Below are 114205 nucleotides of genomic sequence, written 5' to 3'. Positions count from 1 at the left end.
GTGCCAGCGGGGTGAACGCAATCACGCCGGTGCCGAGTTCGTCGGTAGTGTCGAGCAGGTCCTTTTCCACCCAGCGGTTGAGCAGGTTGTACGCTGGTTGGTGAATCAGCAGCGGCACTTTCCACTCTTTGAGCAACGCAGCGATTTCGCGGGTTTTCACGCCGGAGTACGACGAGATACCGATGTACAACGCCTTGCCCTGCTGCACCGCCGTGGCGAGGGCGCTGGCGGTTTCTTCCAGCGGGGTGTCCGGGTCGAAGCGGTGCGAATAGAAGATATCCACATAGTCCAGGCCCAGGCGTTGCAGGCTCTGGTCGAGGCTGGCCAGCACGTATTTGCGCGAGCCGCCGCCCTGGCCGTAAGGGCCGGGCCACATGTCCCAGCCGGCCTTGCTGGAGATGATCAGTTCGTCGCGATACTGCTTGAAGTCTTCGCGCAGCAGACGGCCGAAATTGGTCTCGGCGCTGCCGTAGGGAGGGCCGTAGTTGTTGGCCAGGTCGAAGTGGTTGATCCCCAGATCGAACGCCGTGCGCAGCAACGAGCGCTGGGTGTCGATCGGCGTGCTGTCGCCGAAGTTGTGCCACAGGCCCAGGGACAGCGCCGGCAGCACCAGACCGCTGCGTCCGACGCGGCGGTAAGGGATGGAGTTGTAGCGATTCTTGGCAGCGGTGTAAGTCATCGAATCCTCTCTTGTCGGTCTTGAATCGGGTGTCGATTGCTACGCAAATCTGTTGCCGGGCCGGGCGAGGCCAAGGTTCTGGCGCAAGGTCCGGCCCTCGTATTCCGTTCTGAACAGCCCACGCCGTTGCAGTTCCGGGACCACGCCATTGGCGAAGTCTTCGAGCCCGCCGGGCAGGTGCGGCACCAGCACGTTGAAGCCGTCCGCCGCGCCCTGCTCGAACCATTCCTGCAAACGGTCGGCAATCTGCGACGGTGTGCCGACGACGCTGTAATGCCCGCGACCGCCGGCGATTCTGCGGCCCAGTTCGGCCAGGGTCAGATGCTCCCGGCCGGCCAGTTCGGTCAGCAGTTTCTGTCGGCTCTGCTGGCCGCTGTCAGTCAGCGGCAACTCCGGCAGCGGCCCGTCCAGCGGGTACTTCGACAGATCGAAGTTGCCCAGCATACGCCCAAGAAGGGCGACGCCAACCTCGGGTTCGACCAATTGCTGAAACGTTTCACATTTTTCCTGCGCTTCGGCTTCCGTCTGCCCGACCACGACAAACACGCCGGGCATGATTTTCAGCGAATCAGCACTGCGTCCGAACTTCGGCAAGCGCCCCTTGAGGTCGGTGTAAAACGCCTGGGCGCTGGCTAGCGAGGTCTGCGCGGTGAACACCATTTCGGCCGTCTGCGCCGCCAGTTCACGTCCGGTTTCCGACGAGCCGGCCTGCACGATCACCGGCTGACCCTGTGGCGAACGCGCGACATTCAGCGGGCCTTTGACCTTGAAGTGCTCGCCGACGTGATTCAGCACGTGCAGTTTTTCCGGGTCGTAATAGGCGCCGCTGGCCTTGTCGCGAATGAAGGCATCGTCCTGCCAACTGTCCCAGAGCCCGGTGACCACCTGATGAAATTCCCGGGCGCGGCTGTAGCGTTCGGCATGGCCGATGTGTTCGTCGCGGCCGAAATTCTGCGCTTCGGCGGCGTTGTCCGAGGTCACCAGATTCCACCCCGCTCGCCCGCCCGACAGGTGATCGAGCGAAGCGAATTTACGCGCCACGTGGTACGGCTCGTTGTAGCTGGTGGTGGCGGTAGCGATCAGGCCGATGTGCTCGGTCACTGCGCTCAGGGCCGAGAGCAAGGTCAGCGGTTCGAAGTGATCCGAACGAGCCATGCGGCTGGCAATGTCCTGGGTTGGCGCGGCGACGCTGTCGGCGATGAACAAGGTGTCGAATTTCGCCGCCTCGGCAATCTGCGCCAGGCGTTTGTAATGGGCGAAATCCAGCCCGGCGTTGGCCGGCACTTCCGGGTGACGCCACGCGGCGACGTGGTGCCCGGTGGCCATGAGGAACGCGCCGAGTTTCAGCTGTCTGCTCATCTCAGAAGTCCTTGCGCAGTTGCACGCCGAAGTAGCGCTCGTCGTCGCGAGGCACGGCGCGGTAGATGTAGTTGCCACCGCTGGCGAGCAATGGTGAATACGACTTGTCGGTGAGATTCTTGCCGAGCAACGCCACGCGCCAGCCGTTGGTGTAATCGGCCAGGGCCACGCTGGCGTTCCAGAGGCCGTAGGCGCCCTGTTTGGTATCGGCGTTCTGGCTGATGTCGTACTGCACTTCGCTCTGCCAGCTGTAGTCGGTGCCGAGTTCGATATCCAGGCCGTTATCCAGCGGGATGGTGTAGTCGGCCCGCACGTAGCTTTTCCAGTCCGGGCTGAACGGCAGCGGTTTGCCGTTGACGTTGCACGACGCCGCAGCGCCCGCCGGGCAGGCGAACTCGTCGATGCGGGCGCGGGTGTAAGCCAGCGCGCCGGAGAACTTCAGTTGCTGGGTCGCCTGCAGGGCGAAATCAAGTTCCACACCCTCGGTGCTGACGCTGCCGGCGTTGATCAGGCGCGTTACGACTTGCCCGGCGACGGTGTCGAAAAAGTTCGCCTGGTAGTTGTCGTAGTCGCTGTGAAAAACCGCGAGGTTGGTGGTCAGGCGATTGTTCCAGCTTGAGGCTTTGATCCCCGCCTCCCAGGTGTTGGAGGTTTCCGGTTTCAGCGCTTCGGTATCGCGCGGCTGCATGTTGAAGAACACGTTGTAGGCAGGGCCTTTGTAGCCACGCGAGTAGGTCAGATAGGTGGTGACGGTGTCGCTCAGGTCGTACTGCAAACCGAGACGGCCGGACCAGCCGTCCTCGTCCACCGAACCGGAACTGCGGGTGGCCGGTTGAATGCCGCTGACGGTGGTGGCGGAAGTGGAGACGCGACGGTGATCGTATTCGAGATCGTCGTGGGTATAGCGCAGGCCGGCGATGCCACGGAAGTCCGAGGTGAAGTTCAGCGTGCTCTCGCCGAACACTGCGTAGCTGTCGCTGGTGGTGCTGTAATCGGCAACGCCGCGATCAGTCCGCGTCGTGGTGGTCAGGGTGCGCTGATAGGTTTCCTCGTCCTTGCCGTGCATGTAGAACAGGCCACCGACGTATTCGAGGAATTCGCCTTTCGGCGACGCGAGGCGCAGCTCCTGCGAGTACTGGTCGAACGCCAGATCGCCTTTGTCCGCCGTGCCGGGGAACGCCGCCGTCACCGTGCCGAGGCGGTCGCCGTCCTGATACTGGGTGTTGTCCCAGCCGCGCCACGCGGTGATCGACGTCAGGGTGTAATCGCCCAGTTGCCAGTCGAGCTGGCCGGACAGGCCCTTGTTGGTGTCCTCGACGTGGGTGCGGGTGTCGGTGTTGATGTCGCGGTTGTGGCTGGTGGCGCCGACCGGGCTCAGCGCATTGGCGAAGGCCGGGGTCAGAGCCTTGGTCACGACGCCGTTCGGGCCGTCATCGTGGGACTGCATGTAGTCGGCGATCAGGGTGAAGGTGACGTCGTCGTTCGGGGTGAATTCCAGTTTGCCGCGCACGCCGCGATGGTTGTAACCGTTAACCTCCTGACCGTTGTGCTTGTTGTCGACGTTGCCGTCGTAAGTGCCGAACAATGTGCTGATCGAGCCCTTGAGCGTGTCCGGAATCAGGCTGCCGCCGATGCCGAAACGGGTGCGGCTTTCGTTGCCGCTGTAGTACGACTGATCGATGTAGCCGTGGGTCTCGGCGGTCGGCGCCTTGCTGGTGATGTTCAGCACGCCGGCCGAGGCGTTCTTGCCGAACAGCGTGCCTTGCGGGCCGCGCAGGACTTCGACGCGTTCCAGGTCCAGCAGATCCAGAGTGGATTGGCCGGGACGGGCGTAGACCACGCCATCAATCACCGTGGCCACGGTCGGCTCGACCCCCGGCGAGGTGGAAATCGTCCCCACGCCACGCACGAACAACGAAGTGTCCTTGTTCGATGCGCCGGTGCGGAAATTCAGCGACGGCACTTGCTGGACGATGCTCCCCACGCTGTTGCGGTTGTCGCGCTCCAGTTGCTCGCCGTCGATCACCGACACCGCCACCGGCACCTTTTGCAGCGACTCTTCGCGGCGGGTGGCGGTGACCGTGACGGACTTGAGTGTCGGCTCCTGATCGGTGCTGTCGGCGGCGAACGCGGCGGGCAGCGGCAGCGCGGCCAGCCCGGTGAGTAGCCAGCCCGCAGTGCGGATCGATTGCGCCAGTTTGTGTGTCGCCCCAGGAATGTTGTGCATGTTTGCCCGCTCGAAAAGTTGCCCTGAACCGCTGCCGTTCTGCGACGACAGCGCCTGTCTCGGTGTCTTGGGCATTCGCTCGAGCGAGTAGCAGACAACGCGCTTTGTTAGCGCTAACATCGCCAGTATTGGCAAGCCGGACATAGACCGTCCAATACTGAAAAATTACTTTTATATGCGTTTTGGTTTTTAAGAAGGATCGAGCCTTGAGCGAAGAAAAACCCCGCAAACGCCGTGGCGCCGGTCGCGTGACCCTCAACGCGGTGGCGCGCCAGGCCGGTGTTTCGGCGATCACCGTGTCGCGCTACTTCAACCAGCCGGAACAGGTCTCGCCCGAACGTCGCGAACGGATCGCGGCCGTGGTCGCCGAACTGGGTTACGTGCCGAATCTGGTGGCCGGCGGGCTAGCCTCGGCGCGGGGGAAAATCGTCGGCATGGTTATTCCGAACATCTCCGGGCCGATCTTCGCCAACACCATTCAGGGCTTCAGCGACACCCTCAGCCGTCACGGTTATCAGCTTCTTCTGGCATCGAGTTACTTCAGCACCGAGCAGGAAGAAAACGCCGTGCGGGCATTCCTCGGCTGGTCGCCTGCAGCGCTGGTGGTCACCAGTCACTTCCACAGCGCGGGCACGGAAAAGATGCTCGCCGAAGCGGATATCCCGGTGATCGAAACCTGGGATTACCAACCGGAGCGTGAGCCGATGCAGATCGGTTTTTCGCACTTTGAAGTGGGTGTCAGCGCCGCCCGTTATCTGCACGACAAAGGCTATCGGCGAATCGCCTTCGTGCAGAACAGCGCACCCGGCGACTTCAGCGCACTGGAACGCCGCGACGGTTACGCCGCGACCGTGCGTGAACTCGATCTGGAGCCCTGGGTATTCGCACCCGACGCCAATCGCGCCCCGTTCGAGGCCGGCAAGCAAGCGATGGAATCGCTGATGAACGCCTCACCCCGCCCGGACGCCATCATCTTCGCCAACGACAACCTCGCCGCCGGCGGCCTGCTCGCCGGGCAACGCGCCGGCCTCAAGATCCCCGAAGACTGCGCCGTCCTCGGCTTCGGCGACTACCCGTTCGCCGAGATGCTGCTGCCGAGCCTGAGCACGATCAAACCGCCGGCGCTGGAGATTGGCGTGCTGGCGGCGACGCGGGTGCTGGAAAGCCTTGGCGTGTTGCCGAGCGATGAGGTGCAGCGACTTAATTTGCTGCAATGCCAAGTCATCGAGCGGGAAAGCACCTGACCCAAAGACTCGCTCTCAAAATATGCGAGTCAGATCGAAAAATATGGGGTGATATCAAACTCGACTACATCCCAAACGCCTCCGGCGTATTCCGGGTTGTCGAGATGAGCACCAATGTCCCGCACCCGCGGCAACGACTCGCGATCCGCGACCAGTCCCGCAAAGTGCAATGCCAATGCTTCTTGAATGTTGCTGACAGCTTCAGCGGCTGTACCGCCTGACGAGTAACAACCCGGAATGTCGGGGACGATCACTCCGTAGTCTGAGTCGAAATCCTTATGCAGAACGACCGGAAATTTCATTAGTGCCCTTCCTGTACACCCGTAGATGCAGCGCACTATAGGTAGAACCTGCAATCAGAAAGTTAAATTACACATCTTGAAATCGATAGTGACGTGAAGATCTGATGCAGCTCGCAGTCTGGATGGCATAGACAGAACGTCATGGTCAGCCAGCGGAGAGACACGAAAAGAATGGGCCGGTTTGGCTATGCTCTTAAAGGACACCGAGCTGGACGAATCGCAGGTAAACGAATCCACCAGGCGAAACCCACCATGCACACCGCAATCATCATCTTCTTCGGCCTGATCCTGCTGGCGCTGATGTTCTACATCGGCGAGCGCATCGGCTTCAGTCGGCAGACGCTGGCCTATGGTTTCGCGGCGTTGTGGCTGGCGTTGACGGTGATCAATGGTGCGGTCGGCGTGGTGCATGCCGGGCAGCCGCTGGGGTCGGAGATTGCGATCGGCAGCGCCGTGTATGGCGTGCCGCTGGCGGCGATGGTGTTGTTCATGGCGCTGAGCGCCGAGACCTGAAAGCGTCCCGGCGCCCTGCCCCGATCAACGCACCAGATGCAGGAACTGCATGTGCCGTTCGTACTGGTCGAGGATGTCGTTGATGATCTGCTCTTTCGTGTAACCAACCAGATCGTAGTCCTGACTGCCCTCGCTCAGATGCACTTCGGCGCGGTAGTAGCGGCGATTGTTCAACTGCTTGGAACCCATGCCGCCTCGCGCGAACGACGGCGTGAAGTAGCCGCGCATCTGCACCTGATAGATGAACGGGTGCTGCTCGCCGTGACCGATTTCCAGGCTGACGCTGTCGTGCGCCGGATCCGGTTGGGTGACCACGTTCAGGCCTTTCTCGGCGAACACCGCCGTCACTTCTTCGATGGCCGGTTTCACCGTGGTGTCCATGAAGCGGTACACCTCGTCGCGCGACGGGAAGTGCACGGCCTGACTCAGACGCTGGCGCCAGCCGCCCTTGCCTCGCCGTGAACCGGAGACCGGCGCCAGCGAATGCAGTTGCGCGATCTGCTTCTGCGACTCCAGATAAAACGCCTTGTGCAAGCCCCACATCATCAGCAGCAGAATCAGCGAGAACGGCAACGAGGTCAGCACCACCGCCGACTTCAGCGCATCGATGCTGCCGGAAAACAGCAGCGCGCTGGTGATCAGCGCGGTCATCGCGCCCCAGAACACCCGCAGCCATTTCGGCCCGTCTTCATCCGGGTTGCCGCCCTTGGCCGACAGGGTCGAGAGCACCACGGTGCCGGAGTCGGCGGAGGTGACGAAGAACACGAAGCTGATGAACACCGTTACCGCGATGACGGTTTTGCTCCACGGGTAGGTTTCCAGCAGCAGGTAAAGGGTCATCGACGGGTTGTCGAGGGCCGACATGCCCAGCGCCGACATACCATGATTGAGCACCTGGTCGATGGCGCTGTTGCCGAAGATCGACATCCACGCCAAGGTGAAACCGAGTGGAATCAGCAGCACGCCGAAGACGAATTCGCGGATGGTCCGGCCACGGGAAATCCGTGCGATGAACAGGCCCACGAACGGCGACCATGCGATCCACCAGGCCCAGTAAAAGACTGTCCAGCCGCCGAGCCAGTCGCTCGGTTTGTCGTAGGCGTAGAGGTCGAAACTCTTCATCGGCAACGCGCCGAGGTAGTCGCCCAGATTCTGGATCAGGGTGTTGAGCAAATGCTGGGTAGGGCCGGCGAACAACACGAACAGCAGCAGCGCACAGGCCAGCAGCATGTTGATGTCGGACATGACCCGCACGCCCTTATCCACACCGGAGACGGCGACGATGATCGCCGCACCCATCATCAGCGTGATCAGGCCGACCTGAATCCACTGGGTGTGGGCGATGCCGAACAGGTAGTCCAGACCGGAGTTGAGATGGAGCACGCCGAAGCCCATGTCCGCACCGAGACCGAACACCGTAGCGATGATGCCGAAGCCGTCCACCGCGTAGCCGATGGGCCCGTTGATGCGTTTGCCGATCAGCGGGTACAGCGCCGAACGCAGGGCCAGCGGCAGGTTATGCCGGTAGGCGAAATACGCCAGCGCCATGCCGACAAAGGCGAACACGCCCCAGCCGTGCAGGCCCCAGTGCAGAAACAGAATCTGCATCGCCTGACGCGCCGCCTCCGCGGTGCCGGTCTCGCCTTGCGGCGGCTGGAGCATGTGGGTCAGCGGTTCGGACACGCAGAAGAAAAACAGCGTGATGCTGATCCCGGCGGCGAACAGCATGCCGGCCCAGGACAGGTAACTGAATTCGGGTTCGTCGTGGTCGGCACCGAGTTTGATCTTGCCGTAGCCCGATAACGCGGTGACCACCACGAAGACCAGATACAGGGTCATCGCGAGCATGTAGTACCAGCCGACCGTGTTGGCCGCCCAGTTTTGCGCTTCGAGAAGCCAGGCGCCGGCCTGTTCCGGCATGGCGATGACCGTCAGACCAAACAGCAGGATCACCGTCGCGGCGAACCAGAACACCGGCGGATTCATGCGCACCAGACCGCTGGCGGGGGTGGACGATGCACTCATGAACGGTGCACCTCAAGGGATTGGAAAATGGCTGAAATGATCGGACTCAGCAAAGGCAAGCCTCCTGTTGTGAGCGGGCAGCGAACCGCCGGTTTAACTTGAATGAACGTTCAAGTTAAACATGGATAGTACGCTCAGGACTAATCGCAGGGCTCAGCGGTACCTTTCGTACGCTAGCTCAAGAGGGGGTATGACGCTGTGGCGAGGACGATCGTTCCCGCGTTGCGCGGGAACGATCAGACAGAAAAATTACTTCTGCGTCCCGTCATCATGCTGCAGGTTGGCCTGGGTCAGGTTGCACCCGGCCGGCACGCTGCGGGTCAGCCAAACATTGCCGCCGATGGTCGAGCCTTTGCCGATGGTGATCCGCCCCAGGATCGTCGCCCCGGCGTAAATCACCACGTCGTCCTCGACGATCGGATGGCGTGGATGGCCCTTCTGCAACTGGCCGTCCTCGTCCGCCGGGAAGCGCTTGGCGCCGAGGGTCACCGCCTGATAAATCCTGACGCGCTCGCCGATGATCGCGGTCTCGCCGATCACCACGCCGGTCCCATGGTCGATGAAGAAACTGCGGCCGATCTGCGCGCCCGGGTGAATATCGATGCCGGTCGCCGAGTGGGCGATTTCCGAGCTGATCCGCGCCAGCAGCGGCAAACCCGCGCGATACAAATGGTGGGCCAGACGATGGTGAATCACCGCCAGAATCCCCGGATAGCACAGCAGCACTTCATCCACACTGCGCGCCGCCGGGTCGCCGTGATACGCCGCCAGTACATCGGTATCGAGCAGACTGCGCAGGCCCGGCAACGCGAGGGCGAAATCCTGGATGATCCTGATGGCCTGCACCTCGACTTCGGTATCGGCCTGGGCACTGTGACGGGCGACGTAACGCAATTCGAGTCGTGCCTGAGCCAGCAGCGCATTCAAGGCGACGTCGAGGGTATGACCGACGTAGAAATCCTCGCTCTCCTCACGCAGATCCACCGGCCCCAGCCGCATCGGGAACAACGCGCCGCACAGGGCTTCCAGGATTTGCGCCATCGCATCACGGGACGGCAATTCGCGTCCGCCCTGCTCGCCGGAAGCACGGCCATTTTGTGCCCGCCACTGATCCCGCGCGGTACGCAGCTGGCTGACGATGGTCTGCAATTGCCAATGGCTGGAACGCTCGCTCACGGTAAAGACTCCTCACGGGCGGCCGGACTGTCTGGCCGCGTCAACGGCGACTACTTTACGGCAACCCCACGGGCGCGAATTAAGAACCGATAGTGCTGGGCTAAGCACATTTGGCTATAAGCGATTGGCGGTTGCCCCGGTAAATCGGCGTGCCTATAGTCCTGACATCTCCTTGCATCAGTACGGAACCATGTCCACACAACCGATCAAACAACAGCTGGATCGCTTTAACCGCCTCGACCTGCTCGGCCAACCGACCCCACTGGAAAAACTCGAGCGCCTGTCCACCTGGCTCGGCCGCGATGTCTACATCAAACGCGATGACCTGACGCCGCTGGCCATGGGCGGCAACAAGCTGCGCAAGCTCGAATACCTCGCCGCCGATGCCCTCGCCCAAGGCGCCGATACCCTGATCACCGCCGGCGCACTGCAATCGAACCACGTTCGCCAGACCGCCGCACTGGCCGCGAAACTGGGCCTGGGCTGCGTGGCCCTGCTGGAAAACCCGCTGGGCACCGATGACAGCAACTACACCGGCAACGGCAATCGCCTGCTGCTGGACCTGTTCGACACCAAGGTCGAGCTGGTCGACAACCTCGACAACGCCGACGAACAACTGGCCGCCCTCGCCGTGCGCCTGCGCAGCAACGGCAAGAAGCCGTACCTGGTGCCGATCGGTGGCTCCAACGCCCTCGGCGCACTGGGTTACGTACGCGCCGGCCTGGAACTGGCGGAGCAGATCAAGGACACCGGCCTGCAATTTTCCGCCGTCGTTTTGGCCTCGGGCAGCGCTGGCACTCACAGCGGTCTGGCGCTGGCGCTGAGTGAAGCGCTGCCACAACTGCCGGTGATCGGCGTGACGGTATCGCGCAGCGAAGAAGATCAGCGCCCGAAAGTCCAGGGCCTGGCCGAACGCACCGCCGACCTGCTGGGTGTGGCGCTGCCGGACAGTTTCAAGGTCGAGTTGTGGGACGAATACTTCGGCCCGCGTTACGGCGAGCCGAATGCCGGAACCCTGGCAGCGGTGAAACTGCTGGCGAGTCAGGACGCCGTGCTGCTCGATCCGGTCTACACCGGCAAGGCCATGGCCGGGCTGCTCGACGGCATCGGTCGCGGGCGTTTCGACGACGGCCCGATCATCTTCCTGCACACCGGCGGCGCCCCGGCGTTGTTCGCGTACAAGGACTTTCTGTAGGCCTGAGCGCGTTCCCGCGCCCGACGTGGGAACGCTCAGCGTCAGCTCGAATACATATTCATTAAAAGAATAACAAATGGAAAATTCATTATTTTCCATTCTAAAAGAACCGTCATATAGTCTCGCCGCAGGCGAATTTCGCGAGAGACGCATAAGCTGCTTTAAGGCAGGATAGCGCTGTCGTCCAATTCCCGGATTCGCCAACTTTCCTTAAGCGTCTTCCATAAGAAAACACAGGGGCTTGTCATGATTCTTTCCGCACTACGTCGAAATCTGCTGGTAGGTTCGCTGGGCCTGGCACTGAGCGCCGGTCTGCTGGGGCAGGCTGTTGCCGGTGAGCAACTGCAACAGATCAAGGACAAAGGCGTTATCAACGTCGGCCTGGAAGGCACTTACCCACCGTTCAGCTTCGTCGATGCCGACGGCAAGCTGTCGGGTTTCGAAGTCGAGCTGTCCGAAGCCCTGGCCAAGAAGCTGGGCGTAAAGGCCAAGATTCAGCCGACCAAATGGGACGGCATCCTCGCAGCCCTCGAATCCAAGCGTCTGGACGTCGTGGTCAACCAAGTGACCATCTCCGAAGAGCGCAAGAAGAAGTATGACTTCTCCGAGCCGTACACCGTTTCCGGGATTCAGGCACTGGTGCTGAAAGACAAGGCAGCCACGCTGAACATCAAGACCGCCGCTGACCTGTCCGGCAAGAAAGTCGGCGTGGGTCTGGGCACCAACTACGAACAGTGGGTTCGCGCCAATGTGCCGGGTGCCGACGTGCGCACCTACGACGATGATCCGACCAAGTTCGCCGACCTGAACAACGGCCGTACCGACGCGATCCTGATCGACCGTCTGGCTGCGCTGGAATACGCCAAGAAAGCGCCGAAAACCGTCGCCGCCGGTGAAGCCTTCTCGCGTCAGGAAGCCGGTGTTGCCCTGCGCAAAGGCGAGCCTGAACTGCTGGCCGCCGTGAACAAGGCCCTCGACGAACTGCGTGCCGACGGCACCCTTGAGAAGCTGTCCACGAAATACTTCAACGCTGACGTCACCAAATAATGGAAGAAGCTTTCCAACTCGCTCTGGACTCCGCGCCCTTCCTGTTGAAGGGCGCGTACTACACGGTAATCCTCAGCCTCGGCGGCATGTTCTTCGGCCTGCTGCTGGGCTTTGGCCTGGCGTTGATGCGCCTGTCGCGCTTCAAGTCGGTCAGCTGGCTGGCCCGCATCTACGTGTCGTTCTTTCGCGGCACGCCGTTGCTGGTGCAACTGTTCGTGATCTATTACGGCTTGCCGCAATTGGGCATGGAACTCGACCCGCTGCCGGCGGCCCTGATCGGCTTCTCGCTGAACATGGCCGCCTACGCCTGTGAAATCCTGCGGTCCGCGATCGGTTCGATCGAACGCGGCCAGTGGGAAGCCGCTGCGAGCATCGGCATGACCCGCGCGCAGACCCTGCGCCGGGCCATCCTGCCGCAGGCGATGCGCACGGCGTTGCCGCCGCTGGGCAACAGCTTCATTTCGCTGGTCAAGGACACCGCACTGGCCGCCACCATTCAGGTGCCGGAGCTGTTCCGTCAGGCACAGCTGATTACCGCCCGGACTTTCGAAGTCTTCACCATGTATCTTGCCGCCGCGCTGATCTACTGGATTCTGGCCACGGTGCTGTCGCACTTCCAGAACAAGTTGGAAGAGCGGGTCAATCGGCACGACCAGGAGTCCTGACCCTATGATTGTCGTGGAAAAACTGACAAAGCAGTTCAAGGGTCAAGTCGTGCTCAACGGCATTGATCTGGAGGTGAAGGAAGGCGAGGTCGTGGCAATCATCGGCCCCAGCGGCTCGGGCAAGACCACGTTCCTGCGCTGCCTGAACTTCCTCGAGCAACCCACCAGCGGCCGGATCAAGGTCGGCGATATCGAAATCGATACCAGCCGCCCGCTGAACCAGCAGCAGAGCCTGGTGCGCAACCTGCGCCAGCACGTGGGCTTCGTGTTCCAGAACTTCAACCTGTTCCCCCACCGCACCGCCCTGGAAAACGTCATCGAAGGCCCGATCGTGGTCAAGAAGACGCCCCGCGATGCAGCCATTGCCTTGGGCAAGAAGCTGTTGGCCAAGGTCGGCCTGGCGGGCAAGGAAGACGCCTACCCGCGGCGCCTGTCCGGTGGCCAGCAACAGCGCGTGGCGATTGCCCGGGCGCTGGCGATGGAGCCGGAAGTGATCCTGTTCGACGAGCCGACCTCGGCCCTCGATCCGGAACTGGTGGGTGAAGTGCTGGCGACCATCCGCGGCCTCGCCGAGGAGAAACGCACCATGGTGATCGTCACCCACGAAATGGCGTTCGCTCGTGATGTGGCCAACCGCGTGGTGTTTTTCGATAAAGGCGTGATCGTCGAACAAGGTGAAGCGAAAGCGTTGTTTGCCAATCCGAAAGAAGAACGCACTCGACAGTTCCTCAGCAAGTTCAGAAACAACAGCTGACCCGTAAACTTTCCTGAATACAAACTTCCATGGATGGAAGTTTCGCTTACATCCTCTCCACTAAAAAATCTAATCAAGCGACTGCATTACATATATATGTCCTGCAACAGTCTCGCCGCGATCAAAGTTTGCCCCCTCCAAATATTCAGCCGTGCAAACCAACCGACGACAGAACAATAAAACCCGTCGAAAGCTGTGGCCAGATTCGCCAGGCAGGATAGGTAGAGTGCTTTATCGGCGTAGGAAGCTTCTGATAAATCCGTAATTCTTCAATTAACTAATCCTGTCCGTTGACACGCCATTCGGCGAACTTTTATCTAGTCACTCATCGTGCCCAACAACATTGCCAAGACCCAATAACGAATGGCCGAACGACCCTGTTTTTATTACCGGGAAATTCATGCCATTTGAACTTTCAGAAACGGATTTCGCTGCAAGGTTTCAAGGAGAGGACTTCATGACCCGCACTTCGCACATCCCCGAACTGGCCGCACCGAGCCTGGCTCCATCCCAACACAACGGCATCAACCTTGCGGCAGCGGCCCATCTGCTGGTCGATGTGTTGCCTTATCCGGACATGGACACCGGCGATCTGATCGAACTGTTCTGGAACAACTGCTACGTCGCCTCTCACGTGCTGACAGCGCAGGACGTCGCGGCCCCGGTCAGCCTGCGAGTGCCGGAAAGCTTCATCGCCAGCGGCTCGTCACGCATCCACTATCGGGTCATGCGGGTGGGTCACGGGCCATCGCTGTCGGCAGCGGCGCGAGTCACGGTCAAACTCGACTGTCCCGGCGGACAGCCTCCGGCAGTGTGCGGTGACGAAAACCAGCAACTGGCGCCGGTGACACTGCCCGACACCATTCGCCGTCAAGGCGTCAACGCGAATCAGATCAAGCGTGGCGTACCACTGACCATCGAGCCGTATCTGAACATGGCCGAAGGCGATGCCATCACCCTGCGCTGGGGTGATGTACGGATGGACCTGGCGCGCATCACCCCGGCCGATATCGGCAAACCGATTCAGGTCTGGGTGCCGCCGGCGATCATCACCGAGGCCGGCGAGGACCTGCGGCTGGACGTGACCTATTGCATCCTCGACCGGGTCGGCAACAACTCGCGCTGGGCGCCGCCGCGAACGCTGAAGATCGGTTGCGTGAATCCCTACCTCAAGGTGCCGCTCAAGGAAACGCTGAAGGCCGCAGAGCCGCAAAAAAAATGACACACCTCGCTCGGCGAGAGGCGTACTCCCTCACCGCCGCGAGCTTAACCAGACGGACCACGCCCCCTTCTATACATATTCCTAAAAGTTAGTTTATTTAAATTTTATACGCGCTTAGGGTATATGAACCGGACCACCGGACATTCTTTCGTTCGCCGCACTTTTGCGGCGTTTTTCATGAGATGTGAGGTAGGTAACATGGTCCGGAACACAATCACCCCAGTGCAGATCGCCAGGGCATTGCGTGCAGCCAAGGAGCGGCACTGATGTCCAGTCTGGCAGACGCAAACGTCCAGAGTGACCTGGACATCGCCCCGTTGTTGTTGCCCGCGCAAGTGCTGCGCAACGACGCTCAAGCCATCAAGGCCGCCCACGAGCTGGCGCAAGTTGCCCGCGTGCAGGCCGCCAAACGTGATCGCCAGCGCAAGCTGCCGTGGTCGGAAATCGAACAGTTCACCCGCAGCGGCCTCGGCAGTATCGCGATTCCGCGCGAGTACGGCGGCCCGCAGGTTTCCTTCGTCACCCTGGCCGAAGTGTTCGCGATCATTTCCGCGGCCGACCCGGCACTGGGGCAGATCCCGCAGAACCAGTTCGGCATCATCAACCTGATCCTCGGCAGCGCCACCGAACAGCAGAAAAAACAGCTGTTACAGAGCGTTCTGGAAGGCTGGCGCATCGGTAACGCCGGGCCCGAACGCGGCACCAAGGACACCCTGGAATTGAAAGCGCGCATCACCGCTGACGGCGATGACTACGTGATCAATGGCCAGAAGTTCTATTCCACCGGCGCCCTGTTCGCCCACTGGGTGGCGGTCAAGGCGCTCAACGGTGACGGCAAGCAAGTCCTGGCTTTCGTCCGTCGCGGCACACCGGGGTTGCGCATCGTCGATGACTGGTCGGGTTTCGGCCAGCGCACCACCGCCAGCGGCACGATCCTGTTGAACAACGTGCGGGTCGATGCCGGCCTCGTGGTGGACAACTGGAAGATCAACGAAAAGCCCAACACCCAAGGCGCGGTGTCGCAGCTGATTCAAGCGGCGATCGACGCCGGCATCGCCCGTGGCGCCATCGATGACGCCATCGAATTCGTCAAGACCCGCGCCCGGCCGTGGGTCGACGCCAACGTCGAACGGGCCAGCGATGACCTCTACGTGATCGCCGACATCGGCAAACTGAAAATTGAACTGCACGCCGCCGAAGCGCTGCTGCGCAAGGCCGGGAAAGTGCTGGATCAGGTGCACGCCGCACCGTTGACTGCCGAGTCCGCAGCCCGCGCGTCGATTGCCGTGGCCGAAGCCAAGGTGCTGACCACCGAGATCTCGCTGCTGGCCAGCGAAAAGCTTTTCGAACTGGCCGGCAGCCGCGCCACCCTCGCCGAATTCAACCTCGACCGTCACTGGCGCAACGCCCGGGTGCACACGCTGCACGACCCGGTGCGCTGGAAGTACCACGCGGTTGGCGCCTATCGCCTCAACGGCAAGTTGCCGGCTCGCCATTCCTGGATCTGACGACCAGAACACTTTTGACCAGATCTCTGGAGAAACACATGACTCTTTCCCATCCCGTCGCGGTCATCACCAGCGACGAGCAAGCCCTGATCGTCGCCAGCGACCTGGCCGAAGACTTCCAGCGCGACAGCAACCTGCGCGACCGCGAACGCCGCCTGCCGCTGCCGGAACTCGACGTGTTTTCCCGCTCCGGCCTTTGGGGCATCAGCGTGCCCAAGGAGTACGGTGGCGCCGGCGTATCCAACGTGACCCTGGCCAAAGTCATCGCCCTGATCGCCCGGGCCGATGGCTCGCTGGGGCAGATTCCGCAGAACCATTTCTATGCCCTCGAAGTGCTTCGGGTGAACGGCAGCCACGAGCAGAAACAACGGCTGTACGCCGAAGTCCTCGCCGGCCAGCGCTTTGGCAATGCCCTGGCGGAACTGGGCACCAAGACCGCCCATGACCGTGTCACCCGCCTCGATCGCGACGGCAGCGGTTATCGCATCAACGGCCGCAAGTTCTATGCGACCGGTGCGATTTACGCGCAGCGCATCCCGACCTCGGTAGTCGATGAAAACGGTGTGCAGCAACTGGCGTTCGTCCCGCGCGACAGCAAAGGTCTGACCGTGATCGACGACTGGAGCGGCTTCGGTCAGCGCACCACCGGCAGCGGTTCGGTGGTGTTCGAAGACGTGTATGTCGCCGCCGAAGATGTCATTCCGTTCCAGAGCGCCTTCGAACGCCCGACCCCGGTCGGACCGCTGGCACAGATCCTTCACGCCGCCATCGACACCGGCATCGCCCGCGCCGCTTACGAGGATGCGCTGCACTTCGTGCGCAGCAAGACCCGGCCATGGATCGATTCGGGCAACGACAAAGCCACCGAAGACCCGCTGACCCTCAAGAGCTTCGGCCACCTGAGCATTCGCCTGCACGCCACCGAAGCGCTGCTCGAACGCGCCGGCGAATTCCTCGATGCGGCCCAGGCCGAGACCAACGCCGAGACGGTTGCAGCGGCCTCGATTGCGGTCGCCGAAGCACGGGCGATCAGCACCGAAATCTCTCTGGCTGCCGGCAGCACCTTGTTCGAACTCGCCGGCAGCCAGGCCACCCTGATCGAGCACGGCCTCGACCGCCACTGGCGCAACGCCCGGGTGCACACCCTGCACGACCCGGTGCGCTGGAAGTATCACGCGGTGGGCAACTACTACCTCAACGATGCAAACCCTCCGCTGCGAGGGACCATCTGATGAGCAAGAAAAAGATCCTGCTCAATGCGTTCAACATGAACTGCATCGGCCACATCAACCACGGGCTGTGGACGCATCCTCGCGACACTTCGACCCGATACAAGACCATCGAATACTGGACCGAACTGGCGCAACTGCTGGAGCGCGGGCTGTTCGACGGGCTGTTCATCGCTGACATCGTCGGCGTGTACGACGTCTATCAGAACTCGGTGGACGTCACCCTGAAAGAGTCGATCCAGCTGCCGGTCAACGATCCGCTGCTGCTGGTATCGGCGATGTCCGCCGTGACCAAAAACCTCGGATTCGGCCTGACCGCCAACCTCACCTACGAGCCGCCATATTTGTTCGCCCGGCGCATGTCGACCCTCGATCACCTGAGCCGTGGACGGGTGGGCTGGAACATCGTCACCGGTTATCTGGACAGCGCCGCCAAGGCCATGGGCCTCAGTGAACAGGTCGAGCACGACCGGCGTTACGACCAGGCCGACGAGTACCTCGAAGTGCTCTACAAACTCTGGGAAGGCAGCTGGGAAAACAGCGCGGTGCTCAACGATCCGCAGCAGCGGATCTACGCGCAGCCAGACAAGGTGCACAAGGTCGAACACAAGGGCGAGTTCTATCAGGTCGAGGGTTATCACCTGTGCGAACCGTCGCCGCAACGTACGCCGGTGCTGTTCCAGGCCGGCAGTTCGGATCGCGGTCTGCTGTTCGCCGGGCGTCATGCCGAGTGCGTGTTCATCAGCGGTCAGAACAAGCCGTCGACCAAAGTGCAGGTGGACAAGGTCCGCGCCAGCGCCGTCGAAGCAGGTCGCAACCCCGAGGACATCAAGGTGTTCATGGGCCTGAACGTGATCGTCGGCGAGACCGAAGAAGCGGCCTGGGCCAAGCACGCCGAATACCTGAGTTACGCCAGCGCCGAAGCGGGCGTGGCGCACTTTTCGGCGTCCACCGGGATCGATTTTTCCCAGTACGAAATCGACGAACCGATCCAGTACGTGAAGAGCAACGCGATCCAGTCCGCCACCAAGAACCTGCAGAACAACGACTGGACCCGGCGCAAGTTGCTCGACCAGCATGCCCTCGGCGGGCGCTACATCACCGTTGTCGGCTCGCCACAGCAAGTGGCGGATGAACTGGAATCGTGGATCGCCGAAACCGGCCTCGACGGCTTCAACCTGACCCGCATCGTCACCCCGGAAAGCTATGTGGATTTCATCGATCTGGTGATTCCGGAGCTGCAACGGCGCGGCTCGTACAAGACCGCATACGACACCGGCAGCCTGCGGGAAAAACTGTTTCACGGCGAAGCGCATTTGCCGCAGCAACACACCGGCGCTCATTACCGACACTAACCCCGGCACTGATCGTTCCCACGCTCTGCGTGGGAATGCAGCCTGGGACGCTCTGCGTCCCGACAGCGGACGCAGAGCGTCCATTGAGGCGCGCTCCCACGCGGAGCGTGGGAGCGATCAGGCTAAATTCACTGACTGGAAAACCACCATGACCAAGAAGCTCCTGTCCCACCCAGTCAAAGCACTGGCCCTGGCCTTCGGCCTGTTCAGCTCGGCGGTGTTCGCCGCCGATGCGCCGTTGAAAATCGGCACTACCGCAGCCTTCGCGATTCCGCTGGAAGCCGCCGTCGAAGAGGCCTCCAAACAAGGCCTGAAAGTCGAACTGGTGGAGTTCACCGACTGGATCGCGCCGAACGTCAGCCTCGCCGCCGGTGACATCGACGTGAACTACTTCCAGCACATCCCGTTCCTGGAAAACGCCAAGGCGGCTTCCGGTTTCGACCTGGTGCCATTCGCCCCGGGCATCATCAACAACGTCGGCCTGTACTCGAAAAAATACAAAAGCTTCGACGAGCTGCCAGAGGGCGCCAGCGTCGCCATCGCCAACGACCCGATCAACAGCGGACGCGGCCTGCAACTGCTGGCCAAGGCCGGCCTGATCACCCTGAAACCGGGCGTCGGCTACAAGGCTACCGAAGACGATATCGTCGCCAATCCGAAGAAGATCAAGATCCTGCAGGTCGAAGCCGTGCAACTGGTGCGCGCCTACGATGACGCCGATCTGGTCCAGGGCTATCCGGCCTACATCCGTCTGGCGAAGACCTTCGATGCCGGTTCCGCGCTGCTGTTCGACGGCCTCGACCACAAGGAATACGTGATTCAGTTCGTGATCCAGCCGAAGAGCAAAACCGACCCGCGCCTGATCAAGTTCGTCGACATCTACCAGCATTCGCCGGCCGTTCGCGCGGCACTGGATAAGGCCCACGGCAAGCTGTACCAGGCCGGTTGGGAAAGCTGAGGATGACGGCAGCCATTCAACGGCGACTGGATCTTCCAGAGCCACCCGCGCTGGCACAGCGCACCGAACTGCATCCCGAACTGAACCGCGCCCATGTGCGTTTCGTCGGGCTCGGCAAAACCTATGACGGCAAACAAGGCCCGGTCGCCGCCCTGCAAGGCATCGACCTGGCGATCCAGCGCGGTGAAGTGTTCGGCATCATCGGCCGCAGCGGCGCCGGCAAGTCGTCGCTGATCCGCACCATCAACCGCCTCGAACAACCGACCTCGGGCCGGGTGCTGATCGATCAGGTGGACATCGGCGAATACGACGAGGATCGCCTCGTCGCCCTGCGTCGGCGGATCGGCATGATCTTCCAGCACTTCAACCTGATGTCGGCGAAAACGGTGTGGCAGAACGTCGAACTGCCGCTGAAAGTCGCCGGTGTCCCGAAAGAACAACGGGAGAAAAAGGTTCGCGAACTGCTGGAACTGGTGGGCCTGCAAGCCAAGCACAAGGCTTATCCGGCGCAGCTGTCCGGCGGGCAGAAACAGCGTGTGGGCATCGCCCGCGCGCTGGTGCACGACCCGGATATTCTGCTGTGCGACGAAGCCACTTCGGCCCTTGATCCGGAAACCACCCAGTCGATCCTCGGCCTGCTGCGCGAGATCAACAAACGCCTGGGCCTGACCATCGTGCTGATCACTCACGAGATGGCGGTGATCCGGGAAATCTGTGACCGCGTCGTCGTGCTGGAACATGGCCGCATCGTCGAGCAAGGCCCGGTCTGGGAAGTGTTCGGCAACCCGCAGCACGAGGTCAGCCAGACGTTGCTGGCGCCGTTGCAACACGCTTTGCCCGAAGAATTGCAGAGCCGTTTGCAGGCACAGCCCTTGTCGGCGGACGCGGCCGTGGTGCTGCGCTTGCAGTTCACCGGCAGCCAGCAGGACGAACCGGATCTGGCCGCGCTGTTCGCCGCGCTGGGTGGCCGGGTGAAATTGCTGCAAGGCGGCGTGGAACGGATTCAGGGCCACGCGCTCGGGCAATTGCTGCTGGCGGTGGCGGGTTCAAAGCTGAACGCCGAGGAATTGCGTCAGCGTGCCAGCCAGTGGGCACAACGCACGGAGGTGCTGGGTTATGTGGTTTGATCGCTTGCTGCAGGGTTTTATCGACACGTTTCTGATGGTCGGCGTGTCGTCGCTGATCGCACTGCTGGCGGGTATTCCGATGGCAGTGATTCTGGTCACCAGCGACAAGGGCGGGATCTACGAAGCGCCGGTGCTCAATCGCGCTTTGGGTGCGTTCGTGAACCTGTTTCGCTCGATTCCGTTTCTGATCCTGATGGTGGCGCTGATTCCGTTCACCCGGCTGATCGTCGGCACCACCTACGGCGTCTGGGCGGCAGTCGTGCCGTTGACCATCGCAGCCACGCCGTTTTTTGCGCGGATTGCCGAAGTGAGCCTGCGTGAAGTCGACTACGGCCTGATCGAAGCCGCGCAGGCCATGGGCTGCCGGCGCTGGCACATCGTCTGGCATGTGCTGTTGCCCGAGGCGCTGCCGGGGATTGTCGGCGGGTTCACCATCACCCTGGTGACGATGATCAACTCCTCGGCCATGGCCGGGGCGATTGGCGCCGGCGGTCTGGGCGACATCGCCTATCGCTACGGCTATCAGCGCTTCGACAGCCAGATCATGCTGACCGTGATCGTGCTGCTGGTGGCGCTGGTAGCGGTGATTCAGCTGGGCGGTGATCGCCTGGCGCGGGGCTTGAACAAGCGCTGAATGGCATGGCGTATAGTCGGCAAAATCCTTTGCCGGCGCAGTTCGACCATGAAGCAGACCCCCACCGATCTGGAACAGATCACCTCTACCACCCTCGGCCACTACAACTCGGTGGCGGAGGGTTTTCGTGAAGGCACCCGCGATCACGATGTCAGCCAGAACATCGACGCACTGCTGCGGCACATCCAGAGTGAGGCGCCGTTTTCCATCCTCGATTTCGGCTGCGGGCCGGGGCGGGATTTGCAGACTTTCACACGGATGGGACACGTCGCCGTCGGCCTCGACGGCGCGGAGAAATTCGCGCAGATGGCCCGGGAAGACAGTGGCTGTGAAGTGTGGTGCCAGGACTTTCTGAAGCTGGATCTGCCGGCAGAACGCTTCGACGGGATCTTCGCCAACGCCGTGCTGTTTCATGTGCCGTTGCAGGAGTTGCCCCGGGTCTTGAAGCAGTTGCACGGGACATTGAAACCGGGCGGCGTGCTGTTCAGCTCCAATCCGCGCGGGGATAACCGTGAAGGCTGGAACGGGCCGCGTTATGGCTCCTATCACGATCTGGAAGCGTGGCGCGGGTTGTTGACCGCCGCCGGGTTTGTCGAGCTGGAGCATTACTACCGGCCGGCGGGGCTGCCGCGTGAGCAGCAGCCCTGGCTGGCGAGTGTCTGGCGCAAAGCCGTGTAGTTGGCGATGAGCACAAGGCGCTCGCCTTACTGCGCCTCTTTGTTCGGCTCGCGAATCTTGTACCAGGCCACGTACAGCGCCGGCAGAAACAACAGCGTCAGCAAGGTCGCAATCACGATCCCGCCGATCATCGCGTAAGCCATCGGCCCCCAGAACACTTCCCGGGCGATCGGGATCATACCCATGCTCGCCGCTGCTGCGGTCAGCAGGATCGGACGACGTCGGTGCTCGGTGGCTTCAACCACCGCATCCCACGGCGCATAACCTTTGCGCTCGAACTCGTCGATCTGGGTCACGAGGATCACCGAGTTGCGGATGATGATGCCAATCAGCGCCAGAATCCCGAGGATCGCCACGAAGCCCATCGGCGTGCCGGTCGGCACCAGCGCCAGCACCACGCCGATCAGCCCCAGCGGCGCGACACTGGCCACCAGAAACAGCTTCTGCACGCTGTGCAACTGGATCATCAGGAAAGTCGCCATCAGGAACAGCATCAGCGGCAACACCTTGGCAATCGGCCCCTGAGCCTTGCCACTCTCCTCGACCGTACCACCGGTGGCGACCTTGTAGCCCACGGGTAATTTGGCCGCAAAGTCATCAATGGACGGCTTGAGGATTTTCACCAGATCGGTCGGCTGAATCTCGTCACGCACCGACGCCTTGATGGTGATGGTCGGCAAGCGGTCACGACGCCACACCAGCGGCTGCTCCAGCTCATAACGAACCGTGGCAAAGGCCAGTAAGGGAATCGACGTGCCATTGGGCGTGACAATCTGCAGATTCTGCAGGGTTTCCGGCGTACCGCGTTCCGAACTCACTGCGCGACCGACCACGTTGATCAGGTAGATGTCGTCGTTGACCTGGGTCAGCGGCGCGCCACTGACGATGCTGTTCATCAGGTTCGCCACGTCTTCGGACGACAGCCCGAGCTGGCGCGCCTTGTCCTGGGCGATGTCGATTCGCAGGACCTTGCCCGGCTCGTTCCAGTCGTAAATGATCTCGCCGATGTGCTCGTTCTTGTCCAGTTCAGTCGCCAGGTCGATGGCGTGTTTGCGCACCTGGTCGATGTCCTTGCCGCTGATCCGGTACTGGATCGGACGCCCCACCGGCGGGCCCATTTCCAGCGCCTGCACGTAACTGCCGATGCCGACGAAGTCCTTGTGCAGACGTTCGCGCAGGCGCTGACTCAGGGCCTCGCGGGCTTCGAAGTCTTTGCTGACGATCACCAGTTGCGCGTAGTACGGGTTCTGCAATTGCTGGTCGAGGGGCAGGTAGAAACGGATCGCACCCTGACCGATGTAGGTGCTCCAGCGCACGATGTCCGCGTCGCCCTTGAGCGTGGCCTCGAGTTTGTCGACGGCCTTGCGGGTCTCGTCGATCGAGGCGTTTTGCGGCAGGTTGAGGTCGACCAGGATTTCCGGTCGATCCGAGGACGGGAAGAACTGATTCTGCACAAACCGCATGCAGAACACCGCCAGCACAAACAACAGCACGGTGATGCCGATGGCCCACCAGCGATTGCGCATGCACCACAGCAAACCGCCGTTGAATGCACGGCCAACGCGGCCCGGTTCCGCTTCATGGGGTTTCACGTTGGTGCTGAGAATGTGCACGCCGATCACCGGCGCGAAGAACACCGCCACGATCCAGGACACGATCATCGCCACGGCAATTACCGCGAACAGCGTGTAGGTGTACTCGCCGGCAGAACTGGCGTTGAGACCGATGGGCACGAAACCGGCGACCGTCACCAGCGTACCGGTGAGCATCGGGAACGCGGTCGAGGTGTAGGCGAATGTCGCGGCCTCTTCCTTGCTCTCGCCCATTTCCAGGCGCGTGACCATCATTTCCACGGTGATCATCGCGTCGTCCACCAACAGGCCGAGGGCGATGATCAGAGCGCCAAGGGAAATCCGCTGCATGGTGATGCCGCTGTACTCCATGAACACGAACACCATCGCCAGCACCAGCGGGATCGAGCACGCCACCACCAGCCCGGCGCGCACGCCGAGGCTGATGAAGCTGACCACCAGCACGATCACCACCGCTTCGAACAACGCGCTGGTGAAGCCGCCGACGGCTTCCTCCACCACCACCGCCTGATCGGACACCGTGTGCACACCCACGCCGACCGGCAGATCTGCGGTCAGTTCATCAATGCGCTTGTGCAGGGCCTTGCCGAACTCCTGAACGTTGCCGCCCTTCTGCATGGCAATCGCCAGACCGATGGCCGGCTTGCCGTCGAAACGGAATTCCGGGGTGGCCGGGTCGACGTAACCACGGGTGATGTCGGCCACGTCCGCCAGGCGATAGAAGCGGTCGTTGAGCTTGAGATTGACCTCGGCCAGGTCTTTTTCCGAAGCGAACTGCCCCGAAGTCCGCACGGAAATCCGCTCGGGGCCCGCCTCGATGACACCGGCCGGGGTCACCGCGTTCTGCGATTGCAGGCTCTGCACCACTTGGCGCTGATCGATGCCCAAAGCTGCGAGTTTGCGAGTGGAGAAGTTCAGGTAGAGCACTTCGTCCTGCTGACCGATCATCTCGATCTTGCCCAGCCCGGGCACATTGCGGATCTCGGCCCGCGCCTGTTCCACGTAATCGCGCAACTGGCGCATGGTCAGGCCATCGGCGGTGAAGGCGTACACCGAGCCGAACACGTCACCGAATTCGTCGTTGAATCCCGGCCCCTGAATGCCTTGCGGAAACTGCCCGCGAATGTCGTTGATCTTCTTGCGCACCTGATACCAGATTTCCGGAATGTCCTTGGCGCTGGTGGTGTCGCGCAGGTACACGTACACCGTCGATTCGCCGGGGCGCGTGTAGCTTTTCACGTAGTCGAGGGAATCGAGTTCTTCGAGTTTTTTCTCGATGCGGTCGGTGACCTGCTTGAGGGTTTCCTCCTGGGTCGCACCCGGCCATTTGGTCTGGATCACCATGGTCTTGATGGTGAACGACGGGTCTTCCTCGCGCCCCAGATTGAAGTAGGAGAACACCCCCATGAGCAATCCGACGAACATCAGATACCAGACGAAAGACTGATGCTTGAGGGCCCATTCGGAGAGATTGAAAGAGCCTTTCATTGACTGTCCTCGTCAAGTTTCACGGATTGTCCGGGTTTGAGACTGTTGACGCCGGCGCTGACCACGCGCTCGCCGTTCTTCACGCCTCCCGCGAGCACCACGCTGCTGTCGGTGCGGCTGATCACGCTGACGTCGCGCGGGTTGACGGTTTTGCTTTGGGTGTCGATGACCCAGATGCGCGGTTTGCCGTCGACCTCCTGCAACGCGGTGACGGGCAATTCGATACGCGGCTTGATCGCCGAGCTGAGGGTAACGCTGATCGCCGTACCGAGGCGGAAGCCGTCGGGCGTATTGGCCAGGGTCAGCCGTGCACGTCGGGTGCGCGTCGCGCTTTGTGCCTGCGGTTCGATCTCACGCAGGGTGGCCGTGGTGTTGATGCTCGGGTCGAGCTGCCCGGCCACCAGAAACACCACGTCGGACGGGATCTCATCGACCAGGGTGTCCGGCAGATCGATCACCGCTTCCTTGATGTCCGGTTGCGCCAGGGTCACCACTTGCTGGCCCGCCGTCACCACTTGCCCGGCCTCGGCGTTCCACGCGGTCACCACGGCTTTGTGATCGGAGCGCAGCTCGGTGTAATCGAGTTGATCCTTGCTTTGATTGACCGCCGCGCGCGCCTGATCCAGCGAAGCCTGGGTGGTTTTCAGGTCCGTCATCGCAATGTCCAGTTGCGCCTGCGCACCCACGCCCCGGTCGAACAGCGCTTGCTGACGGCGGGCATTGGCCTGGGCGTTGATCAGTTGTGCCTGAACCTTGGCCAGATCACCCTGGGCCGAGCGCAGCTGGTTCTGCTGGTCGGACGGATCGAGGGTGGCGAGCAGCGTGCCCTTCTGCACTTCGGTACCGACGTCGACGTTGCGGCTGGCAATGCGCCCGCCGACGCGGAAACCGGTGTTGCTTTCATAGCGCGCCTGAATGCTGCCGGCGAAACGCCCGAGGTTTTCCTCGCTCATCGCTTCGACCTTGACCGACAACACCGGCCGTACCGGTTCCGGCGGTGGCTCGCTTTTCGAGCAGGCGGCCAGCAACACGCCAATGGATAACAGCCCCAGACGCTTCATGGCTGTGCTCCCGGTTGCAGATCCTTGTAGGTGTTTTCGGCAATTTCGACCTTCATGCCCGGATGCAGCAACTGCCCACCCGCGACAATGACTTTTTCCCCGCCCTTGAGGCCCTCGCTGATGATGACCTTGCCGATCAGGTAGCGGCTGACGGTGACGTTGTGCAACTGCGCTTCGCCTTTGTCGTCGACCATCCACACGGCCGGATCGCTGATGTTCTTGGTCAGCGCCGACCACGGTAATTCAACCGCCGACTTGCCGGTGCCCTTGGCCGTGGCGCTCACCACCGAGCCCAGTTGCATTCCTTGCGGCAGGCTGTCGAGGCTGACCTTGACCTGCACCGTGCCGGACTGCGCGGACACCGCCGGGGTGATTTCGCGCACGGTGCCGGTGGTCTTGATGGCGGGGTTGTCGAGCAGGCTGACGACGATCGACCGCTCCGCCGGCCGCTCGGCCAGCAGGGATTCGTAAACGTTGAACACGGCGTCGCGGTCGCCGTCCCGGGCCAGGCTGAAAATCGGCGCCGTGGCCTGAACCACCTGACCGACTTCGGCCTGACGCTCGGTGATGACGCCCGGCGCATCGGCGATCAGCGAGGTGTAGCTCAGTTGATCCTTGGCGTTGGCCAGCTGCGCCTGGGCCGCGCTCAAGGCACTCTGGCTGCTGCGCAAGGCGGCCTGCGCGGAATCGTATTCGCTCTGGCTGGTGTAGCCCTTGGGCAACAGTTTCTGTTGGCGGACGAACGCCGCGGCGCTCTGTTTGACCCGCGCCTGCTCGGCCACCACCTGGGCCTGGGCGGAGTCGACGTTGGTCTGCAAATCCTTCGGATCGAGCTTGGCCAGCACTTGTTTGGCCGAGACCCGGTCACCGACATCGACCATGCGCTGGATGATCTTGCCGCCGACCCGGAACGACAGTTCGGTCTGCACGCGCGCCTGAACATCGCCGGTGAGGGTCACGGCGGCGGCGTAATTGGCGGGGTTGACCTCCTGCACGAAGACCCGAGGCAGGTATTCGGCGGGGGCCTTTTTCTCGCCGCACGCGCTCAACAAAGCGAACAGACTCAGCATGACCGCTGTTTTCAATCCGGGACTCGCCATGCAGACTCCTTCCTGTGTACGAACGTGCAAGTGACGATACGACTGTGAGCTTAGAACAGGGTTCAACCTTCGTCCGGGCGATATATGCATTTCTGTGCAGCGAGTATCCTGACCCGGATTTCGGGGCACTCAAGAAGGATTTTCATGCTCAAGACCCTCGCGGTGGCCAATTACCGCTCGATCAATAAATTGGTGATTCCGCTGGGCCGTCTGAACCTGATCACCGGCCCCAACGGCAGCGGCAAGTCCAACCTGTACCGGGCGCTGCGGCTGCTGGCGGAAACCGCTCAGGGCGGCGTGGTCAATGCGCTGGCCCGGGAGGGTGGTCTCGACTCGACCTTCTGGGCCGGGCCGGAAACCATCAGCCGACGCATGCGCAACGGCGAGGTGCCGATCCAGTCCACCGTGCGCCAGGGTGTGAAGCGCCTGCGTCTGGGCTTTGCCGGGGAAGATTTCAGTTATTCGATTGCATTGGGATTGCCAGAACCAAGCCTCTCGTTCTTTTCCCTCGACCCGGAAATCAAAAAGGAATGCATCTGGGCCGGGCCGCTTTATCGTCCGGCCAGTCTGCTGGTGGATCGCGACGGGCCGATGATCCGCACCCGTGAGGGTCGTGGCTGGGATGTTCTGGCGCAATACACGCCGAACTTCGACAGCCTGTTCGATCAGGTCGGCAGTCTGCGCACCTCACCGGAAGTGTTCCAGATGCGCGAGTTCATCCGCCGCTGGCGCTTCTACGATCACTTTCGCAGCGACGCCGACGCCCCGGTGCGCCAACCGCAACTCGGCACGCGCACGCCGGTGCTGCACCACGACGGGCGCGATCTGGCAGCGGCGTTGCAGACCATCCGCGAGATCGGCGATCCCGAGGCGCTGCAGGCGGCGATCAGCGATGCGTTTCCCGGTGCACGACTGAACATTGCACCGTTGGCGGGCGGACGCTTTGCCATCGAGTTTTTTCAGGAAGGATTGCTGCGACCGTTGTCGGCGGCGGAACTGTCGGATGGCACGTTGCGCTATCTGCTGCTGGTCGCCGCGCTGCTGACGCCACGCCCGCCGTCGCTGATGGTGCTGAACGAGCCGGAAACCAGCCTGCATCCGGACCTGCTGCCGGCGCTGGCGCGTCTGATTATCCGGGTGTCGGAGCAGTGTCAGGTGTGGGTGGTGTCCCATGCCCGACGATTGATTTCGGCGTTGCAGGAAGACCCGGAATGCAATTGCATCGTGCTGGAAAAAACCCTCGGCCAGACGGGAATCGTCGGGCAGAGGGTTCTGGATGAGCCGGCATGGAACTGGCCTGATTAGGTACTGATCGTTCCCACGCTCCGCGTGGGAACGATCATCTCAGCGTGGAAACGATCATGTACCAGGCAATTAGCCCTGCCACTTCCCGCCTTCGACAATCACGCTCTCAGGCTTGGTGTCATCGCTCAGCTCTTTACGCACGTATTGGTCATACAGCTTGAGCAGGTATTTCTCTTCGCCCAGCTTGGCCAACTCCGCGTTCACCCAATCGCGCAATTCGATATTGCCCTTCTTCACCGCCGGCGCAATCGGTGCTTCGGCGCCAAGTTTTTCGTCCAGCACGCGGTAGCCCGGGTTCTGCTTGGCCCAGCTGAACAGCACCAGATTGTCCTGCGCGTAGGCATCGCCGCGGCCGTTGGCCAGGGCTTGCAGCGACTCGGAGTTTTTCTCGAACTTCAGCAGTTTCCAGTCCGGGTGGTTTTTGGTCAGCCAGATATCGGCGGTAGTGCCGGTGGTGACGATGGTGGTGCGGGTCGCCAGATCATCCAGTTTCTTCACTTCACTGCCCTGAGGCACCAGCGCCTGCACCGCGACCTTGAGGTTCGGGTTGGTGAATTCCACCGCTTCCTTGCGCTCCGGAGTCACGGTCATGTTGGCGAGGATCAGGTCGACCTTGTCGCTTTGCAGGAACGGAATGCGGCTCGCCGGCTCCACGGCCACGAATTCGACCTTGTTTTCGTCGCCCAGCAGATCCTTGGCGAATTGACGACCGATGTCGGTATCGAAGCCGACGTAGCGACCGGCTTCATTGACGAAGCCGAACGGCGGCTTGTCGGTGAACACGCCGACGATCAGTTTGTCGCGGGCCTTGATCTTGTCCAGGTAACCGGCCGGCGCGGTGCTTTCGCTGGCGACTTTCGGCTTGGCCGGTTCTTCGGTCTTGTTGCAGCCGGCCAGCAGCGCGAGGCTGATCAGCGGTAATGCAAATAGGGCTTTGGCAGTTTTCATGGCAGTTCCAGTTCCTTGGTTTGAGACGTTGTGGGCGAAGTCGTTGAAGTCAGCGCTTCGACGTAGGAGAACTTCTCCAGGAACTGCTGCGCGCGTGCGGTTTGCGGGTTCGTAAAGAAAAGCTCGGGCGGGTTCTGTTCAAGGATGCGCCCGGCATCCATGAACACGATGCGATCGGCCACCGCGCGGGCGAAGGCCATTTCGTGGGTGACGATCAACAGGGTCATGCCTTCGCGGGCCAGGCCCTGAATCACTTCCAGCACCTCCTTGACCATTTCCGGATCAAGGGCGGCGGTGACTTCGTCGAAGAGCATGACCCGCGGGTTCATGCACAACGAGCGGACGATGGCGATGCGTTGCTGCTGTCCACCGGAGAGCTGGCGCGGGAAGGCGTCGCGCTTGTCCGACAGGCCTACGCGTTCGAGCAACGCTTCAGCTTGCTGCTGTGCTTCGCGGCGTTCGCGCTTCTGCACCTTGAGCGGGCCGAGCAGCAAATTGTCGAGCACGCTCATGTGCGGAAACAGGTGATAACTCTGGAACACCATGCCGATCTGCTGACGCACTTCGCGCCAGTCGGTGGCCTTGTCCAGCAATTCGCGACCGGCAAATTTCAGGTGGCCGCTGTGGGCGGTTTCCAGACCGTTGAGGCAGCGCAGCAGGGTACTTTTACCGCAGCCGCTGGGGCCGAGGATGACGATGACTTCGCCGGATTTCACTTGCAGGTCGATGCCCTTGAGCACCTGCTGTTCGCCGAAGAATTTGTTGAAACCCTGAAACTCGATCAATGCGCTCATGCTTGCGTCCAGCGCCGCTCCAGCACACGCGAGGCGGCCGACAGCGGGTAGCAGATGAAAAAGAAAAACAGGAACAGCGCGCCGTAGATCAGCACCGATTCGTAGGTGCGCTCGATGATCTGCTGGCCAACCTTGATCACATCCACCACGCCGATCAGCACCGCCAGCGAACTGGTCTTGATGATCCGCGTGTAGACGTTGATGGTCGGCGGCGTCATGCGTTTCAGCGCCTGGGGCAACAGCACGTAGCCGTAGAGCTGCGCCGCGTTCAGACCGATCGACAGCCCCGCCTCACGCTGCCCGCGCGGCAACGAATGCAGCGCACCGCGCGCCACTTCGCCAACCTCGCTGGCGCCCCACAGCGACAGCACCAGCACCGCGCACCAGAAGCTCGGCAGGCTCAGGCCGAAGAAAATCGGCAGGCCGAAAAACAGCAGGTACAACCAGACCAGCACCGGAATCGCCCGGAACAGTTCCAGATAGATCCGCAACAATGCGTTCAGCCACCTCACATTGAGCGTGCGCAGCACGCCGTAGAGCACGCCGCCGACAGTGCTGATGGCGATGCTCAGGAATGAGATCGACAGGGTTTGCCCGGCGCCTTTGGCCAATTGCGGCAACGACACCCAGAGCAGTTCAAGACCCGAACTGGCCATGCTGGAGCCTCCTTTCCAGACGGCTCAACAGCAGCGACAGCGGCAGGAACAGCAGCACGCAGATCAGCGTCAGCACGGCGAGCATTTCGTAGGTCTTGTAGTAGAGCGCGATGTAGCTTTTGGTGGTGTAGAGAATTTCCGGCACCGCCACTGCCGAGACCACGGTGGTCTCCTTGAGCAGGAAAATGAAATTGGCGAACAGCGACGGCAGGCTGAGGATCCCCGCTTGCGGCAGGATCACGTAACGCAGCAACTGGCCGTGGGACAGACCGATGGAGCGGCCCGATTCAAGCTGCGCCTGAGGCACCGCATCGACGCCGGCGCGCAGCACTTCGGTGAGGTAGGCGCCGCCGAGAAAAGTCATGGTGATGATCGCCGCAGTGAAACCGGAAACCTTGATCCCCAGCGCCGGCAGCGCGAAGTAGACGAAGAACAACTGGATCAGCAGCGGCGTGTTGCGCGCCAGCTCCACATACAGCCCGACCAGTTTTTGCAGGTAAGGCGTGCGGAACACCAGAATCGTCGCATTGAGCAATGCCACCAGCAGCGAGGTGCCAATGGCGATCAAACCGACCTGCAGCGTCACACCCACGGCTTTGAGAAACGCCGGCAGGGTGCTGAGGATAAATGCGTAATCGAAGGTCATGAAACATCCTGACGCCGCTCGGTAAGCGGCGGTGGTGCAGTCCATGGACAGCGGGTAACTGTCCGGCAGGCACCGACTTTAAAGGTATAAGAAAAAGAATTTAAATACCGTTAAAGCATATTGATATCACGCAAAAAACTATCCTGCGGGTTTGCTCCTACAGAATAAGAAGGCTATTTTTCCTTTCGCTGTAGGACGGATCTTTTTTTCGTAAAAGCCCTCCAAGGACGAACAGCTTTTGGCCAGACTCCCCCGGCCAACCCCATAACAAGGAAGAGAACATGGACGTAAAAGTGCCGCAGCGACCGGACCCGCAGGATTTCGTGAAATGGCTGGTGGCCTTGCGCAGGGCGTTGAAAACCAGCGCTGCCTGAGTTATCCACACGCAAGAAAAAACGCCGATGACCATCACTGGTCATCGGCGTTTTTTTTCAACCTTGAAGGGGGTTGTGGCTACGTCGGATCAGAACGCCGGCAGTACCGCGCCGTTGTACTTCTTCTCGATGAACGCTTTGACTTCAGGGCTGGTCAGGGCAGCGGCCAGTTTCTTGATGGCGTCGCTGTTCTTGTTGTCTTCACGAGCGACCAGGAAGTTCACGTAAGGCGAATCCGCGCCTTCGATCACCAGGGCGTCCTTGGTCGGGTTCAACTTGGCTTCCAGCGCGTAGTTGGTGTTGATCATGTCCAGATCGACTTCTTTCAGAACACGCGGCAGCAGGGCCGACTCCAGTTCCTTGAACTTGAAGTTGTGCGGGTTCTTGGCGATGTCTTTTGGCGTGGCCAGGGCGTTCTTCGGATCTTTCAGTTCGATCAGGCCGGCCTTCTGCAGCAGGATCAGTGCGCGACCACTGTTGCTGCCTTCGTTCGGAATGGCGATGGTGGCGCCGTCCGGCAGTTCGGCCAGGGTCTTGTACTTGCTCGAGTAGCCACCGAACGGTTCAACGTGAACGCCTTGCACGGTCACCAGGTACTTGGCCTTGTCGTCCTTGTATTTACCCTGGTTGAAGCTATTCAGGTACGGCAGGGTCTGGAAGTAGTTGGCGTCCAGACGCTTTTCGCCAACCTGTACGTTCGGCTGAACGTAGTCAGTGAAGACCTTGATTTCCAGATCCACGCCTTCTTTGGCGAGGGTCGGCTTGATCAGTTCGAGGATTTCAGCGTGCGGCACCGGCGTCGCGGCAACCACCAGTTTCTCGCCGGCCTGGGCCAGGGAAGCAGTCAGAGCAGCCGCCAATGCGGTAAACAACAGAACCTTTTTCATGCAGTGTCCTTATCGAAAATCGGTCGTCATCGACGACGGCATTAATACGTGTGCCAGCGATGTGCTACTGCTGGCGTGAAGCGGACAATACCGGGATTTTTTATTCCCGGACAATAACGTTTATTCAGCTTCATATTCCATTTTGTTCATGTTAAATAAAATGGTTACAACGCCTCACTCAGGCTCAACAGCAATTCTTTCAATGCCTTACGTTCGTCGACGGTGCCGTTGAGGCTCACGCTCGCCACCTGACGCTCGATCTGAACCAGCGGCCCAGACACCTCGGGCAGGTTCAGGTGCTCCGGCAGGATTTCGTCGCCGGTGCTCACCAGCAACGCAAAATGAATGACGTTTTCCAGCTCCCGGGTGTTGCCCGGCCAGCTGTGTTGTTCGAGCACCTGCTGCGCCGCTTCGCTGATCAGCGGCACCGGCAGATCCAGGCGCTGGCTGTAGATGCCGAGGAAGTACTCGGCCAACGACAGAATGTCGCCGACCCGCGCGCGCAATGCCGGCAGTTCCAGATGCCCTTCGCTGAGATAGTGATAAAGCCGCTCGTGGAACTTCCCCGCTGCTACTGCTTGCGCCAGATCGATGCTGGTCGCAGCGACCAGCCGCACGTCCACCGGGCTCGGCTGATGCGCACCGACGCGGGTGACTTCGTGGTTCTCCAGGGCGGAAAGCAACTTGATCTGGATCGGCAGCGGCAGGTCGCCGATCTCGTCCAGGTACAAGGTGCCGCCGTTGGCCGAACCGAACCAGCCGGCGCGACTGCTGGCCGATCCGCTGTAGCTGCCGGCGGCGTAGCCGAACAATTCGGCATCGGCGTAGGTCGGGCTGATCGCGCCGCAATTGACCGAGACAAACAGCCCGCTGCGATCACTGGCACGGTGAATGTGGCGGGCGAGCAATTCCTTGCCGGTGCCGGTCTCGCCGCGAATCAACACCGAGATCGAGCGCGGTGCGAGTTGGGCCATTTCTTCGCGCAACTGGCGCGAGCGTGGATCGACGAACACCAGCGCCTTGGCGCGAATGCTCAGGGGACTTTTTTCCGCATCGGGAAAGGTCAGCAACGGCTGACCGAAGGTTTCAAAACTCATGGCAGACTCCCGCCCCAAATCGCCGGGAGACGGGGGCGTTGAAAAAATAAAAGTGTTCAGGCACGGCGCCGGGCGTGGTGTTCCATGCGGTTTTGCAGGCGATACAGATAAGCGAATCCCTGCTCCCAGCGTTGATGCCCGGACTTCACGTTGATATGGCCGGCGCCTGCGAGAATCCCCGCCTCGGCGCCCCAGTTGCGCGCCAGTTCCAGCGCACGCGGCGCACTGACGGCGGCGTCGTTGTCGGAGCTGACGACCTGGCTCGGGAAGGGCAGCAGATCGGTCGGGATCGGTGCGAAGTTGCGCAGTGCCGGCACGCACGCCGGGCGCTCGACATCTGCCGGCGCAACCAGCAGCGCCCCGCGCACCTGACGCAAATGATGCAGCGGCGCGGTGGCCGCCCAGTGCGCAACAGTAATGCAGCCGAGGCTGTGCGCGATGAGAATCACCGGTGAGCTGTCGGCGGCAATCGCCTCGGCCAGCGCCGCGACCCAGTCTTCACGACGCGGCGTCAGCCAGTCGGCCTGCTCCACCCGCGCGCTGTTGGGCAGACTGTTCTGCCAGTGGGTTTGCCAATGATCTTCTGGCGATCCTTGCCAGCCCGGCACAATCAGATAGCGGATTGATTCGTTGCGCATGGGGGAGCTCTCCTGCGTCGTGTCTGTTCCTGAAGGAGTATAGGGACGGGATTTATATTCGTTAAGGAATAAGAAGCTATTTATTAAGACCTTAAAAGAATATAAATCCTCAGGCAAAAAAAGGGGCCGCACCCTGCCAAGGAGACGGCCCCGGAAAAACGTGAAACCCTTATCGTGCAGTGATCACCGACAGCTTGGTGATGCCCGCCCGCTCAATCGAAGCCATGGCTCGCGCCACTTCGCCGTAATTCACCCCGTCGTCGGCCTGCAATTGCACGCGCACTTCCGGGTCCTTGGCCTTGGCCGACTTGAGGTTGAACTCCAGCAGGTCCGGCTGGATTTCGTCCTTGTTGATAAACAGTTTTCCAGCGCCGTCGATGCTCACCACCAACGGGTCTTTCTGCTCGACCGGCGCCACCGCTTCGGTCTTCGGCAGGTTGATCGGTATCGCGTTGGTCAAAAGCGGCGCGGTGACGATGAACACCACCAGCAGCACCAGCATCACGTCCACCAGCGGCGTCACGTTGATCTCGCTCAGCACCTCGTCGCTGTCTTGCGTGGAGAAGGCCATATCAGGACGCCTCCTTCACTTTTGTTGCGTTGCCCTGGGCCGCAGCCTTGTGCGCGGTCGGGTGGATCAGCACGCGGAACGCGCTCTTTTGCGCCAGGCTGTAGAAGTCGTGGGCAAAGTCATCCAGGTCCGCCGCCGTCAGTTTCAGACGACGCAAAAAGTAGTTGTAAACCAGCACCGCCGGCACCGCGACCGCGATCCCCACACCGGTGGCGACCAGCGCTGCACCGATGGGCCCTGCGACCGTTTCCAGGCTCGCCGAGCCCGCCGCGCTGATGCCTTTCAACGCTTCCATGATTCCCCACACCGTGCCGAACAGACCAATGAACGGCGAGGTGCTGCCAATACTCGCGACCACCGCCAGACCGGTTTCCAGCGAACGGCGCTCGCGGACGATCTGCTGGCGCAAGGCGCGTTCGAGACGATCCTGATGGTTGATCGCCTGGCTCAGGTCATTGGCCTGCGGCGCCTCGCCCACTTGTATCGCCGCATAACCGGCCTGTGCCACCCGCGCTGCGGCGCCGGGCTGGGTTTCGCTCAACTCGGCGGCGGAGTCCAGACTCGACGCCGCCCAGAAGCGCTTGTGAAATTTGCGGTCCTGCGCCTTCAACCGGCCGAACTGCAGCGCCTTGAGCAATGCCAGGCCCCAGGTGGCGACAGAGAAGACCACCAGCAGCCAGATCACCGCGCTTTCGATGGATTCCAGTGGAGATGCCAGTAACGTCATGATGTGTTCCCTCGTGTAAACGTTTAGCGCGAAATTGGTTTCGGTTTAATGAATCTTGAAATCGATGGGTACGCTGACCCAGCCGTCCTGGGCGACATCACCCTGCTTGGCCGGCACGAAGCTCCAGCGCTTCACGGCGTCCAGCGCCGCGTCGTCGAGCTGTTGCCGGCCACTGCTTTTCTGAATCTGGATCTCGCCCGGTTTGCCGCTGGCCAACACGTGCACCCGCAGCAACACCGTGCCTTCCCAACCGCGACGCTGGGCCAGCGACGGATATTCCGGCGCCGGGTTCTTCAGGTACGCCGCGTTGGCCGAGGCCGGCGTCACTGGCGCAGGCGCTGGTGGTGCAGGTGGCGCTGGCGCGGCGACCGGAGCGGCCGTTTGTGGCGGAGCCGGTGGTTGCTCGACCGCTTTTGGCGCCGGTTTCGGTACGGGTTTGGCGACCGGTTTCGGTTTGGGAATCGGCTTCGGTTTGGGTGGTGGCTTGGTTGCCAGTTCGTCCTCCACCGGGGGCGGAGGCTCGACCACCGGTGCTGGTGGCGGCGGTACAACCACAGGTGGTGCCGGTGGCGCCGGGCGCGAAAACTCGATGGTCATCGGTGGAATTTCCGGCGGCACGATCGGCAGCGCCGGTGTCGGATGCTGGTTGATCCAGTAGATCACCGCGCCGTGCACCACCAGCGCCAGAACGCCGAGCAGAATCGTTTCGCGGCGGCTCAGAATGCCCTTGGGCGCGCGCTGCAAACGCAGCTGCCCCAACGGCACGCGATGGGGCCGGCCGAGATCGACCAACTCGCCGCTCGGCGCCTGGCGCCACAGCACCTCCTGTGCACTGGCGGCGGTCTGGACATTGCCCATTGATTTACTCCCTGCGGTCTCTTTGCGTTTTTTCGCGTAGCCGATTCGCCGCTTGTTGAATCCCCCACGGCGTGATCGATGGGTCAATCATTGGGCTAGACGCTTATCTCCGAAAGTAATCTTTCATGTTATGAATAGACGTTTATGGAATATATAAAACGGTCATTTCCGCCAAAGCCACGGCCTGCAAGGCTTCCAGCGATTCGCCGGAATCGACATGCTTTCCCGGCATAAAAAGTATTCATCCAAGGCATCGGGTTATCGATGACCCGGTATTCAGTGACAACTAATACCAAGGTGATAGTTGACGAAGTTTTTAAAGGACAAACAAAAAGGCCGATGCATGTTTAATGCATCGGCCTTCGATTTACGGAATTTATTATTGCTTCAGAAACTCACCACCCAAGTTCACAACTTCGCCATCGAAGTTCACGCGGGAGCCGGTAGCCCGGAGTTTCGCGTAGTTATGATCAGGCGAAAACAGCGTCCAGGTCTGATACCCACTATTTCCGTTCTGAGCCAGCACCGCGATTGTGGTCGGGTTGCCGGTGCTGTTCTGGAAGTGGTAGTTCCCGTAACGGATGTCGTAATTCACGCCACCCTGGCTGAGGGTGCCGCTAAAGCTGCCATTGGAATCATTACCGTCGGTGATAACCAGCTTGGCGCCAGAGTTGGCATTTACATAAGTGCCATTAATGCTCGACATAACGAGATTTCCTTTATCGTTGGATAAGTGTCTTCCGATGAGAGCAAGTTTCCTCCTGGAAACTCACGACACTCAGGATGGTTGGACATTCATTTATTGTCCACGCGACTTTTCAACGAAATTGCTATATGCACTATTCATGTCGCTCATAACTTATTTCGATTCGGAAGACTCTTAATAACTAACGACTGGCATTGGTCTGCTGCACACCAAAGGCCGGCGCAATCACTGCCGTTTCCGAGCGCGGCGTACCTGCCGGCACCCAGTCATAACTCACAGGAAGGGCCCGATAGACCCAGTTGCTGATCGCGTCGCTGCCCGGCGCCTTGCCCAGATAAGGGCTGACGTATTCCCAGACGTTTTCACCGCTGGCCGTCACCTGGAAAAACCGCCCGTTCATGCCTTCATCGATCAGCGTATTGCCGTTGGGCAAGCGCCGCGCGCTGCTGATGAACGAGCTGTAAAACGCCCACCCCGGCTGCTTTGAATTCGCCGCGCTGTACTGCCAGACGATTTCATTTTTCACCGGGTCGATCTCCAGCACCCGCGAACCGGAAATCAGCCCCAGCGTGACGTTCGGGTAACCCGCCGAACCCTGGTTGTCGAACACCAGCAGGTTGCCCGCGCCGGGCAGTCCGGCCGGGATGATGTGCGCGTCATGCTGGCCGACGAACTGGTCCACCGGGCGCGGGATTTTCTGCGCGGTTTTCGGATTGGCCAGAGGCAGATTCGGCCCCAGGCGCCAGACTACTTTGCCGCTGTGTTTGTCGATGATCGCGATGAAGTTCGCGTTGCGCGAATCGATCAGCAGGTTGTCCGGGTTGAAGCGCTTGTCGCCGGCATCGAACCACTTGTTCGGCCCGACCAGGCTGAGGTTGTTGATGTGCAGGTAATCCGGATTTTCACTGGCGCGAACAAGCTTCAACTGCTCGGCGGTGAAGCCAAACTCATTCAAATGATCCGACGCCAGCCACTGCCATTTCACCTCGCCGGCGGGGCTGACTTCATAGATCGCGTCGTCGATCACCTCGGGCACTTTGAAGCCTTTGACCTTGTGCACCTTGTTCGCCAGCACCACGGTGTTGCCGTTGCTCAGGCGACGCTGATCGTGATGCTGTTGCGCGGCGCCACCGGGGGCCTTGTCGCCCCACTGCCAGACGACTTTGCCATTCCAGTCCAGCTCGCCGACGCTCTGATTGCCGAGGCCATTGCCGGCGGAACCGAGCTTGCCCGGATCCTTTTCGCTCAGTTGCAGCAACACATGGCCGCGCTCGCCACCGACCAGTTGCGGGTCGATGATCGCCGACGGGAAACCGGCCTGAGGCCAGTTCTTGACCTCGTTGCCGTTCATGTCGATCAGGTGCGTCTGCTTGTCGGCACCGCTGAAGATCACATATTGATTGAAGGCCTTGGCCGGGTCGTAACGGGTGACGCCGGTGGGGTAGACGCTGGGTGCGGCGAGCGCCCCGACACTGAGCAATGCGCCGGACAACAACACCGGTAAAGCGGTTTTGATGCGCAACATGATGCAGCTCCTTGAGAGATCAATCAGAAGTCGTAGCGACCGGTGACGCCGAGGGTGCGCGGCGTACCGAGCAGGCCTTCATAGCCGCCGTTGCCGCCGGTCCACAGGGTCGTGTAGTAGGTTTTGTCGAAGGCGTTTTTCAGCCACAGCGAGACGTCCCACTGACCCTGATTGAAATCGCCGCGCAGGCCGGTGGAGAGATTGACCACCGCGTAACTCGGGATCTGGCCGTAATCGGAATCTTCGACCGTGCCCACCGCTTTCGAGCGGAACGCATAGCTGCCGGTGACGTAAGGTTGCAGACCGTTATCCAGATTCCATTCGTACTTGCCGTTGGCGTTGCCGATCCATTTCGAGGCGCCGACCACCTGATGGCCGCTGAGATCGCAAGAGGCCGGAGCACCCGGTGCCTGGCTGACTTCCGGCGGGCACGGGGCGTCCTTGTACGAGAGGTAACTGACGTCGTTGTACGAGCCGTTGAAGTTCAGCGTCAGGCCGCGCAACGGGATCACGGTGCTCTCGAACTCCACGCCACGTGAGCGCACTGAACCGGCGTTGGTCAGGTATTGCACCCGGTTGACGTCGTCGTAGGCGTTGGTCTGATAGGCGTTGACCTGAGTCCAGAACACGTTGGCGTTGAGCTGCAAACGGCGATCCCACAGGGTGCTCTTGAAGCCGAGTTCGGCGTTGTTGGCGCGCTCGGTGCCGATCAGCAGCGAGTCGGCACCAGCGGTCGGGGCCGAGCCGACCACAAGGTTGACCCCACCGGATTTTTCACCGTGAGACAACGTGGCGTAGCCGAGCAGATCATCGGTGAAGCGATAGCTGAGATTGAGCAATCCGGACGGGCTGGAGCTGTACTGGTTCAAATCGCCGGAATCGTAGGCGCCGGTCCGGCCACGTCGCGCAGTGGCGGCGGCACCCGTGACAGCGGCGCCACCGACCGGCGCATCACGATTGACCCAGGCGTTCTTCTCTTCATAGGTGCCACGCACCCCGGCGGTGAAATCCAGACGCGGGGTCAGATGCCAGGTGCCTTGGGCGAACAGCGCGAAGCTGTCGGTCTTGATATGGCCACGACCGACGCTGTTGACGTTGGCCAGCGCGCCCCGTGGCGTGCCGTTCCAGATGTCCGCCTGCGGGCCGTAATAGGCGAAGGATTTGTTGTCCAGGTCCGAGCCGAAATAGTAGGCGCCGAGGACGTAATCGAAGAATTCGCCCTTGGGCGACGCGAGACGAAATTCCTGGGAATACTGTTTGTCCTCCACCGACACCCCGGCGTTGTAGGTCGCCGGCACGTTGAGGCCATCGTCGTTGCGCGGGGTGAAATTCCAGAAGCGGTACGAGCTGACCGAGGTCAGGGTGAAGTCGCTCGGCAGGGTCCAGTTGGCCTCCACCGACGTGCCGCCCTGATGCACGGTGACGTGCTGGTCGCTGTCCAGATTGACCTTGCGGTGCGAGCCGTTGACCAGCGTCGCACCGGCAGCAGCGGCGCGGGCCGAGTAGAGATTGACGCCATTGATGGTCGGCCCGGTGTTGTACAGCACGCGGGTGCCGGCGCTGGAATCCTCTTCGTTGTAATCACCGATCCAGCGCAGATTGAAGTTTTCGTTGGGCTTGAACAGCAACTGCGCACGGAAACCGTCGCGGGATCCGCCGTTCAGATCATGGCCGTTGAATTCGTTCTTGATGTCGCCGTCACTGCGGGTGCGATAGGCCGACAAACGCCCGGCCAGCACATCGTTGAGCGGCCCGGAAATCGTGCCCTTGGTCTGGAAATACCCGTCCTCGCCGACCGAGGTTTCGATGCTGCGCTCCGGGGTGAAACTCGGCGCGCGGGTGCTGATGTTGATCACCCCGGCGGTGGTGTTCTTGCCGAACAACGTCCCTTGCGGCCCGCGCAGGACTTCGAGCTGTTCGATGTCCATCAGGTCGAACACCGCCATCCCCGGGCGACCCAGATAAACGTTGTCGATGTACAGCCCGACGCTGCCTTCCAGACCGTCGCTGGCCGGGTTGTTGCCCAGGCCCCGGATCGACACGCTGGACTGGCGCGCATGCATGTAGGCGACGTTGACGCTGGGCACCAGTTGCTGCAGATCCTGAATCCGGTAGACCCGTTGCGTCTCCAGAGTCGTGCCGCTGACCACGCTCATTGGCGTCGGCACGTCCTGAGAACTTTCTTCGCGACGGCGAGTGGTGACGGTCACGGTTTCCAGTTGCGAAGTGGCGGTCGCGGTCTTGCCTGCCGGTGCCGGCACAGGGGTTTCCGTTTCCGCAGCGTAGCCTTGGGTCCAGCTGGCACTCCCCGCCAGCAACAGGGCCAGAGGCAGACGTTTGAGCCGTCGTGGCGGCGGCGGTGAAGCGAGGTTCAACGGACTCATGGGGCTGCTCCTGGTCAAAAAACACGCAGACATCTTCCGTGCCGCATATTCTTTTAAGTTATTTATTTATGTTTTTACAAAGATTTACTGCATAAGAGATTGCCTTTATAAGGAGTCGACCTAATGCATATCCAATGCATTTCCCGGATATTTTTTATGTGAAAAATGCATATCGACTTGCGCCAACTCAGACACTTCATCGCCCTTGCCGAACAACGCAGCTTCGTCGCGGGCGCGCAGGCGGTGAACCTGTCGCAGTCGGCGTTCAGCCGCAGCATTCAGGCGCTGGAGCACAGCGTCGGTTGCCAGTTGGTGGATCGCGGGCGCAAGGAATTGCCGCCCACCAAACAGGGCCAGGTGCTGCTTGAACACGCGCGGCGACTGGTCAGCGGCGCACAGCAGATGGCCAACGAGATCAGCCAGTTCAACGGGCTGGAGGCGGGGGAATTACGCTTCGGTTGTGGTCCGGCGCCGGCGGCAGGATTGATCCCGCGAGCGATCGGCAGCTTCATCGGCCGCTACCCGAAAGCGCGGGTGCATTACCAGGTTGATGACTGGCAGAGCCTGAGCAAACGGCTGCTGAGCGAAGAGTTCGAATTCTTCGTTGCCGACACCCGCCACTTCGAGGCAGATCCGGATTATCTGACCCACCGGTTGCGACCGCGCAAATGGCATTTCTGCTGTCGCGCCGGGCATCCGCTGGCCGCATCGGATCGAGTCACGGCCGAACAATTGATGAGTTATCCACTGGCCGTCAGCATTCGCCCGCCGAATCTGCGCAAGGTCATCGTCGACCTCAGTGGTCGCCCGGATTTCGTCCCGAATGTGGAGTGCGAAAACAGCGCAAGCCTGCTCGGCGTGGTGTTGCGCTCCGATGCGATCGGCATCGTTGGCGCTTATTCGGATGCCCTGCATCAGGCCCGGGGTGAGCTGGTTTGCTTGAAGGTCGAAGGGTTGCCGGATGATCTGGAGGAGCTTTATACCCGTTACGGAATTGTCAGCCGCGCCGGGTATCGCTTGTCACCGTTGGCCGAAGCGATGATCGAGCAGATCAAGGCAATCGACGCGGTGGAAGAAGAGGTGTGTTCACTGGCGAACCTCGCCGTCTGAGCCCATGCGTTTCATGCATGGCAAGCATTCCCCGAATGCACTTGCCGAACACCCTCGCCGAAAGCGAAAAACCTCGCCTGTCTTTCTGACTGGTGAACCCCATGTCCAACCCGCAAAACCCCGTGCGCAACGTGCTGTACATCATGTGCGATCAACTGCGCCGCGATTACCTTTCCTGCTACGGCCACCCCCACCTGCACACCCCGAACATCGACCGTCTGGCCGCCGCCGGCGTGCGCTTCAGCCGCGCCTATACACAGGGCACGATCTGCGGGCCGTCACGGATGTCGGCCTACACCGGGCGTTATGTCAGCAGCCATCAGGTGGCGTGGAACGCGGTGCCGCTGCCGTTGGAAGAACTGACCATCGGCGATTACCTGCGCCCTCACGGCATTCGTACTGCGCTGGTCGGCAAGACCCACGCCACGGCCAACGTGGATGCCTTGCAACGATTGGCGATCAACCCTGAAAGCGCGCAAGCCGAAGTGCTGAACGAAGTCGGCTTCGAGCCGTACTTTCGTCACGACGGCATCTTCCCCGACGACCCGCTGTTCGATGACAAACGCGAATCCGCTCCCTACACCCATTACCTGCGCGAGCAGGGTTTCGAAGGGCGTAACCCCTGGCACGACTGGGCCAACGCGGCAGAAGGCGACAACGGCGAAATCCTCAGCGGCTGGAAAATGCGCAATGCCCATTTGCCAGCGCGAATTCCCGAGCAACATTCAGAGACTGTCTACACTACAAATCGAGCCATCGACTTCATCGGTGAGCAAGGTGAAAAACCGTGGTTTTTACACCTGTCCTATATCAAACCCCACTGGCCCTACATCGTACCGGCGCCGTACCACACCTTGTACAGTACGAAATCGATTCTCGAACCGGTACGTAATGCCTCTCCAAGCGACCACCCGGTCTATCAGGCCTTTCGCCAGCATGAGGAAAGCCTGAATTTCTCCAAAGATCCGGTACGACTGAACGTGATCCCGACGTACATGGGCCTGGTCAAACAGGTCGATGATCAGCTGGGGCGGCTGTTCGATTTCCTGCAAAGCAACGGCCGTTGGGAGGACACGCTGATCGTGTTCACCAGCGATCACGGCGACTTTCTGGGCGATCACTGGCTGGGGGAGAAGGAGTTTTTGCTGGAACAGGCGGTGGGCGTCCCCTTGATCGTGCGTGACCCGCGTGCGGCGGCGGATGCCACGCGGGGCACGGTGGATGAACGCCTGGCGGAAACCATCGACGGCGTGCCGACCTTTCTCGAAGCGCTGGGCGTGACGGGGGCCGAGCATCGACTGGAGGGTCGCTCGTTGATTCCGCTGCTGCACGGTGAAAACCCTGACTGGCGCCACTATGCGATCAGCGAATACGACTACGCCTTTCAGGCCCCGGCACGTGAGCGACTGGGCCAGCCGATCGACCGCTGCCGCATGACCATGGTGCGCAGCGAACGCTGGAAATACCTGGCGTACGATGGCTTCCGGCCGCAGCTTTTCGATCTGTTGAATGATCCGCAGGAGCTGCAGGATCTGGGCGCGGACCCGGCGTATGCGACGGTGCGCGAGGAGCATGCGGGGTATCTGTTCGAGTGGGTGCGCGGGCTGAAGCGGCGCACGACGATCAGTCATCAGGAGATTGATTTGCGGGGGCAACGGTTTCGTTATGGAGAGCCGGAGACGGAGAAGATGGTGCAGATTGGGGTTTGGTAGAGATCGAGCGAAGGCAAGAGCAAGAGCCCCCTCACCCTAACCCTCTCCCGGAGGGAGAGGGGACTGACCGCGGGATATTGGTGATTTACGCTGACCTGTATGAGCTTTGCTGAATCCATAATCGACTTGATCCTTCAGATCGATGTATAGCGCCAGACACCTCGGTCAGCTCCCTCTCCCTCCGGGAGAGGGCGGGGGTGAGGGGCTTTTGATCTTCTGCTCTTACTCGCGCCCTTTGATGGTCTGACTACGCTGCCCATTCGCCCCGACCGGCACTTCCCCTTTGAGCGTCACCCGACGCACCACACGATCCTGAGTGCCGTAATCATCAATCGCATAATGCTGCGTCGAACGGTTATCCCAGATCGCCACGTCACCGGCCTTCCAGCGCCAGCGCACGACGTTCTCCTGGCGGATCACATGACTTTGCAGCAAGCCGAACAGGTGCGCCGAATCCGCCTGGGAATAGCCCTTGATGCGTTTGACGAAATGCCCCAGCAGCAAGCTCTTTTCGCCGCTGATCGGGTGCACACGCACTACCGGGTGCTCGGTCTCGTAAACCGTCGAGGTGAAGATCTTGCGATAGCGCTCGAGCTTCTCCGCCGACACGTCCGGCTTCACGGCGGCGTAGTCGTACTCGTTGCTGTGCACGGCCACCAGTTTGTCTGCCAGCTCACGCAATTCGTTCGGCAGTTCGTTGTACGCGGTCGCGGTGTTCGCCCACAGCGTGTCGCCACCGAACGCCGGAGCCACCACCGAGCGCAGGATCGAGGCTTTCGGGTAGGCATCGACGAAGGTCACGTCGGTGTGCCAGGAGTTGGCGCGCTGCCCTTCGGCGCCGTCCAGCTCCAGCAGGTAACGGGTGCCCTCGCGGGACGGCACGGTCGGATGCGCTACGGGCTCACCGAGCAGATGCGCGAAGGCTTCCTGGCGTTGATCGTCGAGTTGGGTCTGCTCGCGGAAGAACACGACCTTGTACTGGATCAGCGCCTGTTGAATGGCTTCAACCGTCGCGGCATCCAGCTCACCGGACAGGTGCACGCCACGGATTTCGGCGCCGATACGGCCGGCCACCGGATGAATGTCCAGCGCGTGGACAGCGGGTTTTACAGCGAGTGCGGCATTGCTCATGGGTAGACCCTCATCGACTGCTTGCGGTTGGACGGCAGCGAAACAACGCTCTATCTATATTCCATTTACATCTAATAGATATTCACATGCTTCGTTGACGGAATAAGAGCTTGCATTTAAAACCTCAAGCAACCTCGTCGCAAATGCCTTCGAGCTATTTTTAGGATGCCGGAAAAGCATATGGATCTTCGCCAATTGCGCTACTTCATCGCCCTCAACGAACACCGCAGTTTTGTCCGCGCGGCCGACGCCATGGGCATCACTCAACCGGCGTTCAGCCGCAGCATTCAAGGGCTGGAGCAGGAGTTCGGCTGCGTGCTGGTGGATCGCGGCAACAAGGATCTGCGCCCCACGCCCGAAGGCCAGGTGGTGCTGCAACACGCGCTGACCCTGGTGCAGGGCGCCGCACTGCTCAGCGCCGAAGTGACGCAAATGACCAAGCTCGACGCCGGCGAACTGCACTTCGGTTGCGGCCCGGCGCCGGCGGTGAAACTGGTGCCGGACGCGGTGGCGCAATTCATCAATGCGCACCCGAAAGTGCGCACCTGTTTTCAGGTGGATAACTGGGAAAAACTCAGCCGCGCCCTGAGCCGCGAGGAGATCGAATTCTTCATCGCCGACATCCGCCATTTCGAGTCCGACCCGAACTTCCAGACCCAGCCGCTGACGCCCAAGCGCGGGGTGTTTTTCTGCCGGCCGGGGCATCCGCTGCTCGCCAAGGAAAGCCTGTCGACCAACGACATGTTCGACTACCCGCTGGCGACCACGCTGATCCCGCCGGGCATTCGCAAACTGCTGGCGAATCTTAGCGGGCGGATCGATTTCTCACCGACCATCGAGACCGAGCATTTTCCGGCGCTGGTGAAAGTGGTGCTGCAATCCAACGCGATTGGCGTCGGCACTGAAGAGGCGTTTGTCGAGGACATCGCCCAAGGCTCGCTGGCGCTGCTGCACTGGCGCAATCTGCCGCAGAACCTGGAGAGCATGAATGCGCGGTGCGGGATTGTGAGCCGCACGGGATTCCGGCTGTCACCGGCGGCGCGGGCGATGATCGAGACGCTGGTGGCGGTGGACAAGCAGGAGATCAGCGTCGCGGTTTGAGGGTCATTCCCACGCTCTGCGCGGGAATGACCGCATGACTCAGAGCTTCGCAGCCGCCAGTTCAGGCGCTACCCACTCGTTCACCTTGAACGGCTTGCGGATCAGCTTCTGCTGCGCCGCCAGATCCACCTTGCCCTGCAGGTTTTCGAGGAACAGCGGGTCCAGTGTCGAAGGGAATACTTCGCTCAGATTCTGATCCTTCAGATCCTGGGTCAGGATCACTGGCGGATAACTAGCCAGTCCCGACACAAGCTGCACGTAAGCGTCCTTGTTGCTGTCCTGAGTCAGCCACTCCACTGCCTGTTGCTGCGCTTTGAGCAACTTCGCCACGGCTTCCGGATGCCCGTCGACAAACTTGCCAGTGCCCACCAGCACCGACTGCACACTGCCGGCGCCGCCAAGGTCTTTGGTGTTAAGCGGCAACTCGGCCAGGCCTTTGGCCTGCAATGCAGTCAGACCGGAGCTGCCCCACGACGCATCGATCTGCTTCGCCGCCAGCGCCGCAACCGCTGCGTTGAAATCGAGGTTGATCACTTTCACGTCCTTCTCGCTCAGGCCCACGCTGGCCAGTGCCGCATCGAACGACAACTGGGTCGCGGTGCCCCGGAAGATCGCCACGCGCTTGCCTTTGAGATCCTGCAACGTCTTGATCCCCGAACCCGGCACCACGCCCAGGTATTGCTTCACACCCCGGGCGCTGGCGCTGAGCAGGCGCGTATCCAGACCGTTGGACTTGCCGATGATGGCCGCCAGATCCCCCAGATAGGCCAGATCCACTTGGCCATTGGCGAACGCCTCGTTGATCACCGGACCGGCGCCCTTGAAGAAACTCCACTGAATCTTGATGCCCTGATCGGCGAAGGCCTTTTCGAAGATCTGCTGATCACGCAGCACGTCCACGATGCCCCCGCCGCTGTGTTGAGTACCCGCGCTCAGATCAGGCACGGCAATCCTGATTTCCTTGAGCTCGTCGGCCTGGGCAGAGAACACCAGCAGACCCGCCAGTGCCGGCGCGGCAAACAGACTGATGACACGTTTGAAGGGAAGGTTCATGGGTGCGGCTCCTGATCACGGCGGGCATTGAGGAGCCGAAAGTAGGCGCAATCCGTATCAGCGCTTAAATACTTAAAAAGCACATTTTTATAGCTTTTCACGCTAAGCCAGCAAAGTCGGGACATGCAGAGCCGTATGCATGGAGAGCATCGAAAATATTCTTCGAATGCATTGGATGCGCGCAGGGCTGGAGGCCTTAAATGGCGCTGCTTATCTCCAAAATGATTATTTTCCAACTCGCTTATAACCATTGGTTCTTAGCTAATTCCGCTGACTCGATCCAACCCGACAACGGAGGTCACCATGGCCCGTGAATCCCTGCTCAGCCTGCCACTGGCCGCACCGCCGTTGAAAAGCCGGCGTACCTGGCCAAGCCTGAGCCACCGCGTTTTACCCTGGATATTACCGCTCGGACTGTTCGCCCTGTGGTGGCTGGCGGCGCGCAATCAATGGATGAGCGAACAGATCCTGCCGGCGCCGTCACTGGTGTGGAACAGCGCGATCGAGCTGTCCCAGGGCGAGTTGTGGAGTCACTTGTGGATCAGTCTGCAACGGTTGTTCTGGGGCCTGCTGGCGGGCGTTACCGCCGGCGCGGTACTCGGTGCGGCACTGGGTTTCAGCCGTCGTCTCGAACGCTTGATCTTCCCGACTTTCGCCGGCCTGGCCCAGGTGCCGACGCTGGCGTGGATTCCGCTGTTCATGGTGTTTTTCGGCATCGGCGAAGTGCTGAAACTGGTGGTGCTGATCAAGGCCATTGTGGTGCCGGTGACCCTGCACACCTTGGTCGGCGTGCGTGACGCACAACCGAAACTGCGCGAAGCCGCCGCCGTGTTGCGCCTGCCACCACGGTTGCTGATTCGCAGACTGGTGCTGCCCGCCGCCCTCCCCGCTTTCATGGCCGGCGTGCGACTGGCGCTGGCCGCTGGCTGGACTTCGTTGCTTGCCGTCGAGCTGCTGGCCTCCAGCGAAGGTATCGGTTACCTGATGGTCTGGGCGCGTCAGTTGTTCATGCTCGACATCGTCTTCGTGTGCATCGTAGTGATCGGCCTGATCGGCGTGGCGATGGATCGCGGCATCGGCCTGCTGGACAGGAAACTGGTGCACTGGCCGCACCCGGCCACGGCAGAAATCCGTCGCGGCCCACGCTACGAAGGCTGGCAGCGCGTGCAGCCGTGGCTGCTGCCACTGGCGCTGTTTGCATTGTGGCAACTGGCGGTCGATCAGCAATGGGTCGACGCCAACATTCTGGTCAGCCCGTTGGCGGTGCTTGAGGCGACGAAAAACGGATTGCTCGATGGCACGTTGATCTCGGGCATGGCCCTGAGCCTGGGCCGCACACTCGGCGGCCTGTTGATTGGCGGCGGCCTCGGCCTCGTTCTGGGTTTGCTGCTCGGTCTGTCACGCACCAGCGAACGCGTGCTCGGGCCGACCCTCGCCGCCCTGCGCCAGATCGCAATTTTCGCCTGGGTGCCGCTGCTCACCGCCTGGTTCGGTCTGGGCGAACTGGCGAAGTGGGTGTTCGTCGCCCTCGCCGCTTTCTTTCCGTTGTTTGTCGCGACCCAACGCAGCGTCGCCAACCTCTCGCCACAACTCAACGAAGCCGCGCAGGTCCTTCGCCTGAGCCTCGCTCAACGCCTGCGGCGACTGGTATTGCCGGGCGCCGCGCCGGGGATTTTCGCCGGCCTGCGCCTGAGCCTGATCTACGCCTGGCTCGGCACCATCGGCGCCGAATACTTCATGCCGTCCAATGGCGGCATCGGCAGCCAGATGATCGGCGCCCAACAACTGCTGCGCATGGACCTGATCATGGCCGGGATGCTGCTGGTCGGCCTCACCGGCGCCCTGCTCAACCTCATTGGCCAACGCCTGGAAATCCGCGCCACCCGCTGGAGACACGCATGAACGCACCGATTGTCAGCTTCAACCATGTAGGCAAATCCTTCGACGTCGACGGTTTCGAACTGGAGGCGATTCGCGAATTCAACCTCGACATTGCCGAGGGCGAATTCGTCGCCATCGTCGGCTCCAGCGGCTGCGGCAAATCCACCTTGCTGCGTTTGCTGGTGGGCCTCGACACACAATTTCGCGGGCAGATCAGCGTCGATGGCAAAGCCGTCAGCGGCATCGGCGGCGAGCGCGGCATCGTGTTTCAGGAACACCGTTTATTCCCGTGGCTGACGGTGGCGGACAACATTGGCCTGGGCCTGGTCAACGAGCCGCTGAGCGCCGCTGAAAAGCAGCAACGCATCAACGATTTCATCGAGCTGGTGGGCCTGCGCGACTTCACCCGCGCCTACCCGCATCAACTCTCCGGCGGCATGGCCCAGCGCGTGGCGATTGCTCGCGGTCTGGTGGCGAGCCCACGGATCCTGTTGCTCGACGAACCTTTCGGCGCCCTCGACGCGCTGACCCGCCAGCAGATGCAGGACGAGCTGCTGGCAATTCGCGAGCGGGCAAAGATCACCACGATTCTGGTCACCCACGATGTCGAGGAAGCGATTTTCCTCGCCGACCGCGTGGTGGTCATGGAACCGCGCCCCGGCCGGATCAAACAGGTGGTGGACATCGCCCTGCCCCATCCGCGCCAGCGCAGCAGTTTCGACTTCCACCAGTTGCGCGAAGAACTGCTGCACGAGCTGACCAGTGACGACCATTACCAACCGAGCGCACCGGTGCAGATCCGCGATCTGCCGCTGTCGTTCATTGCCTGCTGAACAGGAGCCTGTTGATGCCGCAACGTCCCAACTTTCTGGTGATTCTGGCCGATGACCTCGGCTTCTCCGACATCGGTGCCTTCGGCGGCGAAATCGCCACGCCGAACCTCGATGCCCTGGCCAACAATGGCCTGCGCCTGACCGATTTTCATACCGCCCCAACCTGCTCGCCGACCCGCTCGATGCTGCTCACCGGCACCGATCACCACATCGCCGGCATCGGCACCATGGCCGAAACCCTGACCCCGGAGCTGATCGGCAAACCGGGTTACGAGGGTTACCTCAACGACCGCGTCGTCGCGCTGCCGGAGTTGCTGCGCGAGGCCGGTTACCAGACCTTGATGAGCGGCAAATGGCACCTGGGCCTGACCGCCGAACTGGCGCCCCACGCCCGAGGTTTCGAGCGTTCGTTCTCGCTGCTGCCCGGCGCGGCGAACCACTACGGATTCGAACCGACCTACGATGAACACACGCCCGGCCTGCTGAAATCCACCCCGGCGCTGTACATCGAGGACGACACGTTCATCGACGAATTGCCCAAGGATTTCTATTCCTCCGACGCCTTCGGCGACAAGCTGTTGCAGTACCTCAAGGAGCGCGATCAGAGTCGGCCGTTCTTCGCGTATCTGCCGTTTTCCGCGCCGCACTGGCCGTTGCAGGCGCCCGCCGACATCGTCGAAAAATACCGTGGCCGCTACGACGCGGGACCGGAAGTGCTGCGCCTCGAGCGTCTGGAAAAACTCAAGTCGCTGGGACTGATCGAGCCGGATGTCGAACCGCATCCGCTGATCCAGCTGACCGCGCAATGGGCTGCGCTGAGCGATGAGCAAAAACGCATTTCCGCCCGGGCGATGGAAGTTTACGCCGCGATGGTCGAGCGCATGGACTGGAACATCGGCCGCGTCGTCGATTACCTGCGTCAGCAAGGTCAGCTCGACAACACCTTCATCCTGTTCATGTCCGACAACGGTGCCGAAGGCGCGCTGCTGGAGGCCTTTCCGAAATTCGGTCCGGAGCTGGTGACCTATCTGAGCCAGCATTACGACAACAGCCTCGACAACATCGGCCGCGCCAATTCCTACGTCTGGTACGGCCCGAACTGGGCGCAGGTGGCGACCGCGCCGTCTCGCCTGTTCAAGGCGTTCACCACCGAGGGCGGGATTCGCGTTCCGGCACTGTTGCACTATCCGCAGCTGCCGCTGAAGGGGCAGATCAGCCATGGTTTCGGCACGGTGATGGACATCACACCGACCATCCTCGATCTGGCCGGCGTGCGGCATCCGGGCAAGCAGTGGCACGGTAAGCCGGTGGCGCCCTTGCGTGGTAAATCGTGGCTGGGTTTCCTGTCCGGCGAGACGGCGCAGGTGCATGACGAACACACCGTCACCGGCTGGGAACTGTTCGGGCGCCGGGCGATTCGGCAGGGGCAATGGAAGGCGGTGTGGATTCCCGGGCCGGTGGGGCCGGCGACCTGGCAGCTTTATGACCTGGGGAGTGATCCAGGGGAGATTCATGACCTGGCGTCGAGTCAGCCGCAGAAGCTTGAAGCGCTGATCGAGCATTGGCAGCGGTATGTGGAGGAGACCGGGGTGATTCTGAGCGAGTCGCCGTTTCAGCCGGATTGAGGAGGGGCTGATGTAAGGCTATCGCCGGTTCGCCGGCGATAGCTTCGGATACCTTCAAGCCTGAGCCGTCTGCACTTCTTTCTGGAGGACTTCCTCCTTGCGAACAAACCGGTTCGCCCGCCCGAACGTCCCGAAATCATTAAACCGAACCCCCATCTCCCGCATCACCTTATGCGCCACCGGCACCGTCAGCTGGCGAATATAAAATGGCTCCTTCACCACAAAATGATGAATCCCGTGACTGCTGCCGAAGTTGAAGCAGAACGCCTGCAACGGCCACAGCCACCACGGGTTCAACACCTGACATTGCTGAAGCACATTGCCCGGTTCCACATCCCCGTAGTAATGCATGTTCGAACTGATGAAGTGCAGGCAGAAGGTACGCAACACGTTCGGGCCAATGATCACCACGGCGGCGATATCGATCACTTGCATCACCGACAACGTGGTCGCCGACCATTCAACCGGCGAGCCCATCAAGTAGGCGATGCCATTGGCGGCATGGAACCCGAGAAACACATACCACGCCCCCCAATGCACCAGCGCCAGCGGCGCGTAGACCTTCAAAGTGCGCTTGATGATGCTGAACTTATGCGCCCAGGTCTTGGCCCGCAGCATGCGGATGAACGCTGACATCACGTTGTCCCCGACCATCAGCAACCGCGCAAAACCCCAGGGCTCGCCGTTGGTGATCGCCCGCTCTTCCATGTCGGTTTCAGTGCCGGACACCTTGTGATGATTGAGGTGCAAATGACGGCGGATCCACGGGTTGATCGTGCTCGGCCGCGCCAGCCATACCAGACCCATCATCAGGTTGTGCGGCACCCGCTGTTTGCGGAAATACATGCTGTGGATCAGGTCGTGTTCGAGCTCATGGGTCAGCGAGGCGAAAAACGCGTTGAGCAACAGGCACGCCCACCACGCCATGTGCCCGGTGATATAGAGCGCCGCCGAACCGATCATCCCGGCCAGGGCAAACGCCAGAATCCCCGCGCCGAGTGCGTCCTGATGCTTGAGAATCGGGTAGCGCTCACGCAGCTCGACGCCTTTGGCCAGCACCACTTCGCGAATATGCGCTGATCGCTGGGCAGCATTGTGTCGCTGGGGACTTGCAGAAGTACGGTCCATGCTTCCATCCTCTGGTTATTGATGTTCGCATCCTGCCCCGCGCAGGGTCCGGACGCGGTAGCCGAGAACGCCAACCTGTTGACCGGAAGCGCCAATCAGCATGAAGGAACCGACTTCTCTCGCCAGCTGGACCCGTGCCCTGCGCAAGCAACTCGACGCGCTGGGTCTGGACAGCACTGCCCTGTGCCAGCAGGCCGGGCTCGATCCGCAACTGATGGACGACCCGAACGCCCGCTATCCGTTGTCCGCGACCACCCGCCTGTGGGAAATCGCGGTGCAGGTCAGCGGTGATCCGGCGATTGGTTTGCGAGTGTCGCGCTTTGTCAGCCCCACGACGTTTCACGCATTGGGCTACGCGTTAGTGGCCAGCGGCAGCCTGCGGGAAGTGTTCGAGCGGATCGTGCGTTATCACCAGGTGGTCAGCGACGCGCTGGAACTGGAGCTGACCCGCACCGAAGACCGCTATCGGTTTCGCCTGAAGATCCCGGCCGACAACCCGGCGCCCGCCTTCGAGGCCATCGACGCGTTTGCCGCGATTTACGTGCGCACCTGCCGCAATCGCCTGGGCCGCGACTACGCACCATTGGCGGTGTATCTACGTCGCCCGGAACCAGCCGATGCGCATCAATGGCACAAGGTGTTCCGCTCGCCGGTGCATTTTTCCGCAGACGAGGACCGGATCGAATTCGCCCTCACCGACTTCGACAGCCACCTCGACGACGCCAACCCGGAACTCGCCGAGCACAACGAAGCGGTGCTCAAACGCACCCTCGCCCAGCTCAAGCCGCTGACCTGGGAGCGCAAGGTACGCGACGCCATCGAAGAACAACTGCCCGAAGGCGAACCCAGCGCCGAACGCATCGCCCAGGCCCTGCACCTGAGCCTGCGCAGCCTGCAACGGCATCTGGCGGACGAGGGTTGTCGCTTCGACACCCTGCTGAACGAAAGCCGCGAAAACCTCGCACTGCTGCACCTGCGCGATCCGCAATGCTCGCTGAGCGAGGTCAGTTATCTGTTGGGATTTGCCGACACCAGCAGCTTCAGCCGCGCGTTCAAACGCTGGACGGGGATGACGCCGGGGCAGTTTCGGGATCAGTTGCGCTGAGGGGGCTGGAATTTGTACTGAATCGACCAGCCTCTTCGCGGGCAAGCCCGCTCCCACAAGGATTGGGGGCGTACAAAAAATCCGTGTCACATCTCGACCATTGTGGGAGCGGGCTTGCCCGCGAAAGCGCCCGTCAGACCAACATAAACCCCAGTTCAAACACGGTGCCATTTGCATCACTGCTCACCCGCACCCGCCCCCCATGCAACTGCATGATCGACTGCACGATCGCCAGTCCCAGGCCGCCGGAATCTCCCGGCTCCGCGCGGGACGGGTCGACGCGGTAGAAGCGGTCGAACAGTTTGCCCAGATGCTCCTCCGCGATGACCGGGCCGAGGTTGTGGATTTGCAACCAGCACATGCCTGGCTCATCGCGACGGCACAGGCTGATGACCGAGCCGGCATCGGCGTGGCGTACGGCGTTGGCCAACAGGTTGCCCAAGGCGCGTTGCAGCAGTTGCTGATCCGCCAGCAATTCTCCGCTGAGCGTGTTTTCGAGGCGGATTTGACGGTCATCGGCCAAGGCCTCGAAGTAGTCGCACAACTCATCGCCGATTTCGTGCAGTTCCAGCGTGCGCAGATCGAGTGCTCGTTCCGCTTGCTCGGCGCGGGCGAGAAACATCAGGTTCTCGGCCATGCGCTTGAGCCGTTCGAACTCTTCCATGTTCGACGCCAGCACTTCCTGATACTCGGTGCTGCTGCGCGGGTAATTCAGTGCCTGACCGTTGCTCGCGAGCAAGGTGTGCAACGGCGTGCGGATTTCGTGGGCGAGGTCGGCGGAAAACTGTGAGAGGCGCTGGAAGCCGTCGTCCAGCCGCACCAGCATGCCGTTCAGCGCGTGCACCGGCTCCAACAATTCCGCTGGCGTGCCGGCGGTGGGAACGCGTTGGTCGAGGCTGCGCAGGTCGATGCCGCGCAGCGCTTCACTCAGCTTGCGCAGAGGCCGCAAACCTCGGCGCAACAGCACCAGGCCCAGCGTGAAAGCGAGTACGGCACCCAGGCCGACGGCCAGATACAAGCGCAGGCGATAGCTGCCGAGCATCTGTTCGCGCTCGCTCAAGACCTTGCCGGCGATCACGGTCAGCGCTTCGCCGTTCGGGCCTTGGGCCTGACCTGACAACAGGGCCAGCTCGATACCGTCCGCCGCCTGCCAGGTCAGCACATCACGGCGTTGCGGCGGTTGATCCCGGGGGATGGCCTGCACGGGCGGCAGTGCGCGTTGGCGAGGGTTGATGGTGATCACATTCGAGCCATCCGCGCGTTGCACCAGCAGCAGACTGTCGAGGTTGCCGAGCATGTTCTGGTACAGCCGTGGCCGCGCCTGCAAGGCGTCGAGGCTGTCGCTGTCGGCGAGCAATGCGCGCACCTGTTCCAGACGACCGAGCAACGCCATGTCGTCGCGCCAGGCGATTTCCGAGGCCAGCGAGCGATACAGGAACACGCCGATCGCGCTGAGTACCAGCGCACAGACGGCAGCGAACGCCAGTGCCAGGCGCCAGGCGATTGACCTAGAGCGCATCGTCGGGCGCTTCGAGTTGATAGCCGACCCCGCGCACGGTGTGGATCAGTTTGGGCATGTACGGATCATCGACTTTCGAACGCAAGCGGCGCACTGCGACTTCGACCATGTTGGTGTCGCTGTCGAAATTCAGGTTCCACACCTGCGAAGCGATCAGCGTGCGCGACAGCACTTCACCCTGTCGGCTGGCGAGCAAATGCAGGAGGGCGAATTCCTTGTTGGTCAGGGCGATGCGCTGGCCGCCACGGCTGACCCGGCGGCGCAGCACGTCGATTTCCAGGTCGGCGATGCTGTACGACTCGGCTTCGCGCATCGGCCCGCGCCGCAACAACGTGCGCACCCGCGCGAGCAATTCGGCGAAGGCGAACGGCTTGAGCAAATAGTCATCGGCCCCCAGTTCGAGGCCTCGCACGCGATCTTCGATGGCATCCTTCGCCGTCAGGAACAGCACCGGCGTGGCGCCGCGCTGGCGGATCAGCTGCAGCAGTTGCCAGCCGTTGAGGCCCGGCAGCATCACGTCGAGGATGATCAGGTCATATGCCTGCTGCTCGATGAAGTAGCGCCCGTCGAGGCCATTCAGCGCCACATCCACGGCGAAACCCGACTCGCCCAGCCCTTTGGCGAGGAAGTTCGCGGTTTTGGCTTCGTCTTCTACAACCAGCAAACGCATGGCACACCTCGATTGATCAGAGGCACAGGCTAGGCCCCTTCGGCCGCGTTGCCCATTACAAACTTGTAATCCGGCTGACGAGGTTTCGACGGGGACTGGCGGATAAGGTGGCGGCCTTCGCTTTTGGAGCCTGCCCATGACCACCGTCAAATACCTGATTGCCAGCCTGGCAATCGGCCTAAGCGGCGCCGCGTTCGCCGCGCCTGAGCTGCCCAGTCACGCCGATCTCGATCTGAAAACCGCACGGCTGCTGGCCGACGCGGCGCTGGAAAACTGCACCGCCACGGTGTCGGTGCTCGACCGAGGCGGCAACCTGCTGGTGACCTTGCGCGGCGACGGTATCGGCCCGCACAACACCGCCGCCAGCCAACGCAAGGCCTACACCGCGCTGTCGACGAAAACCCCGACCCGGCTGTTCGCCGAGCGCGCCCGAAGCAACCCGGAAACCGCCAACCTCAACACCCTCGATGAGTTGCTGTTGCTCGGCGGTGGCATCCCTTTGTTTGCCGGGAAAGAACTGGTCGGTGCCATAGGCGTGGCCGGTTCCGGCGGCGGCGAGCAGGACGAAAACTGCGCGATCAAAGCTGCCGAAATCGTCGGCCTGTCCATCAACCGTATTTGAACCCAGGAGCATCACCATGACCCCACTGCGCATGACTTTCGCCGCGCTTGGCCTGAGCGCTTTTTCGAGCCTGGCGCTGGCCGCCGGCAACCCGCTGAGCGTGCACGTGCTCAATCTGGAAAACGGCCTGCCGTCGCCGGGCATCAACGTGACGCTGGAACGCCATGTCGGCCAGGACTGGCAGTCGCTGGCGCAGGGCACCACCAATGAACAAGGGCGGATCGCCGAACTGTTCCCGGCGAACAAACCGTTCGAGGCGGGTGAATATCGGGTGGTATTCAAGACCGGCGAGTACTTCGAGAAGGCCAAACACGAGACGTTTTTCCCGGAGATTCCGGTGATCTTTAAAGTGAAGCAGACGGATCAGCACTATCACATTCCGTTGCTGCTGAGCCCGTATGGTTTCTCCACTTATCGCGGTTCGTAAGCCACTGGCAGGTGGAGATCAGAGGGTCGCCAGGGTCCGCAGTCGCGCGGCGTCGAGGATTTCGATCTCGCCATAACTCAGTCCGATAATCCCCTGCCCCTGCAACTCCTTGAGGATCTGGTTGGTGGTCTGCCGCGACAGCGACAGCATCGACGCCAGCTGTTCCTGGGGCAGTTGCAACACCCGGCGCGGTGGATCGAGTTCGCCGTAGCCCTCGGCGATCATCAGCAGGCGATGGGCCAGACGCGCCGGGGCAGGCAGCAAGCTCAGCTGTTCGAGGTTGATGAAGGTCAGGCGCAGTTTGTGGCTCATCAACAGAGCGAGATGGCGCCAGTAGACGGGCTGTTCGTCGAGCAGTTTCAGCAGCGTGGCCTGGGGAATGTTCAGCAGGGTGCAAGGCCCGACCGCGTAGGCATCGTGGGTACGTGGCTGACCATCGAACAGGCAGATTTCGCCGAACCAGTGGGGCGCCTCCACCAGGCTCAGCAACGCCTCCTTGCCCTGCTCGCTGACCGCGCCGATGCGTACCGCGCCGTCGAGCACCGCGTACAGCCCGCACGGCGCATCACCGCGCTGAAACAAGCGCTGCCCCGCCGCCAGCCGCCGCTCCCGGGCCGCCGCCAGCAGACTATCCTGAAAGGACGAAGGCAGATGACTGAACCATTGCCCGGTCAGCAGGCGCTCGCGCCAGACCTTATCCATGCGTTCTCCTAAAGATTGTCGCCTGCCTGACAGAGCGAGCCGTGAACCCGGGGCATGATTCGATCACCCTACAGGAGGAACAACAATGAAAAGCCTCGTCGATCATTTGAGTCAATACGCCGCTTACCACCGTGACCCGCGCAACATTGCCAGCCACTTTATCGGGATTCCGCTGATTGTGGTGGCGGTGGCCGTGCTGTTGTCGCGACCGGAATGGTCGGTGGGCGGATTGTGGATTTCCCCGGCGGTGATCGCCGCCCTTGCTTCGGCGTGGTTTTACCTGCGTCTGGAGCTGAAGCTCGGGGTTCTGATGACCGTGTTGATGGGGCTGTCGGTCTGGGCCGGGCATGTCCTGGCGCAGCAGAGCACCATGGTCTGGCTGAGCAGCGGTCTGGCGATGTTCGTGATCGGCTGGGTGATCCAGTTTGTCGGGCACCACTATGAAGGGCGCAAACCTGCGTTCGTCGATGACTTGAGCGGGTTGATTGTCGGGCCGCTGTTTGTGGTGGCTGAGCTGGCGTTCATGCTCGGGATGCGGCATGAGCTGAAAGAGCAGATCGAGGCGCGGGCGGGTGTGGTGCGGGTGAATCCGAATCGCGCGGCTGTCTGAATCACTGCCCGGCTCGCTCGTTCCCACGCTCTGCGTGGGAACGAGCGATGCTTTTAGAGGTTGGCGACTTTCTGCCAGACCTTCGGCTTGAAGAACAACGTCTCACCTTTCGCCAAACCGGTCAGGCTGTCGTGATCCTTCACCACTTCCGCCTCGATCAGATCCGTCTGGCCTTCAACCTTCAACGTCACCCGCGTGGTCGCGCCCAGCGGCCGGATATCGCGGACTTCAGCGGCGTGGTGATCCTCCAGTTCATGCCGCGACAGCGACACTTCGTGCGGGCGGAACAGCACGTGGTTGTCATCGCCCAGATGCAGACGGTTCGAATCGCCGAGGAAGTGATAGACGAAATCGCTGGCCGGGTTTTCGTAGACGTCACCCGGTGAGCCGATCTGCTCGATCACACCCTTGTTCATCACCACGATGCGGTCGGCCACTTCCATCGCCTCTTCCTGATCGTGGGTCACGAACACCGAGGTCAGGTTGATGTCTTCGTGCAGGCGCGCCAGCCAGCGGCGCAGCTCTTTGCGCACCTTGGCGTCGAGGGCGCCGAACGGCTCGTCGAGCAGCAGCACTTTCGGCTCTACCGCCAGGGCGCGGGCCAGGGCGATACGCTGACGCTGGCCGCCGGACAGTTGCTCCGGATAACGATCCGACAGCCAGTCCAGTTGCACCATGTTCAGCAGCTCGTGGACCTTGGTCGCGATCTGGCTTTCGGTCGGGCGCTGGTTTTTCGGTTTCATGCGCAGGCCGAACGCGACGTTGTCGAACACCGTCATGTGGCGGAACAGGGCGTAGTGCTGGAACACGAAACCGACGTTGCGATCCCGCACGTCATGGCCGGATACGTCTTCGCCGTGGAACACGATGTTGCCGTTATCCGGGGTTTCCAGACCGGCAATAATGCGCAGCAGGGTGGTCTTGCCGCAGCCGGACGGGCCGAGCAGAGCCACCAGTTCACCGCTGTGGATGTCCAGGCTGATGTTGTCCAGCGCCTTGAACGCATTGAAATTCTTGCTGACGTTACGCACTTCGATCGACATGAATTATTCCTCCGCGGCGCTGGCGCGCAGGCGGTTGATACGGTTTTCGCTCCACTGCTTGAGCAGCAGGATGAAGAGCGCCAGGATCAGCAACAGGCTCGCCACAGCGAACGCGGCCACGTGGTTGTATTCGTTGTAGAGGATCTCGACGTGCAGCGGCAAGGTGTTGGTCACCCCGCGAATGTGCCCGGAGACCACCGACACCGCACCGAACTCACCCATGGCCCGCGCGGTACACAGCACCACGCCATAGATCAGGCCCCACTTGATGTTAGGGACGGTCACGTGCCAGAACATCTGCCAGCCATTGGCGCCGAGCAGGCGCGCGGCTTCCTCTTCCTGAGTGCCTTGTTCCTGCATCAGCGGGATCAGCTCACGGGCCACGAACGGCACGGTGACGAAGATCGTCGCCAGCACGATGCCCGGCAGGGCGAAGACGATCTGGATGTCGTGATCCTGCAGCCACGGCCCGAACAGGCCCTGGGCGCCGAACATCAACACGTAGACCAGACCTGCGATCACCGGCGATACCGAGAACGGCAGGTCGATCAGCGTCACCAGCATACTCTTGCCGCGGAACGAGTATTTGCTCACGCACCACGCTGCACTGACACCGAACACCAGGTTCAACGGCACCGAAATCAGCACCGCAATCACGGTGAGTTTCAGGGCCGACAAGGCATCCGGTTCAAAGATCGCGGTGAAGAATGCGCCGAGACCGTTCTTCAATCCCTGCGACACCACGATGAACAGCGGCAGCACCAGAAACAGGAAGAAAATCAGCCAGCCGAGGCCGATCAGGATCCGCCGCGAAGTGGCACTGCCACGGCGGGCGGCGTTGGCCGAGGAAGCGGCCGCAATAGACGATTGGGACATGGTTCGCGCCTCCTTATGGGGTTTCGATGCGCCGCTGCAGCAAGTTGATCAGCAGCAACAGGACGAAGGAAACCACCAGCATCAACACGCCGATGGAGGTAGCGCCGGTGTAATCGTACTGGTCGAGCTTGACCATGATCAGCAACGGCAGGATCTCGGTTTTCATCGGCATGTTGCCGGCGATGAAAATCACCGACCCGTACTCGCCGACGCCCCGGGCAAACGCCAGGGCAAAACCGGTCAGCCAGGCCGGCAACAGCGCCGGCAGCAGGATGTGGCGAAACACCTGCAAAGGTTTCGCGCCGAGGCACGCGGCCGCTTCTTCGACTTCACGCGGGATGTCGGCCAGCACCGGCTGCACCGTGCGCACCACGAACGGCAGGGTCACGAAGGTCAGCGCCAGCGTGATCCCGAGCGGGGTGTAGGCGATCTTGAAACCGAGGTCGGCGGCGAACTGCCCGACCAGCCCGGTCGGCGTGTACAGCGCCGTCAGCGCAATACCGGCCACGGCGGTCGGCAGGGCGAACGGCAGATCGATCATCGCGTCGATCACCTTGCGCCCCGGGAACGTGTAACGCACCAGCACCCAGGCCAGCAACGTGCCGATGATGCCGTTGATGATCGCGGCGCACAGTGCGGTGCCGAAGCTCAGCTTCAATGCGGCGAGAACGCGGGGCGCGGAGATGATCGTCCAGAACTGATCCCAGGTGAGTTGGGCGGCGTGGACGAACATCGCCGCCAGCGGGATTAGCACAATCAGGCTGAGGTACACCAAGGTGTAGCCCAGCGTCAGCCCGAAGCCGGGTATGACGGGGGAGATACGACGCGACATAAAAGTCCTTGGTTTGAGAACGCGCAAAGCCCCGAACATAAATCCGGGGCTCGTTTTAGGCTATTGAAACTTACTGCGCCTGATAGATCTGGTCGAACACGCCACCGTCGTTGAAGAATTTCGGCTGTGCGGTTTTCCAGCCGCCGAAGTCCTTGTCGATGGTCACCAGTTCCAGTTTCGGGAACTGCTGGGCGTACTTGGCTGCCACGTCCTTGTCACGCGGGCGGTAGAAGTTCTTCGCCGCGATTTCCTGGCCGGCCGGGCTGTACAGGTGCTTGAGGTAGGCTTCGGCGATCTGCTCGTTGCCCTTCTTCTCGGCGTTCTTGTCGACCACGGCCACCGGTGGTTCGGCGAGGATCGACAGCGAAGGCACGACGATGTCGAACTTGTCCTTGCCGCCGTCTTCTTTCAGCGCCAGGAAGGCTTCGTTTTCCCAGGCCAGCAACACGTCACCCTGACCGTTGTTGACGAAAGTGATGGTCGAGCCACGGGCGCCGGTGTCCAGAACCGGCACGTGCTTGAACAGGGTCTGTACGTATTCCTTGGCTTTGGCTTCGTTGCCGCCGTTGGCTTTCAGGCCGTAGGCCCATGCCGCGAGGAAGTTCCAGCGCGCACCGCCGGAGGTTTTCGGGTTCGGGGTGATCACCGAGACATCGTTCTTGACCAGGTCGCCCCAGTCCTTGATGCCTTTCGGGTTGCCCTTGCGCACCAGGAACACGATGGTCGAGGTGTACGGGGTGCTGGCTTCCGGCAGACGCTTCTGCCAGTCAGCCGGCAGGGTCTTGCCGAGCTTGGCGATTTCGTCGATGTCGCCGGCCAGGGCCAGGGTCACGACGTCGGCGCGCAGACCATCGATCACCGCACGGCCCTGCTTGCCCGAACCGCCGTGGGATTGCTGGATTTTCACGGTGTCGCCGGCGTGCTCCGACTGCCAGTACTTCACGAACTCGGCGTTGTAATCCTGATACAGCTCGCGCGTCGGGTCATACGACACGTTGAGCAGTTCGTAATCCTTGGCAACCGCGGAACCGGCAAACACAGCACTGGCCAGGGCGGCCAAAGCGTAACGGCGAATCGACGACATGGTGAAAGCTCCTGGAATTCTTGGTGGTGGCTTTTTCTTATGGATTGCTGGAATCGGGTTGCTCATTCAACGACCGCAGCCTGTGGCAGCTTCTGCCAACAGCTCCCCGCAGGAGCTGCCGCAGACTACGAATCAGGCCGGTTTGTTACCCGGTTGCTGCAGACGGAATTTTTCTTTGCGTTCGATCTGGACCACCTGGGCGTTATGCACAGTGATTTCCACCGCGCCGAAACGCAGGTCGCGCAAGGCGCTCTGGATTTCGCGCAAGATGGTGCTTTCGTCCTGACCGTCAACGCTACGCAGGGATGCGCTCATGGTGCTGCTCCTTTGTATGGGATATGCCTGGCAGTGGGCGGCACTGCGTTCGGCGTGGGAGCAATATAAGAGAGCTTTGGATATTCTTAAAAAGACTATTTAAGAATGTTTATATAACTGGAAAACATTATGTGATGCAGCAAGGGTTTGCGGCGGATTTGCCCGCCGACAAACCCGCCGAAGGCTGCCCTCAACCGATCAAGGGCGCCCGGTTCCAGTCGATTTGCGCTTCCGGGACCGGCCGCCCAAACCAGTAGCCTTGCCCCAGATCACAGGCCTGGCCCAGCAGGAACGCCGCCTGTTCCGCCTGCTCGATTCCCTCGGCGTGCACCTGCATGCCCATGCTGCGGGCCAGGGCGATGATCACCCGGACGATCGCCGCATCGTCCTCGTCCCACGGCAGGCCGGCGACGAAGCCCTGATCGATCTTGAGCTTCTGCACCGGCAGACGCTTGAGTCGCAGCAACGACGAATATCCGGTGCCGAAGTCATCGATGGCCAGACGGATGCCCAGCTCGCGCAGACGGTGCATCTGTTCCAGCGCGACTTCCGGATCGTCCATCACCGCGCTTTCGGTGACCTCCAGCTCCAGATAGGCCGGATCCAGGCCGGTCTCGTGCAGCACCTGCGCAACCTGCTCGTACAACTCGCGACGGGCGAACAAACGTGACGACACGTTCACCGCGACAAACGACAGCACCACCCCGGCCTGCTGCCATTGGCACATCTGCCGGCAGGCCTGCTGCATGACCCAGGCGTCGATTTCCGAGATCAGCCCGGTGCGCTCGGCAATCGGGATGAACTCCGCCGGCGACACCAGGCCCCGCTGCGGATGCTCCCAGCGCACCAGCGCCTCGACGCCGATCAGACGACTGGTTTTCAGGTCGTGAACCGGTTGGTAGTAGACCCGCAGCTCCTGCTGCTCCAGCGCGCGGCGCAACTCGAAGGCGATTTCGACCCGCTGCTGGGCGTGGGCCGTGAGTTCTTCGGTGTACAGCGCGTAGCCGTTACGGCCACTGCTCTTGGCCTTGAACAGCGCCGCATCGGCGTTGCGCAACAGCTGTTCAGCGCTCAACGCATCGCTGGGAAACAGACTGATGCCGAGGCTGGCGTTGATGAACAGCTCATGGCCGTCGAGGCAGAACGGCTCCTTGAGCGCATCGAGAATGCGCTGAGCCAGCGCCGCCGCCTGCGCCGGCTGTGGACAACTTTCCAGCAGGACCGCGAACTCATCGCCGCCCAACCGCGCCAGGGTGATGCCCGGCCCGAACAACGCCTGCAAACGCGCGGCGACCGCCTTGAGCAAACGGTCACCGATGTTGTGGCCGAGGCTGTCGTTGATCAGTTTGAAATGGTCCAGATCGATCATCAGCAGCGCGCAACCGCGCTTGTGGGTCTGCGCCGATGCCAGCGCCTGTTCGGCACGATCGCTGAACAGCAGGCGGTTGGGCAGGTCGGTCAATGGATCGTGGTGAGCCAGGTGCTTGAGCTCGTGCTCGGAATCCTTGATCGCGCTGATATCGGAAAACACCGCGACGTAGTGGCTGAGCCGACCGTCCTCGTCGCGGATCACCCGGATCGTCTGCCACTGCGGGTAGATCTCGCCGCTTTTACGGCGGTTCCAGATCTCGCCGCTCCACTCGTCCTTCGCCTGCAAGGTGGCGAACATCGCCTGATAGAACCCCGGCGGATGGTGCCCGGATTTGAACAGACTGGGCTGCTGGCCAATCACTTCTTCGCGCTGATAACCGGTGATTTCCATGAAGGCGCGATTGACGTGCACGATCAGCCCCTGTCGGTCCGTGACCAGCACGCCTTCGCGGGTGCAATCGAATACCGCAGCAGCCTGACGCAGTCGTTCGCGATCCGCCTGGCGCTCACGCAATCGGGCACCGATCCCCAGGCATTCGAACAGCCGCGCCCGGGCCAGGAAGATCAACCCGGCGCTGAGCGCTACGAACACGTAGCCGTTGATCAGTTGCCAGCGCAGCAGTTCGTCAGAGTTATCGAAGAAACTGTTCAATAAATAGCCAGTGCCTTGCAGCCAGACAACGGCAAGGACCAGGTAAAGCAGCGCTGCACGCAAAGCATCGCGGTATGTGGCAGACATTCGGCCGTCCATGTCCCTACAAAAATGTCGGGATTATAGGTCAAGAAACATCCAGCCATCTCTTATCTGAAAGGGCGACTGGTTTTATCTGTGTGCTTGGTGATAATGCAACGGCTGTTTTTTCTTTATCGAGGGCCCTATAGCCTATGTGGTACGAAGGTTTTCTTGGCTTGTCGGCCTGGTCACTGGTCGCCGTCACCCTGGTGATGACCCACGTGACGATCGTTGCCGTCACGGTCTACTTGCACCGCTACTCGGCCCATCGCTCCCTGGAGCTGAATGCCGGCCTGAAGCATTTCTTCCGTTTCTGGCTGTGGCTGACCACGGCGCAGAACACCCGCGAGTGGACCGCCATCCACCGCAAGCACCACGCCAAATGCGAAACCGAAGATGACCCGCACAGTCCGGTCGTCAAGGGTCTGTCCACCGTCCTGCGCAAAGGTGCCGAGCTGTACCGCGAAGAAGCGCAGAACCCGGAAACCCTGCGCATCTACGGCAAGAACTGCCCCGAAGACTGGATCGAGCGCAACCTCTACAGCCGCTACCGGCTGCTGGGCGTGGCGATCATGGCCGTCGTCGACCTGCTGCTGTTCGGCACCATCGGCATCACCATCTGGGCGATCCAGATGATGTGGATTCCGGTCTGGGCGGCCGGTGTGGTCAACGGTCTCGGCCATGCCGTCGGCTACCGCAACTTCGAATGCCGCGACGCGGCGACCAATCTGGTGCCCTGGGGCATCCTGATCGGCGGCGAAGAACTGCACAACAACCATCACACCTACCCCAACTCGGCCAAGCTGTCGGTCAAGAAGTGGGAGTTCGACCTCGGCTGGGCCTGGATCCAGGTCTTCAGCTTCCTGCGTCTGGCCAAGGTTCAGCGTGTTGCCCCGATCGCCCACCGCGTCGAAGGCAAGGGCAACCTGGACATGGACACCGCCATGGCGATCCTCAACAACCGCTTCCAGATCATGGCCCAGTACCGCAAGCTGGTGATCGGCCCGTTGGTGAAGCAGGAACTGGCCAAGGTCGATCATTCGGTACGTCACCAGTTCCACCGGGCCAAACGCCTGCTGTCGCGGGAAACCAGCCTGCTGGAAGATCGCCACCACGCGCGCATCCAGAGCATGCTCGAGCACAGCCAGGCGCTGAAGGTAATCTACGAGAAACGCCTGGCCCTGCAGCAGATCTGGGTCAAGACCAGCGCAAATGGCCACGACATGCTCGCCGCCATCAAGGAATGGGTACACGAGGCCGAGGCCAGTGGCATTCAGTCCCTGCGTGAATTCGCCGACCAGTTGAAAACCTACTCGCTGCGCCCTGCCGCCGTCTGATGCCGTTGATCGGTGCGCCCCATTCCAGGGCGCACCCTTCGGAACTTCACCCCCGATCCCCTATCTCAAAGACACTTCGCCACCCCGGCGGGCTTTCCCGTGGCCGTTGTCGATTAACCGGCACGCCCTTTGAGATTCGTGTCGATGGTCAACAACAATCAAAAAGACTCATCCCCTCCCCAGTGGCCCGAGGCCGCGCAAACCCTGATGGCATTGATGCACGCCCAGGGCGAAGTCGCCCGGCTGAGCGAACGCGAGCAACTGTTCAGCTCGCTGCTGGTCAGCGTCAACGCCGTGCTTTGGGCCTTCAACTGGGAAACCCGCCAGGTGCTGTACGTCAGCCCCGCCTACGAGCGAATTTTCGGCCGCTCCGCCGCCCTGCTGTTGGCCGACTACAACCAGTGGCGCGACAGCATCTACCCGGACGATCTGGAATACGCCGAGCGCAGCCTCGCCGAAGTGCTGCACAAAGGCGCCGTGGAAGACCGCGAATACCGGATCATCGACGCCGACGGCCAGGTGCGCTGGATCAGCGACAAGTGCTTCATCAACCGTCAGGACGAACCGGGGCAACCGGTGATCATCGTCGGCATCGCCGAAGACATCACTGACAAGAAGCAAATGGAAACCGAGCTGCAACGCCTGGCCACCACCGACGTGCTGACCCAGAGCAGCAATCGCCGGCACTTCTTCGAGTGCGCCCACCGCGAATTCGAAGACGCCCGCCTGCAGGGTGCGCCACTGGCGTTCCTGCTGCTGGACATCGATGACTTCAAAGTGATCAACGACACCTACGGCCACCCGGAAGGCGACAACGTGCTGCAACGAATTGCCGAATGCGGTCGTGCTTCGTTGCGCCGGGGAGACCTGTTCGGGCGGATTGGTGGTGAGGAATTTGCTGCGGTTTTTCCGGGTTGTGCGCCGGACATGGCGATGCAGGTGGCCGAACGGCTGCAACGGGAAATCCAGCGGCTGAGCTTCAATCACGCCGATCAGACGTTCGGCATTACCGTCAGCCAGGGCCTGACCAGCCTCACCTCGGAAGACGAAAGCCTCGACACCCTGTTCGCCCGCGCGGACGCAGCGATGTACGAGGCCAAACGGCAGGGCAAGAACCGGATCATTTCCGCCTGATTCCAGACCGGATGCGCAATCAAGCCGCTATTTGCGCATCCGCATCAGCTCCGGCAATCCGATCTTGAGCAACCGCGCCGTACGGCTCTTCGCCAGTTCCTCAACGCCTTCATGCTCGGTCAGCCGGGCCATCTGCGCCGCCATGTTCATCACCAGCGCCTCGCGGGAGTACACCCCGCCACCGAGCTGGTAGACCGAGGCAATCAGCTCGCGCAGCTCCAGCGGCAGGCGCCAGCGGGTGCGTAGCGCCGAGCCGTACGCCGCACCGAATTCCGCCAGCGCATCGCCGACTTCCTCCAGTTCATCCAGCTCGCCGCCGGCCTGCTTCCACTCTTGCAGACAACGCAGCAATGCAAGATCACCGAGGCGATGGAGCATCCCGGCGCAGTAGCAGCGCTCCTGATCCAGATCGAGCAGCCGCGCCAAGGTGCGGGCGTACTCGGCGGTGTGCAGCGACAGGCCCCAATAACGCTCGGCGTAATCCGCCAGGCATGGGTCGCTGAGTCGGGCGCTGCGTTTGAGTGCAAGGCCAAGAATCAGGTTCATGCTCTGCCCGGTGCCCAAGCGATGCAGCGCCTGCGCCAGGGTCTGCACTGGCGCGCCATGATGCTGAGCGGCGCTGTTCGACGCTGCGATCAACACGGCGGTGATCTGCGGATCGGTGCGGATTTCCTCTTCCAGCAGCTTCAGATCCAGCCCGTTGGGGTTGAGACTGCGTTTGACCGCCACTTGCACGTCGGTCATCAGCGGTGCGCCGTCGGCCTGCTCGCGGCGGCGTTCGAGAAACACCGAAAGGGTCATGCCCGGCGCCAGCGCCGGTACTTCACAGAACACTTCTTCGCCGGCGTTCAGCAGCAGACCCTGCAAACGCTCGGTCAGGCTTTCCATGTTCAGGGGTTTGGCCAGATAGGCGGTGGGCGCCAGCGGCAAGGCTTCGCGCACGCTGGCGCTGTCATTGCGGCTGCTCATCAGAATGAACGGCAGCGGCGGATTGCGTTTGCGCTGGCGGACACTGCGCAACACGCTCAAGCCATCGACGCCGGGCAACTCCCAGTCGACGATCGCCAGGTCATAGGGGACTTCGCTGAGCAGCGTCATTGCCTCCTGGCCATCGGCGCACAGGTCCAGCCGCGCGTCGCAGCGCACATTCAGCAACACTTGTTTGAGCAGGTCACGCGACCAGGGATCGGCCTCGGCAATCAGCACTCGGGGTACAGCGGGTAATTCGACGGCAGTCATGCTCGCCCTCCCTTGCAATGCTTGAACCTTAGCCAATGCTGGCGTTTCGGTACAACCTGAAAACCGCGCAAGTGTTTCTCCAGGCATGAAAAAACCCGCCGAAGCGGGTTTTTTGTCGATCCGATCACACGGTGCTACGGATTACAGCTCCGAGAAGCACTCTTCGATGATCGCCAGGCCTTTGTCCAGTTGCTCGTCCGGCGAGGTCAGCGGTACCAGGACGCGCAGAACGTTGCCGTAGGTGCCGCAGGACAGCAGGATCAGGCCCTTGTCACGCGCCTTGGCCACGACAGCCGCGACGGCGGTCGGGTTTGGCTTGTGGCTGTCGCCGTTTTCGAACAGCTCGACCGCGATCATTGCGCCCAGGGCACGGACTTCGCCGATCACCGGGTACTTGGCCTGGATGGCTTTCAGGCCGGTGACCAGACGCTCGCCGACAGCCTTGCAGCGGTCCAGCAGTTTTTCTTCCTCGAACACTTCCATCACTGCCAGGGCCGCGGCGCAAGCGATCGGGCTACCGGCGTAGGTGCCGCCCAGGCCGCCAGGAGCGATGGCGTCCATGTATTCGGCCTTGCCGCACACACCGGCCAGCGGGAAGCCGCCAGCGATGGATTTGGCGAAAGTGGTCAGGTCGGCAGCGACGCCCATCTGTTCCATGGCGAAGAAGGTGCCGGTACGGCCAGCGCCAGTCTGCACTTCGTCAGCGATCAGCAGGATGCCGTGCTGGTCGCACAGGGCACGCAGACGCTTCATGAATTCTTTCGGCGCGACGTAGAAACCACCTTCACCCTGCACAGGCTCGATGATGATCGCGGCGATGTCTTTCGGCTCGGCGTCGTTCTTGAAGATGCGTTCGATGGAAGCGATCGAGTCGTCGATGCTCACGCCGTGCAGTTCGTTCGGGTACAGCGCGCGGAAGATGCCGCCTGGCATCAGGCCCATGCCGGCCGAGTAAGGCACGACTTTACCGGTCAGGCCCAGGGTCATCATGGTGCGACCGTGGTAAGCGCCGGTGAAGGCGATCACGCCAGCGCGGCCAGTGGCAGCACGAGCAATTTTCACGGCGTTTTCAACGGCTTCGGAACCGGTGGTCACCAGCAGGGTTTTCTTGGCGAAGTCGCCCGGTACGCGAGCGTTGATTTTCTCGCACAGCTCGACGTACGGCTCGTAGGCCAGAACCTGGAAGCAGGTGTGGGTCAGCTTGTTCAGCTGCTCGGTCACGGCGGCGATGATTTTCGGGTGCACGTGGCCGGTGTTCAGTACGGCGATACCGCCGGCGAAGTCGATGAATTCACGACCTTCAACGTCGGTCACGGTCGCGTTCTTCGCGGACTCGGCGAAGATCGGGTGAATCTGGCCAACACCACGTGGAACAGCTGCGGTACGACGGGCCATCAGTTCAGCGTTAGTCTTGCTCATTACAGTCCTCATTCGCCGCTCATCGGGCGGCGCGGTTCAAGGATAAAGCGGGAGGAATCGGCGGTGGCAGCATGCGATGATCGACTGCCACGGCGTTCCCGGCCGCAGAGAAAATTCCGGTTTGAAACGACGCAAAGGGACAGCGCTCTCGTGCCCTTTGCGTTTACAGCGATCTTCTACCGAGGCTTAGATGCCCAGGCAGAGGTATTTGATTTCCAGGTAATCTTCGATGCCGTACTTGGAGCCTTCGCGGCCCAGGCCCGAGGCCTTGATACCGCCGAACGGTGCGACTTCGTTGGAGATCAGCCCGGTGTTGACGCCGACCATGCCGTATTCCAGGGCTTCCGCCACACGGAACACACGGCCCAGGTCGCGAGCATAGAAGTACGAGGCCAGACCGAACTCGGTGTCGTTCGACATCGCGATCACGTCGGCTTCGTCTTTGAAGCGGAACAGCGGCGCCAGCGGACCGAAGGTTTCTTCCTTGGCCACGGCAGCGTCTTTCGGCACGTTGGTCAGGATGGTCGGCTCGAAGAAGTTGCCTTCCATCGGCTTGCCACCAGCCAGAATGGTCGCGCCTTTACCCACGGCGTCAGCGATATGCTCTTGCACCTTGGCCACGGCTTTCTCGTCGATCAGCGGGCCAGTGGTGGTGCCTTCTTCCAGACCGTTGCCGATCTTCAGCTTGGCGACCGCCACTTTCAGCTTCTCGGCGAACGCGTCGTAGACCGAATCCTGAATGTACAGACGGTTGGCGCAGACGCAGGTCTGGCCGTTGTTGCGGTACTTGGAAATGATCGCGCCTTCGACGGCCTTATCCAGGTCCGCGTCGTCGAACACGATGAACGGCGCGTTGCCGCCCAGTTCCAGGGAGACTTTCTTGATGTCTTTGGCGCATTCCGACATCAGCTGACGACCGATTTCGGTCGAACCGGTGAAGGACAGTTTGCGCACGATCGGGTTGCTGGTCAGCTCGCTGCCGATGTCGCCGGCGCTGCCGGACACCACGCTGAACACACCTTTAGGAATGCCGGCGCGCTGGGCTAGTTCAGCCAGAGCGAATGCGGAGAACGGAGTTTGCGAAGCAGGCTTGAGCACCATGGTGCAACCGGCAGCCAGGGCCGGACCCGCTTTACGGGTGATCATCGCCGCCGGGAAGTTCCACGGGGTGATGGCAGCGGTAACGCCGATCGGTTGTTTGATCACAATCAGGCGCTTGTCCGGCTGGTGGCCCGGAATCACGTCGCCGTAAATGCGTTTGGCTTCTTCGGCGAACCACTCGATGAACGAAGCGGCGTAAACGATTTCGCCCTTGGCTTCGGCCAGTGGCTTGCCTTGCTCGAGGGTCATCAGGCGAGCGAGGTCGTCCTGGTTCTCGATCATCAGTTCGAACCAGCGACGCAGTTTGCCTGCACGCTCCTTGGCGGTCAGTGCACGCCAGGCCGGCAGCGCCTTGTCGGCGGCTTCGATGGCGCGGCGGGTTTCGGCAGCGCCCATCTTCGGCACGGTGCCCAGAATCTCGCCGGTGGCCGGGTTGTTGACCTTGATCGTCTGACCGTTGTCCGCGTCGACCCATGCGCCATCGATGAAGGCTTGCTGGCGGAACAACTGGGTGTCTTTAAGCTGCATGTCGGCTTTCCTTAACAGCACCGCGCAAGGCGCGGAGCAAAATTATGATTGTAGAAAGGCGCCTCGCAAGGCTGCCGTCAGGGAAATCATTTACCGGGCTGGCACATAAATAGCGCACGACTCAAAACGCGTGCGGCTCAGCACCTGGATAAGGAGCGTTTGAAATCTCAAACGAATCCTAGGTTCAAAGGGGTTGAAGGACAATAGGGCGTTCGAAAAAAAGAACAAAAACGCCGCTTTTGCCGGATTTTTCAGATCAACGTGCAGCTACCCCTCGCCGCAGCACAACCATAGATCAGCTCCGCCAAAGCGCCAAGCGAGCCTTTTGCAGAACGTTACAGCTTTACGGAATGCAGCGTTTCGACCGACACGCGCACTGACAAATAAGCGCCAAAACCCGGCATGGACGCCCCGAGCCGACCTAGGTATGATGTCGCCCGCTGCACCAGTAGCTCAGCTGGATAGAGTACTGCCCTCCGAAGGCAGGGGTCGTGGGTTCGAATCCCGCCTGGTGCGCCATGAACAAAACGAAAAAGCCCCGGACTGCAAGGTCCGGGGCTTTTTTGTGTCTGCTGGCTGGCGACTCACTCCGTCGTCCAGTCAAACTCGTCGTATTCATCGTCTTCTTCGTCCTCGATCAACTCATCATCGAGAACGTCTTCCTCCAGATCCTCTTCGGCCTGTTTGGCCAGAAGAAACTCCTTGCGACTCTCCGTCACTGCCCGCCGCAGTTCCTCACCCTTCACCGGGCAGTTGAGCATTTGGGCGATGCGGTCGATTTTTTGGGCCACGGCATCCTCCAGCGCATCGGCAATGACCCGATAGTGCGCGTTTTTGCGGGTCAATGCCAAATGGCGGATGGCTGATACGGTCAGTTCTTGCGGATTTTTTCCAGTCGCAGGTCGAGATTCACGTTCGGGTAGCGCTTGTGCAGGTTGTTGAACAGGCTGTCGGCCGCTTGCGACTGGCCGGACTCGCGCAGGCGCAGGACTTCGCGCAGTTGCTCGTCGAGACCGTTGACCGGGGCGGCGGCGCGCTTGCTGACCTTGGCTTCGTCTGCCGTGTCGGCGCTGATCGATTCGCTCTGCATCGGTGCAGCCATTTCCGCCATTGGCGCGGGAGCCATTGCTGGAGCTGGCGCAGAAAGCGCCCCGGCGGGGGCCGACAACGATCGGGCCTCCTGACGGACCACGGGCGCAGCCGGTTTGGCAGCAGGGGCGAAGTCAAATTGAGCCACGGGCTCCGGCGCGCGTTGCACCAACGACAGCATCAACGCGATGCCGACCAGACTGGCAAAAGCCACCTGGTAGCGCGGTTGCTGGCAGGCCTTGAGCCAGCGTTGCCACGGACTTTGCCGCGGTGCCGGGGTTTCACGGCGGGCGGCGTTGAGGATCAGCGCGTCGAGATGCGCCGGCGGTTCGGCGTTGTGCTGTTCGCGCACGTGCTTGAGCAGTTGCTCTTCGGGTGTCGGGCGGGCGTCCGTCATGTCAGTACCTCCTCGGCCAGCAGCCGACGCAGTTTTTGCTGGGCGTAGCGCAAGCGGCTCTTGACGGTTTCCAGCGGTGTTTCGGTGAGGCTGGCGATCTGCGCCAGGTCGAGGTCGCCGTGGGCGCGCAGCAGGAACACTTCGCGCTGGTCGGCGGGCAAGGATTGCAGGGCGCTTTCCAGGCGCTCGCTGTCGCGGCTGAGGTTGAGCAATTGTTCGGGATCGGACGCGTCGTCGCTGACGGCGTGGGTTTGCTCGTCGTAACTGTCATGCAGGGGTTGCCGGGCGCCCTGTTTGCGCCAGTGATCGATCAGGCGATTGCGGGCAATCTGGAACAACCATGTACGAAAGGTCGCCCGGCCCTGTGGCTGACTGGCACTTCGGATCAGGCTCAGCCAGGTCTCCTGGAAAACCTCATCGGCCAGTTCAGGTTTGCCGCTCAAACCGAGCAGAAACCGGTAAAGACTCTGGCGATGACGGGCGTACAGGATCTCGAACGCCTTGCCGTCACCCTCGCGATAACGGGCCAGCAGCGATTCGTCGCTGCTGGTCTCAAGGCTGTCGGCGGAAGCAAACAGCTGTGTGATGAAGCCTTTGAGACGGCTCACTATTCAATCCGTCGCTCAGTGGAAAGAGCATTGGAGGCGGTGGACGTACGCAGGCTCTGCGCCAGTTCCACCAGTTGCACGAACTCGTTGCGCAGGCCGAAACGGTCATCGCCACGGGCACCTCGGGCCAGGGCTTCGGTGTCCTTGAGGCTGAAATCGCCGGTGTAGCGACCGTCCTTGAGTTGCTGGGAAAACGCGGCGACGGCGGCAGCAAAGCGCAGGTCTTCACTGGCCGGCGCCACCTGACTGGCAATCGGCCGCTCGATCAGCAGACTTTTCCCACCCTCAGGCTTTTGATATCGCACGCGCAGCATTGCCAATTCTCCTTTCTTCTCGGAAACAACCGCGTCGGTTTTTCCATAGCGCAGCGGTTCCAGCCAGCCCTTCTCGCCTGTCGGAACAATTTCATACAGCGCCGTCACCGTATGGCCTGCACCGATTTCACCGGCATCAACCTTGTCATTGCTGAAATCCTCACGCTTCAGTGCGCGGTTTTCATAGCCGAGCAGACGGTATTCGCTGACCTGCGCCGGGTTGAACTCGACCTGCAACTTGACGTTTTTCGCCACCACGGCGAGGGTCGAACCGAGTTGATCCACCAGCACCTTGCGCGCTTCGCGCAGGTTGTCGATGTAGGCGTAGTTGCCGTCACCGGCATCGGCCAGTTGTTCCATCAGGTGTTCATTGTAGTTATCCACACCGAAACCCAGGGTGGTCAGGGAAATCCCGGTCTTGCGTTTATCCACAGCCATTTGTTTCAGGCTGTCGAAGTCGCTGATGCCGACATTGAAGTCACCGTCGGTGGCCAACAGGATGCGGTTGATGCCTTTGGGGATGAACGCCTGCTGCGCCATCTGATAAGCCAGCTCGATGCCTGAAGCGCCGGCGGTCGAGCCACCGGCGGTCAACTGCTCGATGGCTGTGCGAATTTTCGCCTTTTCCCGTCCGGAAGTCGGCTCCAGTACCACTCTGGATTCGCCGGCATACACCACCAGCGACACCCGATCCTGTTCGCGCAATTGATCGACCAGCAATTTCAGGGTGCTTTTGACCAGTGGCAAGCCTTCGCGGCGATCCATCGAGCCGGACACATCCACCAGAAACACCAGGTTCGCCGGGGCCAGCTCCGCTACCGCACGGTCGGAGGCCTTGATGCCGATGCGCAGCAAGCGGGTATGCGGGTTCCATGGTGTAGCGGCCAGTTCGGTAGTCACGCCGAAGGGCGAGCCATCACTCGGCAACGCGTAGTCGTAAGGAAAGTAATTGACCATCTCCTCCAGCCGCACCGCGCCTTCCGGCGGCAGTCGACCCTGATTGAGCAGGCGCCGCACATTGGCGTAGGCGCCGGTGTCGACGTCGACGCTAAAGGTCGAGACCGGGGTATCGGCGACGCTGTGGATCGGGTTGTCGGCCAGCTTGGCGTACTGCTCGCGCTGTTCGTCGCGATAGCCTTGTGGATAACTTTCACTGGCCGGCATCGGTGCAAAACTGGCGATCGGCGCAGCCAATGCACTGCGCTTGGCCATCGCGCTATCGGCCATGACCGCTTCGGGTTGCACGGAAGATTTCAGTTCGGTCTGCGCCGGAGGCGGCACGACGGTGGTTTCCGGGCTGGAGGAAACACCGCAACCGGCAACCACCAGCAACACACTGGCAGCAAGGGGGCGCAGAAGCGTGGAAGGAAGGGACATGGGGGCTGACCTCGGGGAAGAATTGATCCATTCATCCCCTGAGACGGGCAGCCCTTTCAGTTCGGGTTAAACCTCGCCAAAAAAATTTTTCAGCGGTGATAACGCCGCACCGCACTGCTGTTGCGCAGCACGTGACCTTTGATTTTTTCCATCAGCTGGGCGCGGGTCAGGCCGGCAGGCAAGGCGTCCGGGGCCAGATCCAGGGCGTAGATCTGAATGATGTAGTGGTGCGCGCTGTCGCCAACCGGCGGGCACGGGCCGATGTAGCTGGTGGTGCCTTTGCTGTTGGTGCCACCGACGCCTTCAAGGGCCGATTTGGCGCCGACGCCAGCGGGAATCTGCCGGGTCGTGGCCTTGATGCCGTAGTGAACCCAGTGATCGACGCCCGCGCCTTTCTGGCCGTCCGGATCGTGCATGACGATGGCGTAGCTCAGGGTGCCGCTCGGGCCGGCATTCCAGCTCAGGGCCGGCGACTGGTTCTTGCCGCCGCAGCCGGCCGCATCGCTGGCCGCCGCCGAGGTGAACAGACGGTTATCCGACACACCGGGAATGCTGAGGGTGAAACGCTCCTGGGCCTGCGCCGGAAACTGCACGCAAAGGGCGACGGCAACGGCCGCCAGCCAAGGGTTGAGAGAGGTCAATCGGGTCATTCCGGGAGCACCTTGTGCAGTTGGGCCTTCGTCGGCCTGCAAACTATAGCCGTACCGTTCGTGCCGTGGCAGTGGGAAATGGCTGAACCTCGCAATGCGGCCCAAACTCGTAAGAGAAATGCCTGTGAGGAGCACGACCATGACCCTGCACCGTGTCGCCCGTTTCGCCGATGTGCCTGAAGACCGTGGGCTGGAGGTGCAGATCGGCGACTGCAAGATCGTCCTGCTGCGCGCCGCCGGCCAGTTGCGTGCCTTTCAGGGGGAATGCCCGCACGCCGGCGCGCCGCTGGCGGAAGGCGCGTTGTGCCATGGCCGGCTGATCTGCCCGTGGCACAAGGCAGCCTTTCGCGCCGAAGATGGCGCCCTGTGCGAACCTCCGGCGCTGGACAGCCTCAAGCGTTACCCGCTGGAACTGCGCGGCGACGAGGTGTGGGTCGATGACCAGTGGCTGCCGGATCCACACACCCCGCCGCAGGACGATCCGCGCACCTTTGTCATCGTCGGCGCCGGTGCCGGGGGAACGGCCTGCGCCGCCGCCCTGCGGGAGAAAGGCTTCGGCGGGCGGATCGTGCTGATCGACCGCGAGCCGAACGCCGGCTACGACCGCACGGTGCTGAGCAAATTCGTGTTGTCCGGGGAAATGCCGCCGGCGGAAATCCCGCCCCTGCGCGACGACGATTTTTACCGCGAACAGCACATCAACCGGGTTTCGGGCGAGGTCAGCGGGCTCGATGCCGATACCAAAACCCTTCACCTGAGCGATGGCCGCACACTGAATTACAGCGCGGCGGTGCTGGCCACCGGCGCAACGCCGAACGCGCTGAAACTGCCCGGCGCTGACCTGCCTCAAGTATTTGTCCTGCGATCCAAATCCCAGGCGCAATCCATCATGGACGCCGCCCAACCTGGCCAGCGCGCGGTGATCATCGGTGACAGTTTCATTGCGCTCGAATGCGCCTCGGCCCTGCGCCAGCACGGTCTCGAGGTGACGGTGCTGGCGCGCCATGAGATTCCCTTCGCGGCGCAGTTCGGTGAAGCCGTCGGCAAGGCGATCCGGGCACTGCATGAAGAAAACGGCGTGAAATTCATCACCGATCACGAAGCCAGGGAGATCACCGGCGACGGCAAGGTCGAGGCGGTGTTGCTCGACAACGGCCTGCGTCTGTCGGCGGATCTGGTAATGGCGGGAATCGGCGTGCATCCGGCCACCGAAGCGTTCGGCGACTTGCCGCGCGAGGACGATCAATCATTGTTGGTCGATGCCAGCCTGCGCGTCGCCGACAGCCTGTGGGCGATTGGCGATATCGCCACCTTCCCGCTGAACGGCCAGCCACAGCGCATCGAACACTGGCGCCTGGCCCAGCAGCACGCGCGGATCGCCGCCGCCAACCTGCTCGGTGGCGACGAGCATTACCTCGACGTGCCGTATTTCTGGACCTGGCATTTCGGCCGCAACTACGACTATCTCGGCCACGCCGAGGAGTGGGATGCGGTCGAATTTATCGGTGAACCCGAACAGCCGCCGTTTATCGGGCTGTTCGGGTGCAAGGGCGTTGTGGTGGCAGCGGTCGCCTGCGAAAAGGAACGAGCGATGGCCCTGCTCGCCGAACGCATGAAGCAACCGCTGCCGATGGAGGAAGCCTGGCGGCTGATTCGCGCCGTCAGGTAATCCGGTTCAGCGGCTCGCGGTTGTCGTCGTCCTCGGCGTGCAGAAAGATCACCCGAGGATGCTCCAGTGGCGCCAGTGGTGGCGGCAGCTCTTCCGGCTGGACCGGCCAAAGATGCGGCACCACGTGGCTGACGTCGCCTTCCTGATCGTTGTGGATGGTCATCACGCCCGGCCCGCGCAGCTTCTGCAAACGGTCATCGCACAGTTTGAAGCTGCGGCTCAGCCCCTCATCGTCGACCACCGGGGATGGCAGACGGCGCTGGGCAAAGCTTCGGCTCTTGCGTTGCTGATAACGCGCCCAACCGATCAGGATCACCGCGTTGACCAGCGCCACCCACAGGTAAATCTCCAGAGTGCCGAGGGCTTCAAATGCCGAGTTGTCGAGGCGCGGCCCGCCTTCGTGGGTCTCGATCAGCGGCCATAAACCGCGCGCCAGCAGATACAACAGGCCGACCCAGGCCAGCACGGTGAAGAACGCATCGACCACCACCAGAAACGGCCGTTGGCGGGTCCGGATGATTTTCATTTGATAACCTCCTCTTCATCGTCCCCGAGCGGCTTGATACCCCGGTCGGGACTGACCCAGCGCGCACGCTTCTGGTGTTGGCCGAACAATACTTTGGGGAAACTGACCAGTGTGGTCAGCAGGCTGACGAACCAGAACGCGATCGGGTACCACACCACCCAGAACATGGTCTTGCCCAGGCCCGGCTCGTAACGCCGGTCAATGATGATGCTGACCGCGAACTGCACCAGGCAGACAAACGCCAGCAGCAACCCGGTAAACGCCGGCGGCATGAGGTGATCGACGGCAATGGCTTCCGGCATGACCACGAACTTGCCGACGCCCCAGAAGATCACCGACAACAGGAAGGTGAACGCCCAACCGGTCGACAGGCAGTATTCGAACAGCAGCGGCCACAGGTAACGATGGCGGTACTGCCAGATCCCGCGAATGTTCTTGAACAGCACTTCGGCGCCGCCCTGGGCCCAGCGTAGGCGCTGTTTCCACAGACCACGCAGGGTTTCCGGCATCAGGATCCAGCACAGGGCACGGGGCTCGTAGAAAATGCTCCAGTGGTCCAGTTGCAGCTTCCAGCTGATGTCGATGTCTTCGGTGATCATGTCCGGGCTCCAGTAGCCAACCCGGTTCAGCGCGGTGCGGCGGAACGCGACGATCACACCCGACACGGTGAAGATCCGCCCGAACACCCGCTGGGTGCGCTTGATCAGCCCGATGATCGACGAGAACTCGCCGACCTGAACCCGCCCGACCAGGGTCGAACGCGTGCGGATCCGTGGGTTGCCGGTCACCGCGCCCAGTCGTGCGTTGTCGAGCATCGGCGCCACCAGATAAGCGGCGGTGTTCGGCGCCAGCAGCGCGTCACCGTCGATGCACACCAGATATTCGCTGCGCGCAGCGATGGCACCCATGCGCAGGGCCACGGCCTTGCCCTGGTTTTCCGCCAGGTGCAGCACCCGCAGCCGTGGATCTTCCTTGGCCAGCGCATCCAGCACTTCGGCGGTGTTGTCCTTGGAGCCATCGTTGATCGCGATGACTTCGATGTTCGGGTAATGCTGCGCCAGCGCCGCGTGAATGGTGTCGGCAGCGTTGTCGCCCTCGTTGTAGCAAGGGATCAGGATCGAAATCAGCGGTTCGCCTTCCAGCGGTGGCGGCAGGGTGTCGTCCTTCCACGGCCAGTGCCGCTCCCAGTGCAGCCAGAAATACAGGCCACCGGAAATCCACAACCCGGACATGAACAGCGGGTAGAAGAACACGAAGTCCATCAGGAATTGCCCGGTGACCAGGAAGATCAGCCCCAGCGGGACGCCGAGGACGATCGCCAGAACAAGCAGGGCCAGCAGTCTATCCAGCATGTCATGGGTTCCATTTGTTGGAGAGCGCAGGCCGCACGGTTTTCAGGTCCGGCAGGTTCTCGAGGAAGTTGTCCGGGTAGTAGCCGAAACTGGTGGCGCCCTGACGCTTGAGGCGGCCCATCCAGTCGGCCAGTTGTGCACCGTCGATGTCGGCCTGGTCCTTTTTCGTCCAGTCCCGGGCCTGCAGTTCGAACACCGTGCGATCCAGCGCACCGGGGCGCTGTTTGATCTTCGCTACCAGCTCTTCAAGCCACGGGCCGGATTGCGCCTGGGTCTGTTTTTCCATGAGCGGCATGGCCATCGGCGCCGTCCAGTCGTAGCTCACGAGGAAGTCGTCGAGGTTTTGCGCGAACCACGCTTCGCTGTGCGGATTGAGCACCGGCTCGGCGAAGATGTTGCGTGCGGTGAGCACTTGCGGGCCACGAATCGCACGCACCTTGGCGGTGAGTTCGTTGGTGAAGTCGATCAGGTAGCGGCTCTTGAACCGCGTCCAGCGCTGCATCGCGGCCGGATCGTCACGCAGCGCGGCGATCGAGCCGGGCAAGCCGTTGGCGGCATAGGCCTTCAGCGCCTGAGGGCCGGCGTCTTCGAAGTCCGAGAGCACTGCGTCGTCGTGGTAGAGAATGCCGTCGACCGAGGTCAGGCGTGCCACGTCTTCGTAGATCTCGCCGATGATCCGCCGCACTTCGGGATCGAACGGCGACAGGCGTTTGTATTGATCCGGGTCGACAGCGGTCGTGCCGGTCTTCGGATCCCAGCGCGTCACCCGTGGCAGCTTCGAATCCAGTTCGAAACTCAGCACCGGCATCCACGCAAAGACCTTCACGTGAGCCCGGGTGCGCAATTGCCAGGCGACACGGTCGAACAGGTCGGCGCGCATCGGCAGATGACGGTTGGGGAAGTACAGCGAATGCACCAGGCCATCGCCCTTCGGATCGGCGAAGGCTTGCAGGAACACCGTGTTGGCGCCCATGTCGGCCATGCGCTGGATCAGTTTGCCGAGGTTGATTTCCTGCTGCGCCGGATCCGGGTCGTAGACGTTGTCCAGATCCACGTGCACGACGCGCATGGTGAAATCCGATTGCACGCCGACCACGCTGTTGGCGAAGTGCTCGCCGTCAGGGTCGGAGGCCACCAGGAAACGTGGCCCGCTCATCAGGTTGTCGAGGGCATCGAGGCCGTCATCGAGGGTCAGGGCCATTTCATAGCCTTCCTCGCTCACCACGGTCAGCGAGGTGCCGTCCGCCGTCCCGTAAGGCCAGACCCAGATGCGCGGTTTTTTACCGGTGTTCTTACGGATTTTTTCCGAAATGGCCTGCACGTCAGCGCGGATCCGCGCCTGGAAATCGGCTTCGGATTCGTAGCGTTTGCTCACCGGATCGTAGCGTCGGGTCGCGGCCGCCGGCTGCATGTTGCCTTGCGGGTTGGCGAGGATGCCTTTGTGGCTGGCGTCGGTGTGGGCGGCGATTTCCACCAGGCCCGATTGCGAGATTTCCCGCACCTGAGCCCAGGTCAGAAAGTCCGAGCGCGGACGCGGCGTACCGGCAAAGTCCACCGGCTGGTTCAGCGGCGTATCGATCCAGGTGCCGACCGGCGCCAGCAGCGCATGCCAGTTATAGGCGCGCAATACCGGCAACACACGGGTGTAGAAGCTTGAATAACCGTCGTCGAAGCTGAGCAGGATCGCCTTGGGCGGCAGTTCCGGCCCGCCTTTGCGCGCGGCCATGATCTGGTCGACCGTCACCGGTTTGTAGTTGTTCTCCCGCAGCCAGGCGAGCTGTTCAAGCAGGCGCTCGGTGCGCACCGCCACCACTGCCTGATCGGGGTCACGATCTTCGACGTCGTGGTAGGCAATGCCCAGCACGTGGTTTTTCGGCCAGGGCTTTTCATTGGCTGCCAGCGGTCGCTCGGACGGCGGCACAAAGGCCGGGGCTTGCTGGGCGCAGGCGCTGACCAGCAGCACTCCCAGCAGAAGGATGAAACGCGAAATCAAAGGCATCTTCAAACTCTTCTAGAAGCGGAAAGTGAGGTCGACGAGCAGACGCAGATCGGTTTCCCGGTCACCGTCGTAGGGCCGGTTGATCACGCTGAACAAACCGCCCACCTCGAACACGTCGTTCCAGGCGTAGCGCTGGCCGTAACCGAGCAATGCCATGCCGCCGGTGCCGTGATCACGCTGGCTGTAAGTACCCGCACCGGCCTGGAACTGCTGGCTCCAGACCGTTTCGTAGCGGTGATACAGCACGTGATTGACGTTCAGCAGCGGCATGACGCTGAAGTCCGACTTCGGGTTGAAGTACGGCACGTCATCGGACTTGGAGTTGTGGCTGGTGCCCACTTCCAGGCCCGCGTCGACTTGCAGGTTCGGCGCGCTGTAGACGCCCTCTTTTCCGGTCAGCAAGGCTTCGACGCGGTTGTTGCCGTCGCTGAAGTGCGACGGGCTGACCGACAGCCGCCACTCGCGGCTCTCGTTGCCGCGCCAGCGGATGAAACCGCTGCCGCCATTGGCCTTGATGTCGCTGTTGAGTGCCCGCAGCGGGGTCTCGGCCGACAGGTATTCGAGGCTGCCGCCGTATTGCCAGTGATCGTCAATGTCGCGGGCAATCGCCAGACGTGCGCCCTGCTTGTCGCCGAAACCATAGGAATGGTTCGACACCTCGGCTTCGAGGGTCATGTCGCGGGTGCGACGCTCCAGGCCGACACGCTGGAAGCGATGGTGGCCGGTACCTTCGGCGAAATCGCCAGTGGCGTATCCGGCCCCGGCGAACACTCGCCAGTCTTCGTCGATTGGCGGGCTGTAAAGGGTGGTCTGGATGCCGAAATCCCGGCTGCCGGTGACCGCGCCGGCGTCGCCACCGCTGCCGCCGTTGGCCTTGCCGCCGTAGGCTTCGACGCGCAGCTCGGACATGTCGTGCACTTCGCGCTCACGGGCCAGACGCTGGACCTGACGGTTGTCGGGGAAACGCGCCACCACGTCATCGGTCAGCACATCCATCTGCCGCCATTCCTGCAGGTCCATGGCGGTGCGGGCCTGTGCGACTTCCAGACCCATGTCGCGCGGCGCAATGCTCTCGGTTTCCTTGAGCTGGTTTTCCGCGCGGCGTGGCCAGTTGCGGGCCAGGTACAGATCGGCCTGGGCCAGGCGCAGGCCGATGTTGCCCGGCGCCTGATCCACCAGGGTCTGCAAACGCTCTTCGCCGTGAGGCAGGTCGGAACCGTAGGTGCCGGCCTGCGCCGCCAGTTGCTGGGCGTCCATCCATTCGTCGTTGGGGTTGCCGATCGGCAGGCCCTTGAGTTCGATGCGCGGTTTCTGTGTCTTCGCCTGATCTTCGGCGACCTTGCGCGCCTCTTCGGCGCGGTCGCTTTCCAGCAGCGAGTAATACAGTGCCGTGGTGTCTTCGAGTCGGTCGCCGACATCGGCGTCCGGCGCCGCCAGCACCTGACGGTAAAGATCGGTGGCGATTTCCGGCTGCCGCTGATCCAGATAGGACGCCGCCACCCAGCGCAGGGCGTAGGTCGGAATCTTCACGCCTTCGGCTTGCAGCTTCTGGTATTCGCTGATGACTTCGGCAGTGCGCGCCCGGGCCTTGAGCGCGCCCATGCGGTCGATGCGCCAGCGGGTCACGTCGTCGTGGGCCGTAGAGTCCGGGGTCCAGGTGGCGAGCAACTGATCGTAGTCGGCCAAAGCACGGTCGGCGATCACGTAGCGTTCTGTTTCGCTGCGGGTGGCCAGTTCGGCGAGGCGCACGCGTTCGGCGGCCAGATCGCCTTCCAGACGACGCAAGGTGACGGGATCGATCAGCCCCGGACGCTGCTTGGCCAGGCGCAGCGCCGGCTCCGGCAGACGCGCCTTTTGCAGGGCGACCACGTATTCGCGGGCGACCTCCGGTTTATTACCGGCGCGAACGAAAGCCTGGTCGTATTCGAACAGCGCGTCGTACGGCTTGCCGGCGCGATTCAGGGCGTAGCCCAATGCCAGTCGGCGGGAAGGATCATCGGGTTTGGCGGCGACCAGCGAACGGGCGCGGATCACCCCTTCGTCGGGCTTGCCGGAATCGGCCTGGGTCAGCGCCAGACCGAGTTGCAGGTCGGCGTTGTCCGGCTCCAGCGTCAGGGCTTTGTTGTAGACCTGGATCGCCTGATCCCAGCGCTTGAGGTTGCGGTAGGCCCGGGCGGTGGCGGTCAGCGCCTGAACCGGCAATGCCCGGCCACGACCCTGGGTCTCGTAGACCTGCACCACTTCGGCGTCGAGCCCGGCCCAACCGGCGATTTGCAGGTGATCGCTGACCTGCCCGGTGGTGGCCTGGGCCGGCGGCACCTGACGCAAAGCAGTCAGCGCGGGCGTGTAATGCCCTGCCCGGGCGTCGAGCACCATTTGATCGTAGGCCGTATCGGCGAACGCAAACGCCGGCCAGAGCAACTGGCTGCACAGCGCGACTCGAAACAAAGGGCGTAAACCACGATGTAATACGGGAACATCAATACGCGGCATTCGTCAGCATCCTTACATGGCCAGCCGGGTAGCAACGCCCCCCCCCTTGCCCATTTCGTAACGGAGGCCAAGCAATAAACGCTCAGCCAAGCTTATCCAAGCAGTCTTGCACGCAAGACTAGACCAATATTCAGAACACAATAATTGTTCAGATTCGTGACGATGGATTGCCCGACCAGCCGCAAACCCGGACGCCAGACAGCAAAACGCCCGGCGTCTGCGAGTGCAGAGGCCGGGCGTTGCGGTGTAGCGCGGGGCGTTTATTGAGGCTGTTCGATACTGCCGAACTTGCTCATCAGGAAGCCGACGAACTGCTCGACGGTCATCTTCTGGCCGTTGAATTCCACCTGATTGGCGGCGTAATGCAGCTTGGTGACAACGTTGGTGCCGTCCAGCGTCGCCAGCTGCGTACCGACGGCCATGTCGGCGAACATGTCGGCGCCAGCGCTGGCCTGGTCGACGATGGCTTTGGCATCGGTCTGACCATCAATTTGCGCCTGCACGCTGAGCAGATCGACCAGCATCGGCTTGGACACCAGCACATTCACGTCAAGCAGCGCGATCAGCTGTTTGCCCAGTTGATCCGGCGGCAGGTCCATCGACTGTGGCTTGGCCAGATCGAGCACCAGACTCGCACGGCTTTCGCCATTGGCGGTTTTCAGCGAAAGGTCTTCCAGCGCCAATTGCGGCCCGGCTGCCAGCAGTTTTTGCAGGTCGGCCTTGACCTGGGTGGACTCGGCTTCGGTCAGGTTCAGCTCCGGTGCCGGCAGGCCGGCGGCGGTGGCTTCGGCAGCGGCCTTCTCGTACGGCTGGAGCTTGGTCTGGTAGATCTGCATCAGCGACATGGCCGACGGAATGTCGAGGTTTTTCAGGCTCATGGCCAGGTTGGCCGAACCGATCTTCTTGTCGTTGAGGGTCACTTCAGCGACCTTGTAGTCGGCACGGCCGGAGGCGTTGCTGCCGTTCTCTTCGGTGCGGTTCTTCATTTCGAAGTTCTTCACGCCCAGCACCGATTGTTTGACGCCGAAGGTGGTCTTGCTGCTGGTCAGTTCCAGGGTGTTCTCGCCGGTGTAGTAGCCGTAAGTGCTCTTGGCGAGATTGCTAGCCAGGGTCAGGCCATTGAGTTCGATCTGCACCGGCGCCTGATCTTCGGCAACGGTGGTCAGGTGCAGGCTGTCCATGTAGCCGTTGGCCTTGACCTTCTGCGCCTGAGCGCTGGCGGAAATGTCCATGTTCAGACCGGAAAACTTCAGGCTCGACTTGTCATCCAGCGCAGCTTCCAGTGGCAGCAGTTCGAGGTTGCCGGTGGTGGACTGGTCGTAACCGATGTTGACCACACCTTTGAGCGGCGCGGCGCCCTTGGTGGCGGCAAACCATTTTTCAGTGATCGGGGTCTTTTCCAGTTCGTAGTGACTGGTGGCCATGACCGGCAGCCATTTCAGCGACACCAGACGCGAAAACGGCAGCGGGCCGTGTTCGATGCGGTCGACGAACAGCAGCTCGACCGGCGCCTCGCCGAACATTTCACCCTCGCCCTTGAGGCGATAGTGCGCAGTGCTGCTGAAAGTGTTGCGCTCAAGCGATACCAGTTCCAGCGACGCACTGCCGTTGGAACCGGCCATGGCGGTCTGCAACTCGCTGTTGGCGTTGGCGACAGCGTTGTTCAGCACGCCTTCGATTTTGGTGCCGGTGTACCAGGCCCCGCCTACGCTGATGGCGCCGATGGCCACAACAATTCCGAGAAGCACGCCTGCTGATTTATTCATGAATGACCTGATCGATTTCCGTGGCTGAAAGTGTGGTCGTCTTCCCTGAACCCGTGACCGGGCCGTGGCGCGACTCCGCTGAATTTAGCGGTGGAGATTAGCACTGGCAGTGCGACGCGGCCCAATGTTTAAAGGTTAAAGAGTGTCGACTAGTCATGGACAAACAAAAAGATCGCCGGGTTCGGCGATCTTTTCAGGATCAGGAATATTGCACCTCGATCTCATCGAGCTGATGGTCGAAGCTTTTCAGCCGTGCGGTCCAGGTGTACACCAGCACTTCGAAATCCCGGTCGATCACCGCCCCGCCCGGCCCGTCGCTGCGCGGGTCGCAGAAGTCCAGTTGATAACGCTCGCGGGCCATGGCCGTGGCGACGTCCGACAGTTCGCGGGCATTGTTGAGCCAGTGCCAGCCGTCGTCGGCGACTTGCCGGTCGAGGGCCAGGCATTGTTTTTTCAGGGCTTCGAGGCTTTTTTCCAGCGGCGTGCCGGTGAGTTCGCCCATGACTTCGGCGAAGGTCCGCCCCGGTTGCCAGTAGCTGCCCCAGAAGTAGCGGTCGAACACGGTTTCGACTTTGCGCAGCGCGACTTTGGTGTCCCAGATCAGCAGTAGCGTCTTGCTTTGCTCGAGCTGGCGTTTCTTGAGTCGCTGGCTTTGCACCAGCGCCGACGCCACGACCACGATCGCCATGACCGCGATCAGCGCCACGGTGCTGTCGAGGAAGACCATCGCCTTGTCGATCTGGTGGGCCAGCATGATGCCGTAGAAATAGGTGGCCGACAGCAGCACCAGGGCTACCAGGGCGCACCAGAAGCCGAGAGCGTAAGGGTTTTTCATTATTGGTTTCCCCTAGACCTGCGCTAGCGATGTGCACTGAAAAGGCGCCTGGTTCGGGGCGCCCTTTCAATACTTCAAAGCATAGCAACGGCCTCAGGGTTTGCTGGCGCTCGAGGCTTGCGTTCGTCCGCTTTCCCAACCGCCGCCCAGGGCGAGGAACAAATCGATCTGGCTCATGGCAACCTGGGTGTTGGCGGCGGCCAGTTGCGCGGTGACGTCGGTGTAGGTGCGGGTGGCCTGCAGGTCGGCGAGGAACGACTCGCGGCCGGCCTGGAAGAAGCGGTGCGTCTGGTCCGCCGCCAGTTTCGCCGACTGCTCGGCATCGGCCAGCGCATCGCGGCGTTGCAGCAGCGCGGAGTACTGGGACAGGCCGGTCTGGGTTTCGCGGATGGCGTTCAGCACCACGCCGTCGAAATGCGCCAGCGCGCCCTGGGTCGTGGCTTCGGCTTCGCGGATGCGGGCGCGGGCGCCGTTGGTCGGCACGCTCCAGCTCAGCGACGGGCCGAAGCCCCAGCGATTGGTGGAGGGTTTGCCAAGGTTGTCCAGAATGCCGACAGTGCCGATCGTCGCGCCGAAGCTGATGTCCGGATACAGCTCGCCGGTGGCGATGCCGATTCCGGCCGTCGCAGCTGCCAGACGTCGCTCGGCCTGTCGGATGTCCGGCCGGCGCTTGAGCAGCGCTGCGCCATCGCCCACCGGCACCAGTTGAGCGATTTTCGGCAGTTCGGCGCAGGTCGCGGTGCCGGCCGGCAGTTGATCGACAGGCTTGGCCAGCAACATCGACAGCCGGAACAACCCGGCCTGACGCGCCGCCTCATAACGCGGCATGTCGGCGCGCAGTGATTTGAATTGGGTCTGCGAACGGGTGACCTGGGTTTCGTCGCCGCGCCCGGCATCGCGCAGACGCTGGATCAGGGTGGTGCTCTGGGATTGCAGGTCGAGGGAGTGCTGGGCGATTTCCCGTTCCTCGTTCGCAGCGCAGACCTGGGTGTAGGCGCGCACCACGTCGGCAACCAGGGTGATGCGCGCGGTGTCGGCAGCGGCCTGGGTCGCATCGGCGTTGGCTTTGGCCGCTTCGATCCCGCGTTGCAGGGTGCCCCACAGATCGAACTGGTAGGACGCGCTGATGCCGATATCGCCGATGTTGGCCACCGGCACTTTCTCCGGCAGCAGGAATGCCTCGCCGGATTCCTGCAAACGTTGCGCGCCCATTTTCACGCCGCCGCTCCAGCCACCGGCCGCCTCGGCTTCATCGACCTGCGCACGGGCCCGCGACAGGTTCGCCGCCGCCACCCGCAGATCGGTGTTGGACGCCATGGCCTGCTGCACCAGTTGATCCAGACGCGGATCCTGATACAGCCGCCACCAGTCCGCCGGCACCGGGGCCGACACCACCGGCTTGCCGGCCACCGCCAGGTCGCCCTGGAAATCCTTGCGCTGGATCGCCGCGTCTTCGGGCACGTGATAGTCCGGCCCGACCATCGAGCAGGCCGACAGCATCATGCCCAGCCCGGCGATCATCAGAGCCCTGCTCATTTCGCGGGCTCCTGCGGTTGATCGTCGATGATCGACACGGTGGCGGTACGCCCGGCGATCATGCGGAAGTCATCCGGCACGTCGTCGAAGGCAATGCGCACCGGAATCCGTTGCGCCAGCCGCACCCAGCTGAACGCCGGATTGACGTTGGGCAGCAGGTTGCTGCCGCTCGAACGGTCACGGTCTTCGATACCGGCGACGATGCTTTCGACATGCCCGCGCAGGCGAGCGCGGTCGCCGATCACGCGGATATCCACCGACTGACCGATGTGGATACCGTCGAGTTTGGTCTCTTCGAAATAGCCGTCGATGTGGAACGAATTGCTGTCGACCACCGACAACACCGGACGCCCGGCGGTGACGAATTCCTGCGAACGTGGCGCACGGTCGTTGACGTAACCGTCCACCGGGCTGCGGATCACCGAGCGGTCGAGGTTGAGCTGAGCGCTGTCCACCGCCACCAGCGCTTCGGCCAGGGCCGATTGCGCGCGGGCCACTTTCGACAGGCTTTCTTCCAGCTGTTCGGCCGGCACCAGATTGCCCAGACCACGGTTGCGCTTGGCTTCACGCTGCGCCTGGGCGAGGGTTTCTTCGCGATCAGCGACCGCCGCCTTGGCCTGGCGCAACGCCAGTTTGAAACGGTCCTGATCGATGCTGAACAGCACCTGACCGCGTTTCACCAACTGGTTGTCCTTCACTTCAACCTGCTGGATCAGCCCGGACACGTCCGGGGCAATCTGCACGATGTCGGCGCGGATGTGGCCGTCGCGGGTCCAGGGCGCGAACATGTAATACATCACCATGCGCCAGACCACGACGACGGCGAAAGTCACGATCAGCAGCGTCAGGACGACGCGACCGAGGGTCAGAAACGGTTTTTTCATGTCATCAGGTATCGACTGAGTGAGTCCACGCCGTACAGCATCACGGCGTAGAGAGCCACGTTGAACAATGCCCGGTGCCAGACCAGACGGTAGAAATGCAGGCGTGTGAGCACGCCGTGTACCAACACAAACAGCACATAAGTGATGCCCATCAACACCAGCAGGGTCGGCAGGAAAATGCCGCTGATGTCCAGATCACCGATCATAGGGGCGCTCCTTCGGGCAGCGGTTCTTCGGGCTCGGCACTGGAAACGAATTCCACGCCGGGCAGCAGCGCCAGGCGCAAACCGCTCAAGGCGTGCAACAGGTTTAGTCGGGTTTCTTCATCACCGTGGCCGTTGAGCGCACGACGGGTGCGATCCATAGTCATCAGCAAGGCGCTTGGCGCCGGCAGGCGTTCGCCGGCCTTGAGGCAGGCCCGGAAATACTCGCCGACCTCTGCCACCACTTGCTTGAGCAACGCGTTCGGCGCGCCCGTCACTCGCGGTGTGTAGGCGAGCAGGTCGAGCAAATTCAGCCCCACGCGCACCTCGCGCATCGCGATGCCGGTGTCCTGGCCGGTCAGCGCCAGACGCGGCAGGTGCTGCATCAGGCGGTCGAGCAGTTGCACCCCAAGCTGTCGGTGCTCGGCGAGGTTGGCCGGCTCGGTCATGCTGACGATGTCTTTCCAGCTGAAACGGGTCAGGCGCTTGGCCGCGAGTTCCGCGCCGAACGGCCGGGCGATCAGCGTCCAGATAAACGCGAACAACAGCCCCATCGGGCCCGCCAGGTTGGAATTGACGAAGGCAAAGAAGTCCGCGTCGTAGGCACCGGAAATGCTGATGAACGACGAGGTGTTGACCAGCGTCAGCAGCATGCCGAGGTAGAAGCGTGGTTGCACCGTCAGGGTGCCGACACAGATGAACGGCACCGCGAATGCCAGCACCAGCATCGGAAAGTCATGCAGGTTCGGCAGCACCAGAAACAGGTACAGGCTTGCGAACAGCACTGACATCCCGGTCCAGAAAAAGAACCGGTAGATCTGCGGCGCCGGGTCATCCATCGAGGCGAAGAAGCTGCACGACACCGCCGCCAGAATCACCGCGCTGCCGCCGTCGGTCCAGCCCAGCAGGATCCACAACACCGAGGCGACGATGATCGCCAGGATGGTCGAGGCCACCGAATACAGCATCAGCCCACGGTCGAGAAATGGCGTCAGGCGGCCAAGGCGCCAGTGACGATAAACCGCGCGCCAACTGTCCTGGCGTTCACACAGAATCGCGTCCTGCAGGCTGCGGCAGTCCTGCCACAAATCGATGAATTCACCAAGGCGATACAGCGCATTGGAAAACAGCAACTGTTTGCGATCTTCGAGGGCTTCGGCGCTCGGTTGCAGCGCTTCGAGCTGATCCCGCAGGGCTTGCCAGCGCTCGAGATCGGCGTCTTTGTGGTCGAGCCATTCGCGGGTCGCGGTGAGCAGCGGCGCGAACTTTTCCACCAGTTCCGGCGTGCGCCGTTCGAGGGCGTACAGCGAATCTTCGAGGGCATCGATCACCGGCAGCAGGTGGATCATCCGCCCGCGCAGTTCCTTGGTATTGCGCACCGTCTGCGGCCGCGCACCTTCGTGCGGCAACTGGCCGATCATCAATTCCAGGCTATTGAAACTGCCGACCATGGCCATGCGCAGGGCAGTGACTTCTTCGGGCTGCACGTCGCGGCTGAGGAATTTCAGGCTGTAAGTCGTGGCGTCGGCGAACCATTTGCCCACGGCATCGTTGAACACCGGCGCCAGGCGCCGTGGCCAGAACATCGCACCGACCACAGCTGCCACGGCGATGCCGAGAAAGATCTCCTCAGTCCGCGACTCGGCCACGTCCCATACCGCCAGCGGGTTATCCACCACCGGCAGGGCGATCAACGGCAAGGTGTAACCGGCCAGCATCAGCGCGTAGTTGTTGGCGGTGCGCAGATGCAGGGACAGGAACAGCAAAATCCCTGTCCACAAGGCGATGACCACCACCAGCACATACGGGCTCTGGACGAACATCGGCACGAACAGCACCGCTGCCGCCGCACCGAGAAACGTACCGATCGCGCGATACAGCGCCTTGGAACTGGTCGGGCCGAGGAACGGGCTGGAAACGATGTACACCGTGGCCATCGCCCAATAAGGACGCGGCATCTGCATGAGCAAGGCGATGTACAGCGCGATCATCGAGGCCGCGAACGTGCGGATCCCGTAGAACCAGTCCCGCGCCGGGGGCATGCCGGAAAAGAACCCGTTCACGGATTGATCACCGTTGGCGGAGTGGCCGCCTCAAAAGCTCTCAGTACCCGAAGCGTAGCTTCCAGATCGCGCTGGTCGATGCCTTCGAGCACTTCATGACGCAGGCGCACCAGTTGCGCCTCCACCGCTTGCACCAGCTCACGGCCGGTGTCGGTCAGGCTCAGGCATTTGGCGCGACGGTCCTGGGCATCTTCGGTGCGGCAGACAAATCCGGCGTGGCACAACTGATCGAGCAGACGCACCAGCGACGGCGACTCCATCCCCGCCGCCTGCGCCACCTGCACCTGGCGCACACCCTCGCCCAAACGCCCGATCATCAACAACGGGACGGCGCAGGCTTCGGAAATTCCATAATTGACCAGCGTGGTCTGGCAGATCTTCCGCCAATGCCTGGCGGCCACCACCATGGCACTGCTGATGTTCATCTGGAGAGCGTCGAGGTTATTCGGCACGAGGGAATGCACACACTGTTAGTTTGCTAACTATCAATATCGCATTGGTGGGGAAATTCAGTCAAGTTTTGAAACAAATTGCTTTCAGCACAAGAAATGTCCCTCGCTGAAACTGCGCCAACACCGACATCCGAGAGGACTGAACCATGACGAAGAAATTCACGACCGAGAACACCAATTCCGGACAACATCCGATTGAACGTCTGCCCCACACATCTGCGTACGCGGCATTTTTAGAGCAAAAAGTGAAAATCGCTCGTGAATCAATGGCCTGCGGAATCGGTTTATCCAATCTTGAAGTTGAAGCGACGTTCTCTTCCTTGAGAGCTATGACTGCCAAGGGCTAGGTCCGGTCTTTACCCCGCCCGCCCCTTCCTCAACATCACATCCAGCTGATCCACCACCTCCGCCCAATCCGCATCATCGAGAATCTCGTCGCGCAGGAAATCCGCCTGGCTCTTGCTCCAGAAGAACGCGTCGCACAGGTGCAGTTCGGGTTTGAGCGGGGAATGGGTGGCGATGAACTGGTCGATGCTGACCGGGTCGTTGTCCAGGCCGAGTTGCTTGAACAGGGATGGGAGGCTGTGCGTCGGGTTTTCCATGTCGGAACTCCTGCGAGATTTAAAGGGTGTGAAAGATTTTTCGCGAGCAGGCTCGCTCCCACAGGTTTAGCGCAGAACCTGTGGGAGCGAGCCTGCTCGCGATTGGCGTCGGTACAGACGCTAAAAAAGCTACTGACTCAGTTCCCGCACCTGCGCATGCGGCACCATTTTCAGGAATTCGGGCATGCTCATGTGCAGCAGGTTGTTGTGGTTGCCGGCTTCCAGGTAGATGTCTTTCTGCCGGGTCAGCAGCGGGTCGATGACCATGTCCAGGCCGTAGGAATCGCCCAGCGGCGGCACGGCGCCGCGTTCGCAGTCGTCGAAGATGTGCGCCAGATTGCTTTCGCGGGTGATTTGCCATTCGCCGCTGTTGCGCACCTTGCTCAAGTCCAGGTGGCGGCTGGCGGGCAGCACCGCCATCAGGTAGTGCCCGTGACGGTCGTCCAGGATCACCGATTTGGCCACCCGTTCTGCGGCAATCCCGGAGACCCGCGCCGTTTCCAGGCTGCTGGACGAGTGCGGGTGGGTAACGATGTCATATTCGCATTGCGCCCGGTTGAGGCTGCTCTGCACTTTCTTGGCCATACGCATGATGCACCTCGGTGCCCGCCGACGCTGCGCGGCGGACGGTAATGAAACGCTGTGGCTGTCCTTGAAAGTCTAGTCCGGCGGGCTGCGAACACCGGGAAATCCGCCCACTGGCGGGGCGGGCGGATTGATCAAAAATCATCCAGCCACAGCCTCAACTAGACTGTAAGAACAAGCCCTGACTCTCGCGGAGGGTCACGTGAACATTCGTTGCTGTGCGCTTGCCCTGTTGCTGCTGAGTGGATCGGTCGTTGCGGCGGACGGTCCGTTTACCGCCGTCAGTCCGGTCGGCCTGTGGCTGATTACCTTGGGCATCACCTTCCTGATCGCCGAAGCCGCGCTTCCAAACTACGGCGTGATCGGCCTTGGCGGCATCGTCATGTTCGTGATCGGCGCGCTGATCCTGAGCAACGCCGAACTGCCGGTGCCGATGATGATCGGCCTCGGACTGGTCAGCGCCCTGTTGCTGATCGCATTGCTGATCCGTGCCCTGAAAACCCGACCGCGCCAACCGGTCAGCGGCGATGCCGGCCTGCTCGGCAGTGTCACGGCGGTGACGGTGGTGCAGCCGGAAGACAGCCGCAACGGCTGGGTGCAATTACAAGGAGAACGCTGGCAGGTGCTGAGCGCCACGCCGCTGCACACTGGGCAACCGGTGCGCGTGGTCGGACGCAAGGGCCTGTTGCTGCAAGTGGCCGCGACTGACGCGGCACCGCTCGGAGAGTGATCATGGGTCTGCAAATCGGTTTTGTCGCGCTGCTGCTGTTGCTGATCGCCCTGGCCGGCTCGACGTTCCGCATCCTGCGCGAATACGAACGCGGCGTGGTGTTCCAGCTCGGACGCTTCTGGCAGGTCAAGGGGCCGGGGCTGATCCTTTTGATTCCGGTGGTGCAGCAAATGGTCCGGGTCGACTTGCGCACCATCGTCCTCGACGTGCCGCCGCAGGACGTGATTACCCGCGACAACGTGTCGGTGAAGGTCAACGCGGTGCTGTACTTCCGCGTGCTCGACCCGCAGAAAGCGATCATCCAGGTCGAAGATTTCCTCATGGCCACCAGCCAACTGGCCCAGACCACCCTGCGCGCGGTGCTCGGCAAACACGAGCTGGACGAACTGCTGGCCGAGCGCGAACGCCTGAACATCGACATCCAGCAAGTGCTCGACGCCCAGACCGACGCCTGGGGGATCAAGGTCGCCAACGTCGAAATCAAGCACGTCGATCTCAACGAATCGATGGTGCGCGCCATTGCCAAACAGGCCGAAGCCGAGCGGGAACGGCGAGCCAAGGTGATCCACGCCGAAGGCGAGTTGCAGGCCTCGGAAAAACTCATGCAGGCCGCCGAAATGCTCGGCCGCCAGCCCGGCGCCATGCAGCTGCGCTACATGCAGACCTTGAGTTCGATTGCCGGCGACAAGAGCTCGACCATCGTGTTTCCGTTGCCGATCGAACTGCTCAAGGGGATGGCGGATCTGTCGGCGAAATCGTGAGCGCGCGCAAACGTTCCAGCGCGAGGTAAGGAGCACGGGCGCAATGTTCGACCCGCGTCTGCAACAACGCCGACGCTTCGCGGCGCTTGTGTTCGCCATCGACGACAAAGGGTTGTGACGGCTGCTTCGCGTGCTGCGCCGTCGCCGCCAACGCCTGTTCACACTGCGCGGCATTCAGCTTGAAAAACCGCGCCAGCCGCCCGCTCATCGCGTCGGGCAATTCGCTGTAGTTCAGTGCCAGCCCGGCACAATCACGGCAATGCACCCACCCCGCCTCCAGCAGGCGCCCCAGCCGCCGGGCGATGAAATCTTCGCGGCCCTCGAATGGCAAATCATCGTCCAGCACACAATCGCCGAGCGCACCCGGCACCATGTGCAGGCCGGGGCGACGCAAATGCGAGACGGCGATTTCCAGCGGATCGCGGTAGACAAACAGCCACGGCGTATCGGGAAAACACTCGTGCAGCAACGGCCATTCGCCGATGCTCCAGGCGTCGAGTTTGATCACCAGTCGCTGCTCCGTACCGCGCCGCCGCTGACCATACGCCGAGAGCAATCCGGCGATGGCTGCGCGGCGTTCTTCGTCCGGCAGATCGCTACGCAGCAAGGCATCAAGGGGCGGCGGCTCCGAGACCACGATGTGATCGTCGAGCCGGGCAAGCATCTGGCTGATCAGCGTCGAGCCACATCGCGAGGCGTGCAGGATAAAGGCGCTCGGCGACAGACCCGGACTGAGCGCTTGCCAATCCATGAGCGCCGACAAAGGAGTTTGCCGGCGGAACGCCTGGTTGAACGGCAGGCGCAACGCGTCTTCGACCGCCTCGCGAAAGAACGGCTGATGCAGCGGCGTGTCGCCAAACCAGCACCAGTCGACCTGCCATTGCCCGGCGGTTTTCCAGACGCGGATCGGCAGCCAGCCGTCGAAATTTACAGACGCCATTGTTCGTTCCATGACCGACGACCGTTGCGCATCGCCGCCAGCAGTTCTTCACGGGAAAAGTGCAGACCGCGTTCAGCGGCCAACGCCAGCGTCTGGACGATAAATGCTTCAGGGTCGTGCAATGCCTGCAACGTTGCGGACAACACCGGGGCCGTGACCAGCAACCGTTGAAATCGCTGCAGCGCCGTCTCCGTGCCATCAGGCAGCGGAGTGCTCGGCAAACCATCAACAATCATCTGCTCCAGCCAGGGCGCGGGGCGGCAATCGAGCACCAGATGAACCCGAGCCGTGCTGTCGCGATTGTCGACCCGATGCGGCCGGGCGAGATCGAGAAACCAGCACTCACCCGCCGTCATCGGCATCCGCTGGCCGTCGAGCCAGAAGTCCACGGCGGGAGGACTGAGCAGCGGAATGTGCAGGCGCAAATCGGCGTCCACGCCTTCAAGATCGTAGTCGCGATGCTCATGAATCTGCCCGCCCGGGCCCAGTCGCAACAACCGCGCACTGACAATTTCCAGCGGCAGATCCCGCAGGGCCTGCTGCCAGCGATGGTCATTCAGCCAAGGGGCGCGTTGAACGGGTTCGGCACTGCCGGGGGACAATTCGGTCAGCGCATCGGCGGCGGAAATCAGCGCCACGCCGCTCCAGTCGCCGGCGAAATAAGCGGTGTTGAAATGACCGCGCCAGGCGGCATCGTCAATCGCCGCCAGCGCCTGCAACAGCAACGGCAGGTCCACCGTCAACGGCAACCGTGAGAACGCCGGCCGGCTCATGCCTTGGGTAACACCGCAGTTTCGCCGAGCCAGGTCAGCAAGCGGTCCAGACAGGCTTCGACCGTCAGCGTGCCGGTGTCGAGCACCAGCGAAGCCTGGGCCGGAGCCTCGTAAGGTGCCGATACGCCGGTGAATCCGGCCAACTCGCCGCGACGGGCCCGGGCGTAATGCCCTTTCGGATCGCGCTGCTCGCACACCGCCAGCGCGGCGCTGCACCAGACCTCGCGATAGTCCTCGCCCAAACGGCGGGCAAACACTTCGCGCAGTTCCGCCAGCGGCGCGATCATCGCCAGAATCACGATCTGCCCGTTCTCCACCAGCAACGCTGCCAGCTCACTGGCACGGCGGATGTTTTCCAGGCGGTCGGCATCGGTAAAACCCAGGTCACGGTTGAGCCCGACCCGCAACCCATCGCCATCGAGCACCACGCTTTGCAGACCGCGACTGAACAACTCGGCGTGCAACGCCTGGGCAAGGGTCGACTTGCCCGCCGCCGGCAAGCCGGTCAGCAGCATCGCCGTGCCGCGATGGCCGTTGCGGGCCTCGCGTTGGGCACGGCTGATACTGGCGGTCGGCGCCAATACGTCACTGCGCGGAGGCATGGGCCACCGGCACCGAAATATTCCCCGAGGCCCACGCCGCTTCGCGGTTGGCCAGCGCGGTGGCGATCGACTGGACTTCGGTCGACTGCACCTGATCCGGCAGCGGGTCGAGACCAGCGCTGGCGAAAATCTGGCCGTAAGCATTGCGCAGATCGGCGTAGGACAGATCGCGCCGCAGATCGGCCTGCAAGGTGTTGAGCTCGCCCTGAATCAGGTCCAGCTCACCAATGCCGTCGGCCTGACGACGGTTACGCAACTGACCGACAATTTGCCCGTCGATGTCCGACAGTTGCTGGTTGGTCTTGAACTGGCGCAGCGCCTCCTGATAGTTGGCATTGGCCACGTAAAGCTGTGCCAGCACTGCAATCGACATTGCCTGACGCCGCGCGGCGGCAACTTCTTCACCGGCCTTGGCCACATCGATCGCCGCCGGGGCGGAGATCACGTTGAACAGGTTCCAGGTGACCTTTACGCCGTAGTCGGCCCAGCCCTGCTCGACCAGGAACGAGTTGCTGTCGTAATGCCCGCCGGCGGAGAACTCCAGGCCCGGCAGCAGACGCAGCATGGCCTTGCGGGTTTCGGCGGCGCTGATCCGGGTCTGGTAATCCTGCTCGCGCAGTTCCGGACGGCTGGTCAGGGCTTCCTGTTCGAGTTTGCTCAGATCGACCTTGAGTTCCGGGATCTGATAACCGTCATCGGTGGCCAGGGTCAGGTTGGTGCCCAGCGGCAGGTTGATCAGGGTCGCCAGTTCGGTTTTCGCCAGCGACAGCGCGCGGCGTTGTTCTTCCAGTTGCCGGGTCGCTTCGATCAGCGAACGCTGATAACCGAGGGACTGCACCGGATCGCCGATGCGCTGTTCGCTCATGCTTTCGCTGTTGCGGCGGGCAGTGTCGACCCGCGCCATCAGGCTGTCGATCTGCTTGAGCAGACGTTCGGCGGCCATCGCCCGCCAATAGGCCGAGCGCACGTCCTGAACGATGGTGTTGATCACCTTGCGCCGGCGTTCCTGAACGATCAGACGCTGGTCGCCCTGCTGCTTGGCGCTGATGTAGCTCACGCCGAAATCGAGGACGTTCCAGACCATGGTCAGGTCGGCGACGTCGCGGTCGCGGTCCTGGGAGGTCGACGGTTCCAGGGACTGGGTGCCGGTGCGCACACTCTGGCTGCTGGAGGCGCTGACGTTGTTGCGCCCGACGTAACCGGCGTCCAGCGCCATGCGCGGCAGCATGTCGAAACTGGCGAGGTCGAGCTGCCGCTTGGCCAGCGCTTCCTCCATGATTTTCAAGCGACCTTCGAGGTTGTATTTCACCGCGCGGGCCATAGCCTGGTGCAGGGTCAGCGGACCGCTCAGCGGTTCCTGGCCCTTGTACATGCTTTGCAGGTCGGCCCGGGCCCTTTGTTCACTGACACTGCGTTCGATCGGTTCACTGGTCACTGCACATCCGCTGATCGCCAGCGCCAGCAGGCTGGCGCCGAACAACTTCTGACTTTTCTTCATCCCTGGATCGCCCCTAGGTCCCGCACATATGTGAGTTGTTGTGTGTTGTCAGGCCGGCATTTCGCTGATGCCGACCTGTTGCAGTGCTGCCGCCAGGTTGTCGACCCGGTGCTGCTCGCTGTCCTTGATCTGTTGCAGTTGCTGGCCCAGGGTCGGCGCGCCGAACACACCGCGCAGGCCCTGGGAAATATCACCGCCCTTGATCGACTGGCTGCCGAAGGCGTTCAGCGAATCACGCTCGGCGCTGCTGTCCTGATTGAACAGGCTCGACAGCGTGCTGCTGCCGAACACCCCGCCATCACCGCCACCAAACCCGAGGAAGCCATGACCGGAACCGTCACCCAGGTTGTCGCTGCTGCTGAAAACCTGGGCAATGAAGCTCGGGCTCAGCGCACCGCGGTTGATGAAAATATCCCCCAGTGGACGGATGCCGTTGCCGATCACCCGTTGCTCGAACAACGGCGCGAAAGTCAGCGGCGAACCGAGGTCGCCGGTGGGCGCTGTGAAAACGATCGGCTGCAGCGGAACATTCGGCGGTGGCGGCGGAGCGACCGGATCGCTGCTGCGGAATTCCGGATCCGGCGTCACGATGATCAACGGCGAAGTCGGCGTCACCGCCGGCACCGTGTTGATCACATAATTGCCGGAGCTGCTGACGCCGCTGCCGCTGTTGCCCGACAGGTCGCTGACCCCGGCGGTGTTGATGCTGATCGCATTGCTGGCGCTGTTGACGTTGGCGTTCGGCGTCAGGGTCGCCGTCCAGGTCTTGCCACCGTCGCTGCTGCTCAGGTTGGACAAGGTGCCGTTGGCCACGCTGAGGTCCGACAGGTCGAAACCGCTCACCGCTTCATTGAAGGTGATGATCACCTGCGAGGTCTGACCGACGCCCAGGTTCGGGTTGGCGATCACCACCGTGGCGGTCGGCCGTTCGCTGTCGAGGGTGTAGTTGTTCGACACCGCCACCGTGCTGCCGGCGTTGCCCGCAAGGTCGGTGACATTGCTGGTGTCCAGCGCAATGAAGTTGCTCGGGTCGGTGACATTCGAGGTCGGCGTGAAAGTCGCGGTCCAGGTCTTGCCGCCGTCGCTGCTGGTCAGGTTGCTCAGGTCACCGTTGGTCACGCTCAGGTCGGACAGATCGAAATTGCTCACCGCCTCGCTGAAGGTGAAGGTCACCGTGGTGCTCTGGCCGATGCCCAGATTCGGATTGGCGACCACGATGTTCACCGTCGGTCGGGTTGCATCGAGGATGTAGTTGTTGGAGATGGCGATGCTCGCCCCGAGGTTGCCGGCCAGATCCTGGACACCGGCGGTGTCGATCAGGATCAGGTTGGTCGGGTCGTTGACGTTGGTTGTCGGCGTGAAAGTCGCGGTCCAGGTCACGCCGCCGTCGCTGCTGGTCAGGTTCGACAGCGAACCGTTGGCGACGCTGATGTCCGACAGGTCGAACCCGCTCACCGCTTCGCTGAAGGTGATGGTCACGGTGGTGGTTTCACCGATGCCCAGGCGATTGTCGGCGACCACGATGGTGGCGGTCGGCAGCGCGGTGTCGATGGCGAAGTTGTTGGAATCGGTGGTGCCGACGCCACTGTTGCCCGACAGGTTGGCCACCCCGGCGTTGTTCAGGGTGATCAGGTTGCTGCTGTCGGTGATGTTGTTGGTTGGGGTGAAGGTCGCGGTCCAGGTGATACCGCCGTCGCTGCTGCTGACATTGCTCAATGTGCCGTTGGCGATGGTCAGGTCGCTGTTGTCGAAACCGCTGACCGCTTCGTTGAAGGTGATGGTCACCAGCGAGGTTTCCCCGGCCTTCAGCGAAGTGTCAGCGACCACGATGGTGGCGGTCGGCACCTGGGTCTGTACCTGATAGTTGGCCGAACTGGTGGTGCCGGTGCCGGTGTTGCCGGCCAGGTCGGTGATGCCGGTGTTGTTCAGGACGATCAGGTTGGTGAGGTCGGTGACGCCGATGTTCGGCGTGAAGGTAGCCGTCCAGGTGATGCCGCCGTCGCTCGACGAAACGTTGCTCAGGGTGCCGTTGGAGACGCTCAGGTCGGAATTGTCGAAACCGGTGACCGCCTCGCTGAAGGTGATGGTCACCTGCGCGGTTTCGCCGGGCCGCAGGTCGCTGTCGGTCATGACGATGGTCGCCGTCGGACGCTGACTGTCGACCGCATAGTTGTTGGAATCGGTAGTGCCGCTGCCAGCGTTGCCCGCCAGATCGGCGACGCCGGTGTTGTCCAGGGTGATCAGATTAGTGGTGTCGGTGATGCCCGCCGCCGGCGTGAACGTCGCCGTCCAGGTGATGCCGCCGTCGCTGCTGCTCACCGCGCTGAGCGTGCCGTTGGCGATGATCAGATCGGCATTGGTGAACCCGGTCACCGCTTCGCTGAAGGTGATGGTCACCAACGTAGTCTGACCGACGCCCAAGGCTGTGTCGGCGACCACGATGGTCGCCGTCGGACGCTGAGTGTCGATCGAGTAATTATTCGAATCAGTGGTGCCGCTGCCCGCGTTGCCCGACAGATTCTGCACGCCGGCGTTGTCCAGCGTGATCAGGTTGGTGGCGTCGGTGATGTTGGTGGTCGGCGTGAAGGTCGCCGTCCAGGTAATGCCGCCGTCGCTGCTGCTGACCGCGCTGAGCGTGCCGTTGGCAATCGTCAGGTCAGCGTTGGTGAAACCGGTCACCGCCTCGCTGAAGGTAATGGTCACCAGCGAGGTCTCGCCGATTTTCAGCGAGTTGTCGGCAATGATGATGGTCGCGGTCGGCAGCACGGTGTCGATGGTGTAGTTCGGCGAGCTGGTGGTGCCGGTACCGCTGTTGCCGGCCAGGTCGGCGATGCCGGTGTTGTTCAGGACAATCAGGTTGGTCGCATCGTTGACGCCCACGTTCGGCGTGAACGTTGCCGTCCAGGTGATGCCGCCGTCACTCGACGAAACATTGCTCAGGGTGCCGTTGGCGACGCTCAGGTCGGAATTGTCGAAACCGGTCACCGCCTCGCTGAAGGTGATGGTCACCAGCGAGGTTTCGCCAGCACTGAGGGCGCTGTCGGACAGCACGATGGTCGCCGTTGGACGCTGGCTGTCGACCGCGTAGTTGTTGGAGTCGGTGGTACCGCTGCCGGCGTTGCCCGCCAGGTCGGCAATGCCGGTGTTGTCCAGCGTGATCAGGTTGGTCGTGTCGGTGATACCCGCCGCCGGGGTGAAAGTTGCCGTCCAGGTGATGCCGCCGTCGCTGCTGCTGACAGCGCTCAGCGTACCGTTGGCGATGGTCAGGTCGGCGTTGGTGAAACCGGTCACCGCTTCGCTGAAGGTGATGGTCACCAGCGTAGTCTGGCCGACGCCAAGGGCTGTGTCGGCGACCACAATGGTGGCGGTCGGACGCACGGTATCGATCGAGTAATTGTTCGAATCGGTGGTGCCGCTGCCGGCGTTGCCCGACAGGTTCTGCACGCCGGAGTTGTCCAGAGTGATCAGGTTGGTGGCGTCGGTGATGCTGGTCGTCGGTGTGAATGTCGCCGTCCAGGTGATGCCGCCGTCACTGCTGCTCACTGCGCTCAACGTGCCGTTGGCGATGGTCAGGTCGGCGTTGGTGAAGCCGGTCACCGCCTCGCTGAAGGTAATCGTCACCAGCGAGGTTTCACCGATCTTCAGACTGGGGTCGGCCACGATGATGGTCGCGGTCGGCAGCACAGTGTCGATGCTGTAGTTGTTGGAGTTGGTCGTGCCGCTGCCAGCGTTGCCCGCCAGGTCGGCGATACCGGTGTTGGCCAAGGTGATCAGATTGGTGGCGTCATTGATGCCCGCGGTCGGCGTGAAGGTCGCCGTCCAGGTAATGCCGCCGTCGCTGCTGCTCACTGCGCTCAACGTGCCGTTGGCAATCGTCAGGTCCGCGTTGGTGAATCCGGTCACCGCTTCACTGAAGGTGATGGTCACCAGTGAGGTTTCACCGGCGCTGAGGTTGCTGTCGGCGACCACGATGGTCGCGGTCGGCCGTACCGTATCAATCGCGTAATTGTTCGAATCGGTGATACCGCTGCCGGCGTTGCCCGCCAGGTCGACGATGCCGGTATTGTCCAGGGTAATCAGGTTGGTGGTGTCGGTGATGCTGGCGCTCGGCGTGAACGTCGCGGTCCAGGTGATGCCACCATCGCTGCTGCTCACCGCGCTCAACGTGCCGTTGGCGATGGTCAGGTCGGCGTTGGTGAATCCGCTCACCGCCTCGCTGAAGGTGATGGTCACCAAGGTGGTTTGACCGATACCAAGGGCAGTGTCGGCGACCACGATGGTGGCAGTCGGACGCACAGTATCAATCGCGTAATTGTTCGAGTCAGTGGTGCCGCTGCCGGCATTACCGGAAAGGTTTTGTACGCCTGAATTGTCCAGAGTGATCAGGTTGGTCGCGTCGGTGATACTGGAGGTCGGCGTGAAGGTCGCCGTCCAGGTGATGCCGCCGTCGCTGCTGCTCACGGCTGACAAGGTGCCGTTGGCGATGGTCAGGTCGGCGTTGGTGAAACCGGTCACCGCCTCGCTGAAGGTAATCGTCACCAGCGAGGTTTCGCCGATTTTCAGCGCGTTGTCGGCAATGATGATGGTCGCGGTCGGCAGCACGGTGTCGATGGTGTAGTTGTTGGAGTTGGTCGTGCCGCTGCCGGCGTTGCCTGAAAGGTCGGCGATGCCGGTGTTGGCCAGCGTGATCAGGTTGGTCGCATCGTTGACACCCACGTTCGGCGTGAATGTTGCCGTCCAGGTGATGCCGCCGTCGCTGCTGCTGACCGCCGTCAGGGTGCCGTTGGCAATCGTCAGGTCGGCGTTGGTGAAACCGCTCACCGCTTCGCTGAAGGTGAAGGTCACCAGCGAGGTTTCACCGGCGCTGAGGTTGCTGTCGGCGACCACGATGGTCGCGGTCGGACGCTGGGTGTCGATGGCGTAGTTGTTGGAATCGGTGGTGCCGCTGCCGGCGTTGCCCGACAGGTCGACGATGCCGGTGTTGTCCAGCGTAATCAGGTTGCTGGTGTCGGTGATGCTGGCGCTCGGGGTGAACGTCGCGGTCCAGGTGATGCCGCCGTCGCTGCTGCTCACCGCGCTCAACGTGCCGTTGGCGACCGTCAGGTCGGCGTTGGTGAAACCGCTGACCGCTTCGCTGAAAGTGATGGTCACCAGCGAGGTTTCACCGATCCGCAGGTTGTTGTCGGCCACTACAATGGTCGCGGTCGGGCGCACGGTATCGATGGCGTAGTTGTTGGAGTCGGTGGTGCCGCTGCCGGCGTTGCCGTTCAGATCCGCGATGCCGGTATTGTTCAGCGTGATCAGGTTGGTCGCGTCGGTGATGCTGGCGGTCGGCGTGAACGTCGCCGTCCAGGTGATGCCGCCGTCGCTGCTGCTGACCGCCGTCAATGTGCCGTTGGCAATCGTCAGGTCGGCGTTGGTGAAACCGGTGATCGCTTCGCTGAAGGTGATGGTCACCAGCGAGGTCTCGCCGATTTTCAGCGCGGTGTCCGCCACCACGATGGTCGCGGTCGGACGCGCGGTGTCGATCGCGTAATTGTTGGAATTGGTGGTGCCACTGCCGGCGTTGCCGGCCAGATCGACGACCCCGGTGTTATCCAGGGTGACCAGGTTGGTGGTGTCAGTGATGCTGGCGGTCGGCGTCAGCGTGGCGGTCCAGGTTATGCCGCCGTCGCTGCTGCTCAGGCCGGTCAGGGTGCCGTTGGCCACTGTCATGTCGGCGGTGGTGAAGCCGCTGACCGCTTCGCTGAAGGTGATGGTCACCAGCGACGTTTCACCCACTGCCAGACTGGTGTCGGCAACCACAATGGTCGCCGTCGGCCGCACGGTATCGATCACGTAATTGGCCGAATCAGTCGTTCCGCTGCCGGCGTTGCCCGCCAGGTCAGCGATACCGGTCTTGTCCAGGGAGATCAGGTTGGTGGTGTCGGTGATGCTGGCCGTCGGGGTGAACGTTCCGGTCCAGGTGATGCCGCCGTCGCTGCTGCTCACGGCGCTCAGCGTGCCGTTGGCGATGGTCAGGTCGGCGTTGGTGAAGCCGGTCACCGCCTCGCTGAAAGTAAAGGTCACCAGCGAGGTATCGCCGATCTTCAACGCCGTGTCGGACATCACGATAGTCACGGTCGGCCGTGCGGTATCGATCGCGTAATTGACCGAACTGGTCGTGCCGACGCCCGCCACGCCGTCGCTGATGGCGGTCACTCCGGTGTTGTCGAGGGTGATCAGGTTGGTGCTGTCGGTAATGCTGTTGGTCGGTGTGAAAGTCGCGGTCCATGTCAGGCCGCCGTCGCTGCTGCTGACCGATGTCAGCGTGCCGTTGGCGATGGTCAGGTCGGCGTTGGTAAACCCGGTGACCGCCCGGCTGAAGGTGATGGTCACCAGCGAGGTTTCGCCGATTTTCAGCGCGGTGTCCGACATCACGATGGTCGCGGTCGGCGGTTCCACGTAGGCGGTGTTGAGCGTGCCGCCGTTGTTGAAGATCGCCGCAACGGCGGTCGGTGACGTACCGTTCGTGCCGCCGCCCAGTGCCACACCACCGGCACCGCTGCCGGCGGCGTTGCCGCTGATGGTGGCGAAGTTGGCGGCGGTGATCAGCACCGTGCCGCCCTGGTTCCAGATCGCGCCGACGCCGCGTCCGGCAATGCCGCCGTTGGAAGCGTTGCTGCCCAAACCGCCACCACCACCGCCGCCGCCACCGGCGCCGAGGTTGTTGCTGATCACCGAAGTGCCGACGATTTTCAGGGTGCCGGTCGAGGCGTTGTAAATGCCGCCGGCGGCATTGCCGCCCGCGCCGCCGACCTTGTCCCAGCCTGCGCCGCCACCGCCGCCGCCGATGGAAATCGTGCCATTGCTGGCCGTGCCGCCATTGCCGCCGTTGCTGTAGTCGGAAACGCCCTGGCCACCGGTACCGCCCGTGCTGGTGCCACCGCGCCCGCCCATGCTAATAGCATCGAAGCCGCCGCCGTAACCGCCGACACCGCCGCTGCCGGCCTGCCCGCCGAGGGTGCCGGTGCCCGGCCCGGCCGTGCCGCCATGGCCGCCACCCTGACCGCCAAGACCACCGCCACCGCCGCCGCCACCGCCGTAAAATGCACCGGTGACACCACCGCCGCCGCCACCGCCCGCCGCCGCGTTGCCGGTGACCGAAACGTTGTTCAGGGTCAGGATGCCGGCGTTGAAAATCCCGCCGCCCATGGCGCCGGTTGCGCCGTAGCCGCCATTGCCACCGTTGCCCGAGACCAGGCCCCGGGTGATGACCAGACCATCCAGGGTCACCGTGCTGCCAGAGGTGATTTCCACCACTCGGGTCCGGTATTGGCCATCGAGCGTGACGTCGGCAACCCCGTCGTTGTTCAGGTCACCATCGACGGTGATGTTCTTGTTGATCAGCAATTCCGAGGTGAGCTGCACCGTCATGCCGCTGCTGAAGGTCACGATGTCGCCGTTCTGCGCCGACGCCAGCGCTGCGCGCAGCGAACCGACCCCGGTATTCGCATTGTTGGTGGCGGTCCAGGTAGCCAAGCCCCACTGGTATTCGCTCATCGCCTGGGTCGACAGCACGTTGGCACTTTCGATGTTGCCGGTGGCGATCTCCAGATCCCAGTCGCCGCCTACCCCGGTGCGGTTGTTCGAAGCGGCCACGTCGCGGCCGGTCAATTGCGCCAGCGAGTCGACGAAGCTCAGGCCACGATCGCCTTCGGCGGTGTAGCAGCCGTAGATCAGAATGTCGCCGCCCGCGTTCATGTCCTTGCCGATTTCCGCCAGGATCGCGCTGCGCTGGGCGACGTTGTCGGCCGACAGATAACTGTTGCCCAGCCACAGGTCACCGGCGTTGCCGTGGGCGATGATCTGCACCGAACTCACGCCCTGATGCTGGTCGAGGTAATCGGCGATCTGCTGCAAACCGTCCTTGCCGGCATCGAGCTTGACCACTTGCGTGCCGGGAGCCACGCCTTTGAGCAGGCTGTCGGCATCCTTGACCCGGGAATCGACGAACACCACGCTCTGCCCCGGCACCGCGACCGGGCTGGCGGCGGGCGTGGCATCGGCCTGGCCGTGGGTGTCCTTGCTGGCGCTCGGGTGATCGGCAGCCGGCGCTTTCGCGGCATCGGCGGTGGCATGGCTGTCAGCCTGGGCGGCGGTGTCGGCCACGGTGGCCGCGACGGCGCCGTCGAACAGCATGCGCGGTTCCAGCGACATGATCATGGGCGCCGCCAGCGTCCGTTGGCCTTCGGTAACCCGCGACTTCTGCTTGCTCCACCACATGTTGCTCACCCGGACTCGAACACAGTTGTTGACGCATCAATGAAAAACGCCGCGATCAGCTGATCGCGGCGTCGGACTTCATACGAATGACATTGGCGGCGCTGGCTGAGCCATCGAGCCAGAAAGACAAATCGGCGTATTGCTTGAACAGGTCCGGCGGCAGAATCGTGCGCCGCGACTGCAGGGCGACCTTGGGTTTGACCTTGTGCAGGCCAGCCACGCCCAGGGCCTGGTCGAACTCCGGCGCGTCGTAGGCCAGGTGCTCGAAATCGTGCTCGAACCAGGGTTCGCCGATGAAGTCGTAGACCAGCCGCAGCACCCGCTCCGGGGCCTGGGTCAGCAGGTCGTAATCGACGATCAGCAGCGAATCGGCGTGCTCGCCGTAATAGGCTTCCTTGAGCGCCGCCCAGGCAAAACCCACCAGACGATTGCGCTGGGCCAGGGTTTCGCAGCGGCTATAGACCGTGTTGCGCTCGACCGCATCGCCGAACAGCTTGGTGTTTTCGAAAGGATTGGCGCGGTACAGCCGCTCGAGGCTGTCCATCACCCAGGCGACGTTGCGCACACAGGCAATGACTTTGGCTTGAGGAAACAGGTCGTTGATGGCCGGCAGTCGCGCAGACCACTGGCGGTTGGTGTCGAACACCACCGGTTTGTCGGCCTTGTCGGCGTAGTAGGAATCGAACAGGCCGCGCAACAGGCGGCGGCGCATGTCGGTGTCGATCACCGCGCCGAATTCGCTGCCAGCGCTGCATTGTTCAAGGACCCCGGAGAACAGCGCGCCGACCGGACTCGTCATACCGGCATGAAAACGCGGGTTCTGCAGAAGGATCGCAGAAAGGAGGGTAGAACCTGAGCGCGGCAAGCCGGAGATAAAGTGGAACTGCTGCAATCCCTTCACCGTATTTGTAAGTCCCTTTGTCCGACGAGCGTAGTCCAACAATACCCTTTCGACTAGTAGTGTTTTGATATCAAAACAGAGCAAAACGGACTTAAAAATTTCGTCCTTATCGCGAATAAAATGATGAACCGTTTAAGTCAGTTTTCTCCCGATCCATTGGGCGTCTGCAACGAAAAAAGGCGCGCTTTCGCGCCACCTGCCTGCACCTGATCCCGCAATTGCCAGGTCGCAGGCAAGGGCAGGAATGGATCGGGTACATCCACGTCCAGATCACCGATCAACCAGACCCGGGCACTGTCCTTCGGCAGCTCGCTCAGTCGATCCAGATAAACCTCATCGGACACCAGCGTGCCGAAGCCGTAGTGGTTCGGGCGAGTCGAGCGCCCCTCGGCGGTGGGCGGTGTAAACAGCCGGACTTCGGCGCCAGTGCGGTTGTAATAGACGTAACTGAGGTACCAGAGCATGTCGCTGGTGACGATCCGGTCGCCGCTGGCGAAGTGGCGGTTGACGTAATCGACCATGACGTTGAACTGGTCATTGCGGTCGACCGTGGCGTTGTTGTTCACCCCGATCATCTCGACCCCGACCAGCGACAGCAGCACCGCCACCGCCAGCACGCGCACGCTGGTGTAGAGACGGTCGATGGCCAGCGCCGCCAGCATCGGCAGCCCCAGCGCGTAGGCAGTCAGGTAACGCTCGATGAACACCGGCGTGACGAAGGACACGGCGAACACCAGCAACAACGGCACGCCGGTGTAGACCGCCAGCAGGACGCTGCCATGGTTCACGCTGCGATCCCGGGCGACGGCGACAGCCGCCAGCACCAGCAAGGCCAGCGGCACACCGCCGAACAGCAGCAACGGAAGCTGCTCGCCCTCATCCTGGATCAGCCACAGCCAGATCATCGACGGCAGCGAAGACAGGGTCACCGGATCTTCCCAGCCCACATCGCCGCCGGCCTTGAGCGCGTCCATGTGTTGCAGCAGGTCAATCAGGTTCGGCAACCACGGCAGGTAGAGCACGACGATGGCCAGATTGGCCAGCCACCAGTCCTTGCGCTGGAGATGCTTCAGGCGATAACCCGGCAACAGGCGGATCAACCCCAGATACAGCCAATGGCTCAGCGCCGCCAGCACCGCGAAATAATGGGTGTACAGCGCAGCGGTCATCAGCAACGCGTAGATCAGCAGATAGCGGTGACGCTGCGGACGCCGGATCCACTTGACCAGCACCAGCGTCGCGCCGATCAGCAGCAAGCCAAGCAATGCGTACATGCGCACTTCCTGGCTGTAGCGCACCGCCGTCGGCAGCAGCGCCAGCAACACCCCGGCGATGATTGCGGCGCGGCGGGTGGCCAGCCGGTCGACCAGGCTCACGCCGAGCCCGACCGTGGCGATGCCGGCCAGCGCACTGAAACTTCGAATGGCCAGGAGGCCGTCACCGAACACGCCGATCCAGCCGTGCAGCAACATGAAGTACAGCGGCGGATGCACGTCGAACGCGGCGTGCTCCCAGATTCCGCCCAGCGAATAGCGCGCCAGCAGCAGGCTCGAACCTTCATCACCCCAGATCGCGGCAGCGGTCAGGTCATAAAAGCGCACCACGGTGGCCAGCAGCAGGATCGGTATCAGCCAGTGCTCGCGCGCCCAGCGCAACAGGCGCCGGACACCGGCATTCGGTGCGGCGAACGGATCCTGGGTATCCCCCAGCGGCGTCTCGCGAAGGACCTCCATCAACCTCCCCTCAGCGTTTTTTGCGAACACGATTTGCGTCATTGACTGCGAACACTGTAGGCCAGCGCCGAAGTCGACGCGCGGCCGTGACGACGTCCGGCAAGTCCGTCGATCCGGGTCTACGCTACGGCTTGGCGTGACCTGCCCGCGCAAAAGGAAGGAGTCAGCAAAAACGTTTCGACCGGCCCGACAACAAGGGCGACCGCGCGGCGCGCCGACCACACAACAGAAGGATGAGGAACCATGGAAGTCTTTATGGGTACGATTCAACCGTTCGCCTTCAACTTCGCCCCCAATGGCTGGGCGTTGTGCAACGGGCAAACCCTGGGCGTCTCGCAATACCAGGCGTTGTTCGCGTTGCTGGGCACCTACTACGGCGGCAATGGCACGACCAACTTTCAACTGCCCAACCTGCAAGGTCGCGTGGCCGTCGCACAAGGCACCGGACTGGGCCTGACGCCGCGCGTCATCGGTCAGGTGTACGGCACCGAAAGCGTCACCGCCACCATCGCCAACATGCCCAACCACACCCACGCAATGACCGGCCTCACCGCCAACACGGCCTTGTCGCTGGCAGTACCCGCCAGCAATCCGGCGACCGTGCCGACCGCCACCAACTCGTACATCGGCGCGTCCGGCGGCGGCCCGGGTTCGGCGAACATTTACTCCGACGCCCAAGGCGCCACACCGGTGCCGCTCAAGGGTGTGACCACTACCGTCACCGGGGACATTTCCTCCACCGGCGGCAGTCAGCCACTGCAAGTCTTGAACCCGGCCCTGGTCCTCAACTTCAGCGTTGCCCTGAACGGCCTGTTCCCGTCGCGCAACTGATCAAACGCCGGGGGCTTCACGGCCCCCGGCCGTTCTTTTTTCACTGGAGTCAGACCATGCTGCAAGCGGTTCAGATTCAACACGTCCAGCCGTTGCTCGGACAGCAACGCACGCTGCACCTGCCCGATGGCACGGCATTGCCGATTCGGATCGAGCAGCTTGATGAAGTCCCCGCGGCGAAAACCCGCTACAGCGAACGCATGCCCTTCTGCCTCGAATTCAACAGCCTGGTGCCGACCGAGTTCGTCGACGGTTTATGCGCGCTGGAACTGCCGGAACTCGGCCTTGTAGAGGGCATTTTCGTGTCACGGGTGCCAACGATGGGGCGGGATCCGCAACTGGGTTATTTCTGCATTTCTTTCAACTGATTCGACAGAGTGTAAAACCACGTAGGACATATCAGTAGGATTAAGCCGCAGTCCTTGTAGGCCGTGTTTTTAAACCCATTTGCTTGGGAAACGTCCGACATAAATTCGCTGGCCATCTTGTTAGCGTTGTTCCGAATCTGTCACAGGACAAGGAACAACGGATGTTCAATGCCAATGCTCGTTTGCGCCTCATCACCGACGCCTTTAAACACGACCTGCAGGTGCTGTCCTTCACCGGCACCGAATCCATCAGCCAGCCTTACGCCTTCAACGTCAAACTGGTCAGCCCGAGACCTGACATCGATCTTCCCGGCCTCATGCACCGGCAGGCTTTTCTGGCCTTCGATGACCACGGCCATGGCGTTCATGGACAGATCCAGCACATCGGAAGGGGCGATATCGGGTACCGGCTGACGCAGTACCACCTGACCCTCGCGCCATGTCTGACGAATCTGGGCCATCGTTTCAATCAGCGGGTTTTTCAGCACCTGAGCGTTGCGCAAATCATCGGGCAGATTCTTCAGGAACATGGCATTCACGCGGATGGCTACCTGTTCCAGATCGGCCAGGCCCTGCCGGAGCGTGAATATTGCGTGCAGTACAACGAATCCGACCTGCACTTCATCCAGCGCCTGTGCCAGGAAGACGGCCTGCACTACCACTTCCGCCACAGCCTCGACAGACACCTGCTGGTGTTCGGCGACGACCAGACCGTATTTCCCAGGCTGGCCCGGCCGACCCCGTTCAAACCGCGCAACGCGATGGTGGCCGACAGGCCGGTGATCCACCGTTTCGATTGCGGGCTCAATACCCGCACCAGTCGCGCCAGTCGGCGCGCCTACGATTTCGAAAGGGCGCGCATCGTGCTGGAGTCCGACGCGCGGATACCGAACGAGAGCTGTCAGCCTGATCTGGAGGATTACGCGTATCCGGGGCGAGTCCTCGACCGGGAGCACGGCAAACTGCTCGCCCGACGAATCCTGGAACGCCATCGCAGCGATGAGCGCGCGGCCCAGGGCGACAGCGACGAACCGGCGCTGGTGTCGGGGCATTTCCTGTCGCTGTCAGAGCACCCCGACCCCGCATTGAACGACCTTTGGCTGCTCACCGAAATCAAACACGAAGGCCAACAGCCTCAGGTGCTCGAGGAAAGCGGCAGCGACATCGCCGTGAGTGATAAAAGCGACTTCGTCCAGGGCTACCGCAACCATTTCGAAGCCACACCGTGGGATGCAATCTATCGCCCGCCGTTGCGCTACGACAAACCTTCCATCGGCTGTACCCAGACCGCCGTGGTCACCGGGCCGGAAGGCGAAGACATCCATTGCGACAGGTACGGCCGGGTCAAGGTGCAGTTTTTCTGGGACCGCGAAGGCCAGCACAACGACAAGAGCAGTTGCTGGTTGCGGACCACCACGAACTGGGCCGGCAACGCCCATGGCAGCGTGATCATTCCGCGGGTGGGCATGGAAGTGCTGGTGACGTTTCTCAACGGTGATTCCGACCTTCCGGTAATCAGCGGTTGCCTGGCCAACAGCGCCAACCCGGTGCCCTATGAATTGCCGGCGCACAAGACCCGCAGCGTGTTCCGCTCCCGCAGTTCGCCAGACAGCGGCGGCTTCAATGAACTGATGATCGAAGACCGCGCCGGTCAGGAGCTGATCTATCTGCGCGCCCAGCGCGATCTGCAGCAGAAGATCGAGCACGACAGTCACTTGGACATCGGCAACCAGCGCCGGGAAACCATCAAAGGCAACAGCGTCAGCGTGCTCCACGCAGAAGAGCAGCGCGCCATTACCGGTGATCGCAAGACCCATCTCAAGGCCAGCGACTACCTGCACGTCAGCGAAAACAGCCATACCCGGATCGGTCAGTCACTGACGGTCGAAGCTGCTGGGCAGGTGTGTTTGAGCGCTGGCGAACATCTGGTACTGGAGGCCGGAAAAAGCATCAGTCTGAAAGTCGGTGGCGAGCATTTCGTACTCGATCACGGTGGTCTTTTCGGTAGCAGCGACCTGCTGATCGGCGGCGCACCGGCGGCCTTTCTACGCGCGCCGATTCTGCTGCCCGACAGCGTTGAAGACCTGGCGCCACCGACGCCTCTGCCGCCACTGGTAGCGCCCTCGCAAACCGCCTTGATGGCCGACAGCAAAACGCTGGGTGCCGATTTCTGCCCGATCTGCGAGGCCTGTCGAGGAGGAGCGTGCCTGATCGAGGGAGCCGCCGCATGAGCAACTCCTTTGCGCGGCACTGGCTGATCGAGCAACACCGGGCGGATCGCCTCCTGTGCCTGATACTCGACTCGCAGAACGAACGCGAGATGCGCCAGCGCTGGCTGAAAAGCAGCCGTTACGAACAATACGCCAGCGTCTACGGTGAAACCGTGGTCGCCGAACTGGCGGACACCGGCCCGTTCCTGTTCACTTTCGACCAGCCCGACGACCGTCGCCTCGACGCCCTGCTCGACAGACCCGACAGCCATTGGGGCTGGCTCGCCAGCCTGGACCAGGGCGAGCTGAAGGCATGGGTCAGGCACTGGCAGGAGCGGCTGCTCGTCGGCACCCGTCCGCGTCAGGCGCTGTACCGCTTTCACGACAACCGGGTGCTGGCGCGGGCGCTGGAACATCTGCCGGTCGAGGCGCTACCGACGTATCTCGGGCCGGCGATCAGCGTGTGTTACTGGCAGGGCTCGCATTGGCAAAGCACCGACAACCCAGCGCCCGGCACCTATCCGCTGCCGGACTCGCCGCCATGGCTGGACCTACCAATGCCCGAACAGCCCGCCATGGAGATTCGTCTGGCCAATGCCCACCGTTTTCTGCTGGCCGAGCATGTGCAGGCCTACGCCGGGCTGGCGGGCTCGCAGGATCCGCACATCTGGCTACGCGAGCGACTGGCACAGGCCGAAGCCTGGGGCTGGCTGGCGCCGGAGCGGCTGGAGTTTCTGCTGATCCAGAGCCTCCACACCCAGGCCCTCGCGCCTCATTGGCAACCCCGACCGGACGAAACGCCGGATGAACACTTTGACCGGGTTTACCAGCTTTCGAGGAGCTGGAGCGGGGAGGTGCCTTCATGAAGATTCAGCTCAGGAACATCGCCCTTATCGGCGCTTTCGCTGCACTGGGAGGCTGCCAAGGCAAACCACCCAACACCTTCAAATTCACAGCCGATCTACCACCGGGGTTTGCCTACGTCGCAGTGGTTCATTACGTACCCGAGAAAGGCCAGACCTGCACCCTCGACAGACGCGACAACCTTGCCCCGGTGTTCAACAGCAAGTGGCGCACGGAGTACAAGCCTGATGCCGAGATCACGATTCGCAAGATTGTTAAGGGGTGTCCGTTGGTAATCAGCAGGATCGCGCTGGAGATCAACGCGAGTTACTACAAAGCACGGGGAGATTTTGGGGGTGACGAAGGGATGGTCTTTTTGGGGAACGATATAGAGGAGCAGTACAAAGGCACTTTCAATGAGGCAGGTGAAAGTACTTTTTACGGTCAATGTGAATGGTGGTTCCGGACAGCTGGCGCACAACGCCGCATCGTCAAGATTCTTGATTGCAAAACAACTGATGCCCAAGGAGTACGTGGGACAGGTAAGACTTATTCCGCTTATGGCCTTGATCAACTACCGGGTAAAACGGTGAGGATGAAAATTGAATTAGCAAGGGAGGAAAAACCCTACTTCAGAGACACATGGGTTCAGTTTCCAAACGGCTGGAAACGGTGCATGGGCGAAAGGTTTGAAGACCAAGATGCCTTCTGCCGCGGTAACTACACCGACTTCAGCACTTTCACCATGCCGGATGGCCGAGTCTGCACCATTTATCCAAGTTGCACGGAATAAGGAAATTTCGCCATGACATCACCTGAAACGGATCTGCAATCTCCAACATTGACCTCACCGAT

Annotated in this window: 98 protein-coding genes, 1 tRNA gene and 1 pseudogene (2 of these 100 only partly in view); 38 read left to right on the top strand and 62 right to left on the bottom strand. The window is 61.9% G+C overall.

What is annotated here, in order from left to right:
• The 3 genes in view from mgrA to AC1RT4_RS27575 are tightly spaced (at most 39 nt apart) and all read right to left on the bottom strand, a layout consistent with a single transcriptional unit that may run on beyond the window.
• On the bottom strand, window positions 1–679 hold the 5' portion of the coding sequence (gene mgrA, locus AC1RT4_RS27585; protein ID WP_262194843.1) for an L-glyceraldehyde 3-phosphate reductase. The gene continues 359 nt to the left of window position 1, outside the view; only the first 679 of its 1038 coding nucleotides appear in the window; its start codon is at window positions 677–679; its stop codon lies off the left edge, out of view.
• A gap of 39 nt (window positions 680–718) precedes the next feature.
• Window positions 719–2038, bottom strand: a complete 1320-nt coding sequence (locus tag AC1RT4_RS27580; protein ID WP_493089249.1) for an LLM class flavin-dependent oxidoreductase — start codon at window positions 2036–2038, stop codon at window positions 719–721.
• Between the two features lies 1 nt (window position 2039).
• Window positions 2040–4265, bottom strand: coding sequence for a TonB-dependent receptor (locus AC1RT4_RS27575; protein ID WP_493089247.1), 2226 nt, complete (start codon window positions 4263–4265; stop codon window positions 2040–2042).
• A gap of 206 nt (window positions 4266–4471) precedes the next feature.
• Between AC1RT4_RS27575 and AC1RT4_RS27570 the strand changes: the two genes are divergently transcribed.
• A complete protein-coding gene (locus tag AC1RT4_RS27570) occupies window positions 4472–5509 on the top strand; it encodes a LacI family DNA-binding transcriptional regulator (RefSeq protein WP_493089245.1) in 1038 nt (345 codons plus the stop codon).
• A gap of 38 nt (window positions 5510–5547) precedes the next feature.
• Here the strand turns inward: AC1RT4_RS27570 and AC1RT4_RS27565 are convergent.
• Window positions 5548–5811, bottom strand: a pseudogene (locus AC1RT4_RS27565) (type II toxin-antitoxin system HicB family antitoxin); the annotation flags it as partial.
• A gap of 252 nt (window positions 5812–6063) precedes the next feature.
• Here AC1RT4_RS27565 and AC1RT4_RS27560 point away from each other — a divergent pair.
• Window positions 6064–6324: a hypothetical protein gene (locus tag AC1RT4_RS27560; RefSeq protein ID WP_493089243.1), complete on the top strand. Its 261-nt coding sequence runs from the start codon at window positions 6064–6066 to the stop codon at window positions 6322–6324.
• Between the two features lie 24 nt (window positions 6325–6348).
• On the opposite strand, the gene betT is transcribed toward AC1RT4_RS27560, so the two are convergent.
• Together betT and epsC are read right to left on the bottom strand one after the other, a co-directional pair.
• Window positions 6349–8310 (bottom strand): choline transporter BetT, encoded by a 1962-nt coding sequence (gene betT, locus AC1RT4_RS27555; RefSeq protein ID WP_493089303.1) that lies wholly within the window; start codon window positions 8308–8310, stop codon window positions 6349–6351.
• A 288-nt stretch (window positions 8311–8598) separates the two neighbouring features.
• Window positions 8599–9525, bottom strand: coding sequence for a serine O-acetyltransferase EpsC (gene epsC / locus AC1RT4_RS27550; RefSeq protein ID WP_493089241.1), 927 nt, complete (start codon window positions 9523–9525; stop codon window positions 8599–8601).
• A gap of 190 nt (window positions 9526–9715) precedes the next feature.
• Between epsC and AC1RT4_RS27545 the strand changes: the two genes are divergently transcribed.
• From AC1RT4_RS27545 to AC1RT4_RS27490, 12 genes are all read left to right on the top strand, one after another.
• Window positions 9716–10720, top strand: a complete 1005-nt coding sequence (locus AC1RT4_RS27545; RefSeq protein ID WP_007952732.1) for a D-cysteine desulfhydrase — start codon at window positions 9716–9718, stop codon at window positions 10718–10720.
• Between the two features lie 246 nt (window positions 10721–10966).
• A complete protein-coding gene (tcyJ, locus tag AC1RT4_RS27540) occupies window positions 10967–11767 on the top strand; it encodes a cystine ABC transporter substrate-binding protein (RefSeq protein ID WP_493089239.1) in 801 nt (266 codons plus the stop codon).
• Window positions 11767–12432 (top strand): cystine ABC transporter permease, encoded by a 666-nt coding sequence (tcyL, locus tag AC1RT4_RS27535; protein WP_007952735.1) that lies wholly within the window; start codon window positions 11767–11769, stop codon window positions 12430–12432. Before tcyJ ends, tcyL begins: the two co-directional genes overlap by 1 nt.
• A 4-nt stretch (window positions 12433–12436) precedes the next feature.
• Window positions 12437–13186, top strand: coding sequence for an L-cystine ABC transporter ATP-binding protein TcyN (gene tcyN, locus AC1RT4_RS27530; protein ID WP_493089238.1), 750 nt, complete (start codon window positions 12437–12439; stop codon window positions 13184–13186).
• A 457-nt stretch (window positions 13187–13643) separates the two neighbouring features.
• Complete coding sequence (locus AC1RT4_RS27525) at window positions 13644–14408, top strand: hypothetical protein (protein ID WP_493089236.1); 765 nt, start codon at window positions 13644–13646, stop codon at window positions 14406–14408.
• Between the two features lie 266 nt (window positions 14409–14674).
• Window positions 14675–15916 carry an SfnB family sulfur acquisition oxidoreductase gene (locus tag AC1RT4_RS27520; RefSeq protein WP_493089235.1) on the top strand — a complete coding sequence of 414 codons (1242 nt, stop codon included), beginning with the start codon at window positions 14675–14677 and terminating at the stop codon, window positions 15914–15916.
• A gap of 38 nt (window positions 15917–15954) precedes the next feature.
• On the top strand, window positions 15955–17148 hold the full coding sequence (locus AC1RT4_RS27515; protein ID WP_493089233.1) for an SfnB family sulfur acquisition oxidoreductase: 1194 nt from the start codon (window positions 15955–15957) through the stop codon (window positions 17146–17148).
• On the top strand, window positions 17148–18500 hold the full coding sequence (locus tag AC1RT4_RS27510) for an LLM class flavin-dependent oxidoreductase (RefSeq protein WP_493089231.1): 1353 nt from the start codon (window positions 17148–17150) through the stop codon (window positions 18498–18500). Before AC1RT4_RS27515 ends, AC1RT4_RS27510 begins: the two co-directional genes overlap by 1 nt.
• 148 nt (window positions 18501–18648) lie before the next feature.
• Window positions 18649–19458 carry a MetQ/NlpA family ABC transporter substrate-binding protein gene (locus AC1RT4_RS27505; RefSeq protein ID WP_007952748.1) on the top strand — a complete coding sequence of 270 codons (810 nt, stop codon included), beginning with the start codon at window positions 18649–18651 and terminating at the stop codon, window positions 19456–19458.
• A gap of 2 nt (window positions 19459–19460) precedes the next feature.
• Window positions 19461–20585, top strand: coding sequence for a methionine ABC transporter ATP-binding protein (locus AC1RT4_RS27500; protein ID WP_493089229.1), 1125 nt, complete (start codon window positions 19461–19463; stop codon window positions 20583–20585).
• Window positions 20575–21219: a methionine ABC transporter permease gene (locus AC1RT4_RS27495; protein WP_102718558.1), complete on the top strand. Its 645-nt coding sequence runs from the start codon at window positions 20575–20577 to the stop codon at window positions 21217–21219. Before AC1RT4_RS27500 ends, AC1RT4_RS27495 begins: the two co-directional genes overlap by 11 nt.
• Window positions 21220–21267: 48 nt before the next feature.
• On the top strand, window positions 21268–21897 hold the full coding sequence (locus tag AC1RT4_RS27490) for a class I SAM-dependent methyltransferase (RefSeq protein ID WP_493089226.1): 630 nt from the start codon (window positions 21268–21270) through the stop codon (window positions 21895–21897).
• A 26-nt stretch (window positions 21898–21923) separates the two neighbouring features.
• On the opposite strand, the gene AC1RT4_RS27485 is transcribed toward AC1RT4_RS27490, so the two are convergent.
• Genes AC1RT4_RS27485 through AC1RT4_RS27475 form a run of 3 tightly spaced genes read right to left on the bottom strand, consistent with a single transcriptional unit; the run spans window position 21924 to window position 27138 of the window.
• Window positions 21924–24977, bottom strand: a complete 3054-nt coding sequence (locus AC1RT4_RS27485) for an efflux RND transporter permease subunit (protein WP_493089224.1) — start codon at window positions 24975–24977, stop codon at window positions 21924–21926.
• Window positions 24974–26038 (bottom strand): efflux RND transporter periplasmic adaptor subunit, encoded by a 1065-nt coding sequence (locus AC1RT4_RS27480; protein WP_085608592.1) that lies wholly within the window; start codon window positions 26036–26038, stop codon window positions 24974–24976. The genes AC1RT4_RS27485 and AC1RT4_RS27480 overlap by 4 nt, the downstream gene beginning before the upstream one ends.
• Window positions 26035–27138: an efflux RND transporter periplasmic adaptor subunit gene (locus AC1RT4_RS27475; RefSeq protein WP_493089221.1), complete on the bottom strand. Its 1104-nt coding sequence runs from the start codon at window positions 27136–27138 to the stop codon at window positions 26035–26037. Before AC1RT4_RS27475 ends, AC1RT4_RS27480 begins: the two co-directional genes overlap by 4 nt.
• 144 nt (window positions 27139–27282) lie before the next feature.
• Here AC1RT4_RS27475 and AC1RT4_RS27470 point away from each other — a divergent pair, with 144 nt between their 5' ends.
• Entirely contained in the window at window positions 27283–28443 is a 1161-nt protein-coding gene (locus tag AC1RT4_RS27470; RefSeq protein WP_085746320.1) for an AAA family ATPase, read from the top strand.
• A gap of 69 nt (window positions 28444–28512) precedes the next feature.
• On the opposite strand, the gene AC1RT4_RS27465 is transcribed toward AC1RT4_RS27470, so the two are convergent.
• From AC1RT4_RS27465 to AC1RT4_RS27405, 13 genes are all read right to left on the bottom strand, one after another.
• The gene (locus tag AC1RT4_RS27465; RefSeq protein ID WP_011331934.1) at window positions 28513–29391 is read right to left on the bottom strand and encodes a transporter substrate-binding domain-containing protein; all 879 of its coding nucleotides are present in this window, start codon (window positions 29389–29391) and stop codon (window positions 28513–28515) included.
• On the bottom strand, window positions 29388–30185 hold the full coding sequence (locus AC1RT4_RS27460) for an amino acid ABC transporter ATP-binding protein (protein ID WP_273897917.1): 798 nt from the start codon (window positions 30183–30185) through the stop codon (window positions 29388–29390). Before AC1RT4_RS27460 ends, AC1RT4_RS27465 begins: the two co-directional genes overlap by 4 nt.
• The gene (locus tag AC1RT4_RS27455) at window positions 30182–30841 is read right to left on the bottom strand and encodes an amino acid ABC transporter permease (protein ID WP_041475107.1); all 660 of its coding nucleotides are present in this window, start codon (window positions 30839–30841) and stop codon (window positions 30182–30184) included. Before AC1RT4_RS27455 ends, AC1RT4_RS27460 begins: the two co-directional genes overlap by 4 nt.
• Entirely contained in the window at window positions 30822–31487 is a 666-nt protein-coding gene (locus AC1RT4_RS27450) for an amino acid ABC transporter permease (RefSeq protein WP_007918712.1), read from the bottom strand. The genes AC1RT4_RS27455 and AC1RT4_RS27450 overlap by 20 nt, the downstream gene beginning before the upstream one ends.
• A gap of 463 nt (window positions 31488–31950) precedes the next feature.
• Window positions 31951–32748, bottom strand: coding sequence for a MetQ/NlpA family ABC transporter substrate-binding protein (locus tag AC1RT4_RS27445; protein ID WP_007952772.1), 798 nt, complete (start codon window positions 32746–32748; stop codon window positions 31951–31953).
• A 164-nt stretch (window positions 32749–32912) separates the two neighbouring features.
• Window positions 32913–33845, bottom strand: a complete 933-nt coding sequence (locus tag AC1RT4_RS27440; protein WP_085746316.1) for a sigma 54-interacting transcriptional regulator — start codon at window positions 33843–33845, stop codon at window positions 32913–32915.
• Between the two features lie 56 nt (window positions 33846–33901).
• A complete protein-coding gene (locus AC1RT4_RS27435; RefSeq protein ID WP_007952774.1) occupies window positions 33902–34483 on the bottom strand; it encodes an alpha/beta hydrolase in 582 nt (193 codons plus the stop codon).
• Between the two features lie 169 nt (window positions 34484–34652).
• Window positions 34653–35054 carry an ExbD/TolR family protein gene (locus AC1RT4_RS27430; RefSeq protein ID WP_003220570.1) on the bottom strand — a complete coding sequence of 134 codons (402 nt, stop codon included), beginning with the start codon at window positions 35052–35054 and terminating at the stop codon, window positions 34653–34655.
• A gap of 1 nt (window position 35055) precedes the next feature.
• Complete coding sequence (locus AC1RT4_RS27425; protein ID WP_085608585.1) at window positions 35056–35781, bottom strand: MotA/TolQ/ExbB proton channel family protein; 726 nt, start codon at window positions 35779–35781, stop codon at window positions 35056–35058.
• Between the two features lie 45 nt (window positions 35782–35826).
• Window positions 35827–36639, bottom strand: coding sequence for an energy transducer TonB (locus tag AC1RT4_RS27420; protein ID WP_493089215.1), 813 nt, complete (start codon window positions 36637–36639; stop codon window positions 35827–35829).
• Window positions 36640–37018: 379 nt separating this feature from the next.
• Window positions 37019–37345 (bottom strand): hypothetical protein, encoded by a 327-nt coding sequence (locus AC1RT4_RS27415; protein WP_039764506.1) that lies wholly within the window; start codon window positions 37343–37345, stop codon window positions 37019–37021.
• A gap of 181 nt (window positions 37346–37526) precedes the next feature.
• Entirely contained in the window at window positions 37527–38870 is a 1344-nt protein-coding gene (locus AC1RT4_RS27410) for an aryl-sulfate sulfotransferase (RefSeq protein ID WP_493089212.1), read from the bottom strand.
• 23 nt (window positions 38871–38893) lie between these two features.
• The gene (locus AC1RT4_RS27405; protein WP_493089210.1) at window positions 38894–41254 is read right to left on the bottom strand and encodes a TonB-dependent receptor; all 2361 of its coding nucleotides are present in this window, start codon (window positions 41252–41254) and stop codon (window positions 38894–38896) included.
• 165 nt (window positions 41255–41419) lie between these two features.
• Between AC1RT4_RS27405 and AC1RT4_RS27400 the strand changes: the two genes are divergently transcribed.
• Entirely contained in the window at window positions 41420–42364 is a 945-nt protein-coding gene (locus tag AC1RT4_RS27400; RefSeq protein WP_493089208.1) for a LysR family transcriptional regulator, read from the top strand.
• 101 nt (window positions 42365–42465) lie between these two features.
• Window positions 42466–44076, top strand: coding sequence for an alkaline phosphatase family protein (locus tag AC1RT4_RS27395; RefSeq protein WP_493089206.1), 1611 nt, complete (start codon window positions 42466–42468; stop codon window positions 44074–44076).
• A 222-nt stretch (window positions 44077–44298) separates the two neighbouring features.
• Here the strand turns inward: AC1RT4_RS27395 and AC1RT4_RS27390 are convergent, their stop codons facing one another.
• Window positions 44299–45207 carry a TauD/TfdA dioxygenase family protein gene (locus AC1RT4_RS27390; protein ID WP_493089204.1) on the bottom strand — a complete coding sequence of 303 codons (909 nt, stop codon included), beginning with the start codon at window positions 45205–45207 and terminating at the stop codon, window positions 44299–44301.
• A 180-nt stretch (window positions 45208–45387) separates the two neighbouring features.
• Here AC1RT4_RS27390 and AC1RT4_RS27385 point away from each other — a divergent pair, with 180 nt between their 5' ends.
• Window positions 45388–46308 (top strand): LysR family transcriptional regulator, encoded by a 921-nt coding sequence (locus tag AC1RT4_RS27385; protein WP_039764497.1) that lies wholly within the window; start codon window positions 45388–45390, stop codon window positions 46306–46308.
• A 39-nt stretch (window positions 46309–46347) separates the two neighbouring features.
• Here the strand turns inward: AC1RT4_RS27385 and AC1RT4_RS27380 are convergent, their stop codons facing one another.
• Complete coding sequence (locus tag AC1RT4_RS27380) at window positions 46348–47361, bottom strand: ABC transporter substrate-binding protein (RefSeq protein ID WP_493089202.1); 1014 nt, start codon at window positions 47359–47361, stop codon at window positions 46348–46350.
• A gap of 303 nt (window positions 47362–47664) precedes the next feature.
• Between AC1RT4_RS27380 and AC1RT4_RS27375 the strand changes: the two genes are divergently transcribed.
• From AC1RT4_RS27375 to AC1RT4_RS27365, 3 genes are read left to right on the top strand one after another with little or no spacing between them, the layout of a single operon-like run.
• Complete coding sequence (locus tag AC1RT4_RS27375) at window positions 47665–49263, top strand: ABC transporter permease (protein WP_493089200.1); 1599 nt, start codon at window positions 47665–47667, stop codon at window positions 49261–49263.
• Window positions 49260–50075 carry an ABC transporter ATP-binding protein gene (locus AC1RT4_RS27370; RefSeq protein WP_273901307.1) on the top strand — a complete coding sequence of 272 codons (816 nt, stop codon included), beginning with the start codon at window positions 49260–49262 and terminating at the stop codon, window positions 50073–50075. Before AC1RT4_RS27375 ends, AC1RT4_RS27370 begins: the two co-directional genes overlap by 4 nt.
• Before the next feature lie 14 nt (window positions 50076–50089).
• Window positions 50090–51700 carry an arylsulfatase gene (locus tag AC1RT4_RS27365; RefSeq protein ID WP_493089198.1) on the top strand — a complete coding sequence of 537 codons (1611 nt, stop codon included), beginning with the start codon at window positions 50090–50092 and terminating at the stop codon, window positions 51698–51700.
• Between the two features lie 54 nt (window positions 51701–51754).
• Here the strand turns inward: AC1RT4_RS27365 and AC1RT4_RS27360 are convergent, their stop codons facing one another.
• Window positions 51755–52828: a fatty acid desaturase gene (locus AC1RT4_RS27360; RefSeq protein WP_493089196.1), complete on the bottom strand. Its 1074-nt coding sequence runs from the start codon at window positions 52826–52828 to the stop codon at window positions 51755–51757.
• A gap of 100 nt (window positions 52829–52928) precedes the next feature.
• Here AC1RT4_RS27360 and AC1RT4_RS27355 point away from each other — a divergent pair, with 100 nt between their 5' ends.
• Window positions 52929–53933: an AraC family transcriptional regulator gene (locus AC1RT4_RS27355; RefSeq protein WP_493089194.1), complete on the top strand. Its 1005-nt coding sequence runs from the start codon at window positions 52929–52931 to the stop codon at window positions 53931–53933.
• A gap of 133 nt (window positions 53934–54066) precedes the next feature.
• Here AC1RT4_RS27355 and AC1RT4_RS27350 read toward each other — a convergent pair whose 3' ends face one another.
• Both AC1RT4_RS27350 and AC1RT4_RS27345 read right to left on the bottom strand, forming a co-directional pair.
• Window positions 54067–55452: a heavy metal sensor histidine kinase gene (locus AC1RT4_RS27350; protein WP_493089192.1), complete on the bottom strand. Its 1386-nt coding sequence runs from the start codon at window positions 55450–55452 to the stop codon at window positions 54067–54069.
• Entirely contained in the window at window positions 55442–56122 is a 681-nt protein-coding gene (locus tag AC1RT4_RS27345; protein WP_119428570.1) for a heavy metal response regulator transcription factor, read from the bottom strand. The genes AC1RT4_RS27350 and AC1RT4_RS27345 overlap by 11 nt, the downstream gene beginning before the upstream one ends.
• A gap of 136 nt (window positions 56123–56258) precedes the next feature.
• On the opposite strand from AC1RT4_RS27345, the gene AC1RT4_RS27340 reads away from it, so the two are divergent.
• Together AC1RT4_RS27340 and uraH are read left to right on the top strand one after the other, a co-directional pair.
• Window positions 56259–56744 carry a GlcG/HbpS family heme-binding protein gene (locus tag AC1RT4_RS27340; RefSeq protein WP_493089190.1) on the top strand — a complete coding sequence of 162 codons (486 nt, stop codon included), beginning with the start codon at window positions 56259–56261 and terminating at the stop codon, window positions 56742–56744.
• Between the two features lie 16 nt (window positions 56745–56760).
• Window positions 56761–57171, top strand: coding sequence for a hydroxyisourate hydrolase (gene uraH / locus AC1RT4_RS27335; RefSeq protein ID WP_236181392.1), 411 nt, complete (start codon window positions 56761–56763; stop codon window positions 57169–57171).
• 18 nt (window positions 57172–57189) lie between these two features.
• Here uraH and AC1RT4_RS27330 read toward each other — a convergent pair whose 3' ends face one another.
• Complete coding sequence (locus AC1RT4_RS27330) at window positions 57190–57873, bottom strand: Crp/Fnr family transcriptional regulator (protein WP_493089187.1); 684 nt, start codon at window positions 57871–57873, stop codon at window positions 57190–57192.
• Between the two features lie 85 nt (window positions 57874–57958).
• On the opposite strand from AC1RT4_RS27330, the gene AC1RT4_RS27325 reads away from it, so the two are divergent.
• The gene (locus AC1RT4_RS27325; RefSeq protein ID WP_085684269.1) at window positions 57959–58483 is read left to right on the top strand and encodes an Mpo1 family 2-hydroxy fatty acid dioxygenase; all 525 of its coding nucleotides are present in this window, start codon (window positions 57959–57961) and stop codon (window positions 58481–58483) included.
• Between the two features lie 53 nt (window positions 58484–58536).
• Here AC1RT4_RS27325 and AC1RT4_RS27320 read toward each other — a convergent pair whose 3' ends face one another.
• The 6 genes from AC1RT4_RS27320 to dibA form a co-directional block, all read right to left on the bottom strand.
• On the bottom strand, window positions 58537–59526 hold the full coding sequence (locus AC1RT4_RS27320) for a sulfate/molybdate ABC transporter ATP-binding protein (RefSeq protein ID WP_007952816.1): 990 nt from the start codon (window positions 59524–59526) through the stop codon (window positions 58537–58539).
• Window positions 59527–59529: 3 nt separating this feature from the next.
• On the bottom strand, window positions 59530–60402 hold the full coding sequence (gene cysW / locus AC1RT4_RS27315) for a sulfate ABC transporter permease subunit CysW (protein WP_007952817.1): 873 nt from the start codon (window positions 60400–60402) through the stop codon (window positions 59530–59532).
• Window positions 60403–60415: 13 nt separating this feature from the next.
• Window positions 60416–61234 (bottom strand): sulfate ABC transporter permease subunit CysT, encoded by an 819-nt coding sequence (cysT, locus tag AC1RT4_RS27310; RefSeq protein WP_007952818.1) that lies wholly within the window; start codon window positions 61232–61234, stop codon window positions 60416–60418.
• A 70-nt stretch (window positions 61235–61304) separates the two neighbouring features.
• A complete protein-coding gene (locus AC1RT4_RS27305) occupies window positions 61305–62318 on the bottom strand; it encodes a sulfate ABC transporter substrate-binding protein (protein WP_007952819.1) in 1014 nt (337 codons plus the stop codon).
• A 132-nt stretch (window positions 62319–62450) separates the two neighbouring features.
• Entirely contained in the window at window positions 62451–62633 is a 183-nt protein-coding gene (gene oscA, locus AC1RT4_RS27300) for a sulfur starvation response protein OscA (protein WP_007952821.1), read from the bottom strand.
• A gap of 190 nt (window positions 62634–62823) precedes the next feature.
• A complete protein-coding gene (gene dibA / locus AC1RT4_RS27295) occupies window positions 62824–64743 on the bottom strand; it encodes a phosphodiesterase DibA (RefSeq protein ID WP_262161231.1) in 1920 nt (639 codons plus the stop codon).
• A 146-nt stretch (window positions 64744–64889) separates the two neighbouring features.
• Between dibA and desA the strand changes: the two genes are divergently transcribed.
• The gene (gene desA / locus AC1RT4_RS27290) at window positions 64890–66074 is read left to right on the top strand and encodes a delta-9 fatty acid desaturase DesA (RefSeq protein WP_493089182.1); all 1185 of its coding nucleotides are present in this window, start codon (window positions 64890–64892) and stop codon (window positions 66072–66074) included.
• 144 nt (window positions 66075–66218) lie between these two features.
• A complete protein-coding gene (locus AC1RT4_RS27285) occupies window positions 66219–67208 on the top strand; it encodes a GGDEF domain-containing protein (protein WP_493089180.1) in 990 nt (329 codons plus the stop codon).
• Window positions 67209–67235: 27 nt separating this feature from the next.
• Here AC1RT4_RS27285 and AC1RT4_RS27280 read toward each other — a convergent pair whose 3' ends face one another.
• From AC1RT4_RS27280 to gabD, 3 genes are all read right to left on the bottom strand, one after another.
• Window positions 67236–68447, bottom strand: a complete 1212-nt coding sequence (locus AC1RT4_RS27280) for a response regulator (RefSeq protein ID WP_007957612.1) — start codon at window positions 68445–68447, stop codon at window positions 67236–67238.
• Between the two features lie 141 nt (window positions 68448–68588).
• Window positions 68589–69866 (bottom strand): 4-aminobutyrate--2-oxoglutarate transaminase, encoded by a 1278-nt coding sequence (gabT, locus tag AC1RT4_RS27275; RefSeq protein ID WP_007957613.1) that lies wholly within the window; start codon window positions 69864–69866, stop codon window positions 68589–68591.
• 186 nt (window positions 69867–70052) lie between these two features.
• Window positions 70053–71495, bottom strand: a complete 1443-nt coding sequence (gabD, locus tag AC1RT4_RS27270; protein ID WP_493089178.1) for an NADP-dependent succinate-semialdehyde dehydrogenase — start codon at window positions 71493–71495, stop codon at window positions 70053–70055.
• Between the two features lie 442 nt (window positions 71496–71937).
• Between gabD and AC1RT4_RS27265 the strand changes: the two genes are divergently transcribed.
• Window positions 71938–72014, top strand: a tRNA-Arg gene (locus tag AC1RT4_RS27265).
• A gap of 65 nt (window positions 72015–72079) precedes the next feature.
• Here AC1RT4_RS27265 and AC1RT4_RS27260 read toward each other — a convergent pair.
• The 5 genes from AC1RT4_RS27260 to AC1RT4_RS27240 form a co-directional block, all read right to left on the bottom strand.
• On the bottom strand, window positions 72080–72346 hold the full coding sequence (locus AC1RT4_RS27260) for a hypothetical protein (protein WP_493089176.1): 267 nt from the start codon (window positions 72344–72346) through the stop codon (window positions 72080–72082).
• A gap of 20 nt (window positions 72347–72366) precedes the next feature.
• Window positions 72367–72981, bottom strand: coding sequence for a hypothetical protein (locus AC1RT4_RS27255; RefSeq protein WP_493089174.1), 615 nt, complete (start codon window positions 72979–72981; stop codon window positions 72367–72369).
• Window positions 72978–73559 carry an RNA polymerase sigma factor gene (locus AC1RT4_RS27250; protein WP_493089301.1) on the bottom strand — a complete coding sequence of 194 codons (582 nt, stop codon included), beginning with the start codon at window positions 73557–73559 and terminating at the stop codon, window positions 72978–72980. Before AC1RT4_RS27250 ends, AC1RT4_RS27255 begins: the two co-directional genes overlap by 4 nt.
• A 29-nt stretch (window positions 73560–73588) precedes the next feature.
• The gene (locus tag AC1RT4_RS27245) at window positions 73589–75280 is read right to left on the bottom strand and encodes a vWA domain-containing protein (protein ID WP_493089172.1); all 1692 of its coding nucleotides are present in this window, start codon (window positions 75278–75280) and stop codon (window positions 73589–73591) included.
• A gap of 89 nt (window positions 75281–75369) precedes the next feature.
• Window positions 75370–75930 (bottom strand): YbhB/YbcL family Raf kinase inhibitor-like protein, encoded by a 561-nt coding sequence (locus AC1RT4_RS27240; RefSeq protein ID WP_007957638.1) that lies wholly within the window; start codon window positions 75928–75930, stop codon window positions 75370–75372.
• Window positions 75931–76069: 139 nt separating this feature from the next.
• Between AC1RT4_RS27240 and AC1RT4_RS27235 the strand changes: the two genes are divergently transcribed.
• Window positions 76070–77599, top strand: coding sequence for an FAD-dependent oxidoreductase (locus AC1RT4_RS27235; protein WP_493089169.1), 1530 nt, complete (start codon window positions 76070–76072; stop codon window positions 77597–77599).
• Here the strand turns inward: AC1RT4_RS27235 and pgaD are convergent.
• From pgaD to AC1RT4_RS27180, 11 genes are all read right to left on the bottom strand, one after another.
• Window positions 77592–78125 (bottom strand): poly-beta-1,6-N-acetyl-D-glucosamine biosynthesis protein PgaD, encoded by a 534-nt coding sequence (gene pgaD, locus AC1RT4_RS27230; RefSeq protein WP_493089167.1) that lies wholly within the window; start codon window positions 78123–78125, stop codon window positions 77592–77594. The two genes, AC1RT4_RS27235 and pgaD, sit on opposite strands and share 8 nt — an antisense overlap.
• The gene (gene pgaC / locus AC1RT4_RS27225; RefSeq protein WP_085746287.1) at window positions 78122–79477 is read right to left on the bottom strand and encodes a poly-beta-1,6-N-acetyl-D-glucosamine synthase; all 1356 of its coding nucleotides are present in this window, start codon (window positions 79475–79477) and stop codon (window positions 78122–78124) included. The genes pgaD and pgaC overlap by 4 nt, the downstream gene beginning before the upstream one ends.
• A 1-nt stretch (window position 79478) precedes the next feature.
• Entirely contained in the window at window positions 79479–81476 is a 1998-nt protein-coding gene (gene pgaB / locus AC1RT4_RS27220; protein WP_493089165.1) for a poly-beta-1,6-N-acetyl-D-glucosamine N-deacetylase PgaB, read from the bottom strand.
• Window positions 81477–81488: 12 nt separating this feature from the next.
• Window positions 81489–83969 carry a poly-beta-1,6 N-acetyl-D-glucosamine export porin PgaA gene (gene pgaA, locus AC1RT4_RS27215; RefSeq protein WP_493089163.1) on the bottom strand — a complete coding sequence of 827 codons (2481 nt, stop codon included), beginning with the start codon at window positions 83967–83969 and terminating at the stop codon, window positions 81489–81491.
• 260 nt (window positions 83970–84229) lie between these two features.
• Entirely contained in the window at window positions 84230–85735 is a 1506-nt protein-coding gene (locus tag AC1RT4_RS27210) for a YdgA family protein (RefSeq protein WP_493089161.1), read from the bottom strand.
• A 199-nt stretch (window positions 85736–85934) separates the two neighbouring features.
• Window positions 85935–86570, bottom strand: a complete 636-nt coding sequence (locus AC1RT4_RS27205) for a hypothetical protein (protein WP_007957651.1) — start codon at window positions 86568–86570, stop codon at window positions 85935–85937.
• A gap of 93 nt (window positions 86571–86663) precedes the next feature.
• Complete coding sequence (locus tag AC1RT4_RS27200; protein ID WP_064382679.1) at window positions 86664–88106, bottom strand: efflux transporter outer membrane subunit; 1443 nt, start codon at window positions 88104–88106, stop codon at window positions 86664–86666.
• Window positions 88103–88990, bottom strand: a complete 888-nt coding sequence (locus AC1RT4_RS27195) for an efflux RND transporter periplasmic adaptor subunit (RefSeq protein ID WP_129973835.1) — start codon at window positions 88988–88990, stop codon at window positions 88103–88105. The genes AC1RT4_RS27200 and AC1RT4_RS27195 overlap by 4 nt, the downstream gene beginning before the upstream one ends.
• A complete protein-coding gene (locus tag AC1RT4_RS27190) occupies window positions 88987–89196 on the bottom strand; it encodes a DUF1656 domain-containing protein (RefSeq protein WP_007957657.1) in 210 nt (69 codons plus the stop codon). The genes AC1RT4_RS27195 and AC1RT4_RS27190 overlap by 4 nt, the downstream gene beginning before the upstream one ends.
• Complete coding sequence (locus AC1RT4_RS27185) at window positions 89193–91256, bottom strand: FUSC family protein (RefSeq protein WP_493089158.1); 2064 nt, start codon at window positions 91254–91256, stop codon at window positions 89193–89195. Before AC1RT4_RS27185 ends, AC1RT4_RS27190 begins: the two co-directional genes overlap by 4 nt.
• Complete coding sequence (locus tag AC1RT4_RS27180; RefSeq protein ID WP_011331882.1) at window positions 91253–91681, bottom strand: MarR family winged helix-turn-helix transcriptional regulator; 429 nt, start codon at window positions 91679–91681, stop codon at window positions 91253–91255. Before AC1RT4_RS27180 ends, AC1RT4_RS27185 begins: the two co-directional genes overlap by 4 nt.
• A gap of 173 nt (window positions 91682–91854) precedes the next feature.
• Between AC1RT4_RS27180 and AC1RT4_RS27175 the strand changes: the two genes are divergently transcribed.
• Window positions 91855–92055: a hypothetical protein gene (locus AC1RT4_RS27175; RefSeq protein ID WP_493089155.1), complete on the top strand. Its 201-nt coding sequence runs from the start codon at window positions 91855–91857 to the stop codon at window positions 92053–92055.
• A 9-nt stretch (window positions 92056–92064) separates the two neighbouring features.
• Here the strand turns inward: AC1RT4_RS27175 and AC1RT4_RS27170 are convergent, their stop codons facing one another.
• Window positions 92065–92310 (bottom strand): DUF2789 domain-containing protein, encoded by a 246-nt coding sequence (locus AC1RT4_RS27170; RefSeq protein ID WP_197870268.1) that lies wholly within the window; start codon window positions 92308–92310, stop codon window positions 92065–92067.
• 129 nt (window positions 92311–92439) lie between these two features.
• Window positions 92440–92901 carry an aminoacyl-tRNA deacylase gene (locus AC1RT4_RS27165; protein WP_493089153.1) on the bottom strand — a complete coding sequence of 154 codons (462 nt, stop codon included), beginning with the start codon at window positions 92899–92901 and terminating at the stop codon, window positions 92440–92442.
• A 196-nt stretch (window positions 92902–93097) separates the two neighbouring features.
• Between AC1RT4_RS27165 and AC1RT4_RS27160 the strand changes: the two genes are divergently transcribed.
• Together AC1RT4_RS27160 and AC1RT4_RS27155 are read left to right on the top strand one after the other, a co-directional pair.
• On the top strand, window positions 93098–93625 hold the full coding sequence (locus AC1RT4_RS27160) for an NfeD family protein (RefSeq protein WP_179693074.1): 528 nt from the start codon (window positions 93098–93100) through the stop codon (window positions 93623–93625).
• A gap of 2 nt (window positions 93626–93627) precedes the next feature.
• Window positions 93628–94386: a slipin family protein gene (locus AC1RT4_RS27155; RefSeq protein WP_007957673.1), complete on the top strand. Its 759-nt coding sequence runs from the start codon at window positions 93628–93630 to the stop codon at window positions 94384–94386.
• Here the strand turns inward: AC1RT4_RS27155 and AC1RT4_RS27150 are convergent.
• From AC1RT4_RS27150 to AC1RT4_RS27120, 7 genes are all read right to left on the bottom strand, one after another.
• Window positions 94352–95326: a sulfotransferase family protein gene (locus AC1RT4_RS27150; protein ID WP_493089151.1), complete on the bottom strand. Its 975-nt coding sequence runs from the start codon at window positions 95324–95326 to the stop codon at window positions 94352–94354. The genes AC1RT4_RS27155 and AC1RT4_RS27150 overlap by 35 nt on opposite strands.
• Window positions 95314–96099 (bottom strand): aspartyl/asparaginyl beta-hydroxylase domain-containing protein, encoded by a 786-nt coding sequence (locus AC1RT4_RS27145; protein WP_493089149.1) that lies wholly within the window; start codon window positions 96097–96099, stop codon window positions 95314–95316. Before AC1RT4_RS27145 ends, AC1RT4_RS27150 begins: the two co-directional genes overlap by 13 nt.
• Window positions 96096–96701, bottom strand: coding sequence for an adenylyl-sulfate kinase (gene cysC / locus AC1RT4_RS27140; RefSeq protein ID WP_433898842.1), 606 nt, complete (start codon window positions 96699–96701; stop codon window positions 96096–96098). Before cysC ends, AC1RT4_RS27145 begins: the two co-directional genes overlap by 4 nt.
• Entirely contained in the window at window positions 96685–98199 is a 1515-nt protein-coding gene (locus AC1RT4_RS27135) for a TolC family protein (protein ID WP_007957681.1), read from the bottom strand. The genes cysC and AC1RT4_RS27135 overlap by 17 nt, the downstream gene beginning before the upstream one ends.
• Window positions 98200–98247: 48 nt before the next feature.
• Window positions 98248–106464, bottom strand: coding sequence for an Ig-like domain-containing protein (locus tag AC1RT4_RS27130; RefSeq protein WP_493089146.1), 8217 nt, complete (start codon window positions 106462–106464; stop codon window positions 98248–98250).
• Between the two features lie 55 nt (window positions 106465–106519).
• On the bottom strand, window positions 106520–107365 hold the full coding sequence (locus tag AC1RT4_RS27125; RefSeq protein ID WP_011331872.1) for a sulfotransferase family protein: 846 nt from the start codon (window positions 107363–107365) through the stop codon (window positions 106520–106522).
• A 137-nt stretch (window positions 107366–107502) separates the two neighbouring features.
• On the bottom strand, window positions 107503–109098 hold the full coding sequence (locus AC1RT4_RS27120) for a glycosyltransferase family 39 protein (protein ID WP_493089144.1): 1596 nt from the start codon (window positions 109096–109098) through the stop codon (window positions 107503–107505).
• A 243-nt stretch (window positions 109099–109341) separates the two neighbouring features.
• On the opposite strand from AC1RT4_RS27120, the gene AC1RT4_RS27115 reads away from it, so the two are divergent.
• From AC1RT4_RS27115 to AC1RT4_RS27090, 6 genes are all read left to right on the top strand, one after another.
• Entirely contained in the window at window positions 109342–109929 is a 588-nt protein-coding gene (locus AC1RT4_RS27115) for a phage tail protein (protein WP_493089142.1), read from the top strand.
• Window positions 109930–109985: 56 nt separating this feature from the next.
• Window positions 109986–110297 (top strand): DUF6916 family protein, encoded by a 312-nt coding sequence (locus tag AC1RT4_RS27110; RefSeq protein ID WP_493089140.1) that lies wholly within the window; start codon window positions 109986–109988, stop codon window positions 110295–110297.
• A 161-nt stretch (window positions 110298–110458) separates the two neighbouring features.
• A complete protein-coding gene (locus tag AC1RT4_RS27105; protein WP_493089138.1) occupies window positions 110459–112528 on the top strand; it encodes a type VI secretion system Vgr family protein in 2070 nt (689 codons plus the stop codon).
• Window positions 112525–113373: a DUF4123 domain-containing protein gene (locus AC1RT4_RS27100; protein WP_493089136.1), complete on the top strand. Its 849-nt coding sequence runs from the start codon at window positions 112525–112527 to the stop codon at window positions 113371–113373. Before AC1RT4_RS27105 ends, AC1RT4_RS27100 begins: the two co-directional genes overlap by 4 nt.
• Window positions 113370–114143 carry a hypothetical protein gene (locus AC1RT4_RS27095; protein WP_493089134.1) on the top strand — a complete coding sequence of 258 codons (774 nt, stop codon included), beginning with the start codon at window positions 113370–113372 and terminating at the stop codon, window positions 114141–114143. Before AC1RT4_RS27100 ends, AC1RT4_RS27095 begins: the two co-directional genes overlap by 4 nt.
• A gap of 12 nt (window positions 114144–114155) precedes the next feature.
• Window positions 114156–114205: the beginning of a hypothetical protein gene (locus AC1RT4_RS27090; protein WP_493089131.1), read on the top strand. 778 nt of this gene lie beyond the right edge of the window; 50 of the gene's 828 nt are visible here — the first part of the coding sequence; the start codon lies at window positions 114156–114158; the stop codon falls past the right edge of the window.

The sequence above is a fragment of the Pseudomonas sp. GW821-FHT11D10 genome, from assembly GCF_058808435.1.
This window is presented reverse-complemented; position numbering and strand designations above follow the sequence as displayed.

Bases quoted from the DNA above. Each gene is read 5' to 3' on its own strand.
- AC1RT4_RS27580 (WP_493089249.1), bottom strand. From the start codon at position 2,038: ATGAGCAGACAGCTGAAACTCGGCGCGTTCCTCATGGCCACCGGGCAC.
- AC1RT4_RS27575 (WP_493089247.1), bottom strand. From the start codon at position 4,265: ATGCACAACATTCCTGGGGCGACACACAAACTGGCGCAATCGATCCGC.
- AC1RT4_RS27560 (WP_493089243.1), top strand. From the start codon at position 6,064: ATGCACACCGCAATCATCATCTTCTTCGGCCTGATCCTGCTGGCGCTG.
- betT (WP_493089303.1), bottom strand. From the start codon at position 8,310: ATGAATCCGCCGGTGTTCTGGTTCGCCGCGACGGTGATCCTGCTGTTT.
- AC1RT4_RS27545 (WP_007952732.1), top strand. From the start codon at position 9,716: ATGTCCACACAACCGATCAAACAACAGCTGGATCGCTTTAACCGCCTC.
- tcyJ (WP_493089239.1), top strand. From the start codon at position 10,967: ATGATTCTTTCCGCACTACGTCGAAATCTGCTGGTAGGTTCGCTGGGC.
- tcyL (WP_007952735.1), top strand. From the start codon at position 11,767: ATGGAAGAAGCTTTCCAACTCGCTCTGGACTCCGCGCCCTTCCTGTTG.
- tcyN (WP_493089238.1), top strand. From the start codon at position 12,437: ATGATTGTCGTGGAAAAACTGACAAAGCAGTTCAAGGGTCAAGTCGTG.
- AC1RT4_RS27525 (WP_493089236.1), top strand. From the start codon at position 13,644: ATGACCCGCACTTCGCACATCCCCGAACTGGCCGCACCGAGCCTGGCT.
- AC1RT4_RS27520 (WP_493089235.1), top strand. From the start codon at position 14,675: ATGTCCAGTCTGGCAGACGCAAACGTCCAGAGTGACCTGGACATCGCC.
- AC1RT4_RS27515 (WP_493089233.1), top strand. From the start codon at position 15,955: ATGACTCTTTCCCATCCCGTCGCGGTCATCACCAGCGACGAGCAAGCC.
- AC1RT4_RS27510 (WP_493089231.1), top strand. From the start codon at position 17,148: ATGAGCAAGAAAAAGATCCTGCTCAATGCGTTCAACATGAACTGCATC.
- AC1RT4_RS27505 (WP_007952748.1), top strand. From the start codon at position 18,649: ATGACCAAGAAGCTCCTGTCCCACCCAGTCAAAGCACTGGCCCTGGCC.
- AC1RT4_RS27500 (WP_493089229.1), top strand. From the start codon at position 19,461: ATGACGGCAGCCATTCAACGGCGACTGGATCTTCCAGAGCCACCCGCG.
- AC1RT4_RS27495 (WP_102718558.1), top strand. From the start codon at position 20,575: ATGTGGTTTGATCGCTTGCTGCAGGGTTTTATCGACACGTTTCTGATG.
- AC1RT4_RS27490 (WP_493089226.1), top strand. From the start codon at position 21,268: ATGAAGCAGACCCCCACCGATCTGGAACAGATCACCTCTACCACCCTC.
- AC1RT4_RS27485 (WP_493089224.1), bottom strand. From the start codon at position 24,977: ATGAAAGGCTCTTTCAATCTCTCCGAATGGGCCCTCAAGCATCAGTCT.
- AC1RT4_RS27480 (WP_085608592.1), bottom strand. From the start codon at position 26,038: ATGAAGCGTCTGGGGCTGTTATCCATTGGCGTGTTGCTGGCCGCCTGC.
- AC1RT4_RS27475 (WP_493089221.1), bottom strand. From the start codon at position 27,138: ATGGCGAGTCCCGGATTGAAAACAGCGGTCATGCTGAGTCTGTTCGCT.
- AC1RT4_RS27470 (WP_085746320.1), top strand. From the start codon at position 27,283: ATGCTCAAGACCCTCGCGGTGGCCAATTACCGCTCGATCAATAAATTG.
- AC1RT4_RS27465 (WP_011331934.1), bottom strand. From the start codon at position 29,391: ATGAAAACTGCCAAAGCCCTATTTGCATTACCGCTGATCAGCCTCGCG.
- AC1RT4_RS27460 (WP_273897917.1), bottom strand. From the start codon at position 30,185: ATGAGCGCATTGATCGAGTTTCAGGGTTTCAACAAATTCTTCGGCGAA.
- AC1RT4_RS27455 (WP_041475107.1), bottom strand. From the start codon at position 30,841: ATGGCCAGTTCGGGTCTTGAACTGCTCTGGGTGTCGTTGCCGCAATTG.
- AC1RT4_RS27450 (WP_007918712.1), bottom strand. From the start codon at position 31,487: ATGACCTTCGATTACGCATTTATCCTCAGCACCCTGCCGGCGTTTCTC.
- AC1RT4_RS27445 (WP_007952772.1), bottom strand. From the start codon at position 32,748: ATGAAAAAGGTTCTGTTGTTTACCGCATTGGCGGCTGCTCTGACTGCT.
- AC1RT4_RS27440 (WP_085746316.1), bottom strand. From the start codon at position 33,845: ATGAGTTTTGAAACCTTCGGTCAGCCGTTGCTGACCTTTCCCGATGCG.
- AC1RT4_RS27435 (WP_007952774.1), bottom strand. From the start codon at position 34,483: ATGCGCAACGAATCAATCCGCTATCTGATTGTGCCGGGCTGGCAAGGA.
- AC1RT4_RS27430 (WP_003220570.1), bottom strand. From the start codon at position 35,054: ATGGCCTTCTCCACGCAAGACAGCGACGAGGTGCTGAGCGAGATCAAC.
- AC1RT4_RS27425 (WP_085608585.1), bottom strand. From the start codon at position 35,781: ATGACGTTACTGGCATCTCCACTGGAATCCATCGAAAGCGCGGTGATC.
- AC1RT4_RS27420 (WP_493089215.1), bottom strand. From the start codon at position 36,639: ATGGGCAATGTCCAGACCGCCGCCAGTGCACAGGAGGTGCTGTGGCGC.
- AC1RT4_RS27415 (WP_039764506.1), bottom strand. From the start codon at position 37,345: ATGTCGAGCATTAATGGCACTTATGTAAATGCCAACTCTGGCGCCAAG.
- AC1RT4_RS27410 (WP_493089212.1), bottom strand. From the start codon at position 38,870: ATGTTGCGCATCAAAACCGCTTTACCGGTGTTGTTGTCCGGCGCATTG.
- AC1RT4_RS27405 (WP_493089210.1), bottom strand. From the start codon at position 41,254: ATGAGTCCGTTGAACCTCGCTTCACCGCCGCCGCCACGACGGCTCAAA.
- AC1RT4_RS27400 (WP_493089208.1), top strand. From the start codon at position 41,420: ATGCATATCGACTTGCGCCAACTCAGACACTTCATCGCCCTTGCCGAA.
- AC1RT4_RS27395 (WP_493089206.1), top strand. From the start codon at position 42,466: ATGTCCAACCCGCAAAACCCCGTGCGCAACGTGCTGTACATCATGTGC.
- AC1RT4_RS27390 (WP_493089204.1), bottom strand. From the start codon at position 45,207: ATGAGCAATGCCGCACTCGCTGTAAAACCCGCTGTCCACGCGCTGGAC.
- AC1RT4_RS27385 (WP_039764497.1), top strand. From the start codon at position 45,388: ATGGATCTTCGCCAATTGCGCTACTTCATCGCCCTCAACGAACACCGC.
- AC1RT4_RS27380 (WP_493089202.1), bottom strand. From the start codon at position 47,361: ATGAACCTTCCCTTCAAACGTGTCATCAGTCTGTTTGCCGCGCCGGCA.
- AC1RT4_RS27375 (WP_493089200.1), top strand. From the start codon at position 47,665: ATGGCCCGTGAATCCCTGCTCAGCCTGCCACTGGCCGCACCGCCGTTG.
- AC1RT4_RS27370 (WP_273901307.1), top strand. From the start codon at position 49,260: ATGAACGCACCGATTGTCAGCTTCAACCATGTAGGCAAATCCTTCGAC.
- AC1RT4_RS27365 (WP_493089198.1), top strand. From the start codon at position 50,090: ATGCCGCAACGTCCCAACTTTCTGGTGATTCTGGCCGATGACCTCGGC.
- AC1RT4_RS27360 (WP_493089196.1), bottom strand. From the start codon at position 52,828: ATGGACCGTACTTCTGCAAGTCCCCAGCGACACAATGCTGCCCAGCGA.
- AC1RT4_RS27355 (WP_493089194.1), top strand. From the start codon at position 52,929: ATGAAGGAACCGACTTCTCTCGCCAGCTGGACCCGTGCCCTGCGCAAG.
- AC1RT4_RS27350 (WP_493089192.1), bottom strand. From the start codon at position 55,452: ATGCGCTCTAGGTCAATCGCCTGGCGCCTGGCACTGGCGTTCGCTGCC.
- AC1RT4_RS27345 (WP_119428570.1), bottom strand. From the start codon at position 56,122: ATGCGTTTGCTGGTTGTAGAAGACGAAGCCAAAACCGCGAACTTCCTC.
- AC1RT4_RS27340 (WP_493089190.1), top strand. From the start codon at position 56,259: ATGACCACCGTCAAATACCTGATTGCCAGCCTGGCAATCGGCCTAAGC.
- uraH (WP_236181392.1), top strand. From the start codon at position 56,761: ATGACCCCACTGCGCATGACTTTCGCCGCGCTTGGCCTGAGCGCTTTT.
- AC1RT4_RS27330 (WP_493089187.1), bottom strand. From the start codon at position 57,873: ATGGATAAGGTCTGGCGCGAGCGCCTGCTGACCGGGCAATGGTTCAGT.
- AC1RT4_RS27325 (WP_085684269.1), top strand. From the start codon at position 57,959: ATGAAAAGCCTCGTCGATCATTTGAGTCAATACGCCGCTTACCACCGT.
- AC1RT4_RS27320 (WP_007952816.1), bottom strand. From the start codon at position 59,526: ATGTCGATCGAAGTGCGTAACGTCAGCAAGAATTTCAATGCGTTCAAG.
- cysW (WP_007952817.1), bottom strand. From the start codon at position 60,402: ATGTCCCAATCGTCTATTGCGGCCGCTTCCTCGGCCAACGCCGCCCGC.
- cysT (WP_007952818.1), bottom strand. From the start codon at position 61,234: ATGTCGCGTCGTATCTCCCCCGTCATACCCGGCTTCGGGCTGACGCTG.
- AC1RT4_RS27305 (WP_007952819.1), bottom strand. From the start codon at position 62,318: ATGTCGTCGATTCGCCGTTACGCTTTGGCCGCCCTGGCCAGTGCTGTG.
- oscA (WP_007952821.1), bottom strand. From the start codon at position 62,633: ATGAGCGCATCCCTGCGTAGCGTTGACGGTCAGGACGAAAGCACCATC.
- dibA (WP_262161231.1), bottom strand. From the start codon at position 64,743: ATGTCTGCCACATACCGCGATGCTTTGCGTGCAGCGCTGCTTTACCTG.
- desA (WP_493089182.1), top strand. From the start codon at position 64,890: ATGTGGTACGAAGGTTTTCTTGGCTTGTCGGCCTGGTCACTGGTCGCC.
- AC1RT4_RS27285 (WP_493089180.1), top strand. From the start codon at position 66,219: ATGGTCAACAACAATCAAAAAGACTCATCCCCTCCCCAGTGGCCCGAG.
- AC1RT4_RS27280 (WP_007957612.1), bottom strand. From the start codon at position 68,447: ATGACTGCCGTCGAATTACCCGCTGTACCCCGAGTGCTGATTGCCGAG.
- gabT (WP_007957613.1), bottom strand. From the start codon at position 69,866: ATGAGCAAGACTAACGCTGAACTGATGGCCCGTCGTACCGCAGCTGTT.
- gabD (WP_493089178.1), bottom strand. From the start codon at position 71,495: ATGCAGCTTAAAGACACCCAGTTGTTCCGCCAGCAAGCCTTCATCGAT.
- AC1RT4_RS27255 (WP_493089174.1), bottom strand. From the start codon at position 72,981: ATGACGGACGCCCGCCCGACACCCGAAGAGCAACTGCTCAAGCACGTG.
- AC1RT4_RS27245 (WP_493089172.1), bottom strand. From the start codon at position 75,280: ATGTCCCTTCCTTCCACGCTTCTGCGCCCCCTTGCTGCCAGTGTGTTG.
- AC1RT4_RS27240 (WP_007957638.1), bottom strand. From the start codon at position 75,930: ATGACCCGATTGACCTCTCTCAACCCTTGGCTGGCGGCCGTTGCCGTC.
- AC1RT4_RS27235 (WP_493089169.1), top strand. From the start codon at position 76,070: ATGACCCTGCACCGTGTCGCCCGTTTCGCCGATGTGCCTGAAGACCGT.
- pgaD (WP_493089167.1), bottom strand. From the start codon at position 78,125: ATGAAAATCATCCGGACCCGCCAACGGCCGTTTCTGGTGGTGGTCGAT.
- pgaC (WP_085746287.1), bottom strand. From the start codon at position 79,477: ATGCTGGATAGACTGCTGGCCCTGCTTGTTCTGGCGATCGTCCTCGGC.
- pgaB (WP_493089165.1), bottom strand. From the start codon at position 81,476: ATGCCTTTGATTTCGCGTTTCATCCTTCTGCTGGGAGTGCTGCTGGTC.
- pgaA (WP_493089163.1), bottom strand. From the start codon at position 83,969: ATGCCGCGTATTGATGTTCCCGTATTACATCGTGGTTTACGCCCTTTG.
- AC1RT4_RS27210 (WP_493089161.1), bottom strand. From the start codon at position 85,735: ATGAATAAATCAGCAGGCGTGCTTCTCGGAATTGTTGTGGCCATCGGC.
- AC1RT4_RS27205 (WP_007957651.1), bottom strand. From the start codon at position 86,570: ATGAAAAACCCTTACGCTCTCGGCTTCTGGTGCGCCCTGGTAGCCCTG.
- AC1RT4_RS27200 (WP_064382679.1), bottom strand. From the start codon at position 88,106: ATGAGCAGGGCTCTGATGATCGCCGGGCTGGGCATGATGCTGTCGGCC.
- AC1RT4_RS27195 (WP_129973835.1), bottom strand. From the start codon at position 88,990: ATGAAAAAACCGTTTCTGACCCTCGGTCGCGTCGTCCTGACGCTGCTG.
- AC1RT4_RS27190 (WP_007957657.1), bottom strand. From the start codon at position 89,196: ATGATCGGTGATCTGGACATCAGCGGCATTTTCCTGCCGACCCTGCTG.
- AC1RT4_RS27180 (WP_011331882.1), bottom strand. From the start codon at position 91,681: ATGAACATCAGCAGTGCCATGGTGGTGGCCGCCAGGCATTGGCGGAAG.
- AC1RT4_RS27175 (WP_493089155.1), top strand. From the start codon at position 91,855: ATGACGAAGAAATTCACGACCGAGAACACCAATTCCGGACAACATCCG.
- AC1RT4_RS27170 (WP_197870268.1), bottom strand. From the start codon at position 92,310: ATGGAAAACCCGACGCACAGCCTCCCATCCCTGTTCAAGCAACTCGGC.
- AC1RT4_RS27165 (WP_493089153.1), bottom strand. From the start codon at position 92,901: ATGCGTATGGCCAAGAAAGTGCAGAGCAGCCTCAACCGGGCGCAATGC.
- AC1RT4_RS27155 (WP_007957673.1), top strand. From the start codon at position 93,628: ATGGGTCTGCAAATCGGTTTTGTCGCGCTGCTGCTGTTGCTGATCGCC.
- AC1RT4_RS27150 (WP_493089151.1), bottom strand. From the start codon at position 95,326: ATGGCGTCTGTAAATTTCGACGGCTGGCTGCCGATCCGCGTCTGGAAA.
- AC1RT4_RS27145 (WP_493089149.1), bottom strand. From the start codon at position 96,099: ATGAGCCGGCCGGCGTTCTCACGGTTGCCGTTGACGGTGGACCTGCCG.
- cysC (WP_433898842.1), bottom strand. From the start codon at position 96,701: ATGCCTCCGCGCAGTGACGTATTGGCGCCGACCGCCAGTATCAGCCGT.
- AC1RT4_RS27135 (WP_007957681.1), bottom strand. From the start codon at position 98,199: ATGAAGAAAAGTCAGAAGTTGTTCGGCGCCAGCCTGCTGGCGCTGGCG.
- AC1RT4_RS27130 (WP_493089146.1), bottom strand. From the start codon at position 106,464: ATGTGGTGGAGCAAGCAGAAGTCGCGGGTTACCGAAGGCCAACGGACG.
- AC1RT4_RS27120 (WP_493089144.1), bottom strand. From the start codon at position 109,098: ATGGAGGTCCTTCGCGAGACGCCGCTGGGGGATACCCAGGATCCGTTC.
- AC1RT4_RS27115 (WP_493089142.1), top strand. From the start codon at position 109,342: ATGGAAGTCTTTATGGGTACGATTCAACCGTTCGCCTTCAACTTCGCC.
- AC1RT4_RS27110 (WP_493089140.1), top strand. From the start codon at position 109,986: ATGCTGCAAGCGGTTCAGATTCAACACGTCCAGCCGTTGCTCGGACAG.
- AC1RT4_RS27105 (WP_493089138.1), top strand. From the start codon at position 110,459: ATGTTCAATGCCAATGCTCGTTTGCGCCTCATCACCGACGCCTTTAAA.
- AC1RT4_RS27100 (WP_493089136.1), top strand. From the start codon at position 112,525: ATGAGCAACTCCTTTGCGCGGCACTGGCTGATCGAGCAACACCGGGCG.
- AC1RT4_RS27095 (WP_493089134.1), top strand. From the start codon at position 113,370: ATGAAGATTCAGCTCAGGAACATCGCCCTTATCGGCGCTTTCGCTGCA.